General features: G+C 61.9%; 100 protein-coding genes and 4 pseudogenes (1 of these 104 only partly in view). 67 read left to right on the top strand and 37 right to left on the bottom strand.

Features of this window, described 5'->3' with window-relative positions:
* Positions 1 to 117: 117 nt before the first annotated feature.
* On the bottom strand, positions 118 to 5,019 hold the full coding sequence (locus IAE37_RS04775) for an alpha-2-macroglobulin family protein (RefSeq protein ID WP_201169985.1): 4,902 nt from the start codon (positions 5,017 to 5,019) through the stop codon (positions 118 to 120).
* Between the two features lie 208 nt (positions 5,020 to 5,227).
* Between IAE37_RS04775 and IAE37_RS04770 the strand changes: the two genes are divergently transcribed.
* From IAE37_RS04770 to IAE37_RS04760, 3 genes are all read left to right on the top strand, one after another.
* Positions 5,228 to 6,565, top strand: a complete 1,338-nt coding sequence (locus IAE37_RS04770; protein WP_201169983.1) for an MATE family efflux transporter — start codon at positions 5,228 to 5,230, stop codon at positions 6,563 to 6,565.
* Positions 6,566 to 6,681: 116 nt separating this feature from the next.
* Entirely contained in the window at positions 6,682 to 7,068 is a 387-nt protein-coding gene (locus IAE37_RS04765; protein WP_201169979.1) for a polymorphic toxin type 44 domain-containing protein, read from the top strand.
* Positions 7,046 to 7,474 carry a hypothetical protein gene (locus IAE37_RS04760; RefSeq protein WP_236409782.1) on the top strand — a complete coding sequence of 143 codons (429 nt, stop codon included), beginning with the start codon at positions 7,046 to 7,048 and terminating at the stop codon, positions 7,472 to 7,474. The genes IAE37_RS04765 and IAE37_RS04760 overlap by 23 nt, the downstream gene beginning before the upstream one ends.
* A 217-nt stretch (positions 7,475 to 7,691) precedes the next feature.
* Here IAE37_RS04760 and speA read toward each other — a convergent pair whose 3' ends face one another.
* From speA to IAE37_RS04740, 4 genes are all read right to left on the bottom strand, one after another.
* A complete protein-coding gene (speA, locus tag IAE37_RS04755) occupies positions 7,692 to 9,605 on the bottom strand; it encodes an arginine decarboxylase (RefSeq protein WP_201169975.1) in 1,914 nt (637 codons plus the stop codon).
* A 153-nt stretch (positions 9,606 to 9,758) separates the two neighbouring features.
* Positions 9,759 to 10,130, bottom strand: a complete 372-nt coding sequence (locus IAE37_RS04750) for a translation initiation factor Sui1 (protein ID WP_201169973.1) — start codon at positions 10,128 to 10,130, stop codon at positions 9,759 to 9,761.
* A gap of 214 nt (positions 10,131 to 10,344) precedes the next feature.
* Positions 10,345 to 10,881 carry an NUDIX hydrolase gene (locus tag IAE37_RS04745; protein WP_201169971.1) on the bottom strand — a complete coding sequence of 179 codons (537 nt, stop codon included), beginning with the start codon at positions 10,879 to 10,881 and terminating at the stop codon, positions 10,345 to 10,347.
* Positions 10,882 to 10,883: 2 nt separating this feature from the next.
* Positions 10,884 to 11,951 (bottom strand): DUF2333 family protein, encoded by a 1,068-nt coding sequence (locus tag IAE37_RS04740; protein WP_201169969.1) that lies wholly within the window; start codon positions 11,949 to 11,951, stop codon positions 10,884 to 10,886.
* 140 nt (positions 11,952 to 12,091) lie between these two features.
* Here IAE37_RS04740 and IAE37_RS04735 point away from each other — a divergent pair, with 140 nt between their 5' ends.
* The 5 genes from IAE37_RS04735 (at position 12,092) to accC (ending at position 18,735) form a co-directional block, all read left to right on the top strand.
* Complete coding sequence (locus IAE37_RS04735) at positions 12,092 to 14,197, top strand: methyl-accepting chemotaxis protein (protein WP_442967766.1); 2,106 nt, start codon at positions 12,092 to 12,094, stop codon at positions 14,195 to 14,197.
* A gap of 201 nt (positions 14,198 to 14,398) precedes the next feature.
* The gene (locus IAE37_RS04730) at positions 14,399 to 16,168 is read left to right on the top strand and encodes a protein-disulfide reductase DsbD (RefSeq protein WP_201169955.1); all 1,770 of its coding nucleotides are present in this window, start codon (positions 14,399 to 14,401) and stop codon (positions 16,166 to 16,168) included.
* Positions 16,169 to 16,347: 179 nt separating this feature from the next.
* On the top strand, positions 16,348 to 16,800 hold the full coding sequence (aroQ, locus tag IAE37_RS04725; protein ID WP_008093086.1) for a type II 3-dehydroquinate dehydratase: 453 nt from the start codon (positions 16,348 to 16,350) through the stop codon (positions 16,798 to 16,800).
* 100 nt (positions 16,801 to 16,900) lie between these two features.
* Positions 16,901 to 17,362 (top strand): acetyl-CoA carboxylase biotin carboxyl carrier protein, encoded by a 462-nt coding sequence (accB, locus tag IAE37_RS04720; protein WP_201169952.1) that lies wholly within the window; start codon positions 16,901 to 16,903, stop codon positions 17,360 to 17,362.
* Between the two features lie 17 nt (positions 17,363 to 17,379).
* A complete protein-coding gene (gene accC / locus IAE37_RS04715; RefSeq protein ID WP_201169949.1) occupies positions 17,380 to 18,735 on the top strand; it encodes an acetyl-CoA carboxylase biotin carboxylase subunit in 1,356 nt (451 codons plus the stop codon).
* 78 nt (positions 18,736 to 18,813) lie between these two features.
* Here the strand turns inward: accC and IAE37_RS04710 are convergent, their stop codons facing one another.
* Complete coding sequence (locus IAE37_RS04710; protein ID WP_201169947.1) at positions 18,814 to 20,667, bottom strand: sigma-54-dependent Fis family transcriptional regulator; 1,854 nt, start codon at positions 20,665 to 20,667, stop codon at positions 18,814 to 18,816.
* 278 nt (positions 20,668 to 20,945) lie between these two features.
* Here IAE37_RS04710 and IAE37_RS04705 point away from each other — a divergent pair, with 278 nt between their 5' ends.
* From IAE37_RS04705 to IAE37_RS04650, 12 genes are all read left to right on the top strand, one after another.
* Positions 20,946 to 22,001 (top strand): ATP-NAD kinase family protein, encoded by a 1,056-nt coding sequence (locus tag IAE37_RS04705; RefSeq protein ID WP_201169945.1) that lies wholly within the window; start codon positions 20,946 to 20,948, stop codon positions 21,999 to 22,001.
* 23 nt (positions 22,002 to 22,024) lie between these two features.
* Entirely contained in the window at positions 22,025 to 23,002 is a 978-nt protein-coding gene (locus IAE37_RS04700; protein ID WP_201169943.1) for a thiamine pyrophosphate-dependent dehydrogenase E1 component subunit alpha, read from the top strand.
* A gap of 32 nt (positions 23,003 to 23,034) precedes the next feature.
* Entirely contained in the window at positions 23,035 to 24,057 is a 1,023-nt protein-coding gene (locus IAE37_RS04695) for an alpha-ketoacid dehydrogenase subunit beta (RefSeq protein WP_201169941.1), read from the top strand.
* On the top strand, positions 24,054 to 25,160 hold the full coding sequence (locus tag IAE37_RS04690; RefSeq protein ID WP_201169939.1) for an acetoin dehydrogenase dihydrolipoyllysine-residue acetyltransferase subunit: 1,107 nt from the start codon (positions 24,054 to 24,056) through the stop codon (positions 25,158 to 25,160). Before IAE37_RS04695 ends, IAE37_RS04690 begins: the two co-directional genes overlap by 4 nt.
* A gap of 219 nt (positions 25,161 to 25,379) precedes the next feature.
* Positions 25,380 to 26,273: a 50S ribosomal protein L11 methyltransferase gene (prmA, locus tag IAE37_RS04685; protein WP_201169937.1), complete on the top strand. Its 894-nt coding sequence runs from the start codon at positions 25,380 to 25,382 to the stop codon at positions 26,271 to 26,273.
* 27 nt (positions 26,274 to 26,300) lie between these two features.
* Positions 26,301 to 27,548, top strand: coding sequence for a DUF3426 domain-containing protein (locus IAE37_RS04680; RefSeq protein ID WP_201169935.1), 1,248 nt, complete (start codon positions 26,301 to 26,303; stop codon positions 27,546 to 27,548).
* A gap of 175 nt (positions 27,549 to 27,723) precedes the next feature.
* Entirely contained in the window at positions 27,724 to 28,737 is a 1,014-nt protein-coding gene (dusB, locus tag IAE37_RS04675; RefSeq protein ID WP_201169932.1) for a tRNA dihydrouridine synthase DusB, read from the top strand.
* Positions 28,734 to 29,054 (top strand): DNA-binding transcriptional regulator Fis, encoded by a 321-nt coding sequence (fis, locus tag IAE37_RS04670; RefSeq protein WP_008093076.1) that lies wholly within the window; start codon positions 28,734 to 28,736, stop codon positions 29,052 to 29,054. Before dusB ends, fis begins: the two co-directional genes overlap by 4 nt.
* A 79-nt stretch (positions 29,055 to 29,133) precedes the next feature.
* Positions 29,134 to 30,741 carry a bifunctional phosphoribosylaminoimidazolecarboxamide formyltransferase/IMP cyclohydrolase gene (gene purH / locus IAE37_RS04665; protein WP_201169930.1) on the top strand — a complete coding sequence of 536 codons (1,608 nt, stop codon included), beginning with the start codon at positions 29,134 to 29,136 and terminating at the stop codon, positions 30,739 to 30,741.
* A 135-nt stretch (positions 30,742 to 30,876) separates the two neighbouring features.
* Positions 30,877 to 32,172 (top strand): phosphoribosylamine--glycine ligase, encoded by a 1,296-nt coding sequence (purD, locus tag IAE37_RS04660; RefSeq protein ID WP_201169927.1) that lies wholly within the window; start codon positions 30,877 to 30,879, stop codon positions 32,170 to 32,172.
* Positions 32,173 to 32,307: 135 nt separating this feature from the next.
* Positions 32,308 to 35,079 carry a hybrid sensor histidine kinase/response regulator gene (locus IAE37_RS04655; protein WP_201169924.1) on the top strand — a complete coding sequence of 924 codons (2,772 nt, stop codon included), beginning with the start codon at positions 32,308 to 32,310 and terminating at the stop codon, positions 35,077 to 35,079.
* A gap of 104 nt (positions 35,080 to 35,183) precedes the next feature.
* Positions 35,184 to 35,777, top strand: a complete 594-nt coding sequence (locus IAE37_RS04650; protein WP_201169913.1) for a MarC family protein — start codon at positions 35,184 to 35,186, stop codon at positions 35,775 to 35,777.
* On the opposite strand, the gene IAE37_RS04645 is transcribed toward IAE37_RS04650, so the two are convergent.
* From IAE37_RS04645 to cobG, 6 genes are all read right to left on the bottom strand, one after another.
* Entirely contained in the window at positions 35,774 to 36,391 is a 618-nt protein-coding gene (locus IAE37_RS04645) for a hypothetical protein (RefSeq protein WP_201169911.1), read from the bottom strand. The genes IAE37_RS04650 and IAE37_RS04645 overlap by 4 nt on opposite strands.
* 10 nt (positions 36,392 to 36,401) lie before the next feature.
* Positions 36,402 to 37,091: a hypothetical protein gene (locus IAE37_RS04640; RefSeq protein ID WP_201169909.1), complete on the bottom strand. Its 690-nt coding sequence runs from the start codon at positions 37,089 to 37,091 to the stop codon at positions 36,402 to 36,404.
* Between the two features lie 101 nt (positions 37,092 to 37,192).
* Positions 37,193 to 38,896 (bottom strand): precorrin-3B C(17)-methyltransferase, encoded by a 1,704-nt coding sequence (gene cobJ / locus IAE37_RS04635; RefSeq protein WP_201169906.1) that lies wholly within the window; start codon positions 38,894 to 38,896, stop codon positions 37,193 to 37,195.
* Positions 38,884 to 39,615 (bottom strand): precorrin-2 C(20)-methyltransferase, encoded by a 732-nt coding sequence (locus IAE37_RS04630; RefSeq protein ID WP_201169903.1) that lies wholly within the window; start codon positions 39,613 to 39,615, stop codon positions 38,884 to 38,886. Before IAE37_RS04630 ends, cobJ begins: the two co-directional genes overlap by 13 nt.
* Positions 39,615 to 40,241 (bottom strand): precorrin-8X methylmutase, encoded by a 627-nt coding sequence (locus IAE37_RS04625; protein ID WP_201169900.1) that lies wholly within the window; start codon positions 40,239 to 40,241, stop codon positions 39,615 to 39,617. Before IAE37_RS04625 ends, IAE37_RS04630 begins: the two co-directional genes overlap by 1 nt.
* Positions 40,234 to 41,556, bottom strand: a complete 1,323-nt coding sequence (gene cobG, locus IAE37_RS04620; protein ID WP_201169897.1) for a precorrin-3B synthase — start codon at positions 41,554 to 41,556, stop codon at positions 40,234 to 40,236. The genes IAE37_RS04625 and cobG overlap by 8 nt, the downstream gene beginning before the upstream one ends.
* A 214-nt stretch (positions 41,557 to 41,770) precedes the next feature.
* Here cobG and cbiE point away from each other — a divergent pair, with 214 nt between their 5' ends.
* The 17 genes from cbiE to IAE37_RS04535 all read left to right on the top strand — a co-directional run bounded on the left by cbiE (position 41,771) and on the right by IAE37_RS04535 (position 59,239).
* A complete protein-coding gene (gene cbiE, locus IAE37_RS04615) occupies positions 41,771 to 42,982 on the top strand; it encodes a precorrin-6y C5,15-methyltransferase (decarboxylating) subunit CbiE (RefSeq protein ID WP_201169893.1) in 1,212 nt (403 codons plus the stop codon).
* Complete coding sequence (locus IAE37_RS04610) at positions 42,975 to 44,069, top strand: cobalt-precorrin-5B (C(1))-methyltransferase (protein WP_201169890.1); 1,095 nt, start codon at positions 42,975 to 42,977, stop codon at positions 44,067 to 44,069. The genes cbiE and IAE37_RS04610 overlap by 8 nt, the downstream gene beginning before the upstream one ends.
* Positions 44,066 to 44,785 carry a cobalt-precorrin-6A reductase gene (locus IAE37_RS04605; RefSeq protein WP_201169887.1) on the top strand — a complete coding sequence of 240 codons (720 nt, stop codon included), beginning with the start codon at positions 44,066 to 44,068 and terminating at the stop codon, positions 44,783 to 44,785. Before IAE37_RS04610 ends, IAE37_RS04605 begins: the two co-directional genes overlap by 4 nt.
* Before the next feature lie 125 nt (positions 44,786 to 44,910).
* Positions 44,911 to 45,348: an NfeD family protein gene (locus tag IAE37_RS04600; protein ID WP_201169885.1), complete on the top strand. Its 438-nt coding sequence runs from the start codon at positions 44,911 to 44,913 to the stop codon at positions 45,346 to 45,348.
* 39 nt (positions 45,349 to 45,387) lie between these two features.
* A complete protein-coding gene (locus IAE37_RS04595; RefSeq protein WP_201169883.1) occupies positions 45,388 to 46,242 on the top strand; it encodes an SPFH domain-containing protein in 855 nt (284 codons plus the stop codon).
* A gap of 161 nt (positions 46,243 to 46,403) precedes the next feature.
* Entirely contained in the window at positions 46,404 to 46,793 is a 390-nt protein-coding gene (locus IAE37_RS04590; RefSeq protein WP_201169881.1) for a DUF2946 domain-containing protein, read from the top strand.
* Positions 46,794 to 46,839: 46 nt separating this feature from the next.
* Positions 46,840 to 47,325, top strand: coding sequence for a copper chaperone PCu(A)C (locus IAE37_RS04585; protein WP_201169879.1), 486 nt, complete (start codon positions 46,840 to 46,842; stop codon positions 47,323 to 47,325).
* 26 nt (positions 47,326 to 47,351) lie between these two features.
* Positions 47,352 to 47,789, top strand: a complete 438-nt coding sequence (locus IAE37_RS04580) for a DUF2946 domain-containing protein (protein ID WP_201169877.1) — start codon at positions 47,352 to 47,354, stop codon at positions 47,787 to 47,789.
* Positions 47,790 to 47,855: 66 nt separating this feature from the next.
* Entirely contained in the window at positions 47,856 to 49,913 is a 2,058-nt protein-coding gene (locus tag IAE37_RS04575) for a TonB-dependent copper receptor (protein ID WP_201169875.1), read from the top strand.
* Between the two features lie 57 nt (positions 49,914 to 49,970).
* A complete protein-coding gene (locus tag IAE37_RS04570) occupies positions 49,971 to 51,338 on the top strand; it encodes a PepSY-associated TM helix domain-containing protein (RefSeq protein ID WP_201169872.1) in 1,368 nt (455 codons plus the stop codon).
* Between the two features lie 172 nt (positions 51,339 to 51,510).
* A complete protein-coding gene (cycA, locus tag IAE37_RS04565; RefSeq protein WP_201169870.1) occupies positions 51,511 to 52,917 on the top strand; it encodes a D-serine/D-alanine/glycine transporter in 1,407 nt (468 codons plus the stop codon).
* A 186-nt stretch (positions 52,918 to 53,103) separates the two neighbouring features.
* The gene (urtA, locus tag IAE37_RS04560) at positions 53,104 to 54,369 is read left to right on the top strand and encodes an urea ABC transporter substrate-binding protein (protein ID WP_201169868.1); all 1,266 of its coding nucleotides are present in this window, start codon (positions 53,104 to 53,106) and stop codon (positions 54,367 to 54,369) included.
* Positions 54,370 to 54,476: 107 nt separating this feature from the next.
* A complete protein-coding gene (gene urtB / locus IAE37_RS04555) occupies positions 54,477 to 55,964 on the top strand; it encodes an urea ABC transporter permease subunit UrtB (RefSeq protein ID WP_201169866.1) in 1,488 nt (495 codons plus the stop codon).
* The gene (urtC, locus tag IAE37_RS04550; RefSeq protein ID WP_201169864.1) at positions 55,964 to 57,043 is read left to right on the top strand and encodes an urea ABC transporter permease subunit UrtC; all 1,080 of its coding nucleotides are present in this window, start codon (positions 55,964 to 55,966) and stop codon (positions 57,041 to 57,043) included. The genes urtB and urtC overlap by 1 nt, the downstream gene beginning before the upstream one ends.
* A complete protein-coding gene (urtD, locus tag IAE37_RS04545; RefSeq protein WP_201169862.1) occupies positions 57,040 to 57,897 on the top strand; it encodes an urea ABC transporter ATP-binding protein UrtD in 858 nt (285 codons plus the stop codon). The genes urtC and urtD overlap by 4 nt, the downstream gene beginning before the upstream one ends.
* Positions 57,898 to 57,993: 96 nt before the next feature.
* Complete coding sequence (urtE, locus tag IAE37_RS04540) at positions 57,994 to 58,692, top strand: urea ABC transporter ATP-binding subunit UrtE (protein WP_201169860.1); 699 nt, start codon at positions 57,994 to 57,996, stop codon at positions 58,690 to 58,692.
* A gap of 31 nt (positions 58,693 to 58,723) precedes the next feature.
* Complete coding sequence (locus IAE37_RS04535; RefSeq protein ID WP_201169857.1) at positions 58,724 to 59,239, top strand: GNAT family N-acetyltransferase; 516 nt, start codon at positions 58,724 to 58,726, stop codon at positions 59,237 to 59,239.
* A gap of 105 nt (positions 59,240 to 59,344) precedes the next feature.
* Here the strand turns inward: IAE37_RS04535 and IAE37_RS04530 are convergent, their stop codons facing one another.
* Entirely contained in the window at positions 59,345 to 59,650 is a 306-nt protein-coding gene (locus IAE37_RS04530) for a chaperone modulator CbpM (RefSeq protein WP_201169854.1), read from the bottom strand.
* Positions 59,651 to 59,652: 2 nt separating this feature from the next.
* The gene (gene cbpA / locus IAE37_RS04525; protein ID WP_201169851.1) at positions 59,653 to 60,606 is read right to left on the bottom strand and encodes a curved DNA-binding protein; all 954 of its coding nucleotides are present in this window, start codon (positions 60,604 to 60,606) and stop codon (positions 59,653 to 59,655) included.
* A gap of 163 nt (positions 60,607 to 60,769) precedes the next feature.
* On the opposite strand from cbpA, the gene IAE37_RS04520 reads away from it, so the two are divergent.
* The gene (locus tag IAE37_RS04520; RefSeq protein WP_201169850.1) at positions 60,770 to 62,041 is read left to right on the top strand and encodes an Hsp70 family protein; all 1,272 of its coding nucleotides are present in this window, start codon (positions 60,770 to 60,772) and stop codon (positions 62,039 to 62,041) included.
* A 114-nt stretch (positions 62,042 to 62,155) separates the two neighbouring features.
* On the opposite strand, the gene IAE37_RS04515 is transcribed toward IAE37_RS04520, so the two are convergent.
* Both IAE37_RS04515 and IAE37_RS04510 read right to left on the bottom strand, forming a co-directional pair.
* Positions 62,156 to 63,163 (bottom strand): AI-2E family transporter, encoded by a 1,008-nt coding sequence (locus IAE37_RS04515; protein ID WP_201169847.1) that lies wholly within the window; start codon positions 63,161 to 63,163, stop codon positions 62,156 to 62,158.
* Positions 63,164 to 63,234: 71 nt separating this feature from the next.
* Entirely contained in the window at positions 63,235 to 63,507 is a 273-nt protein-coding gene (locus tag IAE37_RS04510) for a PsiF family protein (protein ID WP_201169845.1), read from the bottom strand.
* A gap of 139 nt (positions 63,508 to 63,646) precedes the next feature.
* Between IAE37_RS04510 and IAE37_RS04505 the strand changes: the two genes are divergently transcribed.
* A complete protein-coding gene (locus IAE37_RS04505; RefSeq protein WP_201169843.1) occupies positions 63,647 to 64,519 on the top strand; it encodes a DMT family transporter in 873 nt (290 codons plus the stop codon).
* On the opposite strand, the gene IAE37_RS04500 is transcribed toward IAE37_RS04505, so the two are convergent.
* Positions 64,516 to 65,406 carry an esterase/lipase family protein gene (locus tag IAE37_RS04500; RefSeq protein WP_201170013.1) on the bottom strand — a complete coding sequence of 297 codons (891 nt, stop codon included), beginning with the start codon at positions 65,404 to 65,406 and terminating at the stop codon, positions 64,516 to 64,518. The two genes, IAE37_RS04505 and IAE37_RS04500, sit on opposite strands and share 4 nt — an antisense overlap.
* 124 nt (positions 65,407 to 65,530) lie before the next feature.
* Between IAE37_RS04500 and osmE the strand changes: the two genes are divergently transcribed.
* Together osmE and IAE37_RS04490 are read left to right on the top strand one after the other, a co-directional pair.
* Positions 65,531 to 65,872: an osmotically-inducible lipoprotein OsmE gene (osmE, locus tag IAE37_RS04495; protein ID WP_201169841.1), complete on the top strand. Its 342-nt coding sequence runs from the start codon at positions 65,531 to 65,533 to the stop codon at positions 65,870 to 65,872.
* Positions 65,873 to 65,917: 45 nt separating this feature from the next.
* Positions 65,918 to 66,448, top strand: a complete 531-nt coding sequence (locus tag IAE37_RS04490) for a ferritin-like domain-containing protein (RefSeq protein WP_201170010.1) — start codon at positions 65,918 to 65,920, stop codon at positions 66,446 to 66,448.
* 151 nt (positions 66,449 to 66,599) lie between these two features.
* Here the strand turns inward: IAE37_RS04490 and IAE37_RS04485 are convergent, their stop codons facing one another.
* Positions 66,600 to 68,666, bottom strand: a complete 2,067-nt coding sequence (locus tag IAE37_RS04485; protein WP_201169839.1) for an AsmA family protein — start codon at positions 68,664 to 68,666, stop codon at positions 66,600 to 66,602.
* A 337-nt stretch (positions 68,667 to 69,003) separates the two neighbouring features.
* Between IAE37_RS04485 and IAE37_RS04480 the strand changes: the two are divergent.
* The 3 genes and pseudogenes from IAE37_RS04480 to IAE37_RS04470 form a co-directional block, all read left to right on the top strand.
* Positions 69,004 to 69,264, top strand: a pseudogene (locus tag IAE37_RS04480) (hypothetical protein); the annotation flags it as partial.
* Positions 69,265 to 69,399: 135 nt separating this feature from the next.
* Positions 69,400 to 70,032, top strand: coding sequence for a TetR family transcriptional regulator (locus tag IAE37_RS04475; protein WP_201169838.1), 633 nt, complete (start codon positions 69,400 to 69,402; stop codon positions 70,030 to 70,032).
* Between the two features lie 60 nt (positions 70,033 to 70,092).
* Positions 70,093 to 71,190 carry an AGE family epimerase/isomerase gene (locus tag IAE37_RS04470; RefSeq protein WP_201169836.1) on the top strand — a complete coding sequence of 366 codons (1,098 nt, stop codon included), beginning with the start codon at positions 70,093 to 70,095 and terminating at the stop codon, positions 71,188 to 71,190.
* Positions 71,191 to 71,235: 45 nt separating this feature from the next.
* Here IAE37_RS04470 and IAE37_RS04465 read toward each other — a convergent pair whose 3' ends face one another.
* From IAE37_RS04465 to IAE37_RS04440, 6 genes are all read right to left on the bottom strand, one after another.
* On the bottom strand, positions 71,236 to 72,000 hold the full coding sequence (locus IAE37_RS04465; protein WP_201169834.1) for an SDR family oxidoreductase: 765 nt from the start codon (positions 71,998 to 72,000) through the stop codon (positions 71,236 to 71,238).
* 594 nt (positions 72,001 to 72,594) lie between these two features.
* Positions 72,595 to 73,311, bottom strand: coding sequence for an ABC transporter ATP-binding protein (locus tag IAE37_RS04460; RefSeq protein WP_201169831.1), 717 nt, complete (start codon positions 73,309 to 73,311; stop codon positions 72,595 to 72,597).
* Complete coding sequence (locus IAE37_RS04455) at positions 73,308 to 74,183, bottom strand: ABC transporter ATP-binding protein (RefSeq protein ID WP_201169829.1); 876 nt, start codon at positions 74,181 to 74,183, stop codon at positions 73,308 to 73,310. Before IAE37_RS04455 ends, IAE37_RS04460 begins: the two co-directional genes overlap by 4 nt.
* Positions 74,180 to 75,481: a high-affinity branched-chain amino acid ABC transporter permease LivM gene (gene livM, locus IAE37_RS04450; RefSeq protein ID WP_201169818.1), complete on the bottom strand. Its 1,302-nt coding sequence runs from the start codon at positions 75,479 to 75,481 to the stop codon at positions 74,180 to 74,182. The genes IAE37_RS04455 and livM overlap by 4 nt, the downstream gene beginning before the upstream one ends.
* Before the next feature lie 2 nt (positions 75,482 to 75,483).
* Entirely contained in the window at positions 75,484 to 76,398 is a 915-nt protein-coding gene (locus IAE37_RS04445; protein ID WP_201169815.1) for an ABC transporter permease subunit, read from the bottom strand.
* 130 nt (positions 76,399 to 76,528) lie between these two features.
* Positions 76,529 to 77,665, bottom strand: a complete 1,137-nt coding sequence (locus tag IAE37_RS04440) for a branched-chain amino acid ABC transporter substrate-binding protein (RefSeq protein WP_201169812.1) — start codon at positions 77,663 to 77,665, stop codon at positions 76,529 to 76,531.
* Positions 77,666 to 78,131: 466 nt separating this feature from the next.
* On the opposite strand from IAE37_RS04440, the gene pncB reads away from it, so the two are divergent.
* The 10 genes and pseudogenes from pncB (at position 78,132) to IAE37_RS04390 (ending at position 91,421) form a co-directional block, all read left to right on the top strand.
* Positions 78,132 to 79,337, top strand: a complete 1,206-nt coding sequence (pncB, locus tag IAE37_RS04435) for a nicotinate phosphoribosyltransferase (protein ID WP_201169809.1) — start codon at positions 78,132 to 78,134, stop codon at positions 79,335 to 79,337.
* A 3-nt stretch (positions 79,338 to 79,340) separates the two neighbouring features.
* A pseudogene (gene nadE, locus IAE37_RS04430) lies at positions 79,341 to 79,865 on the top strand (NAD(+) synthase); the annotation flags it as partial.
* A gap of 120 nt (positions 79,866 to 79,985) precedes the next feature.
* The gene (locus IAE37_RS04425; protein ID WP_201169806.1) at positions 79,986 to 81,248 is read left to right on the top strand and encodes a tyrosine-type recombinase/integrase; all 1,263 of its coding nucleotides are present in this window, start codon (positions 79,986 to 79,988) and stop codon (positions 81,246 to 81,248) included.
* Positions 81,249 to 81,436: 188 nt separating this feature from the next.
* Entirely contained in the window at positions 81,437 to 81,676 is a 240-nt protein-coding gene (locus IAE37_RS04420) for a hypothetical protein (protein ID WP_201169792.1), read from the top strand.
* Positions 81,677 to 81,920: 244 nt separating this feature from the next.
* Positions 81,921 to 84,353 carry a tyrosine-type recombinase/integrase gene (locus IAE37_RS04415; RefSeq protein ID WP_201169789.1) on the top strand — a complete coding sequence of 811 codons (2,433 nt, stop codon included), beginning with the start codon at positions 81,921 to 81,923 and terminating at the stop codon, positions 84,351 to 84,353.
* Positions 84,353 to 86,479 (top strand): tyrosine-type recombinase/integrase, encoded by a 2,127-nt coding sequence (locus tag IAE37_RS04410; protein WP_201169777.1) that lies wholly within the window; start codon positions 84,353 to 84,355, stop codon positions 86,477 to 86,479. The genes IAE37_RS04415 and IAE37_RS04410 overlap by 1 nt, the downstream gene beginning before the upstream one ends.
* Positions 86,476 to 86,976, top strand: coding sequence for a hypothetical protein (locus IAE37_RS04405; RefSeq protein ID WP_201169774.1), 501 nt, complete (start codon positions 86,476 to 86,478; stop codon positions 86,974 to 86,976). The genes IAE37_RS04410 and IAE37_RS04405 overlap by 4 nt, the downstream gene beginning before the upstream one ends.
* Before the next feature lie 447 nt (positions 86,977 to 87,423).
* On the top strand, positions 87,424 to 88,011 hold the full coding sequence (locus tag IAE37_RS04400; RefSeq protein ID WP_328822692.1) for an SH3 domain-containing protein: 588 nt from the start codon (positions 87,424 to 87,426) through the stop codon (positions 88,009 to 88,011).
* Positions 88,012 to 88,650: 639 nt separating this feature from the next.
* Positions 88,651 to 90,282, top strand: a complete 1,632-nt coding sequence (locus IAE37_RS28985; protein WP_201169770.1) for a hypothetical protein — start codon at positions 88,651 to 88,653, stop codon at positions 90,280 to 90,282.
* A 548-nt stretch (positions 90,283 to 90,830) separates the two neighbouring features.
* Positions 90,831 to 91,421 (top strand): hypothetical protein, encoded by a 591-nt coding sequence (locus IAE37_RS04390; RefSeq protein WP_236409779.1) that lies wholly within the window; start codon positions 90,831 to 90,833, stop codon positions 91,419 to 91,421.
* Between the two features lie 540 nt (positions 91,422 to 91,961).
* Here the strand turns inward: IAE37_RS04390 and IAE37_RS04385 are convergent.
* On the bottom strand, positions 91,962 to 92,519 hold the full coding sequence (locus IAE37_RS04385) for a hypothetical protein (RefSeq protein ID WP_201169767.1): 558 nt from the start codon (positions 92,517 to 92,519) through the stop codon (positions 91,962 to 91,964).
* 225 nt (positions 92,520 to 92,744) lie between these two features.
* Between IAE37_RS04385 and IAE37_RS04380 the strand changes: the two genes are divergently transcribed.
* A complete protein-coding gene (locus IAE37_RS04380; RefSeq protein ID WP_201169765.1) occupies positions 92,745 to 93,215 on the top strand; it encodes a helix-turn-helix domain-containing protein in 471 nt (156 codons plus the stop codon).
* Positions 93,216 to 93,274: 59 nt separating this feature from the next.
* Here the strand turns inward: IAE37_RS04380 and IAE37_RS04375 are convergent, their stop codons facing one another.
* Genes IAE37_RS04375 through IAE37_RS04365 form a run of 3 tightly spaced genes read right to left on the bottom strand, consistent with a single transcriptional unit; the run spans position 93,275 to position 94,638 of the window.
* Complete coding sequence (locus tag IAE37_RS04375) at positions 93,275 to 93,742, bottom strand: hypothetical protein (protein WP_328822691.1); 468 nt, start codon at positions 93,740 to 93,742, stop codon at positions 93,275 to 93,277.
* A 29-nt stretch (positions 93,743 to 93,771) separates the two neighbouring features.
* Positions 93,772 to 94,212, bottom strand: coding sequence for a hypothetical protein (locus IAE37_RS04370; RefSeq protein ID WP_201169757.1), 441 nt, complete (start codon positions 94,210 to 94,212; stop codon positions 93,772 to 93,774).
* Positions 94,213 to 94,245: 33 nt separating this feature from the next.
* A complete protein-coding gene (locus tag IAE37_RS04365) occupies positions 94,246 to 94,638 on the bottom strand; it encodes a DUF6957 family protein (RefSeq protein WP_201169755.1) in 393 nt (130 codons plus the stop codon).
* A gap of 155 nt (positions 94,639 to 94,793) precedes the next feature.
* Here IAE37_RS04365 and IAE37_RS04360 point away from each other — a divergent pair, with 155 nt between their 5' ends.
* Complete coding sequence (locus IAE37_RS04360; protein WP_201169753.1) at positions 94,794 to 95,327, top strand: transcriptional regulator; 534 nt, start codon at positions 94,794 to 94,796, stop codon at positions 95,325 to 95,327.
* Between the two features lie 98 nt (positions 95,328 to 95,425).
* A complete protein-coding gene (locus IAE37_RS04355) occupies positions 95,426 to 95,791 on the top strand; it encodes a histone-like nucleoid-structuring protein, MvaT/MvaU family (RefSeq protein ID WP_201169750.1) in 366 nt (121 codons plus the stop codon).
* A gap of 388 nt (positions 95,792 to 96,179) precedes the next feature.
* Here the strand turns inward: IAE37_RS04355 and IAE37_RS04350 are convergent, their stop codons facing one another.
* Positions 96,180 to 96,581: a hypothetical protein gene (locus tag IAE37_RS04350; protein WP_201169748.1), complete on the bottom strand. Its 402-nt coding sequence runs from the start codon at positions 96,579 to 96,581 to the stop codon at positions 96,180 to 96,182.
* A pseudogene (locus IAE37_RS04345) lies at positions 96,582 to 97,238 on the bottom strand (amino acid ABC transporter ATP-binding protein); the annotation flags it as partial.
* A gap of 72 nt (positions 97,239 to 97,310) precedes the next feature.
* Between IAE37_RS04345 and IAE37_RS04340 the strand changes: the two are divergent.
* From IAE37_RS04340 to IAE37_RS04315, 6 genes and pseudogenes are all read left to right on the top strand, one after another.
* Positions 97,311 to 97,598, top strand: coding sequence for a PaaI family thioesterase (locus IAE37_RS04340; RefSeq protein ID WP_201169745.1), 288 nt, complete (start codon positions 97,311 to 97,313; stop codon positions 97,596 to 97,598).
* 252 nt (positions 97,599 to 97,850) lie between these two features.
* The gene (locus IAE37_RS04335; RefSeq protein WP_201169742.1) at positions 97,851 to 98,672 is read left to right on the top strand and encodes a sugar phosphate isomerase/epimerase family protein; all 822 of its coding nucleotides are present in this window, start codon (positions 97,851 to 97,853) and stop codon (positions 98,670 to 98,672) included.
* Between the two features lie 45 nt (positions 98,673 to 98,717).
* Positions 98,718 to 99,043, top strand: a pseudogene (locus IAE37_RS04330) (hypothetical protein).
* A gap of 117 nt (positions 99,044 to 99,160) precedes the next feature.
* A complete protein-coding gene (locus tag IAE37_RS04325) occupies positions 99,161 to 100,531 on the top strand; it encodes a sigma-54 interaction domain-containing protein (protein ID WP_201169738.1) in 1,371 nt (456 codons plus the stop codon).
* Between the two features lie 162 nt (positions 100,532 to 100,693).
* Positions 100,694 to 101,842: an iron-containing alcohol dehydrogenase gene (locus tag IAE37_RS04320; protein ID WP_201169724.1), complete on the top strand. Its 1,149-nt coding sequence runs from the start codon at positions 100,694 to 100,696 to the stop codon at positions 101,840 to 101,842.
* A 67-nt stretch (positions 101,843 to 101,909) separates the two neighbouring features.
* The gene (locus IAE37_RS04315) at positions 101,910 to 103,331 is read left to right on the top strand and encodes a hypothetical protein (protein ID WP_201170005.1); all 1,422 of its coding nucleotides are present in this window, start codon (positions 101,910 to 101,912) and stop codon (positions 103,329 to 103,331) included.
* Positions 103,332 to 103,729: 398 nt separating this feature from the next.
* Here IAE37_RS04315 and IAE37_RS04310 read toward each other — a convergent pair whose 3' ends face one another.
* Positions 103,730 to 104,005 carry a hypothetical protein gene (locus tag IAE37_RS04310; protein ID WP_236409776.1) on the bottom strand — a complete coding sequence of 92 codons (276 nt, stop codon included), beginning with the start codon at positions 104,003 to 104,005 and terminating at the stop codon, positions 103,730 to 103,732.
* Between the two features lie 176 nt (positions 104,006 to 104,181).
* Between IAE37_RS04310 and IAE37_RS04305 the strand changes: the two genes are divergently transcribed.
* Positions 104,182 to 104,607 carry a hypothetical protein gene (locus IAE37_RS04305; RefSeq protein WP_201169721.1) on the top strand — a complete coding sequence of 142 codons (426 nt, stop codon included), beginning with the start codon at positions 104,182 to 104,184 and terminating at the stop codon, positions 104,605 to 104,607.
* A 275-nt stretch (positions 104,608 to 104,882) separates the two neighbouring features.
* Here the strand turns inward: IAE37_RS04305 and IAE37_RS28710 are convergent, their stop codons facing one another.
* Positions 104,883 to 105,410, bottom strand: coding sequence for a hypothetical protein (locus tag IAE37_RS28710; protein ID WP_236409775.1), 528 nt, complete (start codon positions 105,408 to 105,410; stop codon positions 104,883 to 104,885).
* 345 nt (positions 105,411 to 105,755) lie between these two features.
* Entirely contained in the window at positions 105,756 to 106,379 is a 624-nt protein-coding gene (locus IAE37_RS04295; RefSeq protein WP_201169718.1) for a histidine phosphatase family protein, read from the bottom strand.
* Positions 106,380 to 106,466: 87 nt separating this feature from the next.
* Here IAE37_RS04295 and IAE37_RS04290 point away from each other — a divergent pair, with 87 nt between their 5' ends.
* Positions 106,467 to 106,676, top strand: a complete 210-nt coding sequence (locus tag IAE37_RS04290) for a hypothetical protein (RefSeq protein ID WP_328822690.1) — start codon at positions 106,467 to 106,469, stop codon at positions 106,674 to 106,676.
* Between the two features lie 40 nt (positions 106,677 to 106,716).
* Here the strand turns inward: IAE37_RS04290 and IAE37_RS04285 are convergent, their stop codons facing one another.
* A complete protein-coding gene (locus tag IAE37_RS04285) occupies positions 106,717 to 108,207 on the bottom strand; it encodes a Shedu immune nuclease family protein (protein WP_201169716.1) in 1,491 nt (496 codons plus the stop codon).
* An 88-nt stretch (positions 108,208 to 108,295) separates the two neighbouring features.
* Entirely contained in the window at positions 108,296 to 109,282 is a 987-nt protein-coding gene (locus IAE37_RS04280) for a hypothetical protein (protein ID WP_201169714.1), read from the bottom strand.
* A 487-nt stretch (positions 109,283 to 109,769) separates the two neighbouring features.
* Here IAE37_RS04280 and IAE37_RS04275 point away from each other — a divergent pair, with 487 nt between their 5' ends.
* Positions 109,770 to 110,243, top strand: coding sequence for a hypothetical protein (locus IAE37_RS04275; protein ID WP_328822689.1), 474 nt, complete (start codon positions 109,770 to 109,772; stop codon positions 110,241 to 110,243).
* Here IAE37_RS04275 and IAE37_RS04270 read toward each other — a convergent pair.
* Together IAE37_RS04270 and IAE37_RS04265 are read right to left on the bottom strand one after the other, a co-directional pair.
* Positions 110,240 to 111,007 carry an SIR2 family NAD-dependent protein deacylase gene (locus IAE37_RS04270; protein WP_201169705.1) on the bottom strand — a complete coding sequence of 256 codons (768 nt, stop codon included), beginning with the start codon at positions 111,005 to 111,007 and terminating at the stop codon, positions 110,240 to 110,242. The genes IAE37_RS04275 and IAE37_RS04270 overlap by 4 nt on opposite strands.
* Before the next feature lie 88 nt (positions 111,008 to 111,095).
* Complete coding sequence (locus tag IAE37_RS04265) at positions 111,096 to 111,356, bottom strand: hypothetical protein (protein WP_201169702.1); 261 nt, start codon at positions 111,354 to 111,356, stop codon at positions 111,096 to 111,098.
* Between the two features lie 99 nt (positions 111,357 to 111,455).
* Between IAE37_RS04265 and IAE37_RS04260 the strand changes: the two genes are divergently transcribed.
* A protein-coding gene (locus IAE37_RS04260) for a DUF262 domain-containing protein (protein ID WP_201169699.1) crosses the window boundary here: on the top strand, positions 111,456 to 112,550 show its 5' portion. The gene runs 579 nt beyond the window's last position; 1,095 of the gene's 1,674 nt are visible here — the first part of the coding sequence; its start codon is at positions 111,456 to 111,458; the stop codon falls past the right edge of the window.

The raw sequence follows: 112,550 nt of genomic DNA, 5'->3' as shown, positions 1-112,550 counted from the left end.
CCCCCCCCCCCCCCCCCCCCCCCCCCCCCCCCCCCCCCCCCCCCCCCCGGGCCCCCCCCCGGGGGGGGGGGGGGCCCCCCCCCCCCCCCGCTCCTACAAGGGCCGCTCGTCCCCACCCTATCGGGCCCTGACCGTCATCTCCCCCTGCCCATCACCGACCGCCTGCAGGTTCGGCCGGTACATCGACTCGACCTGCGGTGGCGGTACGCGATAGGTCCCTGGCGTTACCGCCCGAGCCAGGTATAGCAGGTGAGTGGTGCCGTAGCCGTCGAGCTTGAGCGCGGCCACGTAGCGATCATCACGATACTCCTGGTGCACCACGCTGGCGTTCTGCATCGACTCGCGCCACTGCTTCACCGCGCTGCTGGCGTTGTCCAGGCTGGCCGCGCTCTGCGCCAGGTTCTGGTTTTCCAGCTCCAGGCCCGCCGGCAGCAGGTCGACCACCAGCGCATCCGGCACCCGGTCCTGGGACTTGAGCGCCAGGTGCACCAGCACCAGGTCACCACTGCGCAGGTTGTGCAGGTCCAGGGCCTGGCCGTTCATGCCCAGGTATTCGCGGCGAATCTCCATGCCATTGCCCATGGCAGCCGGTGCCTGACGCGGATAGCCCGACAGCGTGAGCTGCTGGTAGAGGGTCTCGCTGCCCTGGTTCTGCACGCTCAGCGGCGACTGCAGCAGCGGCCCTTCGAGCTTCAGGCCGGCTTCGGCATTGTTCAGCTCGCGCACCTCGCCGGCGCTGTCCAGGCGTGCCTGCCACTGGCCTTCAGGCTTGCCGAGCAGACCACGACCGGCCAGGTACAGGGCGTTGCGTTCCTGGGTCGACAGCCAGCGGTTGGCCGCCAGTTCATCGGAGAGGGCGAACAGGCGCTGGTCGACCTGGCCGCTGGCCAGGTCGTTCTCCTGCAACAGCGCGAGGATCAGCGCCTGGTCACGCAGGCTGCTACCGTAGTCGGCCATCCAGCCCTTGCTACGGCTGATGCCCAACCCGGCCTGCAAGGCCTGTTGCGAGCGTGGCTTGTCGCCCATCTTGTCCAGCGCCACCGCCAGTTGCACCAACGGTAGGCCGGAGCGCGCATCGGCGCGGCGATCAAAGAGGCTGCGCAGGGCCCCCAGCGGCGCCTGCTGGCTGCGCGCGAGCACCAGCGCCGCATAGGCCTGCACGGCGAAGCGGGTGTGCTCGGCGTTCTCGCTGTAGTCGACCTCGATCAGGTTGCGCTCCTGCAGGTAACGCAGCAGACGCTCGTTGGCCTTCTTCAAGGCCTCGGCCGGCACGCCGTAGCCCTGGTCGCGGGCGCGCAGCAGGAAGTCGGTGACATAGGCGGTCAACCAGTACTCTTCCTCGCTGTCCGAACTCCACAGGCCGAAGCTACCGTTGTAGCGCTGCATGCCCAGCAGGTGCTCGATGCCCATCTCGATCTTGCGCTTGCGCACTTCGGCCGGCTCGCCCTTGATGCCCAGACGCTTGAGGCTTTCGGCATCGGCATAGAGCGATGGGTACAGCCCGCTGGTGGTCTGCTCCAGGCAGCCGTACGGGTAGGCCTCCAAGGCGCGGATCTGCTCGGCCAGGTTCAGTGGCGGGCGGCTCGACAGGGCCAGGCTGGCCTCGAGGCCAGCGGGCTCGAAGGCGGCCAGGTCGGCTTCGGGCAGCGACCACGGCTGGTCCTTGAGGGCCACGCGGTAATGCTTGAGCATCGCTGGGTAGGCCGGGCGCACGCCCAGAGTCCACTCGCGTTCGAAGGCAGTGGCCGGCTCGCCGGGCAACTGCAGGCCATTGACCCGCACCCGCACCTTGCCCTGGCCCAGGCCTCCCTCGGCCTGCACCGGGATCAGCAGCGTGCGGCGCTGGCCTTCGGCCAGGGCGACGCTCTGCTGGGCGCCCGTGGCCAGGCTCAGCTGGCCTTCGGTGGTGAGCTCGACGCTCAATTGCTGGGCGCGGCCAGACAGGTTGGCCAGGTCCAGCGCCAGGTTGGTCTGATCGCCCCCGGCCAGGAAGCGCGGCGCCGACAGTTCGGCGATCAACGGCGCGGCGACCACGGTCTTGCCCTCGGCCATGCCGAAGTGTTCGTCGGTCCAGGCCTGGGCCATCAGTCGCAGTTCGCCGTTGAAATCGGGAATCTCGACTGTCGCCTCGCCTTCACCCTGGTCGTTCAGGGTCACCGGCAGGCTTTGCTGGGCGACGATGGTCACCGTGGTGTTTGGGCGCTTGCCGCCCTTGGCCATTGCCGCGTCACCGCCGAACGCCAGGCTGGCCAGGCGGCCCTGGCCGGCTTCGATCAGCTGCCCGTAGATGTCCAGCTGGTCAGCGCCGTAGGCCTTGCGCCCGAACAGGCTGGCGAACGGGTCGGGGGTCTTGAAGTCGGTGATGTTGAGGATGCCGACGTCCACCGCGGACAGCAGCACGTGCACCTGCTTGGGAATGCTGCCGTCGGCGTTGGCGGCCTTGAAGCGGACCGTCAGCGGCTGCTTGGGGCGCATCTTCTCCGGTGCCTGCAGGCTGAGCGCGAGCTTGCGCTCGGCACGGGCCAGCGGCAGGTGCAGCACACCCACGGCACGCTTGGGCGTGGCATTGGCCTTGCGCTCGCCGGGGCGGATCACCAGGGCGCTGATGTACAGGTCGTGACGGGCCCACTGCTTGTCCAGCTGGACGTCGAAGGTCTTGCCTTCGGCCGGCACGTCGATCTCCTGCCACCAAAGCGGGCCCTCGCTGGACTCGACCATCAGGTAGCCGCTGCCGGCCGCTGGCGGGGTCACGGTGACCTTGGCCGTGGCACCATCGGCGTAGGCCGGCTTGTCGAGCGCCAGCTTGACCTGGTCGGGGCGCACCGCACCGCCTTCGGCGTTGTCCTGGGCGCGGTAGCCGGCCCAGAAGCGTGCACTGGACACCAACCCGGTCTGCGGGTCCTCGACCTCGACGCGGTACGGCCCCCACTCCACCGGGAAGCTGAGCTTGGCGGTGGAGCCGGCCTTGACGCTCAGTGTCTGCTCGCTCTGGGTGAGGAATTTCTCGTTGTAGTTGTAGCTCCAACCGTCGCTGTCCGAGTAGTTCCAGTAGTAGTCGCGGCGCTCGCGCACCAACCGTACCTTGAGTTCGTCGGCGGCAAGCTTGTGGCCGTCGCGGTCGGCGACCAGGAACTCGAATTCCACCGGGCCATCGCTGTCGGTCTCGTCGCCGTCGAACAGGCCACGCAGGCCCGGCAGGCGCTCCGCCGGCCAGATCGGCTGTTCGAGGCGGCGAGTGATCGGCCGGCCACCAGACTCCTGCAGGCTGGCCTGCACGGTCAGTTGCAGCGGCGAGCGGGCCTCGGCCCAGCGGCTTTCGATATCCAGCACGGCCTTGCCGGCCTGATCGAGGGTCACTTCGTCAAGTTCCAGGTCCTGGTTCAGGTCGGTCTCGGTGACCGCGCCGAACTGGTAGCCTGGCAGGGCCGGCACCGCTTCGCGCAGAGGGCGCACATAGGCCTGGCCGCTCAGGCGGTTGCCGGCGGCCGGGGCACCGTACAGGTAGCGGCCATTGACCTGGATCCGAGCATCCTGATCGGGCGACAGCGGCTTGGCACTGCCCTTGAGTTCCAGCGCCAGGCGCTCCGGGAGGAAGTCCTCGACCAGGAACTCGTAGACCTGCTTGCGCCCACCACCCAGGTCGAGCAGCAACTGCCAGCGCCCGGTCGGCGCCTCCGTGGCCAACTGCAACTGGTACTGGAACAGGCCGTTGGCATCGGCTTCCCAGACGAACTTGCGGCTCACCTGTTCATCGGGGCGGCGCACCTCCACATTGACCGGCTGGGCCTTGACCGGCTTGCCATCCTGATCGCGCAGCAGGCCGTTGAGCAGCACGGTCTCGCCGGGGCGATAGAGGTCGCGTGGGCCGAAGATGAAGAACTGCAGCGGATTGGCCTGCGGCCCGGTGATGTCGAACTCGGCCAGGTCGAGGGCCGCAGTGTTCAGGCGCAGCAACGTGGTGTGCACGCCCTGGGTGGCGATCAGGGTATCGGCCTTGGCAGTGATCGGCAGTTGCGCATGACCGGCGCCATCGGTACTGGCCTGGGCCAACAGCTTGCCCTTGTCGTCGTGCAGTTCGAGCTTGACGTCCTTGAGCGCCTTGCCGCCTTCCAGTGCCTGGGCGAACACATCCAGGCGGTCGCGGTAGCGGTGCGCGGAAACGCCGATGTCGCTCAAGGTGAACAGGGTGGCCGGCTGCGAGTAATCGTAGGTGCCCGAGGCGCGCATCACCGCCAGGTACACCCCGGGCTCCTGCAGCGGCTTGATACCGGCGATGGGCAGCAGCACGGTCTCGCGGGTGTTGCGCGCAGGGTTGAGGTCGAAGCGGCCGCTGTAGACCAGGTCGGCCATGTTCAGCGTTTCCTTCGACTGGTAGTAGTACAGGCTGCTGTTGCGCCCCCAGTTGGCGAGGAAGGTCGAGAGCATTTCCGGCTTGACCCGGAAGAACTCGACATCGACCTTGGCGACGTTCAGGGCAATGACCGGCAGGCCTTCGGCCAGGCGCGTGGGCAGCAGCGAGCCGCGGCTGGCGAAGCCTACGGTCGGCTGCATGTCACGGGTTTCCAGGCGGCTGACCGACTCGTCGGCCAACTGCTGGCCGTTGACCGCGCGCAGGCCCTTGTCGACGGTCAGTACCAGCTTGCGCTGCGGCTCGAGGTGGCGCAGGCGCAACTCCATCTGGTTGTCGGACAGCTCCCACGCGCCGTCGAGCTTGCCTTTTACGGTGTCCACCAGGTGCACGCGGGCGGCGAAGTCCTGGTCGGCGTCGAGCGGCGCCGAGAAGCTGATCGACAGCGCGCTGGCGCCGTCGACCTGGACTTCCGACACATCCAGCACGCTGAGTTCGCGTCCCTCGTAACGCTTGGCGAGCACCGCCGGGTCCTCGCGCTTGGGCGCCGGCGTCGTGGCCGGAGCGGTGGCTGCAGGTTTTTCAGCCGGCGCGGGTTTGTCGGGGGACGAAGAGTCACATGCACTGAGCAAGGCCAGCGCGCAGGCCAGCAACAATCCTTTGTTGAACATGGAGTAGAAACTCTTGGGCAGCGTGGAGGTGAGGGCAGCAACTATAACGTAACGGTCGGCGCGATACCTGCCACCGACCGTCGAATGAGACAGTGTTCGCACGCGTTGGTTGCCGGGCCGTTACAATGCGGCCTGCCGAACATGGGGGGCGCTTCGCGGGCACGCCCGCTCCCACAGTGTGAGCGGCCCCACAGCCTCAGGAAATCCAATGTCGCAACTGTCCACCGACTGGCAGCATCGCTCCACGCACCGCAAGGTCTGGGCACTCGCCGCGCCGATGATCCTCTCCAACATCTCGGTGCCGCTGGTGGCGCTGGTCGACAGCACCGTCATCGGCCACCTGCCCCACGCTCACCAGTTGGGCGCCGTGGCCGTGGGCGCGACGTTGTTCACCTTCATGGTTGGCCTGCTCGGCTTCCTGCGCATGGGCTCCACCGGCTTCGCCGCCCAGGCCGCCGGGCGCGCCGACGGCGCGGCGCTGCGCCAGGTGCTGGCGCAAGGGCTGCTGCTGGCAGCCGGCCTGGGCTTGCTGATCGGCCTGCTGGCCCTGCCCTTCAGCCAGCTTGCACTACAGGCGATGCAACCGAGCGCGGCACTGCAGCAATCCACCGAGACCTTCTTCCACACCCGCCTGCTCGGCCTGCCCGCAGCGCTGGCCAGCTACGCCCTGGTCGGCTGGTTCCTCGGCACCCAGAACGCGCGGGCGCCTTTGGCGATCCTGCTGACCACCAACCTGCTGAACATCGCCCTCAACCTATGGTTCGTGCTGGGGTTGGACTGGGGCGTGCTGGGTTCGGCGCGGGCGTCGGTGATCGCCGAGTGGAGCGCCGCGCTGCTGGGCCTGGCCCTGACCCGCCCGGCGCTGCGCGCCTACCCTGGGCGAATCGCCTGGGCAGCGCTGAAGCGCTGGCAGGCCTGGCGCCCGTTGCTGGCGGTGAACCGCGACATCTTCCTGCGCAGCCTGGCGCTGCAACTGGTGTTCCTGGCAATTACCGTGCAGGGCGCGCGGTTGGGTGAGGCCACGGTGGCGGCCAACGCCCTGCTTCTCAATGGCCTGTTGCTGACCGCCTATGCCCTCGATGGCCTGGCGCATGCCGTCGAGGCGCTGTGCGGCCATGCCATTGGCGCGAGCGACCGTACCACCTTGCGCCGCTCGCTGGTGGTCGCCGGTGGTTGGTCGCTGATCATCAGCCTGGTTTTCGCCGGAGCCTTCCTGCTCGGCGGGCACCTGTTCATCGACCTGCAAACCGATATCGACAGCGTGCGCACGGCGGCCTATCCGTATCTCCCATACTTGGCCGTGCTGCCTGTAATCGCGGTGTGGAGCTACTTGCTGGACGGGTTGTTCATCGGCGCCACGCGGGCGCGGGAGATGCGCAATGCGATGCTGGTGTCGGTGCTGATCGCGCTGCCCGTGGCGTGGCTGATGAGCGGGTTCGGCAACCATGGCTTGTGGCTGGCGTTCCTGGGCTTCATGGCGTTGCGGGCGGTGACGCTGGGGTGGGTGGGGTGGAAATTGAACCAGCAAGGGAAGTGGGTTGCGTAGCCGAAGAACACAATATGAAAAACAAACTCACTTGACCGTCTTGGATGGTTTAAGCAAGAAATGCTCTGCCCAAGGAAGGGAAATCATCTTACCCATGCCATGAGCAAGGAGCCGCGATGTACCCTCCACCTACCCCCTCGGGAGTTTCTGTACTAAGTAATATGCATGCTGCCAGTCGCGAACGTCTTTACTTTAAAAATGGCGGTACTGGTTTTTTAGTCTCGTGGTTCTACTCCAAGGTGCGCAACCACGGCGATTGGGATTACAAGCAGCAAGGAAGGGAATATGAGGCCTTGGGAAACTTCAACTACGGCGCAACTGGAACTGCTGCGGGTCTTTCGGAAGAATTCCTGCTGAGAGGAGCTGGGTGGGCGCAGAGTCGTGCAGGCACGAGTAACTCTACGTTTGGCTCGTGGTGGGGAGACCCTCCTTACGGTGATGATCCAGAAGATCAGGAATGGATCAAGGCAGGTATCAGATATGCGAAGTCGTTTGGCTACTAAATGGTTCATAGCCGTTTTGCTCCTGCTCAATCTCGGACAAGCCCTATGGATTCTCAGCTCGAGATCCCACCCTGTCTTGACCAAAGTTGTTTCGGTCACACCGATTGGAAAGCACAGCGCGGTCTATGAAGTACTCAGCGACGACGGTGGCGCTACAGTCCCGTTGACCTATTTGTATTTTGTGGCGGAACAGGCTCAACGGGATGAGGTATTACCGAATCTCAAGAAACTCACACCCTTTCTGGTGACACGGCAATCGGGCGCGATAGAACATGTGGAAGACTTGAAAATAGTGGCCCGAACCCAAGACAAGGTATACAGCTACTCAAGCACATCGATTCTCGAAGAGAATGGTGTCGTCGCGCCAATCACCATCGAACTCACGGCAAAAGCCCCTCCAAGATAAAGGGGCCGCATAGCGTAATGCCAGTCAGTCAAGCAATTTGGGGCCGCTTGCGGCCCTTTCGCGGCCCAAGGCCGCTTCTACAGGGTCCGCCTGAGCCCGTGAATGTTGGCTTGCGCGGTTTTTGTAGGAGCGGCCTTGCCGGGGCGCCGGACCGGCCGGATGGGCTGCGAAGCAGCCCTAAGTGAACAGCATTACCGCATAGCGGCCCCTTTTTGGGTCAGGAAGACAAGTACGAAGACCGCGTCAACCCCAGGCGCAGCGCATCGAGGAACTGGGTCCGCTCGCGTGCGCTGATCTTGGCGCTGGCTACCTTGTCGCGGTAATGCGTCATCAGTTCCTCCGGCGACAGGTGCACATAACGCAGCATGTCCTCGATGGTGTCGTGGGTCTCGATCCCGGCGTGGTACACGCTGCCGTCGGCGTTCTGGTAGATGTTCACCGAGTCGGTGTCACCGAACAGGTTGTGCATATCGCCGAGGATCTCCTGGTACGCCCCGACCAGGAACACGCCCAGCAGGTAGTCCTCGCCCTCGTTGACCGCGTGCACCGGCATGCTGGTCTCGATGCTCTGTTCGTCGACGTACTGGTTGATCTTGCCGTCGGAATCGCAGGTCAGGTCTTGCAGCACCGCGCGACGCATCGGCTCTTCGTCCAGGCGGTGCAGCGGAATGATCGGCAGCACCTGGCCAATGGCCCAGGTATCGGGCAGGCTCTGGAACACCGAGAAGTTGCAGATGTACTTGTCGGCAAGCTTGTCGTTGAGTTCGTCCAGCACCTGGCGGTGCGAGCGCTGGCGGGCCTTCAGCGAGTTGTGCAGGCGACGGCAGACGGCGAAGTAGCACTGCTCGGCCAGGGCTTTCTCGGCCAGGCTGATCTTGCCATCGGCATACTGCGCCGCCACGTCGCCCAGGTAGTGGGTGGCGCGCCAGTAGGTTTCGGTGACCATCTCGATATCGGTCGGGCCAAGCAGGTCGACCAGCCATTGCACGGTTTCCGGCAGGGCTTCCTTGTTCTCGATGGTCGGTACGTCGTCGTTGTGTTTCTCGACATCGGTCACCTGGATCACCAGCATCGCGTGGTGCGCGGTCAGCGACCGACCGCTCTCGGAGAAGATGTGCGGGTGCGGCAGGCCCTGCGCGTCGCAGAACTCCTTGAGCATGCCCACCACCACGCCGGCGTAGTCGTCCATGTCGTAGTTGATCGAGCTGGCATTGCGCGAGTGCGTGCCGTCGTAGTCCACGCCCAGGCCACCGCCGACGTCGATGTGATCGACCGGCAGGCCCAGCGCACGCAGCTCGCCGTAGTAGCGGATGGCTTCCTTGAAACCGTGCTGGTAGTCGGCCAGGTTGGCGATCTGCGAGCCCATGTGGAAGTGCAACAGGCGGATGCCCTGGTCCAGCCCGGCATCACGGAAGCGCTGCACCACCGAGATCAGTTGCGCTGCAGACAGCCCGAACTTGGATTTCTCGCCGCCGGTGTCGGCCCACTTGCTCGACGCCAGCGACGACAGGCGCACGCGCAGGCCGACCTGCGGCTTGACCTTGAGCTCGGCGGCCTCCTCGATCACCAGGGCGACCTCGGATTCCTTCTCGATGACGATGAACACGTTGTGGCCAAGCTTCTGGCCCATCAGCGCCAGGCGGATGAACTCGCGATCCTTGTAGCCATTGCAGACGATGGTGCCGCCCTTGGGCGCCAGCGCCAGCACCGCCAGCAGCTCCGGCTTGGAACCGGCCTCCAGGCCGATCGAGACGTTCTGCGTGGCGATGATGTTCTCCACCACCGCCTCCTGCTGGTTGACCTTGATCGGGTACAGCGCGGTGTACTGGCTCTGGTACTCCAGGCGCGCGATATTGGCGTCGAACGCCCCGGTCAGCTGGCGCACGCGGTCCTGCAGGATATCCGGGAAGCGCACCAGCAGCGGCAGCGACAGGCCGCTCTGGCGCAGTTGGTCGACCTGCTCGTAGAGGTCGATGGATGCGCTGCCAGGGCCATTGGGGCGCACTTCGACGCGCCCGGCCTCATTGATGGCGAAATAACCAGCGCCCCAGTGGCGGATCCCATAGACACTTCGGCTGTCGGCTACGGTCCACTGGCTGCCATCGTCTTTGCGTGTGCGTCGTACGGACATTCAAGTCCCCCATGAATAAGTCGAAGACACTGCCCCCGGCACGGTGGCGGGCGCAGTGTAGAAGCTGAAAGTGACGATTCATCCGTGTGCAGTCATAGACCCTGCCCACGGGAACGAGTTTAGAAAGTGCTGGGCGAAAACGCGCGAACGGCCTCAGCCGCCGGACTTCTTCGCCTTGAAACCCTGCTTGATAAGCTCGCCGATCAACAGCTCGACATGGTCGCCCTGGATCTCGATCACGCCATCCTTGAGGGCACCACCGGTGCCGCAGCGGCGCTTGAGCGTACTGGCCAGCTCCTTGAGCTGGTCGAGGGGCAACGGCACGCCGGTGACGGTGGTCACGGTCTTGCCGCCACGGCCCTTGCTCTCGCGGCGCACACGTGCGATGCCATCGCCTTCGGGGATGAGCGTCTGCTTGCAGGTACAGGCGTCCACGGGCTGGCCGCAATCGGGGCAGTGCCGACCGGCATCGGTGGAGTAAACGAGACCGCCAAGGGCGGCGAAGGAAGAAGCTTTCTTGGCCACTTTTGTTCCTCTGTGCTGAGGACAAAAACTGGTCGTGCCCGGGGTGGGGACCGACCGCGAAGCCCCACTCTGGCAGGGGCGGCGCTATTGCCGCAAGACCTGCGACAACCCGAAAAGGGCGCGCAGTGTAACGATAAATCAGGCTGTTGCTAAGTACTGGAATGCGCCATTTTGCGAATGTTTTGCGACCTGGGGCCGCTCTGCAGCCCCAGCTTTACATCAGGCTGGTTTTATAGCGCTGCAAAGCCGCCAACGAGTCGGGGCAGTAGGGCCTTGTCAGGCTTTCCCGTTCAGCCTGCTCGAGGCTGACGAACTTCGCCTCGCTCACCTCTTCCGGCTGCAGGCGCAATGGCGCATCCGACACCGCCGAATACACCGCGCACCACAGGCGATTGTCCGGCTGGTCGAAGTAGAAGCGCTCGTGAAAGCGCAGCACCACGCCGTCGATCCCCAGCTCCTCGGCCAGTTCGCGCCGCGCCGAGTCGCTGTAGGCCTCCCCTGCCGCCACCATGCCACCGGCGGCGACATCCCAGTAGCCGGGGTACAGCGCCTTGCTCAAGGTACGCCGGTGCACGCACAGCTCTCCGGCACCGTTGAACAGCAGGATGAACGTACAGCGGCCGATCAGCCCGCGCTCGCGCAGCTCGGCCCGGGGCAACGCGCCGAGCACCTGGTCGGCCTCGTCCACCCAGGCCACCAGCTCGCGGTCGGAAGCCGCCCGGTGGGCGGCCTCGGAGGGGGCGATGGTCATGTTCAACCCTGCGACAGCAGCTGGCGCAGATCGATGACTGCAGCGTTGGCCCGCGAGATGTAGTTGGCCATGACCAGCGAATGGTTGGCCCAGATGCCGAAGCCACTGCCATTGAGCACCATCGGGCTCCACAGCGGCTCCTGCGAAGCTTCCAGCTCGCGAATGATCTGGCGCACGCTGACGGTGGCGTTCTTCTTGGCCAGCACGTCGGCGAAGTCGACCTCGATGGCACGCAGCAGGTGCGACAGGGCCCAGGCCTGGCCACGGGCCTCGTAGAACACGTTGTCGATCTGCAGCCATGGGGTTTCCACGACCTGCTCGTCGACCTGCGGTGCCTCGCCGGCCACCACCGCCTCGGTCTTCAGCGTGGTATTGAGCTTGACCCGGCCGACGCTGGCCGACAGACGCTGGGACAGCGAGCCGAGACGAGTGGCCACGTCACCCAGCCAGTTGTTCAGGTTGTCGGCACGGGTATAGAAGATCGCACCCTTGTCGCCTGCGGCGAGGCGCGCCTGGTAGCGGCTCAGCGACTTGATGCCCTCTTCGAACTCCGACTCGCTGGACGGCAGGATCCAGCTCTTGTTGTCGAAGTTGAAACGCGGCTCGGCCTTGGCCAGGTCGGCGTCCTCGGTGGACTGCGACTGGGAACGGGCGAAATCCTTGCGCAGGGCCCGCGACAGGTCGCGCACCTGCACCAGCACGCCGTATTCCCAGCTCGGCATGTTGTCCATCCAGAGGCCTGGTGGGAAGCGATCGTTGGAGATGTAGCCGCCCGGCTTGGTCAGCAGGGTGTCGGCCACGGTCTTGAGGGTTTCGATGGTGGTGTAGCCCACCACCATCTGCTGGCCGTTGCGTTCAGCAGCGGTTTGCGCATTCTGCTGCACCGGGAACAATTCCGGCTCCTGGCTCCAGTACCAGCCCAGGCCGATGCATACCAGCAGGTACAGGCCGATCAGGGTGCCCAGGGCACGGCTCCAGAGACCACCCAGGTAGCTACGGGCGGCTGCGCCACGGCCATCGACGCGCTCGCGCGGCTCGGCCTTGGCCTCGCGGTTTTTCCAGTCCAGCATGGCGTTGTCCTTAATGTAGTCACGACGGTTCAGGGGCTTGGACCACAGGCCTGTGCCAGGGTGCCACGGCATGCCCGTAACGCAGCACTATAAAGCAGACACCGCCATAGGTATAAGCGACCAACTGCTACAGGGCGCGAATGGCGGCAATGGCGGCGCCCGGGAGCAATGAAGGCACAGTGCCACTTTTTTATGACGCCAAGCCGCCGCCGTCATCACCCGGTCACAAAATCGCAATAACTTCAGGCGCCTACCTCCACTCCCCCGGCAGGAAGTTCGCGGCTATGCGCCTGAAGTGGCTGACCAATCTCAATACCCTGTTGCTGGTGACGGTGTGCATCGCCCTGGGCGTGACCCTGTGGTGGTCGCAGCGGGCGCTGGAGCGCCCCTACCAGTTGATGGAACGCTACCTGGGCCTCTCGCAGCAGTTCCAGAACAGCTCGGCGCGCAACATCCAGGCCTACCTGGGCAGCGGCGACGCCTTGCGCCACGCCGCTGCAGTGGATGCCAACCAGCGGCTCAAGGCTTCGCTGGCCGACTGGCCCGAGGCGCTGGCCAAGCAACTGACGCCAAGCCTGGACAGCCTGCAGGCGTTCACCGCCAACGAGCTGCTGGCCGCAGGCAAGCTGGCCGGCGACCCACAGGCCTTACTGCTGCAGGCCGAGCGCGAGCTGGGGGCGAACTTCGAGCAGTTGGCCGGCTACGCCCGCGACAGCGGCAGCCCAGAGGCCAACCGCTACCTTCTGCCGCTGCTCGATGCCACGGTGCACCTGGGGCGCCTGTCGCTGGCCCGTGACAAGCTGGTCAGCAGCGGCCGGGCGGAGCTGGCTGAGGAGGTCGAACGCGAGTTGCAGTTGATCCGCGCCCAGGCCCAGGTCATCGACGGCCTGCCGCTGCTCGGGGTGACCCGCGCCGCCGAGTCCAATGCCGACGACTTCGCCGCCATGATGGGCCTGCAGACCGAGACCAACGCCCAGCAGGAAGACGTCGCGGTGGGCCTCAAGCGCGAGTTGCAGAGCCTGCTCACACGCTACCCCGCCGAACTGCAGCGCACCCGCGCACAGATCGAGCGCCGCACCGAACTGGCCGCCAGCGCCAACCAGCATCTCGATGCGGTGCGCCAGGCCATTGCCGCGCTGGAACCCGAGGTGCGCGGCCAGCATGCGCAAATCGCTGGCGAAGTGCGCATCATGCAGGGCCTGATGATCGGCCTGATCCTGCTCATCGCCCTGCTCGTCGACACCCTCCAGCGGCGCCTGGCGCGCACCTTGACCAGCCTGGCCCCGGCCTTGTCACGCTGGGCCGAAGGCGATTTCGCCGCGCCTATCGCCCTGGGCCGGACCAACCGCGAGCTGCACGATATCCAGGACTCGCTCAATCGCCTGCGCCAGTACCTGGTGGAACTGGTCGGCACCATCCGCCACAACGCCGAGCAGGTTGCCGGCAGCAGCCATGCCCTGGCCGGGATGAGCGCAGCCTTGCACGATGGCGCCGAACGCCAGGCCGGTGACACCGGCCAGATTCGCGATGCGCTGGGTGAGCTGGAGGCGACCATCCAGCAGGTGGCCGGCGACGCCAGCGCCGCCGCCGATGCCAGCCGCGACGCCGGGCGCGCCGTGGAACAGGGGCAGACGGTGATCGGCCAGAGCCTGTCCGGGTTGCGCGAGCTGCTGAACGAGGTGCAGGGCAACGCTCGCATGATCGAGCAACTGGCCGAGGAATCGGCCACCATCGGCGGCGTGCTGACGGTGATTCGCTCGATTGCCGAACAGACCAACCTGCTGGCGTTGAACGCCGCCATCGAGGCCGCGCGGGCCGGCGAAATGGGCCGTGGGTTCGCCGTGGTGGCCGACGAAGTGCGCTCGCTGGCCCAGCGCACCACCGGCGCCACGGGCGAGATCCAGGCACTGATCGATCGCTTGCAACAAGCCGCGCGCGACTCGGTGGCCGGCATGCGTGCCCAGCTGGAGCATGCCGAGGCCACCGCCGACCAGGCCCAGGCGGCCGACGGCGCACTGGATGAAATCGTCAATGCCATCTGCACGATCGCCGACACGGCCGTGCGCATCGCCGATGTCACCGCGCAGCAGTCTGGGGCGGTGAGCGAGATCCGTGGGCACAGCGAGCGGATTCATGTGTTGGGGGAGGACAATCTGCAGCGTATCGGCGAAGGGCGCGCGCAAGGTGAGCAGCTGCTGAACCTGGGCGGCGAGTTGAAGCGGGCGGTGGGGGTGTTTCGGGTCTGAGCGGTAGCCTGTGCCGGCCTCTTCGCGGGTAAACCCGCTCCTACAGGGGCTGTGCAATATCTGTAGGAGCGGGTTTACCCGCGAAGAGGCCGGCACAGCCCGACCGACCCAGGCGGCCATGTGTCGCCCCCCAACCTTCCAACCTTTCAACCGCCGCCAACTCCGTTATCATGCCGGCACGTTCCACCTAGCGAGTCCGTCATGCGCCGCCTGTTTTTCCTGCTGTTCCTGCTGCTGGCCAGCCCCGCCTTCGCCACGGGCCTGCTGGACAACCGCCCCAGTGCCACCCTCGGCGCCGCCTCGCTGGCCAACGATGCCGACTTCCTGCCAGTCCACGAAGCTTTCAAGCTGAACCTGGTGCAAGCCGATGCCCAGACCATCAAGCTGCGCCTGGTCGCCACCGAGGGCTATTACCTCTACCGTCACCGCTTCAACTTCCACACCGAGCCGGCCGACATCGCCCTCGGCACGCCGCTCATCCCCGAGGGCGAAGCCAAACACGACGAGTTCTTCGGCGACGTCGAGGTGTACCACGGCGTGGTCGATATCGAGATCCCGCGCAAGCCCGACGACGGTCGCGCCTTCACCCTGCTGGTGGGCTACCAGGGCTGCGCCGACAAGGGCCTGTGCTACCCGCCGCAAACCGAACGGCTGGCCATCCCCGGCACGGCCAATACCCCCAGCGCGAGCACAGCCTGGGACTGGAAGTCCGTGCTGCTGTTCTTCCTCGCCGGGGTCGGCCTGACCTTCACCCCCTGTGTATTGCCCATGTTGCCAATCCTCTCCGGGGTCGTGCTGCGTGGCCAAGTCGGTGGCCTGCGGGGGTTGAGCCTGTCGTTGGCCTATGTCCTGCCGATGGCCGCCTCGTTCGCCGTGCTCGGCGCGCTGATGGGCGTGTTCGGCGCCAGCCTCAACCTGCAGGCGCGCCTGCAGTCGGCCTGGGTGCTGGTGCCGTTCGCGCTGTTCTTCGCGGTGTTCGCCCTGGCCATGTTCGGCCTGTTCGAGCTGAAGTTGCCACAGGCCTTGAGCGACCGCCTGGACCGCGTCGCCAATCGTACCCAGGGCGGCTCGCTGCTGGGTGCGGCGGTGCTCGGCGTGCTGTCCAGCCTGCTGGTCTCACCCTGCGTCTCGGCCCCGCTGGCAGGAGCCCTGCTGTACATCAGCGCCAGCGGCGATGCCCTGGGCGGCGCGCTCAAACTGTTCGCCCTGGGCCTGGGCATGGGCGCGCCGCTGCTGCTGATAGCCACCGGGGGCGCTGCCTGGCTGCCCAAGAGCGGGCCATGGCTGAACACCGTGAAGAACGCCATCGGCGTACTGCTGCTGGGCCTGGCCATCGGCTTGCTCAGTCGCGTGCTGCCAGGGCCATTGACGCTGCTGCTGGTGGGCCTGCTGGCTGCGGGCGTGGCGTTGTTCCTCGGCGCGCTGGAGTTCGTGCCCAAGGCGCCGCGGCAACGCCTGGCGCAACTGCTCGGCCTGGCCTTGCTGGTGTACGCCCTGGCTTGCTGGTACGGGGCGCTGAGCGGCCAGGGTGATCCGCTACGCCCCCTCCCGCCGCCTGCTACGGTCAACAACGCCGCCAGCCAGGCCACCAAGACCGACCCCTGGCTGACCCTGACCACACCGGCAGCCCTGGATGCCGCGCTGGCCGAGGCCAAGGCCGCCGGCCAGCCGGTGCTGCTCGACTGGTATGCCGACTGGTGCATCAGTTGCAAGGTCATCGAGCATGAAGTGCTCAACGCCGCCGAAGTACAAACGCAGCTCGGCACGTTCAAACTGCTGCGTTTCGATATCACCGAAAGCAATGCCGAACAGCGCGCCCTGCTCGATCGCTACCAACTGTTCGGGCCGCCAGCGCTGTTATTCTTTGCCGCGAACGGCAGCGAAATGACCGTCGATCGGGTCATTGGCGAGATAAACGCCGGCGATTTCGCACAGGTTCTAACGCGCGTGCGTGGCAAACTCGGTCTATAACTTCCCGCGAGCCGGGAAAAATACTGTCCTGAGTGACCAGATTTAAACATTTGGTCACATACTTCGCGCGAACCTCGGTCATCGTGCCGGCTATTGCCGGGAACTGGACACTTGCCGTCGCTTTACGGCACACTCGCCGCGCTGTGTCGAATTGCCCTACAAATCCAAGGAATCCGCAGATGGCAACCCTACTGGTGCTTCACGGCCCCAATCTCAACCTGCTCGGGACCCGCGAACCGGGCCACTACGGCGCCGTGACCCTGGCCCAGATCAACCAGGACCTGGAGCAGCGCGCCCGCGCCGCCGGCCACCACCTGCAGTATTTGCAGAGCAATGCCGAATACGAACTGATCGACCGTATCCACGCAGCACGCAACGAGGGTGTCGACTTCATCCTGATCAATCCGGCTGCTTTTACCCATACGAGCGTCGCATTACGTGACGCATTGCTTGCGGTGAGCATCCCATTCATCGAAGTGCACCTGTCCAACGTGCACAAACGCGAACCGTTCCGTCATCACTCCTACTTTTCCGATGTTGCCGTAGGGGTGATCTGCGGCCTGGGCGCCAGCGGTTACCGACTGGCCCTGGAGTCCGCGCTGGAACAACTGGCTGCCAACGCACAGCCCTGATGATTAAAGACCTTGGCCCTGACGGGCCAAGGTTCGAGCGAAACGTTCTGAACACGTTTTCAATTACGCCCCCTGACCGAACCTTGGGAGTTGATGATTAATGGATATCCGTAAAGTCAAGAAACTGATCGAACTGCTGGAAGAGTCTGGCATCGACGAGCTGGAGATCAAGGAAGGCGAAGAGTCGGTCCGTATCAGCCGCCACAGCAAGACCCCGGCTGCCCAGCAGTTCTACGCGCCGGCGCCGATGGCTGCCGCACCTGCTGCCGCCCCGGTCGCCGCCGCAGCGCCAGCCGCCGAAGCCGCCGCTGCCGCCCCGGCCCTGAAAGGCACCGTGATCCGTTCGCCGATGGTCGGTACCTTCTACCGCAAGCCGTCGCCGACCTCGCCTAACTTCGCCGAAGTTGGCCAGAGCATCAAAAAAGGCGACACCCTGTGCATCGTCGAAGCGATGAAGATGATGAACCACATCGAAGCCGATGTCGGCGGTGTCATCGACGCCATCCTGGTGGAAGACGGTCAGCCGGTTGAGTTCGACCAGCCGCTGTTCACCATCGTTTGAATCGCGGAGAGCCAACGATGTCTGGGAAGCTCGAAAAAGTCCTGATCGCCAACCGCGGGGAAATTGCCCTGCGGATCCTGCGTGCCTGCAAAGAGCTGGGCATCAAGACCGTCGCGGTGTACTCGACCGCTGACCGTGAACTGATGCACCTGGGCCTGGCGGACGAGTCGGTCTGCATCGGCCCTGCGGCATCCAAGGAATCCTACCTGCACATCCCGGCGATCATCGCTGCCGCCGAAGTGACCGGCGCCACCGCGATCCACCCGGGTTACGGCTTCCTCGCGGAAAACGCCGATTTCGCCGAACAGGTCGAGAAATCCGGTTTCGCCTTCATCGGCCCGAAAGCCGACACCATTCGCCTGATGGGCGACAAGGTTTCGGCCAAGGACGCGATGATCAAGTCGGGCGTACCGACCGTACCTGGCTCCGATGGCCCGCTGCCGGAAGACGAGGAGGTCGCCCTGGCGATCGCCCGTGACGTCGGTTACCCGGTGATCATCAAGGCCGCCGGTGGCGGTGGTGGTCGCGGCATGCGCGTGGTGCACAAGGAAGAGGACCTGATCTCCTCGGCCAAGCTCACCCGCACCGAAGCCGGCGCCGCCTTCGGCAACCCGATGGTCTACCTGGAGAAGTTCCTGACCAACCCACGTCACGTGGAAGTCCAGGTACTGTCCGACGGCCAGGGTAACGCCATTCACCTGGGCGACCGCGACTGCTCGCTGCAGCGTCGTCACCAGAAGGTACTGGAAGAAGCACCCGCGCCAGGCATCGACGAGAAGGCCCGCCAGGAAGTCTTCAAGCGTTGCGTGGATGCGTGCATCGAGATCGGCTACCGCGGTGCCGGTACCTTCGAGTTCCTGTACGAGAACGGCCGCTTCTACTTCATCGAGATGAACACTCGCGTGCAGGTCGAGCACCCCGTATCGGAAATGGTCACCGGCGTCGACATCGTCAAGGAGATGCTCAGCATCGCCGCTGGCAACAAGCTGTCGATCCGCCAGGAAGACGTGGTCATCCGCGGTCACTCGCTGGAGTGCCGGATCAACGCCGAAGACCCGCGCAAGTTCATCCCGAGCCCAGGCAAGGTCACGCACTTCCACGCCCCGGGTGGCAACGGCGTGCGCGTCGATTCGCACCTGTACAGCGGTTACTCGGTTCCGCCGAACTACGACTCGCTGATCGGCAAGCTGATCACCTACGGCAAGGACCGCGACGAAGCCATGGCGCGCATGCGCAATGCCCTGGACGAGATCGTCGTCGACGGCATCAAGACCAACATCCCACTGCACCGCGACCTGGTGCGTGATGAAGGTTTCTGCAAAGGCGGCGTCAACATCCACTACCTCGAGCACAAACTGGCCAACCAGGAGTGATCGCGTTAGCGTGATGATGAAAAACCCCGGCCAGGTGCCGGGGTTTTTTATTGCCTGGCAGAGCCTGTAGCGGCCTTGCTAGCCCTTCATCCGCGGCATGTCGATCCGGTGCTCATGCACCCGCCTGTACAAGGTCGCTCGCGAAATACCCAGGGCCCGCGCCGCTTCCGCCGGCTTCCAGCGATGCCGGATCAAGGCATCCAGCAAGAGCTGCCGAGCGGGGCTCGATGCCCCCGCATCAGCCGAGGGGCAAGCATTGCCGCGCACTTCCCCAGGCAGGTCCTCCAGGCCTATCAGCCCGCCTTCCTGGACCGCGCAGGCATAGCGCAACACCTGGCGCAACTGGCGCAGGTTGCCCGGCCAGCGGTACACCAGCAACGCCTGCAAGGCACCGTCCGCCAGCACTACCTGCACCCCACACGCATCGGCCTCTTCGGCCAGCAACTGATGGATCAAGCCCAGTCGATCCTCGCGCTCGCGCAGCGGCGGCAACTCGAAACGGGCATTGGCCAGACGGAAGTACAAGTCTTCGCGGAACTGCCCTTCGCTCACCATCGCCGCCAGGTCGCGGTGGGTGGCGCAGATCACCTGGATATCCACGCGTTCGCGCCGCGCCGCCCCCAACGGTGCCACCTCCCCCTCTGCCAGCACCCGCAGCAATCGGGTCTGCAGGTTCAGCGGCATGTCGCCGATCTCATCGAGGAACAACGTGCCGCCATCGGCTTGCTGCAATAAACCTTGCATGCCTTTGCCCGATGCACCGGTGAACGCGCCAGCGACATAGCCGAACAGCTCGCTCTCGATCAAGCTCTCTGGAATGGCCGCGCAGTTCAGGGTCACGAATGCCCCATCGCGGCGCTGGCTGCGCTGATGCAACTGGCGAGCGAAGACCTCCTTGCCGACACCAGTCTCGCCCTGGACCAGCACCGCCAGGTTGCAGTCCTTGACCCGCGTGGCCAGGCGCAACTGCTGCTCGATGCGCGCATCCTGCGCTTGCTGCAGAGGCTGCGTGTGCCTTCTGCGCTGTGGCGCGCAGATCCGCCCGTAGAGCCCGCCCAACCCAGGCAGGCGCTGAGCCGAGGCCTCATTGGCCCGGCGCAGCTGGTCCATGTCGAACAGTTCGCCGATGTGCTCCGGCAAACGCCCATACCGAGCCAGCAGGCGCTCCCGGGCCAGGCTGTTGAGCGCTCGCAGGCGACCGTCGGCATCCCATGCCAGCAGGTAGTCGGGCTGGCTCTCCACGTAGCCCGGCGTGCCATGGGCGCGCATCACCCAATGGCCCTGGGCGCTGTGCATGAAGAAGGCGTTTTCGATTTCCCGTGCGGTCTGCTCGACCAGCTGGCGGATCAGGTGCTGGCTGCGTCGATCATCCGGCGATTGCAGGGCCGACACATCGACCACGCCGAGCAACTCGCCATGCGGGTCGAGCACCGGTGCCGCCGTGCAGGTGAGGCCGATGAAGGCCGCGCGGAAGTGATCGCGCTTGTGCACCGTGGCCGGCGCCTTGCTGGTCAGCACTGCCGCCACACCGCAGGTACCCTCCTCGCCTTCCGACCAGCAGGTGCCCAGGTACAGCCCGGCCTTGCGGCAGTCGTTGCGGATGGTCGACTCGACCCGATAGTCGATGGTGCGCCCCAAGGCATCGGTCAGCAGCACGCAGTAGTCGGCACCCCGCACCCGCTGGTGCAGGCGGGCCACGGCATCGCTGGCGATGCGCAGGAACAGCTCGGCGCGTTCGCGGCATTCGTTGAGCAGGGTCTGGGAAAGGATACGCGGCCCCTGCTGGGACCCAGGGTCGAGACGGTACAGCTCCATGGAACGGCGCCATGAATCGAGGATCAGCGGCGGCACCGGCGCCTGGGGCAGGCGGTCGGCGTTCTTCAGCACCCGGCTGACGCAATCGACATGGGCTCGGGAGTTCGCGGCAAGCATGAGGCCTCCGGTTCCTGTTGTTCTTGTCGTTGTCCGGCCATTAAGCGCCTGCCGCCGAGCCTCGACAAGCGCGGATTGATTACCGGTGCGCTTGAGACGCTGCGTCTCAGCGTCTCGCCAAGGTCAGCACGCCACTGAAACGCGGCGTCTCGTGCGCCTCTCCAGAGTGGTATGGCGCGAACCGGAGAAAGCGCTCTGCAACGGCACTTTGCGAAAGCCAGGCGAAAACTGGCACCCACCTTGCTCAAGCCCAGTCAAACAACAATACGAGGTGCGCCATGCCGCAACCCGCCACCACCGTCGGAATCATCGCCAACCCTGCCTCAGGCCGCGACCTGCGCCGCCTGACTGCCAATGCCGGCCTTTATTCCAGCACCGACAAGGCCTCGGTCATCCAGCGCCTGCTGGCCGCCTTCGGTGCCACGGGGGTGACCCAGGCCCTGCTGCCGGCAGACATGACCGGCATCGCCGCTGCGGTGCTCAAGGCCAGCCAGGGCCCGCTGGCCCGCGACCAGCACTGGCCACACCTGCACATCCTCGACCTGCCCCTGACCCAGACCGTCAACGATACCCGCCTGGCTACCCGGCTGCTGGTCGAGCACGGCGTGGCCCTGATCGCCGTGCTCGGCGGCGACGGCACGCACAAGGCAGTGGCCGCCGAAGCCGGCGACATACCGCTGCTGACCCTCTCCACAGGAACCAACAACGCCTTCCCGGAGCTGCGCGAAGCCACCAGTGCCGGTCTTGCTGGCGGGCTGGTGGCCTGCGGGCGCATCCCCGCCAGCATCGCCCTGCGCCGCAACAAGCGACTGTTGGTGCAAGTGCCGCAACAGTCCGTGCATGAATGGGCACTGGTCGAGGTCGCGGTCTCGCCGCAACGCTTCATCGGCGCCCGCGCACTCAGCCGCAGCGAGGACATCTGCGAAGTCTTCGCCTGCTTCGCCGAACCCCATGCCATCGGCCTGTCGGCGCTCTGCGGCCTGTGGCAGCCGGTGACGCGCCAGGCCCCGCACGGCGCCTGGGTGCGGCTCAACCCCGGAGCCGAACAGGCTCTGGTCGCACCGTTGGCGCCGGGCCTGCTGCAAGGCTGCGGTGTCACCGCCAGCGGCACCCTGCCAGCCGGCGTACCTCATCGACTGAGCCTGGCGGCCGGCACTCTGGCGCTGGACGGCGAGCGCGAAATCGAGTTCGCCGAGGGCGATACGCCCAGCGTCACCCTCGACCTGCAAGGCCCGTTGAGCATCGAGGTCGAGGCCGTGCTGGCGCATGCCGCCCGTCATCACCTGCTGGCCGTCCCGCGCGGCCATCGGCTGCACCCCGCAACCCCCTGTTGAGACAAACCCTGGAGAACAACAAGATGTCCACTCAGCTCAATTCAGACCAACTGCTGCATGCCTATGAGGTGATGCGCACCATCCGCGCCTTCGAGGAACGCCTGCACGTGGAGTTCGCCACGGGCGAGATCCCCGGCTTCGTCCACTTGTATGCCGGCGAAGAAGCCTCGGCCGCTGGGGTCATGGCGCACTTGCGCGACAGCGACTGCATCGCCTCGACCCACCGCGGCCACGGCCACTGCATCGCCAAGGGCGTCGACGTATACGGCATGATGGCCGAGATCTACGGCAAGAAGACCGGCGTATGCGGGGGCAAGGGCGGCTCGATGCACATCGCCGACCTGGAAAAAGGCATGCTCGGTGCCAACGGCATCGTCGGCGCTGGAGCTCCATTGGTGGCCGGCGCCGCGCTGGCCGCCAAGATCAAGGGCAGCGACGACGTGGCCGTGGCCTTCTTCGGTGATGGCGCCTCCAACGAAGGCGCGGTGTTCGAGGCGATGAACCTGGCCTCGATCATGAACCTGCCGTGCATCTTCGTAGCCGAGAACAACGGCTACGCCGAGGCCACCGCCTCGACCTGGTCGGTGGCCTGCGACCACATCGCCGATCGCGCCGCCGGTTTCGGCATGCCGGGCGTGACCATCGATGGCTTCGACTTCTTCGCCGTGCACGAAGCCGCTGGCGCCGCCATCGAGCGCGCCCGGTCCGGCCAGGGGCCTTCGCTGATCGAGGTCAAGCTCAGCCGCTACTACGGCCACTTCGAAGGCGACGCCCAGACCTACCGCGCCGTGGACGAGGTGAAGAACCTGCGCGAAAGCCGCGACTGCCTCATGCAGTTCCGCCACAAGACCACCCGCGCCGGCCTGCTCCAGGCCGTCCAGCTCGATGCCATCGACGCCCGCGTCGAGGACTTGATCGAAGACGCCGTGCGCCGTGCCAAGTCCGACCCCAAGCCGCAGCCCGCCGACCTGCTCACCGACGTCTATGTCAGCTATCCCTGAGCCCGAACAACAAGAACGACAGGAGAACCACCATGGCTAGAAAGATCAGCTACCAACAGGCAATCAACGAGGCCCTGGCCCAGGAAATGCGCCGCGACAGCACGGTGTTCATCATTGGCGAAGACGTCGCCGGCGGCGCTGGTGCGCCTGGCGAGGAGGACGCCTGGGGCGGCGTGCTGGGCGTGACCAAGGGCCTCTACCCACAGTTTCCGGGGCGCGTACTGGATGCCCCACTGTCCGAGATCGGCTACGTCGGCGCTGCCGTCGGAGCCGCCACCCAAGGTCTGCGCCCGGTATGCGAACTGATGTTCGTCGATTTCGCAGGCTGCTGCCTGGACCAGATCCTCAACCAGGCGGCGAAGTTTCGCTACATGTTCGGTGGCAAGGCCGTCACACCCCTGGTGATGCGCACCATGTATGGCGCCGGCCTGCGCGCGGCCGCCCAGCATTCGCAGATGCTCACCTCGCTGTGGACGCACATCCCCGGCCTCAAGGTGGTGTGCCCGTCCTCACCGTATGACGCCAAAGGTTTGTTGATCCAGGCGATTCGCGACAACGACCCGGTGATCTTCTGCGAGCATAAGTTGCTCTACAGCATGCAGGGCGAGGTGCCGGAAGAGGTGTACACGGTACCGTTCGGCGAGGCCAACTACCTGCGCGACGGCGACGATGTGACCCTGGTGACCTACGGGCGCATGGTCCACGTGGCCATTGAGGCAGCCAACAACCTGGCGCGCCAGGGCATCGACTGCGAAGTCCTGGACCTGCGCACCACCAGCCCGCTGGACGAGGACAGCATCCTCGAAAGCGTGGAGAAGACCGGCCGCCTGGTGGTCATCGACGAAGCCAACCCGCGCTGCTCGATGGCCACCGACATCAGTGCCCTGGTGGCGCAGAAAGCCTTCGCCGCACTCAAGGGCCCGATCGAGATGGTCACCGCGCCGCACACACCGGTGCCGTTCTCCGACGCCCTGGAAGACCTGTACATCCCGGATGCGGCGAAGATCGAAGCCGCCGTGCGCCGGGTGATCGAAGCTGCAAGGAGTGCCGCATGAGCCAGATCCATACCCTGACCATGCCCAAGTGGGGCCTGTCGATGACCGAAGGCCGGGTCGATACCTGGCTCAAGCAGGAAGGCGACGAGATCAGCAAGGGCGACGAAGTGCTGGACGTCGAGACCGACAAGATCAGCAGCAGTGTCGAGGCGCCATTCGGCGGGGTGCTGCGCCGCCAGGTGGCCAGGCCCGACGAAACCCTGCCGGTGGGCGCGTTGCTGGCGGTGCTGGTGGAAGGCGAGGTGGAAGATGCCGAGATCGATGCCGTGGTGCAGCGCTTCCAGGCAGAGTTCGTCGCAGAAGGGGGGGCGGACCAGGCTCAGGGCCCAGCACCACAGAAAGCCGAAGTGGGCGGGCGCCTGCTGCGCTGGTTCGAGCTCGGCGAAGGCGGCACGCCGCTGCTGCTGGTGCACGGCTTTGGCGGCGACCTCAACAACTGGTTGTTCAACCACCCGGCGCTGGCCGCCGAGCGCCGGGTCATCGCGCTCGACCTGCCGGGACATGGCGAATCGGCCAAGCCCTTGCAGCAGGGTGACCTGGACGAGCTCAGCGCAGCGGTGCTGGCCCTGCTCGATCACCTGGACATCGCCAAGGCGCACCTGGCCGGGCACTCCATGGGCGGCGCGGTGAGCCTGAACCTGGCGCGACAGGCGCCGCAGCGGGTGGCCAGCCTGAGCCTGGTGGCCAGTGCCGGGCTGGGCGAGGCGATCAACGGCCAGTACCTGCAGGGCTTCATCGCGGCAGCCAACCGCAACGCACTCAAGGGGCCGATGAGCCAGCTGTTCGCCGACCCGGGGCAGGTCACCCGGCAGATGCTCGAGGACATGCTCAGGTACAAGCGCCTTGAGGGCGTCGACGAGGCACTGCGGCAACTGGGTGCGGCGCTGGCCGACGGCGACCGCCAGCGGCATGACCTGCGCGGCGTCGTGGGGCAGCATCCGGCGCTGGTGGTCTGGGGCGCCGAGGACGCGATCATTCCGGCCGGGCATGCCCAGGGGCTGGAGGCCGAGGTGCTGCTGGTGCCAGGGGTCGGGCACATGGTGCAGATGGAGGCGGCGGAGCAGGTGAACCAGAAGCTGCTGGAGTTCCTGCGTCTGCATTGACCTGTGACGGCCTCTTCGCGGGCAAGCCCGCCCCCAGGACCTGCACCGCTATCAGAACCGGCGCTTATCCTGTAGGAGCAGCGGTTCGCCGCTGCGATTTACCCGCGAAGAAGGCCATGCGGTCCCTGCCATGCCTCTACAAACCCCCCGCACTCGCGTAAACTGCCAGCCTTCGCGCAGCCTCGGGCTGCCCCTGTCGATTTACCAAAGGTGCCCGCCATGCCCTGGCTGCAAGTACGCCTGGCCATCAGCCCGGAACAAGCCGAAACCTACGAAGACGCCCTGCTCGAAGTGGGCGCCGTCTCGGTCACGTTCATGGATGCCGAAGATCAGCCGATCTTCGAGCCCGACCTCAACACCACCCCGCTGTGGTCGCACACCCACTTGCTGGCGCTGTTCGAGGCCGACGCCGATCCAGACCAGGTGTTCGCCCACCTGCGCCTGTTGACCGCTGCCGAGCTGCCCGAGCACCAGGCCGAGGTGATCGAGGACCAGGACTGGGAGCGCAGCTGGATGGACAACTTCCAGCCCATGCGCTTCGGCCAGCGCCTGTGGATCGTGCCGAGCTGGCACGAGGCGCCGGAGAAAGACGCCGTCAACCTGCTGCTCGACCCAGGCCTGGCGTTTGGCACCGGCACCCATCCCACCACCGCACTGTGCCTGGAGTGGCTCGACGGCCAGCAGCTCGACGGCACCCAGGTGCTGGACTTCGGCTGCGGCTCGGGCATCCTGGCCATCGCCGCGCTGCTGTTGGGCGCCCGCGAGGCGGTCGGTACCGACATCGACGTGCAGGCCTTGGAAGCCTCGCGTGACAACGCCGGGCGCAACGGCATCGCCGATGACAAACTGGCCCTGTACCTGCCCGAGCAGATGCCGGCCATGCAGGCCGACGTGCTGGTCGCCAACATCCTGGCCGGCCCGCTGGTCTCGCTGGCGCCACAACTGTCCGGCCTGGTCCGCCCCGGTGGCCTGCTGGCCTTGTCGGGCATCCTCGCCGAACAGGGCGAGGAAGTGGCCGAAGCCTACGCCGCCGACTTCGAGCTCGACCCGATCGTCGTCCGCGACGGCTGGGTGCGCATCAGTGGTCGACGCCGCCAAGCGGGCCTAGAATAACCCTCTGCACAGCTCCCGGATCGCCGCATGACCGACAGTTTCGTCACCCAGTGCCCGCATTGCCAGACCAGCTTTCGCGTCACCCATCACCAACTGAGCGTGGCTCGTGGCGTCGTGCGCTGCGGCCACTGCCTGCAGGTGTTCAACGCGGCGAAGCAATTGCTCGAGCAGAACCGCGCGCTGCCCGCCAGCGCGCCGCCAGTTGCTGCGCCCATACCGGCAGAGCCCCCCTTGGCGCCGGCCAGCGAGCCCGTTGCCGAGCCTCGGCAGGACTGGACCCTGACTGCCCAGGCGCTCGACGAACTCGATCTGGATGAAGAGCTGGCACGCCTGGAGCGCCGCAGCGAAGCCGCCGACAAGCCGTTCGGCACCGCCACCGAAACCGCCGACGACGAGCGGGAGGAGCATGGCGCCGAGCCGATGCTGGTGGAGCAGGCGCCACTTGAGCTGGAGCTCGACCCGGCACCGGGTGATCGCACCGAGCCGACCCTGGGTACCGCGGTCGACCTGGACCTCGATGAGGACGAACCCACCCATGCCCGTGAACGCGACGTCGATCGGCTTGACGATGACGACGAAATCCACGAGACCGGCCTGAGCGCCCGAGACGAGGACGAGCCGGAGCTGAAGCTGTCCGCCCGCGATGACGATGACGTCGATGTCGTCGCCCCGTTGCCCATGGAGCGCCTGGAGCCTGCCCTGGCCGCCAAGGCCGAGCGCCCCTCGCGCAAGGAGCCGTTGGTCGATGTGGTCGACGACCCGCTGCAGCTGGGCTGGGAAAAACCCCAGCCCAACTGGGGCAAGCGCCTGCTGTGGGGCTTGCTGAGCTTGCTGGCCGCTGGCCTGCTGGCGTTCCAGTACGTCTGGTTCCACTTCGACGAGATGGCCCGCCAGGATCAGTACCGCCCGATTTTCCAGCAATTGTGCCCGGTGGTCGGCTGCCAGGTGCCGACCCGCGTCGACATCGCCCGGATCAAGAGCAGCAACCTGGTGGTACGCAGCCACCCCGACTTCAAGGGCGCGCTGATCGTCGACGCGATCATCTACAACCGCGCGCCCTTCGCCCAGCCGTTCCCGCTGCTGGAACTGCGCTTCGCCGACCTCAACGGCCAGCTGATCGCCAGTCGTCGCTTCAAGCCCAGCGAATACCTGTCCGGCGAGCTGGCGGGGCGGGGCGACATGCCGAGCCAGACGCCGATCCACATCGCCCTGGATATCCTCGACCCGGGGCCGAAGGCCGTGAACTACAGCCTGAGCTTCCGCTCGCCAGAGTAAAGGGCGGCTCCTGAGGGGCTGCTTGGCAGCCCCTGCTCTTCGGTCATACCAAATGTCATAAGCCGACAACTGTTCAGAATTTATCCAAATCCATCTTTATCCAGTCATCGAGAGCGGGTATCATGCCCACCCTTTTTCGAACTCCAATGATTCGGCCCCACAACAGGGAACACCTATGTCGGCGGTACGCATCGGCCCTTATACACTACGCAACAACCTGATCCTTGCGCCCATGGCCGGGGTCACGGACCAGCCTTTCCGTACACTTTGCCAGCGCCTGGGCGCGGGCATGGTGGTGTCGGAAATGGTCAGCAGCGACATGAGCCTGTGGAACAGCCGCAAGTCGAGCCTGCGCCGCATCCACGAAGGTGATCCCGAGCCACGCTCGGTACAGATCGCCGGTGGCGATGCGCAGATGATGGCAGCCGCGGCCCAGGCCAACGTCGCCGCAGGCGCGCAGATCATCGATATCAACATGGGCTGCCCGGCAAAAAAAGTCTGCAACAAAGCCGCAGGCTCTGCTTTATTGAAAGATGAAGCCTTGGTCAGCGAGATTCTCCACGCCGTTGTCGGTGCCGTGGACGTCCCGGTGACCCTGAAAATCCGCACCGGCTGGGACCGGGCGAACAAGAACGGCCTGAACGTCGCAAGAATTGCCGAACAGGCCGGCATCCAGGCGCTGGCGGTGCATGGCCGCACACGCGCCGACCTGTACACCGGCGAAGCCGAATACGACACCATCGCGGCAATCAAGCAGGCGGTGTCGATCCCGGTTTTCGCCAATGGCGACATCACTTCGCCAGAAAAGGCCCGGGCGGTGCTGGACGCCACCGGGGTCGACGGCCTGTTGATCGGCCGGGCCGCCCAGGGGCGGCCATGGATCTTCCGCGAGATCGAGCATTACCTGGAGACCGGCCTACGCTTGCCGGCCCCGCAGTTGGACGAAGTGGAACGCATTCTGCTGGAGCACCTGGCCGCGTTGCATGCCTTCTATGGCGATGTGATGGGCGTACGTATCGCCCGCAAGCACGTTGGCTGGTACCTGGCGACCCGACCCGGGGGCAAGGAGTTCCGCTCCCGGTTCAACGCTTTGGAAGATACACAAGCGCAGTGCGCCAACGTTCGCGCGTATTTCAGCGAGCGACGACAGAGCCTTGAGACAGAGGACGAACAAGGGGTGGCCGCATGACGATGATGACCGAGACATTAGTGAGTGGAACAACGCCCGTGAGCGACAACGCCAACCTCAAACAGCACCTCAACACGCCGAGCGAGGAGGGCCAGACCCTGCGCGACAGCGTCGAGAAGGCGCTGCACAACTACTTCGCACACCTGGAAGGCGCTACCGTCACTGACGTGTACAACCTGGTGCTCTCCGAAGTCGAGGCGCCCCTGCTCGAAAGCGTGATGAACTACGTGAAGGGCAACCAGACCAAGGCCAGCGAGATGCTCGGACTGAACCGTGGCACCCTGCGCAAGAAGCTCAAGCAATACGACTTGTTGTAAGCCAGAATCCCAATCAGAAAAGGCGGCCTCTGCGAAGAGACGCCTTTTTTGCTGACTCCACCGCGTTATGGAATCCGAAATGACCGACCAGACTACCCGCCTGCCGATCCGCCGCGCCCTGATCAGCGTCTCCGACAAGACCGGTATCCTCGAATTCGCTCGTGAGCTGCAGCAGCTCGGTGTCGAGATCCTGTCCACCGGCGGCACCTACAAGCTGCTCAAGGACAATGGCGTGAACGCGGTGGAAGTGGCCGACTACACCGGCTTCGCCGAAATGATGGACGGCCGGGTCAAGACCCTGCACCCGAAGATCCACGGCGGTATCCTCGGCCGTCGCGGTGTCGACGACGCCATCATGAGCGAGCACGGCATCAAGCCGATCGACCTGGTCGCCGTCAACCTGTACCCGTTCGAAGCCACCATCGCCAAGCCTGGCTGTGACCTGCCGACCGCCATCGAGAACATCGACATCGGCGGCCCGACCATGGTCCGTTCGGCGGCCAAGAACCACAAGGACGTGGCCATCGTGGTCAACGCCAGCGACTACGCCAGCGTCCTCGAAGGCCTCAAGGCCGGCGGCCTGACCTACGCCCAGCGCTTCGACCTGATGCTCAAGGCCTTCGAGCACACCGCCGCCTACGACGGCATGATCGCCAACTACATGGGTACCATCGACCAGGCCAAGGACACCTTGTCCACCGAAGCGCGCAGCGAGTTCCCGCGCACCTTCAACAGCCAGTTCGTCAAGGCCCAGGAAATGCGCTACGGCGAGAACCCGCACCAGAGCGCGGCCTTCTACGTCGAGGCCAAGAAAGGCGAAGCCAGCATTTCCACTGCCATCCAGTTGCAGGGCAAGGAACTGTCGTTCAACAACGTGGCCGACACCGACGCCGCGCTGGAGTGCGTGAAGAGCTTCGTCAAGCCAGCCTGCGTCATCGTCAAGCACGCCAATCCATGCGGCGTAGCGGTGGTTCCTGAAGACGAAGGCGGCATCCGCAAGGCCTACGACCTGGCCTATGCCACCGATACCGAGTCGGCATTCGGCGGCATCATCGCCTTCAACCGCGAGCTGGACGGCGAGACCGCCAAGGCCATCGTCGAGCGCCAGTTCGTCGAAGTGATCATTGCCCCGAAAATCTCCCAGGCCGCCCGTGAGGTCGTTGCCGCCAAGCAGAACGTACGCCTGCTCGAATGCGGCGAATGGCCAGCCGAGCGCGCCGCCGGTTGGGACTTCAAGCGCGTCAACGGTGGCCTGCTGGTACAGAGCCGCGATATCGGCATGATCGGTGCCGATGACCTGAAGATCGTCACCAAGCGTGCCCCGACCGAGCAGGAAATCCACGACCTGGTGTTCGCCTGGAAAGTGGCCAAGTTCGTCAAGTCCAACGCCATCGTCTACGCCAAGCAGCGCCAGACCATCGGTGTCGGCGCCGGCCAGATGAGCCGCGTCAACTCCGCGCGCATCGCCGCCATCAAGGCCGAGCACGCTGGCTTGCAGGTCCAGGGCGCGGTCATGGCCTCGGACGCGTTCTTCCCGTTCCGTGATGGCATCGACAATGCGGCTAAAGTGGGTATCAGCGCCGTGATCCAGCCGGGTGGTTCGATGCGTGATGCCGAAGTGATTGCCGCCGCTGATGAAGCCGGCATCGCCATGGTGTTCACCGGTATGCGCCACTTCCGCCACTAATTCAGATGGTCGGTCGATCCCGTTCCCTGTAGGAGCGGGTTCACCCGCGAATGCGATACTGGGCACACTGCCGCATTCGCGGGTAAACCCGCTCCTACAGGGGACGCCGAGCGCCACCAACACAGAGGTTTTGACATGAAAGTTTTGATCATCGGCAGCGGCGGCCGTGAGCACGCCCTGGCCTGGAAAGTCGCCCAGGACCCACGCGTCGAGAAGGTCTTCGTTGCCCCCGGCAACGCCGGCACCGCCACCGAAGCCAAGTGCGAGAACGTCGCCATCGACGTATGCGCCCTGGAGCAACTGGCGGACTTCGCCGAGCACAACGTCGACCTGACCATCGTCGGCCCCGAGGCGCCACTGGTCATCGGTGTCGTCGACCTGTTCCGCAGCCGCGGCCTTGACTGCTTCGGCCCGACCAAGGGTGCGGCCCAGCTGGAAGGTTCCAAGGCCTTCACCAAGGACTTCCTGGCACGTCACAAGATCCCGACCGCCGACTACCAGAACTTCACCGAGATCGAGCCGGCACTGGCCTACCTGCGCGAAAAAGGCGCACCGATCGTGATCAAGGCCGACGGCCTGGCCGCCGGCAAGGGCGTGATCGTCGCCATGACCCTCGAAGAAGCCGAAGCCGCCGTGCGTGACATGCTCGCCGGCAACGCCTTCGGCGACGCAGGCTCGCGCGTGGTGATCGAGGAGTTCCTCGACGGCGAAGAAGCCAGCTTCATCGTCATGGTCGACGGCCACAACGTACTGCCAATGGCCACCAGCCAGGACCACAAGCGCGTCGGCGACCAGGACACCGGCCCGAACACCGGCGGTATGGGCGCCTACTCGCCGGCCCCGGTGGTCACCGCCCAAGTGCACCAGCGCGTGATGGACCAGGTGATCTGGCCGACCGTGCGCGGCATGGCCGAGGAAGGCAACGTCTACACCGGCTTCCTGTATGCCGGCCTGATGATCGACAAGGCGGGCAACCCCAAGGTCATCGAGTTCAACTGCCGCTTCGGCGACCCAGAAACCCAGCCAGTCATGCTGCGCCTGGAATCGAGCCTGGTGCTGCTGATCGAAGCCGCCTTCGCCAAGGCCCTGGACAAGGTCGAAGCGCAGTGGGACCCGCGTCCGAGCCTGGGCGTGGTGCTGGCTGCCGGCGGCTACCCGGGCGACTACGCCAAGGGCGCGGCCATCCACGGCCTGGACGCTGCCGCCAAGCTCGAAGGCAAGGTGTTCCATGCCGGTACCGCACTCAAGGACGGCCAGGTGGTCAGCGCCGGTGGCCGCGTGCTGTGCGCCACCGCCCTGGGCGAAACGGTCGAGGCTGCCCAGCAGCAGGCCTACCGCCTGGCCGAGCAGGTTGAATGGGACGGCAGCTTCTACCGTACCGACATCGGCTACCGGGCCATCGCCCGAGAGCGCGGTGAGCACCAGCAGTAACCCCCTGCGCAGCGCCGCGTCGCCCTGGCGATGCGGCATTCGGCTCGTCGACAGGGTCCGGCCGGGGCCTTGCCTTCGCCTTGGGGCCCCGCGCATAGTAGGTATCCGGCACATCAGCCTAGAAGGGATCTCGTCTTGCGTCGGCTTCGGATTGCCATAGCTCTGATCGTCAGCTTGCTGACCCTGCTCTGCCTGCACCCGGCTTCGGCCGACCAAGGCGGCGGCTGGTCCGTTCTGCTCGACGAACAGGCCAACCTGCAACTCAGCGACGTGCGCTCGGAGCGCTACCGCAACCAGTTCAGTCCCCTGACACTCAATGAACTGGATGCCGCACTGCCCGAACAGGCACTGTGGTTGCACTATCGCCTGGAACCGGGCGACCAGGAGCAGCTGCTGCGGGTGTTCGCCCCCGATCTGTCCCGCCTCGACCTCTACGCCCTCGATGGCGACAAGCTGCTGCGCCAACTGCACCATGGCCGCCAGACCAGCAATGCCAGCCCCACCCTGCGGGGCAGCGACCATATCCTGCCGCTACCGCACAGCAGCCAACCCGTGGATGTCTATCTGCGCCTGGTCTCGGAGCACCAGCTGCGCCCGGCCATCAGCCTGGAGCCAGCGGCCCAGGCGGCCTCCGACCACAGCCGCGAGCTGTTGCTGGGCATGCTCCTGGGCGGCCTGGTGATGCTGATGCTGCATAACCTCATCCGCTTCATCTACACCCGCTCCGGCGCCTCGTTGTACCTCGCCTTGTACCACGGCCTGATGCTGCTCAGCGGACTGATCCTGCTCAACCTGAGTGGCCCGTGGTGGCACCTCTGGCATGCCGCGCAAACGCCAGCCGCCTATCTGACACTGGTGTTGGCAGGCCTGGCCGGCCTGTACTTCACCCAGCAGTTCTTCCAGACCTGCAACTCGCCGCAGATCAACCGCCTGCTGCAGGGCGAGATGCTGGTGGTCGCTGTCAGCGGGCTGATCCTGCTGTTCGTCGACACCCTGCCGCTGAACCTGATGACCTATGCCCTGCTCGCCCTGGGCAGCGTGACCATGCTGCTGGTCAGCAGCTACCACTGGTTCCGGGGCTATGCGCCGGCACGGCTGTTCAGCCTGGCGATGGTGATATTCAACCTCGGCGGCCTGGTACTGCTGCCGGCGCTGCTGGGGCTGACCCGCACCCCCACGCCCTGGCTGCTGTGCATTCTGCTCGGCCTGACGGTGGCCAGCGGGCTCTTGCTCAACCTTGCGGTCAGCGAGCGCCTGCGCCGCCTCAGCGAGGAGCGCTACAGCCTCAGCCGGGCGCTGGCCGCCAGCGATGCCGAAATCAACGCCAAGGCCGAGTTCCTGGCCAAGATCAGCCACGAGATCCGCACGCCGATGAACGGCGTGCTGGGCATGACCGAACTGCTGCTCGGCACCCCCCTGTCGGTCAAGCAGCGCGACTACGTGCAGACCATCCACAGCGCCGGTAACGAGCTGCTGACCCTGATCAACGAGATTCTCGACATCTCCAAGCTCGAGTCGCGGCAGATCGAACTCGATGACGTGCAGTTCGACCTCAACGCACTGATCGAGGACTGCCTGAATATCTTCCGCGCCAAGGCCGAGCAGCAGAACATCGAGCTGATCAGCTTCACCCAGCCCCAGGTGCCACGGGTCATCAGCGGCGACCCGACACGCCTGCGCCAGGCGTTGTCTAGCCTGCTGGACAACGCCCTGAAGAATACCGACCAGGGCGAGATCCTGCTGGTGGTGGCCCTCGACCAGCGCAGCGAAACCCCACGCCTGCGTATCGCCGTGCAGGACAGCGGCGCGCCGTTGCCGGTGGCCGAGCGCGAAGCGCTGCTGCAAGCCGAGCTGCACAGCCACCAGTTCCTCTCCAGCAACAAGCTCGGCGGCCACCTTGGCCTGGTCATCGCCAAGCAGCTGATCGGCCTGATGCAAGGCGAGTTCGGCATCAAGAGCAGCACCAGCATGGGCAACACCCTGTGGCTGACCTTGCCGCTCGACCCGTCACGCCTGGAACAGCCCGCCACCGACCTCGACGTGCCGCTGCGCGATGCCCGGGTACTGGTGGTGGACGACAACGACACCTGCCGCAAGGTACTGGTGCAGCAATGCAGCGCCTGGGGCATGAACGTCAGCGCCGTGCCTTCGGGCAAGGAAGCGCTGGCCCTGCTGCGGACCAAGGCGCACCTGCGCGACTACTTCGACGTGGTGCTGCTGGACCAGAACATGCCCGGCATGACCGGCATGCAACTGGCGGCGAAGATCAAGGAAGACCCGAGCCTGAACCACGACATCCTGGTGGTCATGCTCACCGGCATCAGCAACGCACCGAGCAAGATCATCGCCCGCAATGCCGGGGTCAAGCGGATCCTGGCCAAACCCGTGGCGGGCTATACCCTCAAGACCACCCTGGCCGAGGAACTGGCCCAGCGCGGCCGCGACCAGCTCCCGCCGCCAGCGCTGCCCGGCACCCACGTTACGGCGGACCTGCCCAGCGACTTCCGCGTGCTGGTCGCCGAGGACAACAGCATCTCGACCAAAGTCATCCGCGGCATGCTGGGCAAGCTCAACCTCGAGCCGGACACCGCCAGCAACGGCGAGGAGGCCCTGCAGGCCATGAAGGCGCGGCGCTACGACCTGGTGCTGATGGATTGCGAGATGCCAATCCTCGATGGTTTCTCGGCCACCGAGCAACTGCGCACCTGGGAAGCCGCCAACCAGCGCCAGCGTACGCCGGTAGTCGCCTTGACCGCGCACATCCTCACCGAACACAAGGAGCGCGCGCGCATCGCCGGCATGGACGGGCACATGGCCAAGCCGGTGGAGCTGTCGCAGTTGCGCGAGCTGGTGCAGTTCTGGGCGAACAAGCGCGAGGCCAAGGCTGACCCCGCGCATACCTCCTGAACCGCAGCGCCTGCTTCGCGGGCAAGTCGCAGCGGCGAACCGCCGCGAAGAGGCCCTTGAGGCTGATACACTTCCCTGAAACTTCCTGCCAGGGGCCACACCCAATGCTCCATGACCTGTCCAGCGTCTACCTGAAGATGCTCGTGCTCTACAGCCCGTTCTTCGTGCTGTCGTGCTTCATCAGCCTGACCCGAGGTCACTCCAGCAAGGAGCGCAAGCAACTGGCCTGGCGCGTGTCCATCGCCGTACTGGTGGCCAGCGTGCTGCTGTACCTGTTCGGCCGGGTCATCTTCGGCGTATTCGGCATCACTGCGGATGCCTTCCGTATCGGTGCCGGCAGCGTGCTGTTCATCTCGGCCTTGGGCATGGCCCAGGGCAAGCCGGCGGTACAGGCCGACAACGTGCAGCAGGACGTGACCATCGTGCCGCTGACTATCCCGCTCACCGTCGGCCCCGGCACCATCGGTGCCCTGCTGGTGATGGGCGTGGGCCAGCCACATTGGGACGAGAAACTGCTGGCCATCGTCAGTATCGTGCTGGCCAGCTTCACCGTGGGCCTGGTGCTGTACCTGTCCCACCGGATCGAACGCATCCTCGGCGAGCAGGGCCTGCAGATCGTCAGCCGGCTGATGGGCTTGTTCGTCTGCGCCCTGGCCGCGCAGATCATCTTCACCGGGATCAAGGGTTATCTGGTCTAGATCGGTAGCGCGATGATTTCCTCATGCAGGATTCGCCCTAACGCCTGCCTGACCTTGTCAGCGTGAGTGCGCTGGAACAGACGGGGGTTGAAGCGCACCAGTTCCGCCCGCACCCGACTCGCCTCATCGATGCGCACCGGGAAATCGAAACCGAACAGCGCCAGTTCGCCCACCTCGTGGTACAGCACGATGTCCAGGTTACCGTCCTCCCTGGGTGCACAGGGCAATAGCTGGAACAGGTTCATCTGCCGGCTGCGTTGTTGCATCTGCCACAAGGCCGAGCCATTCTCCGCCAATGCCTGCAATGAAGCTTGCAAGCTGCGCGCGTGCCGCTCCCCCGCCACTTGCTGGACGATGTGCAAGCTCCGCTCCACCGCCCCCCTGCGCTGCGGGTCTGGCCGGTAGCGCTGTTCGGCCGTCAGCGCATCCCAACCATAGAACTGCAACTGGCGCCGATAATGGCTGAACCAGTCCTGCACCAAGCCCTCGCGATGATCGCTCTCGGCCACCCGCTGCGCCATCAGTACCGCCAACTGGATCGCCTCGCGCGCCGCCGCATCGATACCTGGAAGCAATGAAAGCAGGCTGGCACCGACCACGTTCGTTTCCGGCATGTTCATAGGCTCAGATCTCATAATCGAGGACATTGCGACGGGCGCGTTCACCCACGCGTTCGGCGATGGTTTCTCGGAGCGTGTCGAACACCTCACGGTGGAACACCAACACCGCCGAACCGGTGTACATTTGCGCGGCCGTGCTTTTCCATTCGAAGGCCACGGTATCGAGCTCGTGATCGTCGAGCGGCTTGGCGTCCACCGCACTGATCACCAGCAACACTTCCCCGCTGGCGTTCTGCACGCAGGCCCCCAGACCAACGGTGCTGATCTGCCGCTCGCGCATGTTGCGCTTGAGGATGTCCTGGGCCTCGGTGACTTCGCCCAGCGCTTCGAGGGCCTTGGCCGCCAACTCAGCCAGCGCATCGGAGATGGGGTTGCTGAACACCGCCTGGCCGATCACCTTGATCGACTTGTAGGCGACCGCACCCAACTTCAAGGATTGCGAAGCGCTGCTTTCGCGCTCGTACGAACGGCTCAACGTCACCCAGCCGCAATCCTGCATCACCTGGAGAAACAGCTTGAACCATTGTTCGGTCTGGCCCTGATCGGGATATTGCTTGCTCGCCGCCAACGTGGCGAAGTGAAAAGCGTGCTTGATGTCGGCACGGACTCCGACCTCGATGCCGGCGCCAAAGGCCATCAACGATTGTTCGATTACTGCGGCACTGTTGCGGTTGCTGGAGATATTCTCAGTCATGCTGCGTCATCCTCGGGTAGGCCTCGATGCCGATCATCGAGGCTGCTTCACCCTAACCGAAACGCAGCGGCGAACCTGTCCGGAAAGCTTTCCCGCCAGGCTCAGGGTGCCGTTGGGTACCAGCGTGGCGTGTACACCCAGCGCCCGCCGTCAGCGCGGGCGAACGTGCACGTGGTGGATGAACCGACCAGCACCATGGTGCGCATGTCGACCATTTCCGGCTGCAGTTCGGCCAAGGAGACGACCCTCAGCGTCTGCCCTGGCCGACCGATGTCTCGGCCAAGGACTACAGGCGTCTGTCCATCACGATGACGGCGCACGATGTCGAGCGCCACACCCAGTTGCCAGGGGCGAGAACGCGAGATCGGGTTGTAGAACGCCAGCACCAGGTCGGCCTGGGCAGCCAGGTCGAGGCGCTGTTCGATGGTCGCCCATGGCTTGAGGTTGTCCGACAGCGACATCACACAGAAGTCGTGCCCCAGGGGCGCTCCAGCCTGCGCCGCAGTGGCCAGCGACGCGGAAACCCCTGGGAGGATTTCCAGGTCGACGCGCTGCCAGGCCGGGTCGCTGGAGCCATGCAAGGCTTCCAGAACCGCCGCAGCCATGGCGAACACCCCCGGATCGCCCGACGACACGACCACTACCGAGCGCCCTTGGGCAGCCAGTTCGAAGGCATGCCGCGCACGCTGCATCTCTTCGCGGTTGTCGGTGCAATGCTGAACCTGGTCGTCACGGAACGGCCCGGCCATGCGCACATAGGTCTCGTAGCCGAGGATGTCCTGCGCGCGCGCAAGCTCGGCCTTGACCGCCGGCACCATCAGCTCTGCCGCGCCGGGGCCGAGCCCGATCACCGCCAGGCGACCGCGGCGCTCACCGACTCGCTCGACCTCGACCGGTGCTGGCGCCACCGCGATCACGCAGCCTGCCTGCGTGCTCAGGCGTGCTAGCGGCAGGGCTGCAGCGGCCATCTCGGCCAGCCCGTTGCCAAGCGGCGCAAAGCGTAGCGCGACGCCCAGCGACCGCGCCGCGGCATGCAGCTCGGCGTCGGCCATGGCCTGCTCGGCGGCCAGCAGGCAGGCCAGCGAGGCCTGGGCGAGGCCTGCTTCGCGCAGGGCCTCGCGCACGCTGTCCGCCAGCCCCGGTGTGCCCGACTCGACCGCCACCAGCACCGCACGGGAATGGATCAGCAACTCGTCATGGCGGGCCGGGCGAGCCTCGCACCCCACATGGATGGTGCGCCGCGCCGCTGCGCTGGCCGGCAGGCTGGCTTGCTGCAACCAAGGCGCGTCGCCTTCGATACGTACCGCCTCACCGGCCAACAAGTCCGAGACGAAGCGCTTGCCCTGCTCCAGATCGGCCAGCGCGTAGCCTTGCGGTGGGTTCAGCAGGCACGTGCCGAAACGCAGCTCGCCGCTGGTGGTGATGGCCGCCGCAACGCCCAGCGTCTCGCCGATGGCCCGGGCCATGACGTTGACCCCGGCCAGGCCGCCAAGCAGCGGCACCACTGCGCTGCCGTCCTCGGCCACGGCCAGCACCGGCGGCTCGGCCCCCTTCTCGTCGAGCAGGCTGGCCAGGCTGCGGATGACGATCCCGGCTGCGCACAGGGCGATGATCGGCGTGGCCTGCCGGTACAGCGCCCGCAGCGTGTCGCCAAAGGCCTGGTAGAGCTGGTCGGCACCCTCGACCCGGCCGTCCAGGCCATGGATGGTCGCCTCTGGATAGCATTGCTGGATGCGCCGCGCGGTCTCCAGGCTGCCCTGGCCAAGGATGACGATGGCTGGAGCCTGCATGTTCATCCCTGCCATTTTTCACCCGGCACGATGATCAGCGAGAAGTACGGCGAGGACTGTGGGTCGACCGCGTCGAGGGCGACGATCTTCTGGTTGGCCATGGTCGCTCGCTCGACATACAACGCGCGTCCGTCCAGCCCCAGTTCGGCGAGCACCTGGCGCACCTTGGGGAAATTGCGGCCAAGCTTCATGATCACGGCGGCATCGGCGTCGGCCAGGCGGCGCTTGAGTTCCTCGGCCGGCAGCACGCCCGACAGCACCGACAGGCTCTGGTTGCGATACACCAGCGGCGCGCCCAGCACCGAGGCGCCACCGAGCATGGAGCACACGCCAGGAACCACCTGCGCCTCATGCTGCTGCGCCAGGCGGTCGTGCAGGTACATGTACGAGCCGTAGAAGAACGGATCGCCTTCGCAGATCACCGCGACGTCGCGCCCGGCATCCAGGTGCTCGGCCACCTGCACGGCGGCTTCATCGTAGAAATCGCTGATCACCTGTTCGTAGGACAGCGGCGCCGGCAGTACTTCGGTCGTCACCGGATAAACCAGCGGCAGCAAGATCTGTTCGGCCTGCAGGTGCGCCTCGATGATGCCGAAGGCATTGCCGCGCTTGCCCTTGGCCACGAAGTACGCCACCACTGGCGCCTCACGCAGCAAGCGCAGTGCCTTGACCGTGATCAGTTCCGGGTCGCCAGGGCCCACGCCCAGGCCCAGCAGTCGTCCACGTGGCGCCATCACTCCACCTCCGTGGCCAGGGCGTTGACCGCGGCAGCGGCCATCGCGCTGCCGCCCAGGCGGCCCTGCATGATCACGAACGGCACGCCGCGGCTGTCGGCGGCGAGCATCGCCTTGGATTCGGCGGCGCCGACGAAGCCCACCGGGAAGCCAAGGATCAGCGCAGGCTTCGGCGCTCCGGCATCGAGCATTTCCAGCAGGTAGAACAGCGCGGTCGGCGCGTTGCCGATCACCACCACGCTGCCTTCCAGGTGCGGGCGCCAGAGCTCCAGGGCCAGTGCCGAACGGGTGTTGCCCGCTTCCTTGGCCATGCCCGGCACGCTCGGGTCGCGCAGGGTGCAGATCACCGGGTTGTCCGCCGGCAGGCGCGCGCGGGTGATGCCTTCGGCGACCATGTGCGCGTCGCAGAGGATCGGCGCGCCCTTGGCCAGGGCCTCGCGCCCTGCGCGGCCAGCACCTTCGGAGAACTGCAAGCCATCGACCGCCTCGACCATGCCGCAGGCATGGATCACCCGCACGGCGAGTTTTTCGAGGTCTGCGGGGATCCGTTCGAGCCGGGCCTCCTCACGGATGATCCGGAAGGAATTGCGATAGATCTCCTGACCATCGCGGATGTAGTCAATCATCAAGGTGCTCCGTCGGCAGGTCGAGCATGGCGCCTGCGTCGTTCAAGGTGAGGTCGGTGCCGCGCAGGGCACCCAGGCCCGGCAGGTGCGCGTCACGCAAGTAAAGGTCGTAGCGCCCGGGCGATCGGGCCAGCAGGGTGGCCGGGGCGACATGGGCCACGGCGCAGGATCGCGCGCAGCCGGACAGGTGCACGCTGCCAGGCGCGCCAGGGCCCAGCAGGCGGGCCAGGGTCACGGCATCGCTCTTGGTCGCGGCCGCCGCCTTGGCGCAGCCATGGCTGCCGGTGCAGGCGACGATGCGCGACAGGGGATCGTCGGCGTGGCAAAGCAGGCCGAGCCCGGCGAGCGCGGTTTGCGCCTGTTCGCGGTGGGCGGGGTCGAGATTGGGCAGCACCAGGCTCTGCCACGGGCTCACCCGCAAACTGCCATCGCCCCACTGCCGGGCGATGCCGGCAGTGCCGCGGAGCATGCCAGGGGTCAACCGGCCAAGCGGCGGGGCAATGCCCAGGGCCATGCCCTGGCGCTGCGCCAGGGTGCCCAGCCAGGCGGCGCTGGCGCTGGCGCGTCGCCAGCCGAGCACGGCGGCGTCGCGGCGGATGTCCAGGCCCTCGATGAAGGCGGCCGGCGCAAGCTGCTGCAGGAGCTGGCGCATACGCGACTGCTCGGGGCTCGCCAGGTCGAGAAAGCGCCCCAGTACCGCCTGCACCAGGGCCAGGCCCTGGGCCATCGGCACCGCGCCGAGCGGCGGCTCGGTGGGGCAGCCGGCCAGGCCGAAGGCCAGCCAGTCCTGCTGTTCCAGGCGCATGACCGACAACCACAGATCGTGGGGGTGCTCGAGCATCGCCAGGCCTTCGCCGCCATCGAGCTGGATGGCGAACTTGGCCGACAGTTCATGGAAACGTGGCGTGCCCTGCAGCAGATCGAGGATCTGCCCGGCCAGAGGCCGCACATCCAGCAACGCCGCCGGGTCGAGCCCGGCCAATGGGCTGAGCATCAGGTTGCGCACATCGTCGCCGGCCGCCTCGCGCGGGCCGAGGCCCGCGGCCAGCAGGCTGTCGACCAGCCCGGCGTGTTCGGCGCCAATACCGCGAATCTGCAGGTTGCCGCGGTTGGTCGCTTCGATCACGCCACTGGCGAAGCGCTCGGCCGCGCTCGCCAGCGCATCGGCCTGGTCGGCCAGAAGCAGGCCACCCGGCAGCTTGATGCGGCAGATCCCGCCGTCGCGCGCGGCGACGATGCGCCACAACCCCGGGCAAGCCGAGGGACGGGGCGAAACGCTGGGAGTATGAACCTGCTTCAAGGGGGTGTCCGGCAATCGCTGAAAATGCGCTTGAGTGTAGAAGGCGCGGTATTATGCCTGCTTTGGCCTGCGGCATGAAAAGCCGGTGGTCGAGCATCGTCGCGATCGCGCGAAAAATTCCGGACCGTGGCGCCCTCTTCGCGGGTAAACCCGCTCCTACAGCCCCCCTGTAGGAGCGGGTTTACCCGCGAAGGACGCGACGCGGTTCACATGACGGATAAAGGAACACATGGCACCCTGGCTGACAGTAGTAGGCATCGGCGAAGACGGCTTCAGCGGCCTGGGCAAGCAAGCCCGGCGGGCCCTGCTGGGCGCCTCGCGGATCATCGGCAGCCCACGCCAGCTGGCCCTGCTGCCTCGCTGCGTGACTGCCGCACGCGAGCAATGGCCCACCCCCTTCACCCTCGCCCCGGTGCTGGCGCTACGCGGTGAACCCGTGTGCGTGCTGGCCAGCGGCGACCCGATGTTCTACGGCGTCGGCGCCAGCCTGGCGCGCCAGGTCGCAGCCGAGGAGATGCAGGTGCTGTCGATGCCCTCCTCCTGTGCCCTCGCCGCCGCCCGCCTGGGCTGGCCGCTGCAGGACCTGCAGGTGGTCTCGCTGGTGGCCCGGCCACTGGTGGCGCTCAATGCCCACCTGCACAGCGGCATGCGCCTGCTGGTGCTGAGCAACGATGGCGACAGCCCGGCCGCCATCGCCGCGCTGTTGCGCGAACGCGGCTTCGGCCCCAGCCGCCTGCACGTACTCGAACACCTCGGCGCAACTGCCGAGCGACACCTGTGCGGTAGCGCCGAAGACTGGCCACACACGCAGGTCGCCGCGCTCAACCTGGTCGCCATCGAGTGCCAGGCCAGCGCCACCGCGCCTCGCCTGGGCCGGGTCGCGGGTTTGGCCGATGACGCCTTCCGCCATGACGGCCAACTGACCAAGCGCGACGTGCGCGCGATCACCCTGGCCCGCCTGGCGCCCCAGCCTGGCGAACTGCTGTGGGACGTGGGCGCCGGCTGCGGCTCCATCGGCATCGAGTGGATGCGCGCCCACCCAGCCTGCCGCGCGCTGGCGATCGAGGCCGACGCAGGCCGCCAGGGCTTCATCGAGTACAACCGCGACGCGCTGGGCGTGCCCGGCCTGCAGCTGGTACGCGGCAAGGCGCCCGAAGCCCTGGCCGGGCTCGAACGGCCCGATGCGATCTTCATCGGCGGCGGTGTCACCCGCGACGGCGTGCTGGCGCTGTGCTGGGAGCGCCTGCGCCCCGGCGGGCGCCTGGTGGCCAACGCGGTGACCTTGCAGAGCGAACTGGCCCTGGCGCATTTCCGTGAGCGTCACGGCGGCGACCTGACCCGCATCCACGTCGCCCAGACCCAGCCGTTGGGTGCCTTCGACACTTGGCGCCAGGCCCTGCCGATCACCTTGCTCGACGTGGTGAAGCCTGCCGATGCGTGACGAAACCCAGGAACAGCCGGCGCCCCTGCGCAGTGGCCTGACCACCGGCAGCTGCGCCACCGCCACCAGCCTGGCTGCGGCACGCCTGCTGCTGACCGGCCAGGGCAGCGATGCAGTGAGCATCACCCTGCCCAAGGGCAAGGTGGTGCAGATGCGCCTGGAGTTCTGCCGCCGCGACGGCGAACGCGCCGAGGCAGGCACGCTCAAGGATGCCGGCGATGATCCGGACGTCACCCACGGCGCCCTGCTCTACAGCCAGGTACGCCTGCTGGACACGCCCGGTGTCCGCTTCGTCGCGGGCATTGGCGTCGGCACCGTCACCCGCCCCGGGCTGGTGCTCGGGGTCGGCGAACCGGCGATCAACCCAATACCTCGGCGGATGATGGGTGAGCACTTGCAGCAACTGGCAGACGCCTGCAGCTACCCGGGCGGCTTCGAGGTGACGGTCAACGTGCAGGACGGCGACCGCTTGGCGCTGAAGACCATGAACCCGCGCCTGGGCATTCTCGGCGGCTTGTCGATCCTCGGCACCAGCGGCATCGTCCGGCCGTTCTCCTGCTCGGCGTACATCGCGTCGATTCACCAGGGCATCGATGTGGCCCATACCAACGGCTACACGCACATTGCCGCCTGCACCGGCAACGCCAGCGAGGACTGCATGCGCCGGGTCTATGGCTTGCCGGAAATCGCCCTGATCGAGATGGGCGACTTCGTCGGCGCGGTGCTCAAGCACCTGCGCAAGGTACCGGTGGCGCGGCTGAGCCTGTGCGGTGGTTTCGGCAAGATCAGCAAGCTCGCCGCCGGGCACATGGACCTGCACAGCCGCCACTCCAGCATCGACCTGCCACAACTCGCCGGATGGGCCGCCGACATCGGCGCCGATGCCAACCTGCAGGCGGCGATCGTTACCGCCAACACCAGCCAGCAAGCCCTGGCGCTCGCCCATGCGGCAGGCATCGCCCTGGGCGATGCGGTATGTGCCCATGCGCTGGCATTCGCCCGCAGCGTGGTGCCAGCGCAGGTCCAGGTCGAGGTGTTCGCCATCGACCGCCAGGGCGGCATCGTCGGCAAGGCGGGCATAAAATGAGCCGGCGCATCCTGTTGCTCGGCGGCGTTACCGAGGCCCTGGCCATCGCCCGTCAACTGGGCCCCGAGCACGTCTACAGCCTGGCCGGCATCGGCCGCGTGCCACAGGACCTGGCCTGCCAGGTGCGTGTCGGCGGCTATGGCGGCGCCGAAGGCCTTGCCAGGTACCTGCGCGAGGCGGGCATCAGCCTACTGATCGACGCCACCCACCCCTATGCGGCGCAGATCAGCCGCAACGCCGCCGATGCCGCCAGTGCCGTCGACATTCCCTGCTGGGCCCTGCGCCGCCCAGCCTGGCAGGCGCAGGCGGGCGACGACTGGCGCGAGGTGCAAGGCTGGGCGGACCTGATCGCAGCGCTCGAGCCGTTCAAGAGGCCGCTGTTCACCCTGGGCCGCGAGCCGTTGCAACATCTTGAGGAAATTCCGCTGGGGCAGTTCTGGACCTTGCGGGCGCTGGAGGCCTGCGCGGGCAATGAGCGCTGCGAGGTGATCGGCGCACGTGGGCCCTTTCACATCGAAGACGAACGGGCGTTGTTCGAGCGCCGCGCTATCGATGTGCTGGTGAGCAAGAACAGCGGCAGCGTGGCGACCGAGCCGAAGCTCGAGGTGGCGCGTGAGCGAGGGGTGCCGGTGTTGATTCTCAAGCGTCCGGTGCTGCCGACAGTAGATCGTTGTTTTGAGCGAGCGGAGTCGTTGCTTGCGGCTATCAGGCCCTGACGCTTGGCGTGCCTTTTCCCACAACGATATTGCCTTTATCCACAACTCGCCCGTGACAGATCCGGATGGCCATGCAGACAGGGAGCGTTTTAGACTCATGCCTCCCCCCGGAAGGCGTCGCGCTTATGGAAATGCAATGGTGGATCTGGCTGGTCTTCGGCCTTGGCCTGATCCTGCTCGAACTGGTCCTGCCCACGTTCTTCATCCTCTGGTTCGGCATCGGTGCCGTGCTGGTCTCGTTCATCGCCCTCGCCGCGCCCAGCTTGCAACTGGACATGCAGGTGCTGCTGTGGGTGCTGTTCTCCTCGTTGACCACCGCCCTGTGGTTCAAGCTTTTCCGGCGCAAGAAGCCGGACGTGCGCTGGACCGCCGACAGCGTCATCGGTGAGGTCGGCCTGCTGACCGCCAGCGTTTCACAATTCCAGAAAGGCCGCGTGCGCTTCCAGAAGCCGATCCTCGGCAACGAGGAATGGACCTGCGTCGCCGACAGCGACATCCCCGCCGGCGAGCGCGTGCGCCTCGTCGCCATCGAAGGCAACACCGCCCGGGTCGTGCGCGCCTGAGCTTGGCGCGAGCACCTGCACTAAAAGGAACTCAGCAACATGACCAGCCTCATCATCGTCGGCGCCCTCGCCCTGTTCGTCCTGATCACCGTGTTCAAGGGGGTGCGCATCGTGCCCCAGGGCGAAGAGTGGATCGTCGAGCGCCTGGGCCGCTACCACAGCACCCTCAAGCCCGGCCTGAACATCCTCATCCCGTACATGGACGTGGTCGCCTACCGTCTGCCGACCAAGGACATCATCCTCGATGTGCAGGAGCAGGAAATCATCACCCGCGACAACGCGGTGATCGTCGCCAACGCCCTGTGCTTCGCCAAGGTCATCGACCCACAGAAGGCGTCCTATGGCGTGCAGAACTTCTCGTTCGCCGTCACCAGCCTGACCATGACCTCGCTGCGCGCCATCGTCGGTGCCATGGACCTCGACGAAGCGCTGTCGAGCCGCGAGCAGATCAAGGCACGCCTGCGCGAGGCGATGTCCGAGCAGACCGAGGACTGGGGCGTGACCGTGCGCTCGGTGGAGATCCAGGACATCAAGCCATCGCAGAACATGCAGGCGGCCATGGAGCGCCAGGCCGCCGCCGAGCGTGAGCGTAAAGCCGACGTGACCCGCGCCGAGGGCAACAAACAGGCGGCCATCCTCGAGGCCGAGGCGCGGCTGCAATCGGCCAAGCTCGATGCCGAGGCGCAGATCAACCTCGCCGAAGCCTCGGCGCGGGCGATCTCGCTGGTCAAGGAAGCCGTGGGCAGCGAGACGGTGCCGGCCATGTACCTGCTGGGCGAGCGTTACATCGGCGCCATGGAGAACCTGGCGGGCAGCGACAACGCCAAGGTGGTGGTGCTGCCGGCCGACCTGCAGGAAACCGTGCGCGGGTTGCTGGGCCGCAACAAGCTCTGAACTTGATTCACGTCCTTTCGCGGGCAAGTCGCAGCGGCGACTTGCCCGCGAGGCAGGCGACACCGCTTCACCTGCCCACCTGCGTCACTTCACCGCACCCGCACATTTTTACCTATACTCCGCCTTACAATACCGCCCACGATTCCTGACCGGATCTCTCCATGCCCCCACGTCGGCACATTGCCTGGATAGCCTGCCTTGCAGTGCTGTTCAACCTGCTGGCCATGCCGCTGTCTTCTGCCGCGCCCAAGGGCCCGGCGGAGCAGCTGCTGTGGGGGGCTTTCTGTTCCAGCATGGCCGGCAAGGCCAAAGTCGATGTCCAGGCCCTGGCCAAGATCGACCTCGGCACGCAAAACGACGACCACTCCAGCATGCAGCATTGCTGGTGCTGTTCCGCTGGCGCGCCGCTGCTGGCCCTGCCGGGCTACCCGCCACAGCTGCACAACCCGCCCACGCTGCTGGCCGGGCATGCGCCACCAGCCGCCAGCTACCAACCGACGCCGCGCCAGCTATGGCCTGCGCTCAATCCCCGTGCCTCTCCACTGGTCTGAGTTCATCACGCTGTCTGCCTGAACCTGAACAGATCGGAGACTCACCATGCTCAAGCAAGCTCTCGTACTGGCTGCCCTGCTGCTGCCCGGCGCCTACGCCAACGCACATGAATACACCGTGGGCGACCTGCACATCGCCCACCCGTGGTCGCTGCAACTACCGCCCAATGCGCCCAATGTCGCCGCCTATTTCATCGTGCACAACAATGGCAAGGCCGATGACCGTCTGTTGGGCGTCGACAGCCCGATCAGTGACGATGCGCAGTTGCACGAGCACACCATGAGCGCCAGCGGCGCCATGCAGATGCAGCAGGTGCAAAGCGTGGTGGTGCCTGCCGGCAAGGACCTGACCTTCGCCCCCAGCGCCTACCACGTGATGCTCATGCAGCCCAAGGACCGCAGCCTGCTCGGCGATGGCAAGCGCTTCCCGCTGACCCTGCACTTCGAAAAGGCCGGTGACATCACCGTCGAGGTGGCCGTGCAGAAGCAGGCGCCGGCGGACCAGCCGCAGGCTCACGAACACGCGCACTGACCGCTAGCTGACAGGTGCTCGCCAGCATGAGCCTGCCGCGCAACAGCCACAGCCCTACCTCCCGCCCTGAACGCAGGCGCGTCGGTGGCGGCTGGCTGAGCCTGTTCGCCATGTGGATGATCTTCATCGGCCCACTGATTTCCCAGTCGATGCCGATGGACCACCACGCCGGCATGAGCATGCCGATGGACATGTCGATGTCCATGCCTGCGGCCCACGCCCACGGCAGCGACTCCCATCACGGCCACGGCAACGATGGCCAGCTGCATGTGATGTGGGAAAAATGCGGCTACTGCAGCCTGTTGTTCAATTGCCCCGCGCTGCCGCAAACCCTCAGCCCGCTCAGCGTCGCCAGCGCCGCTCCCATTACCCTCACTGCCGCGCCCACACGCCAGGGCCACGCCCGGCAGGCTGTATTCCCTGGTGCGCGCAGCCGCGCGCCGCCCCTTTCGATCAGCGTCTGACACCCCCGGTATCGCACGGAGCCAAGAGGCTTCGCGCCCACTCATGACTGATCGACTGGAATCACTATGTCCGGCTGCACCCCTGTTTCAGCTCCCTTCCTGCGAGGGACATTCGCCGCACTGTGCGGCTCGCTGCTCGCGCCCATGGCCCTGGCCGCCGACCCTGGCCATGAGGGCCATGACGCCGAGCTGAGCCCGACGGTGATCACCGCCCTGGCGCCGAGCTCGCCGCTGACCGTGGTCACCAACCCCAAGGACCCTCGCCAGCCAGTACCGGCCAGCGATGGTGCCGACTACCTGAAAACCATCCCCGGCTTCTCGGCCATCCGCGCCGGCGGCACCAATGGCGACCCGGTACTGCGCGGCATGTTCGGCTCACGCTTGAACATCCTCACCAACGGCGGCGTGATGCTCGGCGCCTGCCCCAACCGCATGGACGCCCCGACCTCGTACATCTCGCCGGAAACCTACGACCGCCTCACCGTGATCAAGGGCCCGCAAAGCGTGATCTGGGGCCCCGGCGGCTCGGCTGGCACCATCCTCTTCGAGCGTGAACCGGAGAAGTTCGGCACCCTCGGCAGCCGCGTCAACGCAAGCCTCCTGGCCGGTTCCAACGGCCGCTTCGACAAGGTGCTCGACGCCGCAGCGGGCAACAGCCAGGGCTACGCGCGCTTCGTCGGCAACCAGTCGCGTTCGGACGACTACCACGATGGCAACGGTGACACCGTGCCGTCGCGCTGGGACAAATGGAACGGCGACATCACCCTGGGCTGGACGCCCGACGCCGACACCCTGCTCGAGCTCACCGCGGGCAAGGGCGATGGCGAGGCACGCTATGCCGGGCGTGGCATGGATGGCGCGCAGTTCAAGCGCGAAAGCCTGGGCTTGCGATTCGAGAAGTCCAACCTCGGCGAGGTGCTCGACAAGGTCGAGGCACAGGTCTACTACAACTACGCCGACCATGTGATGGACAACTACAGCCTGCGCACGCCATCGGGCACCGGCATGATGGCCGGCCCCATGGCCGCTGCCGTCGACCGCCGCACCTTGGGCGCGCGGATCAAGGCCACCTGGCGCTGGGCCGACGTGCAACTGATCAGCGGCCTCGACGCGCAGACCAACGAGCACCGCGCGCGCAGCGCAATGGGCGTCGACACCTACAAGAACCTGCCTTGGACCAAGGACGCCGATTTCCACAACTACGGTGCGTTCGGTGAACTGACCTGGTACGCCACGGGCGAGGACCGCGTGATCACCGGTCTGCGCCTGGACCGCGCCTCGGCGCGGGATTTTCGCGACGACAGCGCGACCGCAGGCAATACCCGCGCCGACACCCTGCCCAGCGGTTTCGTGCGCTACGAGCATGACCTGACGGCACTGCCTGCCACTGCTTACATCGGCCTCGGCCATGCCCAGCGCTTCCCCGACTACTGGGAGCTGTTCTCCCCGGACCAGGGGCCTAGCGGCTCGGTCAACGCCTTCGACAGCATCAAGCCGGAGAAGACCACCCAGCTCGATTTCGGCATCCAGTACCGCGACGCGCGCCTGGAAGCCTGGGCATCGGGTTATCTCGGGCAGATCCGCGACTACATCCTGTTCGACTATCGCAGCGCGATGATGGGCATGAGCACCTCCCAGGCGCAGAACATCGACGCACGCATCATGGGCGGTGAGCTGGGCGCGGCCTACAAGCTGACCGAACAGTGGAAGGCCGATGCCACCCTGGCCTACGCCTGGGGCAAGAACAGCAGCGACGGTAAGGCGCTGCCGCAGATGCCGCCACTGGAGAGCCGCCTGGGCCTGACCTACAGCCGCGATAGCTGGAGTGCCGGCGCGCTCTGGCGGCTGGTGGCGGCGCAGAACCGCATCGCCGAAAGCCAGGGCAACGTGGTCGGCAAGGACTACGACAAGAGCGCCGGCTTCGGCGTGTTCTCGCTCAACGGCACCTACAAGGTGAACCACAACCTCAAGCTCAGCGCAGGGGTCGACAACCTGTTCGACAAGACCTACGCCGAGCACCTGAACCTGGCCGGGAACGCCGGGTTCGGCTACCCGGCCATAGATCCACAGCCGGTGAACGAGCCAGGCCGGACCTTCTGGACCAAGGTCGATTTGAGCTTCTGACAACAACAACGGGCGCGTCCACGGGCGCGCCCTCAGCTGGTCAAACAGGAGGTTCCCATGAGCGGAACACGTGTTTCCTTCTACAACCTGGCCTGGCGCTGGCATTTCTATGCCGGGCTGTTCGTCGCCCCTTTCATGATCCTGCTGGCGCTCACCGGGATCATCTACCTGTTCAAGCCACAGCTCGATCCGTGGATGTATCGCGACCTGATGGTGGTCGAGGCCGGTCACCATCGACAGACCGCCGATGCCTTGCTGGCCGAAGTCGCCAAGGCTTACCCGAAGGGCCATGTCGGCCAATACCTGCCGCCGCTCGACGCCGAGCGCAGCGCGCAGTTCGTGGTGCATGACGGCGGCCGCGAGCTGAACGTGTTCGTCGACCCATACAGCGGCAAGGTCCTCGGCGAGCAGGATGGCAAGCAAAACCTGCAGGCGATTGCCCGGGCGCTGCATGGCGAGCTGATGGTCGGCACGGTCGGCGACCGGCTGGTGGAGCTGGCGGCAGGCTGGGGCATCGTGCTGGTGGTGTCCGGGCTGTACCTGTGGTGGCCGCGCGGACGGGGCGGCAAGGGCGTGCTTTGGCCGCGCCTCGGTGCCAAGGGCCGTGTGCTGTGGCGCGACCTGCATGCGGTGACAGGGTTCTGGGGCTCGGCGCTGCTGTTGCTGATGCTGGTCAGCGGCATGACCTGGACGGGAATGTGGGGCAAGCAGTATGCCGATGTGTGGAACACGTTCCCGGCGGCCATGTGGAACGACGTGCCCAAGTCGGACCAACAAGCGCGCGAGCTGAACAGCGCGCATCGCCAGACCGTGCCATGGGCGATGGAAAACACGCCGATGCCACAGTCTGGCGCGCATGCCGAACATGCCGGGCACCACATGATGTCCGACATGCCTGCCGCGCCGCAGGTCAGCTTGCAGCAGGTCGAGGACATCGCCACTGCACGCCAGGTCGAGCCGGGCTACAGCATCACCTTGCCGACCACCGCCGACGGCGTGTTCACCCTCTCGGTGTTCGCCGACGACCCGCGCAACGACGCCACCCTGCATGTCGACCAGTACACCGGCGAGGTGCTGGCGGACGTGCGCTGGGCGGACTACAACCCAGTGGCGCGAGCCACCGAACTGGGGGTGATGCTGCACGAAGGTCGGATGTTCGGGCCGTTGAACCAGATCATCATCCTGCTGGTGTGCCTGATGATCCTGCTGGGGTCGGTGAGCGGGCTGGTGATGTGGTGGAAGCGCAGGCCAGAGGGTGGGCTGGGCGTGCCACCGCTGCGCCATGACCTGCCACGCTGGAAGACCGCCGTGGGCGTGATGCTGGTGCTCGGGGTGATGTTCCCGCTGGTGGGGGTGTCGATGCTGGTGATGTGGGTGGTGGATAGCCTGGTGGTAAGGCGGCGTCGGGTGCTGGCCAGCGCCTGAGTTTCAGCCTGTGCCGGCCTCTTCGCGGCGGTTCGGCACGAAGAGGCCGGCACAGGCGAAACCCTGCTACCCAAAAGTCGAGTCGATCTGTCGCGCCCCTATCTGGCACGCCCGTGTTAGCCTACCCGGCTATTTCACACAAGAAGACTGACTCTCAAGGGAATGCAGCCTAATGACCCAATCGTCACCCACTGCGCCAGATGACCAGCATCTGCAACGCAACCTGACCAACCGCCACATCCAGTTGATCGCCATCGGCGGCGCGATCGGCACCGGCCTGTTCATGGGCTCGGGCAAGACCATCAGCCTGGCCGGCCCGTCGATCATCTTCGTCTACATGATCATCGGCTTCATGCTGTTCTTCGTCATGCGAGCGATGGGCGAGTTGCTGCTGTCGAACCTCAACTACAAGTCGTTCATCGATTTCTCCGCCGACCTGCTAGGCCCCTGGGCCGGCTACTTCACCGGCTGGACCTACTGGTTCTGCTGGGTGGTCACCGGCATCGCCGACGTGGTGGCGATCGCCGCCTACACGCAGTTCTGGTTCCCCGACCTGCCGCAATGGATACCGGCGCTGACCTGCGTCGCCGTGTTGCTGTCGCTGAACCTGGTGACGGTGAAGATGTTCGGCGAGCTGGAGTTCTGGTTCGCCCTGATCAAGATCGTCGCCATTCTCGGCCTGGTCGCCACCGGCCTGTACATGGTCGTCACCGGCTTCACCTCGCCCAGCGGCAGCACCGCGCAACTGGCCAACCTGTGGAACGACGGCGGCATGTTCCCCAACGGCCTGATGGGCTTCTTCGCCGGTTTCCAGATCGCCGTGTTCGCCTTCGTCGGCATCGAACTGGTCGGCACCACCGCCGCCGAAGCGAAGAACCCCGAGCGCACCCTGCCACGGGCGATCAACTCGATCCCGATCCGGATCATCGTGTTCTACGTGCTGGCACTGGTGGCGATCATGGCCGTGACGCCCTGGCGCGACGTGGTGCCGGGCAAGAGCCCGTTCGTCGAGCTGTTCGTGCTGGCCGGCCTGCCAGCGGCGGCGAGCATCATCAACTTCGTGGTGCTGACCTCGGCGGCGTCGTCGGCCAATAGCGGCGTGTTCTCCACCAGCCGCATGCTCTACGGCCTGGCCCAGGAAGGCGATGCCCCACGCGCCTTCGAGCGCCTGTCGCGCCGCGCCGTGCCGGCCAACGGCCTGTACTTCTCCTGCACCTGCCTGCTGCTGGGCGCGGTGCTGATCTACCTGGTGCCCGACGTGGTCACGGCCTTCACCCTGGTCACCACGGTGTCGGCGGTGCTGTTCATGTTCGTCTGGACGCTGATCCTGCTGTCCTACCTGAACTACCGCAAGCACCGTGCTGCGTTGCACCAGGCGTCGAGCTACAAGATGCCCGGCGGGCGCTTCATGTGCTATGTGTGCCTGGTGTTCTTCGCCTTCATCCTGGTGTTGCTGAGCCTGGAGGCCGACACCCGGGCGGCGCTGGTGGTCACGCCGATCTGGTTCGTGGTGCTGGCGATCACCTACCAGTTCGTGCGCAGCAAGCGCCATCCGCGCAGCGCTGTGCGTAACGGCTGATATAGCAGGGGGCCGCTACGCGGCCCCATTGCTGTGCATACACATCCTCCCGGCACCAACCTGGACCGCCGCAACGCCCTATAACCTCGCACACCCCGTCTAATCCGCCCATTTCGCCGCTCGGCACACCCCTTGCAACGCCCCTCCCGCTTGGCCAACACCATAAAAACTCAGCGGAGAGAGCACATGAAGCGTCGCAGTCTGATCAAGGCCTTTACCCTCAGCGCATCGATCGCAGCGATGGGCCTGAGCTGGAGCATCCAGGCCGCCGAGACCATCAAGGTCGGCATCCTGCATTCGCTGTCGGGGACCATGGCGATTTCCGAGACGTCGCTCAAGGACATGGCGCTGATGACCATCGAGCAGATCAACGCCAAGGGCGGGGTCAATGGCAAGCTGCTCGAGCCGGTGGTGGTGGACCCGGCATCGAACTGGCCGCTGTTCGCCGAGAAGAGCCGCCAGCTGCTGACCCAGGACAAGGTCGCCGTGGTGTTCGGCTGCTGGACCTCGGTGTCGCGCAAGTCGGTGCTGCCGGTGTTCGAGGAGCTCAATGGGCTGCTGTTCTACCCGGTGCAGTATGAAGGCGAGGAAATGTCGCCGAACGTCTTCTACACCGGCGCGGCGCCCAACCAGCAGGCCATCCCGGCGGTCGAGTACCTGATGAGCGAGGACGGCGGTGGCGCCAAGCGCTTCTTCCTGCTGGGCACCGATTATGTCTACCCGCGCACCACCAACAAGATCCTGCGCGCCTTCCTGCATAGCAAGGGCGTGGCCGACAAGGACATCGAGGAGGTGTACACACCGTTCGGCCACGCCGACTACCAGACCATCGTCGCCAACATCAAGAAGTTCTCCGCTGGCGGCAAGACTGCAGTGATCTCCACCGTCAACGGCGACTCCAACGTACCGTTCTACAAGGAGCTGGCCAACCAGGGCCTGAAGGCCACCGACGTCCCGGTGGTGGCCTTCTCGGTGGGTGAGGAGGAACTGCGCGGCATCGACACCAAGCCACTGGTCGGCCACCTGGCGGCGTGGAACTACTTCGAATCGGTGGACAACCCGGTCAACCAGCAGTTCGTCGCCGACTGGAAGGCCTACGCCAAGGCCAAGAACCTCCCGGGCGCCGACAAGGCGGTGACCAACGACCCGATGGAGGCCACCTACGTCGGCATCCACATGTGGGCGCAGGCAGTGGAAAAGGCCAAGTCCACCGATGTCGACAAGGTCCGCGAGGCCCTCGCCGGGCAGACCTTCAAGGCGCCGTCGGGTTTCACCCTGACCATGGACAAGACCAACCATCACCTGCACAAGCCGGTGATGATCGGCGAGATCCAGGACGACGGGCAGTTCAGCGTGGTGTGGGAAACCGAGCAGCCACTGCGGGCGCAGCCGTGGAGCCCGTTCATTCCGGGCAACGACAAGCGGCCGGATTATGCGGTGAAGGCCAACTGAGTGTAGGGGCCATTCGCGGGTAAACCCGCTCCTACAGGGCAGCGCTGGCCGTGTAGGAGCGGGTTTACCCGCGAAGAATCCACCGCCGATTTTCCAGGATTGCTCGCATGCTCAGATTCCTGCTCACCCTACTGCTCCTGCTACCCCTGGCCACCCAAGCCAGCGAAGGCGAATTCTTCCTCACCGCCAAGCCCGCCGAGCAGGCCCACCTGCTCCAGGACTGGGCGGCTCAGCCAGAGCCGGCCAGGCTCGCCCTGCTCGAAGAGTTGAAGCAAGGCCGCATCGCCCCAGACGACACCCGCAAGGTCCGCCTCAACAACCGCCTGCGTGGCCTGATCGACAACGCCCTGGCCAGCCACCAGTTGCTCAGCGACGACAGCGCAACCCGCCTGACGGCTGCCCTGCAACTGCAAAAGAGCGCGCAACCGGCGCAGATGGCCTACCTCGACCGGCGCTTCGCCAGCGAAACCGACCCTGCGGTGCACGCTGCTCTGAGCCTGGCCCTGGCCAACCTGCAACTGGGCGCCAGCGAACCTGCGGTGCGCCTGGCCGCCGTACGCCTGCTCGGTGAGACCGGCGACCCGCTGGCCCGCACACGCCTTGAAGCCCTGCTGCAGGACGGCGCCGAAACCGATGCCAACGTGCGCAACGCCGCCGAAACCAGCCTGGCCCAGGTCAAGCGCAAGCTGCTGTTCGGCGAGCTGCTCGGGCAGGCCTTCAGCGGCCTGTCGCTGGGCTCGATCCTGTTGCTGGCGGCCTTGGGCCTGGCCATCACCTTCGGCCTGCTCGGGGTGATCAACATGGCCCATGGCGAAATGCTCATGCTCGGTGCCTACAGCACCTACATGGTCCAGGTGCTGGTGCAGCGCTACGCCCCTGGCGCCATCGAGTTCTACCCGCTGATCGCCCTGCCGGTGGCGTTCGCCGTCAGCGCCGGGGTCGGCATGGCGCTGGAGCGCACCATCATTCGCCACCTCTATGGCCGGCCACTGGAGACCCTGCTGGCGACCTGGGGCATCAGCCTGATCCTGATCCAGGCCATCCGCCTGCTGTTCGGCGCGCAGAACGTCGAGGTGAGCAACCCGGCCTGGCTGTCCGGCGGGGTGCAACTGCTGCCCAACCTGGTGCTGCCCTACAACCGCCTGGTGATCATCGGCTTCGCCCTGGCCGTGGTGCTGCTCACCTGGCTGCTGCTCAACCGCACGCGGCTGGGCCTGAACGTGCGGGCGGTCACTCAGAACCGCAACATGGCTGCCTGCTGTGGCGTCTCCACTGGCCGCGTCGACATGCTCGCCTTTGGCCTCGGCTCGGGTATCGCCGGGCTTGGCGGCGTGGCCCTGAGCCAGGTCGGCAACGTCGGGCCAGACCTCGGCCAGAGCTACATCATCGACTCGTTCCTGGTCGTGGTGCTGGGCGGTGTCGGGCAACTGGCCGGCAGCCTGTGGGCCGCGTTCGGCCTCGGTATCGCCAACAAGCTGCTGGAGCCGCAGATCGGTGCGGTGCTCGGCAAGATCCTCATCCTTGCGTTGATCATTCTGTTCATCCAGAAACGCCCGCAAGGCCTGTTCGCCCTCAAGGGACGGGTAATCGACTGATGAACCAGCCACTGCTTGTCACCGCTGCGCAAAAGGCCGGGCTGCGCCTGTCGCTGGCCATCGGCGCCGTCGTCGTCCTGCTGTTGCTGGCTCTGCCGGCGCTGTCGCTGCTACCGGCCGGGCACGCCCTGCAGGTCTCGGCCTATACCCTGACCCTGGTCGGCAAGGTGCTCTGCTACGCCATCGTGGCGCTGGCCCTGGACCTGGTCTGGGGCTATGCCGGGCTGCTGTCGCTCGGCCATGGCCTGTTCTTCGCCCTGGGCGGCTATGCCATGGGCATGTACCTGATGCGCCAGGCCGCAGGCGACGGCCTGCCGAGCTTCATGACCTTCCTGTCGTGGACCGAGCTGCCCTGGTACTGGGCCGGTACCCAGCACTTCGCCTGGGCCCTGTGCCTGGCGGTGTTGGCACCGGGCCTGCTGGCGCTGGTGTTCGGCTGGTTCGCCTTCCGGTCGCGGATCAAGGGCGTGTACTTCTCGATCATGACCCAGGCCCTGACCTTCGCCGGCATGCTGCTGTTCTTCCGCAACGAGACCGGCTTCGGCGGCAACAACGGCTTCACCAGCTTCCGCAGCATCCTCGGCTTCGACATCGCCGCGCAGGGCACCCGGGCGGTGCTGTTCACACTCACCGTCGGCCTGCTGCTGGCCAGCCTGTACCTGTGCTGGCGCCTGACCACCAGCAAGTTCGGGCGCCTGCTCACCGCCGTGCGCGACGCCGAGAACCGGCTGATGTTCTGCGGCTACGACCCACGCGGCTTCAAGTTGCTGGTGTGGGTGCTGAGCGCCGTGCTGTGCGGCCTGGCCGGGGCGCTGTACGTGCCCCAGGTAGGCATCATCAACCCCAGCGAGATGTCGCCCACCAATTCCATCGAAGCGGCCGTGTGGGTAGCTCTGGGTGGCCGTGGCACGCTGATCGGGCCACTGCTCGGCGCCGGCCTGGTCAACGGCATGAAGAGCTGGTTCACCGTGGCCTTCCCGGAGTTCTGGCTGTTCTTCCTCGGCGCGCTGTTCATCCTCGTCACCCTGTACCTGCCCAAGGGCGTGGTCGGCCTGCTGAAGAAAAGGAGCCAGCCATGAAAGGCATCCCGCCGGTGCACCCGGAATTCATGCTCGAACCGGTCTTCGACCCACTGGGCAGCGGCCGCGAGGCGATCGGCCTGGGCCACGCTCGCAAGGCCGGCCTGGACACCCGTCACGGCACGGTGCTGAGCCTCGAGGACATCAGCGTCAGCTTCGACGGCTTCAAGGCGTTGAACGCCCTGAACCTGTACATCGGCGTGGGCGAGCTGCGCTGCATCATCGGCCCCAACGGCGCCGGCAAGACCACGATGATGGACGTGATCACCGGCAAGACCCGCCCCGACACCGGCAGCGCCTATTTCGGCGACACCCTCGACCTGACCCGCATGAGCGAATACCAGATCGCCCAGGCCGGCATCGGCCGCAAGTTCCAGAAACCCACCGTGTTCGAGGCGTTGACCGTGTTCGAGAACCTCGAACTGGCGCTCAAGGCCGACAAGTCGGTATGGGCCAGCCTGGCAGCGCGCCTGAGCGGCGAGCAACGTTCACGCATCGAGGAGGTACTCACCACCCTGCGCCTGCTGCCACTGGCCCAACGCCAGGCAGGCTTGCTCTCGCACGGGCAGAAGCAATTCCTGGAAATCGGCATGCTGCTGGTGCAGGAGCCACGCCTGCTGTTGCTCGACGAGCCGGTGGCGGGCATGACCGATGCCGAGACCGAGTTCACCGCCGAGCTGTTCAAGGGCCTGGCCGGCAGCCACTCGCTGATGGTGGTGGAGCATGACATGGGCTTCGTCGGCAGCATCGCCGACCATGTCACCGTGTTGCACCAGGGCAGTGTGCTGGCGGAGGGGTCGCTGGAGCAGGTGCAGGCCGATGAGCGGGTGGTCGAGGTGTATCTGGGCCGTTAGACAAGGAAACCTGTGCCGGCCCTTTCGCGGCTAAAGCCGCTCCTACAGTCGCGAAAGGGCCGGCACTGGTGCCACATTTCTTTCAGGAATACGCACATGCTCAAGATCGACACCCTGCACCAATACTACGGCGGCAGCCACATCCTGCGCGGCCTGTCCTTCGAGGCCAAGGTCGGCGAAGTCACCTGCCTGCTTGGGCGCAACGGCGTCGGCAAGACCACCCTGCTGCGCTGCCTGATGGGCCTGGTGCCGGCTCGCGAAGGCAGCATCGAGTGGGAAGGCAAGCCAATCACCACGCTCAAGCCGCAACAACGGGTCCACGCCGGCATCGCCTACGTACCCCAGGGCCGCGAGATCTTCCCGCGCCTGACCGTGGAAGAAAACCTGCTGATGGGCCTGTCGCGTTTCTCCGCCCGTGAGGCACGCGAAGTACCTGCATTCATCTACGAACTGTTCCCGGTACTGGAACAGATGAAACAACGCCGAGGCGGCGACCTCTCCGGCGGCCAACAGCAGCAGCTGGCCATCGGTCGCGCCCTGGCCAGCCGCCCCCGGCTGCTGATCCTCGACGAACCCACCGAAGGCATCCAACCTTCGGTGATCAAGGAAATCGGCGCGGTCATTCGCCGCCTGGCCGAACGCGGCGACATGGCCATCCTGCTGGTCGAGCAGTTCTACGACTTCGCCGAGGAGCTGGCCGACCAGTACCTGGTCATGGCCCGTGGCGAGATCGTCCAGCGTGGGCGCGGTGAAAACATGCAGGCCGAAGGTGTGCGCGGGCTGGTAACCATTTAATCTGCATCCATCGACCCTGTGAGACGCTGCAATGAGCCACGACATCCGCGATGCCTTGCCCACCGACGTGCCGGGCATCCTCGACATCTACAACGACGCGGTGCGCAACACCACCGCGATCTGGAACGAAACCCCGGTGGACCTGGCCAACCGCCAGGCCTGGTTCGCCGCCCGCGCCCAACAGGGCTATCCGATCCTGGTGGCGGTGGATGACAGCGGCGTGCTGGGCTATGCCTCGTTCGGCGACTGGCGGCCGTTCGAGGGCTTTCGCCTGACCGTGGAGCATTCGGTGTACGTGCGTGGCGACCAGCGCGGCAAGGGCCTGGGGCCACAGTTACTGGCGGCGCTGATCGAGCGTGCGCGTGGCTGCGGCAAGCACGTGATGGTCGCGGCTATCGAGAGCGGTAATGCGGCGTCGGTGCGCCTGCACGAGCGGCTGGGGTTCGTGGTGACCGGGCAGATGCCGCAGGTGGGGGTGAAGTTCGGGAAGTGGCTGGACCTGACGTTCATGCAGCTGGTGTTGAACCCGGGGGCGGAGCCGAGCTGAGGGATTTAGCGCCTGCGCGGGCCTCTTCGCGGGTAAACCCGCTCCTACAGAGGGCAACACCCTGTAGGAGCGGGTTTACCCGCGAAGAGGCCCGCGCAGGCCACCTCACATCTGGATGAACCGCCCCAGCCGCTGCCTCAGCATGCTGTTCTCGGTGCGCAACTGCTGCACCTCCTGCAGCAGTTCCAGGGCCAGCGCCACCCCTTCCCATTCGAGCTCCAGCTCCTGGTGCAGCTTGGCCGCACGCTTGGCCACGAGCGGCGCCTGATCGTCGAACAGCCAGTCTTCCGGCGTTCTTCCCAACGGCTCGACAATCCCATGCTCGACGATTTCGATCACGCAGTCGGCCGTGATGTCGGCCTCCTGGCAGAGGGTACGCATGTCCAGTTGAACGATCAGGGTGCTGCTCATGATCACTTACTCCATTGTGTCCTCGGGTCGAACGCCGCCTTCTCGGAAAGCTGGCTCCACAATTCACGGGCCGCGGCATCGGATGCCGGTGGCATCACCACCTTGAGCTGGGCGTAGAGGTTGCCGCGCTCGCCCTGCTTGTTCGCCAGGCCCATGCCAGGCACCCGCAGGCGCTGGCCGCTCTGGCTGTCGGGGCGGATGGTCAGGTTGATCTTGCCGGTCAGGGTCGGCACGGCCACCTTGGTGCCCAGCGCCGCTTCCCACGGCGCCAGCGGCACGGTGATGATCAGGTCGTGGCCTTCGACATCGAACAGCGGGTGCGGCGCCATGCGGATGGTCAGGAACAGGTCGCCATTGGCGCCGCCGCCCACGCCCGGCGCGCCCTGGCCTTTCAGGCGGATGCGTTCGCCGTCGGTCACTCCGGCGGGGATCTTCACGTTCAGGGTCTTGGTGGTGAACCCGGTACGCTGGCCCGCGGCGTTGGTCTGCGGCACCTGGAAGCTGATCTGCTTGGATTCCTTGCTCAGGGTTTCTTCGAGGAAAATCGCCAGTTCCAACTCCACGTCCTGCCCTCGCCTGCCGGCACTGCGCTGTTGCCGGGCGCCACCGAAGGGGTTGCCACCCCGTGCGCCGAAAATGGAGCTGAAGAAATCAGAGAAGTCGCCGCCCTCGAAACCGCCGCCCGCACCGCCACGGCTCTCCCAGCCCGGTGGCGCCTGGAACGGCCGGCCATGCTGGCCGCCGTACTTGCGGATCTCGTCGAACTCGGCGCGCTTCTCGGCGTCGCCCAGCACTTCGTAGGCCTCGTTGGCCTCCTTGAATTTCTCCTCGGCGTCGCGCTCCTTGCTGACGTCGGGGTGATACTTGCGCGCCAGCTTGCGGTACGCGGTCTTGATCGCCTTCTCGTCCGCCGTGGGCTCTACGCCAAGTATCTTGTAATAGTCTTTGAAGTCCATCTACGGATCACCCGTGTGAATTTGCGTGTTGCATCTGAAGATAAGGGCCAAGCATAGCCTTTCAAGGTTCGCTTGGCTTTGTCTTGGGGCAGACGACCGGTCTTGATTCTGTAGCCAACTGGCATACACTGCGCGGCCGTTTTGCCTCCGGAAGCCTGTTCCCATGTCTGACGTATCCCCGGCCCGCGCCCTCGGTATCGACTTCGGCACCTCCAACTCCACGGTCGGCTGGCACCGCCCGGGCGTGGAATCGCTGATCGCCCTGGAGGACGGCAAGATCACCCTGCCCTCGGTGGTCTTCTTCAACATCGAGGAGCGTCGCCCCGTCTATGGCCGCCTGGCCCTGCACGAGTACCTGGAAGGCTACGAAGGCCGCCTGATGCGCTCGCTCAAGAGCCTGCTGGGATCCAAGCTGATCAAGCACGACACCAGCGTGCTGGGCAGCGCCCTGCCGTTCAAGGACCTGCTGGGCATGTTCATCGGCGAGCTGAAAAAGCGCGCCGAGGCCGCCGCCGAGCGCAGCTTTGACCAGGTCGTGCTGGGCCGCCCGGTGTTCTTCGTCGACGAAGACCCGGCCGCCGACCAGGAGGCCGAGGATACCCTGGCCGAGGTGGCGCGCAAGATCGGCTTCAAGGACGTGTCGTTCCAGTACGAGCCGATTGCCGCAGCGTTCGACTACGAGTCGGGCATCAGCCGTGAAGAGCTGGTGCTCATCGTCGATATCGGCGGTGGTACCTCGGACTTTACCCTGATCCGCCTGTCGCCCGAACGCCACCAGGTGGCCGAGCGCCAGAGCGACATCCTCGCCACCGGCGGCGTGCACATCGGCGGTACCGATTTCGACAAGCAGTTGAGCCTGCAAGGCGTGATGCCGCTGTTCGGCTACGGCAGCCGGATGAAAAGCGGCGCCCTGATGCCCACCAGCTACCACCTGAACCTGGCCACCTGGCACACCATCAACGCCCTGTACGGGCAGAAGTCGCAGTTGGCCCTGGGCAGCATGCGCTACGACATCGAGGACACCCAGGGCATCGACCGCCTGTTCAAGCTGATCGAACAGCGCGCCGGCCACTGGCTGGCGATGGAAGTGGAAGCCAGCAAGATCGAGCTGACCGAACAGCCGAGCCGCACTATCGATCTGGGCCGGGTCGAGCCTGCGCTGGCTGCGCAGCTGACCCGGGTGCTGTTCGAGGAAGCCATCGAGGGGCTGCTGGAGCGCGTGCGCGGCAGTGTCGACGAACTGCTGGCCAAAGCGGGTGTGAGCCAGGAGCAGGTGGATACGGTGTTCTTCACCGGGGGTTCCAGCGGCATTCCGGCGCTGCGCAACAGCGTGGCGGCGATGCTGCCCAATGCGCGGCATGTGGAGGGCAACATCTTCGGCAGCATCGGCAGCGGGTTGGCGATCGAGGCACGCAAGCGGTACGGGGAGGCCTGACAACCCTCTAGCCTGCACTGGCCTCTTCGCGGGTTAACCCGCTCCTACAGGTCTCCACCAGGCCCTGTAGGAGCGGGTTTACCCGCGAAGAGGCCAGCGCAGGTCAACACATGATCAAACCAGCTCGGCGCGCTTCAGCTCGCTCTTCAGATACGCGTAATACACCGGCCCCGCCACCACCCCCGGCAGGCCGAACGCCGCCTCGAACACCAGCATCGCCAGCAGCAGCTCCCACGACTTGGCACTGATCTGCCCACCGACGATCCGCGCGTTGAGGAAGTACTCGACCTTGTGGATGACGATCAGGTAGCCCAACGCCGCCACCGCCACCCAGATCGACAGCGACAAGCCGACGATGGTGATCAGCGTGTTGGACATCAGGTTGCCGATCACCGGCAGCAAGCCCAGCAGGAAGGTCAGCACGATCAGGGTCTTGGTCAACGGCAGGTGCACGCCGAACAGCGGCAGCACCACTGCGAGGAAGATGCCGGTGAAGGTGGTGTTGAGCAGCGAGATCTTGATCTGCGCGAAGACGATGTTGCGAAACGCCTGTACCAGCAGGTTCAGGCGTTCGAACAAGGCCGCAGCCAACGGCTTGCGTCGGGAAATGTCGGGAATGCGCTGCAAGGCGACGATGGCGCCGAGGATCATGCCGATCAGCAGGGTCACGAACATGTGCGCCATGCCCTTGCCGACCAGTTGCAGCTCGCCCAGGTGGCTCTTCAGCCAGTCGCCGATGGCCACCTTGAACTCGGCGGCGCTGGCCGGCAGGTAGCCTTCGATGAATGGCGGCAGCTGGCCACGGGCACGCTCCACCAGGGCCATGAACTTGTCCAGCGAGGCGCCAGGGTTCTCGGCCTCGTGCAGCAGGAAGCTGAACGCGCCGGCGATCAGCAGCGTCAGGGTACTGACCACCAGGGTGCCGAGCAGGGCCACCGCCAGCCAGCGCGCACGCTGCCCGGCGATCAGCGGTTGCAGGCGCGGGGTGAGCATGTTCACCAGTTCGAACACCAGCAGCCCGGCCAGCAGACTGGGGAGCAACTTCAGGGGCAACGCCAGCAGCAGGCCGGCAAACACGATGATCCAGCTGGCCAGGGTGATCTGGCGGGGGGTGAAGGTCATACAGCCTCAACGGCAGACAACAGGAGAGGTCCGCAGTCTGCCAGCCTTCGTCCCGCAGGCATAGGCGCAGCTCACTTCTTCTTCAGGCAGTCGCTCATGAACGCCTTGCGTTCGTCACCCTTGAGCGCCTTGGTGGTGGCGTCGGCATTGCAGGTCTTCATCTTTTCCTGCTGGGTGGTTTTAAGGCATTTGCTCATGAACGCCTTGCGTTCATCGCCCTTGAGGGTCTGCTCGGTCGCCTCGGCGTTGCAGGTCTTCATCTTCTGTTGCTGGGCAGTGGCGGCGAATCCTTGCGCACTGAACAGCACGGCCAATGCCAGAAAGGGTACATGCAGCATCTTCATGGAGTGGTCTCCTTGGCTCCGCGCCCGATGCACGGGGATGCGCCTGAGTGTAGACAAATTTTTTTACATTCCACCCGGGCAGCAGCCGGCATACTGTGCGGCCAAGGCGCCTGCGCCGGTACAACGAGCCTCCTGCTGCATGAATTATGCGTTTCCCTTGATCGCCATCCTCATCTGGGCCGGCAACACCGTGGTCACCAAGCTGTCCGCCGGCGCCATCTTCCCGGCCGAGATCGGCTTCTATCGCTGGTTGCTGGCCGGGGCGCTGTTCACCCCGTTCCTGCTGCCCGCGACCTGGCGCAACCGGGCGGCGATCCGCCCGCACCTTGGCAAGATCGCCATCCTCAGCGTGCTGGGCATGGCCCTGTACCAGAGCCTGGCGTACTTCGCCGCTGGCATCACCAGCGCCACCAACATGGGCATCATCCTGTCGCTGATGCCACTGATGTCGCTGGCCCTGTCCATCGCCTGGCTGGGCCAGCGCCTGAGCTATGGCGCCCTGGTCGGCGCGCTGGTGTCGCTGGTCGGCGTGGTCACCGTGGTGTCCGCGGGGCACCCGGCCAACCTGCTGGCCCAGGGCCTCAACGGCGGCGACCTGCTGATGCTGCTGGCGACCGTGGCCTACGCCCTGTACAGCTTCCTGCTGAAGAAGTGGCAACTGCGCCTGCCGCCGATGCAGGTCCTGTACCTGCAGGTGCTGGTGGCCATCGTGGTACTGCTGCCGCTGTTCCTGCTTTCGGAAAAGACCGGCCTGAACGGCCACAACATCGGCCTGGTGCTGTATGCCTGCATGCTCGCCTCGATGATCGCCCCGCTGGTGTGGATGCAGGCCGTGCACCGCCTGGGGCCGAGCCGCACGACGCTGTTCTTCAACCTGCTGCCGGTGGTGACGGCGGTGATCGCCGCCGTGGTGCTGGACGAGCAACTGGCCAGCTACCACCTGGCCGGTGGCCTGCTGACCCTGGCCGGGGTGGTGCTGGCCGAACGCTGGACCACTCCCGTGCGCCGCTAGAGGCCGGCAGCCTTGAGCCGTGCGGCATGTTCGGTGAACAGCCGCAGCGGCTCGGCGCCCTTGCCTACCGCGCCGAGCGACTGGTTGACGATATCCAGGTGATCGAGCGGGTAATCGTCGCCGATGACCTGGCCCAGGTGGGAACTGAAGCGCCCGACCATGCCGTCGCACTGGCCCTTTTCCTTGACGAAACTGCGGGCGAACAGGCGGCAGAAATAGCTGCTGCCATCGAACCGATTGCGCCCTTGGTCGGTCAGGCCTGGCTGCACGGTGCCAGACCACGAGTAATAGCGCACCCCATTCACCTCGGCCGGCCCCTGGCCACCCCAGGTCTCGGGCAGGCCCTGTGGATAAGCCTGGTTGAACAGTGCCACCCCGGCGCTGGTCAGGGACTGGTGCGAGGCGTGCACGTCGAGCGGTAGCCGCTCATGGCGCCAACCGGTCTCCAGGCACATCTGCACGCGTGCCCAGCCAAGCAGAACCGCCTTGAGCGCATGGCCCCGTAGCGAGCCGCCCGGCGCCGTGCGCGACAGATGGTCGGCCAGTTCCGAACCGTGGTTGGGCCCCGCCACCGAAGTCACCGAGGCAACTCGCCAGGGGCGTTTGGCCGCCGCATAGCGGGCATTGAGGGCGCCCTGGCTATGGCCGATCAGGTTGACCCTGGCGGCCCCGGTGCGCTGGCAGATGTCTTCGATGATCGCCAGCAGCTGCTCGCCCCGTACCTCGTTCGAATGCAGTGGCGACACCTGTACCGGGAACACCTGCGCCCCGCCCTTGCGCAGCGCCGGAACGATACCGAACCAGTAGGGGTAGAGCAGCACGCGGACGAAGCCGAGCATGCCCGGCACCAGTACCAGCGGGTATCGCGTCGCCAGTTCCCCTCCCATGCCCCTGCCCTCGTCCATGGCCATTGGCCTCACCTTAGCTTGCGGCCAATGGCTATCGCAATCGAACTCCCGGCCCGCCGTGAGGTTCCAAACCTGAACAGACCCCTGAGCAAGGAGCGGGACCATGTACAAGCAGACCCTGGCAGTCCTTCTGGCTAGCGCCACCCTGGCCGCTTGCGGCAGCCGTCCGGAAAACCCGGTGGATTACGTCACCTACCGCGACGAGCCGCTGGTCAAGCAGGTCGAGAACGGTATGACCATGCAGAAGGTCATCAGCATCGGCGGCAGCCCGTCCAACGCCACCGACCTGCCCCACGGCGGCACCTGCAACGACTACATCCTCAACCGTGACGGCCACCAGCAGCCCTATTACGTGCGCTTCGACGCCACCGGGCATGTCGATGCCAAGGGCTTCAAGACCTGCAAACAACGCCAAGAAGACAGCGACGCCGCTCACGGCGCGTAAGTCTCGAGAGACCCCATGACCACCCTGATTCTTTCGGAGATGAACATGAACGCCACTGAACTGACCGATGTCCAGACCCTGCGCGAGCGTGCCCGCCAGCACGTGGAAAATGGCGCCGTGACCGAGGGCTACCACGCCGACCGCGAGCGCATCATCACCCTGCTCAACGAATCCCTGGCCACCGAGCTGGTCTGCGTGCTGCGCTACAAGCGTCACTACTTCATGGCCAGCGGCATCAAGGCGAGCGTAGCGGCAGCAGAATTCCTCGAGCACGCCAACCAGGAAAGCGAACACGCCGACAAGCTGGCCGAGCGCATCGTGCAGCTCGGCGGCGAACCGGACTTCAACCCCGACAACCTGAGCAAGAACTCCCATGCCCAGTACGTCGCCGGCAGCACGCTGAAGGAGATGGTGCTCGAAGACCTGGTGGCCGAGCGGATCGCCATCGACAGCTACCGCGAGATCATCCAGTACATCGGTGACAAGGATCCGACCACCCGGCGTATCTTCGAGGACATCCTGGCCCAGGAAGAAGAGCACGCCGACGACATGTCGGACCTGTTGCAAGGGTTGTGATCGTAGGGGGGCCGCTTTGCGGCCCATCGCGGCGCAAGGCCGCTCCTACAGGGACCGCGTATCCTCTGGGTTGACGCAGATCCTATGTAGGAGCGGCTTTATGCCGCGATGGGCTGCAAAGCAGCCCCATACCGTCAACCCCTGCAACCCCTTACTTCTTGCCCTTCACCGCAGCCGGCGCCTTGCCGGCTTTCATCTGCTCGAGCAATGGCGTGCACTGGTTCGGCTCATCGCCGCTGCTCGGCGCGATCAGCGCCAGCAGCCCCGCCGCCGGGCCCACCGCCACACCCAGCGCCACCATCCCCGCGCCGCGCAGGGCCAGCGGCACCGCCTGCACGCCCGCGCCCGGCTTGGCGAACGGCCCGCGCACGTACAGCGGCGAGCGCAGCGAGAACAGGCGCAGGCCCTTGGACTCGGGGGTGATCTTCAGATCCAACTGCTCGCTGGCGAAGTTGGCGGTGCCGTCGATGTAGATGATCGCGTTCTCGGTATCGAAGATGAACAACCGGGTGGTGGCAAGGCCATCCTTGATACCGACGTCCGCCGCCGCGCAATTGATCTTCACGTCTTCGTCGCCGAACAACTTGTCGACCACGTAGTTGCCCACGTTGAGCCCGGCGATTTCCATCAGGCTGCGGCTGATAGCGCCATCGTTGATCAACATGCGCAAGTCGCCATTGGCGGTGCCGAGCAGCGCCGCCACCGAATTGCCCCGGCCACGGATGTCGGCATCGCCGTTGAGCTGACCGAAACTGGTCTGCATCGGCGCGAAGCCCGGGAACAATTCCTTGAGTTTGAAACCGCGTGCGGTCAACTTGGCGTGGCCTTGCAACGGCACATTGCGGCCATCCAGGCGAATCACCGAGGCCAGGTTGCCACCGGCCACGCCGAAGCGCAGGGGCTGCAGGCGCAGCAGGCCGTCGTCGAGAATCACATGGGCGGACAGGTCGTTGAACGGCAGTTTTTCACTGTGCACGATGCGCTTGCCGGCGAAGGTCACGTCGGCGTCCATGGCGCGCCAGCGCTCGGTGCGGAACTCCTCGACCGGTAGTACCTTGCCGGCGGGCTGCTTGCTGGCACCGCCGCGAGCCTTCTGTTCGGCGTTGGAGTCGGCGCCGATCAGCGGCGCCAGGTCCTTGAACAGCAACTGGTTGGACACCAGGTTGCCAGACAACTTGGGCCGCGGCTGACTGGCGACGAAGGACAGGTCGCCATGAATGTCACTGTCGCCGATCTTGCCGTTGAAGCCCTGGTAGTCGAAGGTGGCGCCTTGTGCGGCATGCAGGTTGGCGCGCAGGTGACCGTCGGTGGAATAGGCCGGAGTGTCCGGCAGGGTCACACCGGTCAACGGATAGAGGTTGCCCAGGCTGGCGCCGGACAGGCGCAGGCGCAGGTCCAGGGCGCCCAGGTTGCGCGGGTCGGTCAGGGTGCCGGCCAACACCACATGGGTGTCGGCGATACGCACGTCTGCCTGCAGCGGGAACGGCTGCTTGGCATCCTGCAGCGCCAGCAGGCCGCCGATCTTGCCGGTGCCGGACACCGGCTGGTTCTTGTAGCGGCCTTCGGCCTTGAACCCGAACGCGTAGTCCTGGGCGCCGCCGGCCTTTTCCGCGCTGGCCTTGCCGACGATATCGCTGAACGGGATTGGCTTGCCGAGCGGGTCGACCTGCACCTTCATGCGGGTTTTCAGGGTCTGGTCGTCGAAACTGACGTTACCCTGGTCGAAGCCGATGGCGCCGATGTCCAGCTGCCAGTTGGAGGGTTGCTCGTTCTCGTCCTTGGGGCCGAAGTCGAAGGTCCAGTTGGCCCGGCCATCAGCCAGGCGAGTCAGGCTGGCGGTCGGCTTGGTCAGATCGATACGCGGGATGACGATCTGCTGGAACACCAGCGGCAGCGGCGCCAGGCGGAACTCGACGCGCTCCAGGCCAGCCATCTGCGGCTCCTTGAGCCAGTCGGGGTTGCCCAAGGTGATGTCCTCGGCGATGAAATGCGGCCATGGCACCCAGGCACGCCAGCCACCTTCCTCGGGCTCCGTGCGCCATTGGACGGCGAGGTTGCCGTTGATCGCGAAGGGCCGGTGCAAGGCCTCGGACACCTTGTCGTTCAACAGTGGCTTGACCCGGTTCCAGTCGAAGGTAGCGATCACCACCACCAGGATGGCCAGCAGGGTCAGCAGGCTGGTGAGGGTCCAGACGATGATTCTGGCGGGGCGCGTCATTGCGGGGTTCTCCTTTCGACACGGCAGGAACGGGTGCAGCAGGGGCCTTGATAAGTGGGACTGATGAAAGCCCCGAGGGTTTTATCGCGGTGCCATGATAGCCAATGTTTTTTGGCTTTTTGTTCTGCTTTGCCTTCGGACACGGTAGCACCCAAGGGCTTGCCGATCTGAAGCAAAAAGCCACCATCCGCTGTGTATCAGCTGTTCCAGAGCGCCTGCGCCGCGCTATCAATACCATCGATTGTTACCATTACCCGTATGAACTTCTCTCTGGCGGGGCCGCGCGTAGCATTGGCTCCGTACCCACTTCCCCGCCCCGCCAGAGGAGCACCGAAACATGAAACGCCACTTGCTGACCCTGACCCTGTCCATCCTCGCGGCCAACGCGTTCGCCATGCCGGCCGACGACCAGGCTCTCACCGCCGAAGCACGCTCGAACCCCGCCTCCGTGGCCCAGCCACTGAAGACCGTCGCCGAAGGTGGCTCCGATCGTCTCATCGAACGGGCTGGCCGCGTGGCCGAAGGCGGCTCCGACCGCCTCATCGAACGTAGCGGCCGCGTGGCCGAGGGAGGCTCCGATCGCCTAATCGAACTCAGCCACATGGGCTGATCGCCATGGCCGAGAAGAACAACCCAGCCAATCGTGCCTGCTCCCCTCCAAGCCCGGTCCATTGACCGGGCTTCGTTTTTTTAACTAGAGTGCCCAGCCTCAACCGCCACAGAAGCGTGCCCCATGCTGCCGCGTGCCGAACAGAAGCTACAGACTCGCCAGGCCCTGCTCGATGCCGCCTGCCAGCTCATGGAGAGCGGCCGGGGGTTCGGCAGCATCAGCCTGCGCGAAGTGGCCAAGGCTGCGGGTATCGTGCCCACCGGTTTCTACCGACACTTTTCCGACATGGACGCCCTGGGCCTGGCCCTGGTCGCCGAGGTCGACGCCACCTTCCGCCAGACCATCCGCCTGGTGCGGCAAAACGAATTCGAGCTGGGCGGCATCACCGATGCTTCGGTGCGGATCTTCCTTGACGTGGTCGCTGCCCACCATGCCCAGTTCCTGTTCCTGGCCCGTGAACAGTACGGCGGCTCGCAGGCGGTACGCCAGGCCATCGCCCGGCTGCGCCAAGGTATCAGCCACGACCTGGCCACCGACCTGGCGCGCATGCAGCGTTGGCAGCACTTGGACGACGCCGCGCTGGCGGTGATGGCCGACCTGGTGGTGAAGACCGTGTTCGCCACCCTGCCCGAACTCATCGACAACCCTGAAGAAGGTTATCCACAGGCGCTGACGGCGCAGGAGAAGATCACCCAGCAATTGCGCTTCATCTTCGTCGGGGCGCGGCATTGGCAAGGGTTGGGTAATCCTGGTTGAGGAACCTCAAACCCCACTTCTGCTACCATGGCGCACTGCCCGATTGTGACGAGCGCCTTCATGTCCGACCCCCGCCCCACCCTGCCCGAACTGGCCCGTTTCAACCAGCACTTCGCCGAGCGCATCGTGCCGCTGTGGCAAGGCCCAGGCTGGAACGCCGAGCTGGCCCTGCCCTTCGAAGCGCTCGACGGCCAACACCGGCCGCTGCCGGTGCAACGCTACCGGGCCATGGCCTGCGCCCGCCAGCTGTACCTGTTCAGCAGCCGTATCGACCAACCGGGGGCGGCAGAGCGCGCGGCAGCGCTGTTCCGTTCGCTGCAGAAGCACTTCCACGACGCCGAGCACGGAGGCTGGTTCTACAGCATCGATGCCCACGGCAAACCGCTGGATCGGCGCAAGGACCTCTACACCCACGCCTTCATCGTCTTCGCCTGCGCGCACTACTGGGGCAAGACTGGCGAGGGCCTGGTCGAGGCCACCCTCAACGCCGCACTGGAAGTGGTCGCCGAGCAGTTCGCCCGCGATGACGGCCTGTACGAAGCCAGCCTCGGCGAGGACTGGTCGGACCTCGCCAGCGGCCCATTGCAGAACCCGCAGATGCACCTGGCCGAGGCCTTCCTGCAGGTGCTCGCCGTACGCGAGGATGCCTCGGTCGAGCAGGCCCTGCTGGAATTGTGCGAGGCGTTGCAGGCGCATTTCATCGACCCGCAGCATGGCCTGATGCTGGAGAAACCCCGTGGCGCTGTGGATAACTGGTTCGAGCCCGGGCACCAGTTCGAGTGGTTCTACCTGCTGGACACCTCCGAGCTGCTGCGCGACACCGCCCTGCATGCCTCCATCGACCGTGCCTTCGGCTATGCCGAGCAATGTGGGGTGAAGGACGCGGCGGTACTGGCCATGCTCGATGTCGACGGCAAGGTACTAGACGCCACCCAGCGCATCTGGGCCCAGGCGGAATACCTGCGAGCGCTGGCGTTGCGTAAAGGTAGCGAGGCGAAACTGCAGGCGCAGCTGCAGGCGCTGCAAACGCGCTTCCTGCATGCGGGCGGGTGGCATGAATGCCGGGACGGCGAAGGCGCCGTCAGCCGCCCCGACATGCCATCGACGACGCCGTATCACTTGGCGACCTGCCTCGACGGTTTGCAGCAGCTTCGCTGACCCATCACGACCGAAGGGCTGCAAGGCAGCCCCGGGTCAGCCCCTTCAGGCCTTGGAACGGTCGATCGAGAACCCGGCCCAGTCCTGGCTCACCGGCATCAGTTCGAGGCTGTTGATGTTGATGTGGGCTGGCTGGTTGAGGATCCAGAAGATGGTCTCGGCGATGTCCTGCGGCTGGATCGGCTCGGCGCCGGCGTAGGTGGCGTCGTACTTGGCCTGGTCACCGCCGAAGCGCACCAGCGAGAACTCGCTTTCGCACAGCCCAGGCTCGATGTTGCTCACCCGCACGCCAGTGCCGCGCAGGTCGCAACGCAGGCTCAGCGAGAACTGGCCGACGAAGGCCTTGGTGCCGCCATACACGTTGCTCCCCGGATACGGGTAGTTGCCCGCCACGGAACCGACGTTGAGGATCGACGCGCCCCGCCCGTGGGCGATCAGGCGTGGCAACAACAGGCGGGTGGTGTAGATCAGGCCCTTGATGTTGGTGTCGACCATGGTTTCCCAGTCGTCGAGGCTGCAGTTCTGCGCGGCGTCCACGCCCAGCGCCAAACCGGCGTTGTTGACCAGCGCCTGCAGCTTGTCGAAGCTTGGCGGCAGGCTGGCGATGGCGGCCTCCACGGCGTTGCGGTCACGCACATCGAGCACCAGGCCGTGCACTTCGGTCTTGGCCGACAGTTCCGCGCAGAGAGCGTCCAGACGCTCCTTGCGCCGGCCGGTGAGCACCAGCTTCCAGCCTGCCTCGGCAAAGCGCCGTGCGGTGGCTTCGCCAAACCCGGAAGTCGCGCCTGTGATGAATACGGTGGACGTCATGCTGTGTTCCTCTTGTGAATAGGGAGCGGCAGGGGATTGCAGCATGCCTTTGACCGCCGCGCGCAGCAACCCATAAAGGCGCCTGTTCATTTTTTGTACATACGCGTCAAACCCTTGCAGCAGAGGGCCGCACGGCAGCTATGCGCATGTTATCCACAAGGCTTTCCCCACAGATTGGGGGCAACTTGACGGGTGGGCGGAACCCTTTCAGCCAGCGAGGGTCTCGCCGGACACGCTCCATAATGGCGCAAGGCTTTCAATGATGCTGGCTGCAGCCGTCTGTCCAAGGCTTTTACACAGAGTTATCCACAGGCTTGAACCAGTACTTAGGCAACCCTTCGAGAGCCAGAAACCTCAATGAAATCATCCACAAGGAACGCCTGATCAAAAAACGACCAGAACGCTGCAAGCCTTTCACCACAAGGCCTGCAGCCAGGTGCCACCATGTTTTCCACAGGCGCCTCCACATTATCCGTGGAAAACAATGTGCTTGTGGAAACAATGGCTTGCGAGGCGAAAACGAGGTGGTCGGTGAGCCTTGTGCGACAAGTTGTCCACATTGACGACGAGGCTCCCAAACCACTCCGTCAACCCCTAGTGCCCACCCAGATACGCGTTGCGCACCTCTTCGTTGGCGAGCAGTTCCTGGCCCGTGCCGGTCATGCGGATCTGCCCGTTGACCATCACATAGGCCCGGTCCGACAGTTTCAGCGCGTGGTTGGCGTTCTGCTCCACCAGGAAGATGGTCATGCCGGTCTTGGCCAGTTCGCGCAGAGTGGCGAAGATCTGCTTGACCACGATCGGCGCCAACCCCAGCGATGGCTCATCCAGCAACAGCAGCTTGGGCCGGCTCATCAACGCCCGGGCGATGGCCAGCATCTGTTGTTCACCGCCTGACATGGTCATGGCGCGCTGGTTGCGCCGCTCCTTGAGCCGTGGGAACAGCTCGTACATGCGCTGCATGTCTTCGTCGGCATGTTTGTCGCCGATGGGGATGGTGCCCATCATCAGGTTTTCCTCGACGGTCATGTCGGGAAACACCCGCCGCCCTTCCGGTGACTGGGCGATGCCGTTGGAAGCGATGTAGTGCGACGACTTGCGGGTGATGTCGGTGCCGCGGTACAGGATATGCCCCGACGCCGCCCGCGGCTGGCCGAAGATCGACATCAGCAGGGTCGACTTGCCGGCGCCGTTGGCACCGATCAGGCTCACCGTCTCGCCTTCGCCGATGTGCATCGAGACTTTCTTCAAGGCCTGGATCGGCCCGTAGAACACGTCCAGGTCGCGCAGCTCGAGAATGGGTGCACTCATACCAGCTCCTCTTCGTCGGCACCCAGGTAGGCGGCGATGACCGTCGGGTTGTTGCGGATGTCCTGGGGCGCGCCCTCGGCAATCAGTTTGCCGTGATCGAGCACCACGATGTGGTCGGAAATGCTCATGACCATGCCCATGTCGTGCTCGATCAGCACCACGGTGATGTCATGCTCGTCGCGCAACACGCGGATCATGCGGCTCAGGGCCTCGGTTTCCTGAGGGTTGAGGCCGGCGGCCGGCTCGTCCAGGCAGATGATCTTAGGCCGCGTGCACATGGCCCGGGCGATCTCCAGGCGCCGCTGCTGGCCGTAGGACAGCTCGCCGGCCAGGCGATTGGCGCAGTCGACCAGGTCGACCACCTCCAGCCAGTAGAAGGCGTGGTCGAGGGCATCGCTCTCGGCCTGGCGGTAGGCCTTGGTGTTGAGCACGCCGGCCAGCAGGTTGCGGTTGACCCACATGTGCTGGGCCACCAGCAGGTTCTCCACCACCGACATTTCCTTGAACAGGCGGATGTTCTGAAAGGTCCGCGCCAGGCCGGCGCGGTTGACCAGGTGGGTACCGCCGAACATCTTGTAGTACATGCGCCTGGCGAAGCGTGCCGGCGAGACGAAGTCGGCGGCCTGGAAGCGTTCGCCGAGCAACTCGATGACGTTGGTCTGGCTGCCACGCAGGTTCAACTCGATGCGCCCGCCACTGGCTTTGTAGAAGCCGGTCAGGCAGTTGAACACGGTGGTCTTGCCGGCGCCGTTGGGGCCGATCAGGGCGAAGATCTGGTTGCGTCGGACTTTCAGGCTGACATCGCTGAGCGCCTTGATGCCACCGAAGTGCATCATCAGGTTATCCACCGAAAGAATGATATCGTCGCTCATGGCGCCACTCCTTTACGCGGAACCACGCCGGTTCGGCTGATGCGGATCAGCCCCCGCGGCCGCCAGATCATCATCAGCACCATCAGCACGCCGAACAACAGCACCCGGTATTCGGAGAAGCTGCGCAGCAGCTCCGGCGCCACGGTCAGCACGAATGCGGCGATCACCACGCCCACCGTCGAACCCATGCCACCCAAGACCACGATGGCGAGGATCAGCGCCGACTCGAAGAAGGTGAACGACGACGGGTTGACGAAGCCCTGGTAGGTGGCGAAGAACACCCCGGCCAGGCCTGCGGTGGAAGCGCCCAGGGTGAACGCCGAGAGTTTGACCAGCACATGGTTAAGGCCCATCGAGCGGCAGGCGATCTCGTCCTCGCGCAGCGCTTCCCAGGCACGCCCGACCGGCATGCGGGTCAGCCGGTGCTTGATGTACAGCACCGCCAGCACCACCAGAAACAGCACGATGTAGATGAACAGGAATTTCAGGTTGGGGTTGTAGTCGATGCCGAAGAACTCATGGAACGGTACCCCGCCGTCCTTGGCCCTACGACCGAACTCCAGGCCCATGAAAGTGGGCGATGGCGCCGGCATGCCATTGGGGCCGCCGGTGAACGACAGCCAGTTGTTGAGCACCAGGCGAATGATTTCACCAAAGCCCAGGGTCACGATCGCCAGGTAGTCACCGTGCATGCGCAACACCGGAAAGCCGAGGATGCACCCGGCCAGCGCTGCGGCGATGGCCGCCAGCGGCAACACGCTCCAGAAGCCCAGCCCGAGGTACTGGTAGCCCAGCGCCAGGCCGTAGGCACCGATGGCGTAGAACGCCACGTAACCCAGGTCGAGCAGGCCCGCCAGGCCCACCACGATGTTCAGGCCCAGGCCCAGCAATACGTAGATCAGGCCGAGGATGACCACGGTCAGCAGGTACTTGTTGGCGAAGATCGGGAACACGATGGCGATGACGATCAGCGCCGGAATGATGTAGCGCAGCCGCGATTTGTAGCCTGGCGCCAGCACATGCACGCCGGAGCCGCCGCTGTCGAAGCCCTGGAGCATGCGCTGGCCGCTGGCGGTCTGCAGGAACAAACTGAGCAGAAGGCGCCCAAGCATCACCCCGCCGACCAGCCAGGCGACGCGCGTGGGTTGGGCATTGAAGCTGTAGCCGTCGAGCACCACGCCGACGACCGGGCCAAACACGATGAGGGCCAGCAAACCGGCGACCAAGGTCTCCAGCAGGCTGCGTTTGATATCGAAGCCTTTGGTTTCGGCAACGGAGGCAGTTTTGGCAACGGACATGTTCACACCTTAGCCACGAGCGGGCGACCCAGCAGGCCTTGCGGGCGGAAGATAAGGATCATCACCAGCAGCGAGAAACTGAACACATCCTTGTAGTCGGAGTTGATCAGGCCAGAGAACAGCGACTCGGAAATACCAAGGATGATGCCGCCGAGCATGGCCCCGGGCAGCGAGCCGATGCCACCGAGCACTGCGGCGGTGAAGGCCTTGATGCCGATGATGAAGCCCGCATAGAAGTCGAAGGTGCCGTAGTTCAGGGTGATCAGCACCCCGGCCAGTGCGGCCATCACCGCGCCGATGACGAACACGTAGGAAATCACCCGGTCGGTGTTGATGCCGAGGATCGAAGCCATCTTGCGGTCTTGCTGGGTGGCGCGGCACATGCGGCCGAGCTTGGTGTACTTGATCACGTAGGTGAGCAGCCCCATGCCGACGAATGCGGCCACCAGGATGAAGATCTTGGTGTAGGTCAGTTGCACGAAGCCGGTACCGACCTCGATGCGCATGGCGCCTTCGAGCAGGGTGGGCACGCCTTGCTGGCGGGCGCCCTGGCTGATCTGCGCGTAGTTCTGCAGGATCAGCGAGATGCCGATGGCACTGATCAGCGGTGCCAGGCGGGTGGAGTTGCGCAGGGGTTTGTAGGCGATGCGCTCGATGGTGAAGCCGTAGACGCCGGTGACGACCACGGTGAACAACAGCGTGCCGAGCATCAGCAGCGGGAAGGACTCGATACCGAAGTAGGCCAGCAATGCCAGGCTGATCGCCGCGAGGTACGCGGAGATCATGTACACCTCGCCGTGCGCGAAGTTGATCATGCCGATGATGCCATAGACCATTGTGTAGCCGATGGCGATCAGGCCATAGACCGACCCTAGGGTCAGGCCGTTGACCAGTTGCTGCAGGAAAATACCATCCATAACGCAATCTCACCTGGTTGAGATCGCACGAGCGCCGAGCACAGCGCAGCAGAACCGTGCGGATCTACGGATAAAGACAGGTACCGCGGGGCTTTGGCCCGGGCATGTGCGCCCGGGCCGTGGGCCGTTGTTATTTTTGTTTTTCCAGCTGGTGGTACTTGCCATCCTTGTCCCACTGGTAGACCACGTAGTCGGACACGGTCAGGTCGCCCTTGCTGTCGAATTTCTTCTCACCCATGACGGTGTGCACCGGGTTGGCCTTGAGCCATTTGGCCGCGTCCTCTCCCTTGTTCGACTTGGCGCCATTGAAGGCGGCGGCCAGGACCTGCATAGAGGCATAGGCGTATAGCGTATAGCCTTCAGGTTCGGTACCGGCCTTGCGGAACTCTTCTACCACCGCCTTGCTGTCGGGCAGCAGGCGCGGGTCGGCGCCGAAGGTCATGTACACGCCATCGACGTACTGCGCGCCACCTGCGGTGGCCACCAGTTCGTCGGTGACGATGCCGTCATCGGACATGAACTTGACATCCTTCAGGCCTTGTTCACGCAGCTGGCGCACCAACGGGCCGGCCTCCGGGTGCAGGCCACCGAAGTAGACCACGTCGGCACCGGCGGCGCGGATCTTGGTGACCACGGCGCTGAAGTCTTTTTCGCCACGGGTCAGGCCCTCGTACAGCACCGGCTTGACCCCGCGTTTTTCCAGTTGCGCCTTGGTCGCGTCGGCCAGACCCTGGCCATAGGTGTCCTTGTCGTGCAGTACCGCGACTTTCTTGCCCTTGAGCACGTCGACGATGTAGTCGCCGGCGACGACACCCTGCTGGTCGTCACGCCCGCACATGCGGAACATCGCGCTCAGGCCACGCTCGGTGACCTGCGGGTTGGTGGAGCCGGGGGTGATGGCGATGACGCCAGCCTCGTCGTACACCTCGGAGGCGGGAATGGTATTGGAGGAACAGAAGTGACCGACCACACCGATCACCTTGTCCTGGTCGACCAGGCGGTTGGCCACGGCCACGGCCTGCTTCGGTTCACAGGCATCGTCGCCCTTGACCAGGACGATCTTCTCGCCGTTCACGCCACCGGCGGCGTTGATCTTGTCGGCCGCTGCCTGTGCACCTTTCATGTACTGCTCGCCAAACGCTGCGTTCGCCCCGGTCATGGGCCCCGCGACACCGATCTTGACGTCGGCCTGAACATACGAAGAAACACCCAGTGCCGTAGCTACGGCCAGAGCCAGGAAACCTTTCTTGTAAAACGTCTGCGACATGAGGTGGTGCTCCTAGAGTTTTTTTGGTTGGCACTACAACTTCTCAGCCCTGTGCTCTGAGCAAGGGCCGTGCCATCGGTTTTGTAATCTGGAGAAACACAGTGTGTAGGTCGCATCGAAGCGACCGACGGCCTTTTCTTTATTGAGCGTGCAACCGTCTGCCATGCGGTGGGCGCCACCACACGTACAGACAAGGAGCAACCGTCGAGTGCCATCATTGCAACCCTGGCAAGTGTTAACGTGCAACCGCCCTGTAACAGCCGACGTCACCGAACTGCACACCCCTGGTGCGCGACTGCTACAAGCGGCACCTTTTCAAGGCTAGCTGGTGCACGGAAAAACACCCGATTTGGCTATTACGCGGCCTCCGTGGGAGCGGGCCCACCCGCGAAGAAGCCGGCACAGGCACATCAGAACCCGAAAATTTGGCACAATGTCCGCCATTCGCCGTTTCTGGAGCCCCCTGATGAGCGAGAGCGCATTCGCCGAGCGCATCGTGCACAACCTGCTCGACACCGACTTCTACAAGCTCACCATGATGCAGGGCGTGCTGCACAACTACCCGGACGCCGATGTGGAATGGGAATTCCGCTGCCGCAACGGCGAGGACCTGCGCCCCTACCTGGGCGAGATCCGCAACCAGCTGGAACTGCTCGGCGAACTGACGCTGGACGAGGGCCAGCTGGCCTTCCTCGAACGCATCAGCTTCCTCAAGCCCGACTTCCTGCGCTTTCTCGGCCTGTTTCGCTTCAACCTGCGCTACGTGCGCCTGGGCATCGAGAACGACCAGCTGTACCTGCGCCTACGTGGCCCGTGGCTGCACGTGATCCTGTTCGAAGTGCCCCTGCTGGCGATCATCAGCGAAGTGCGCAACCGCCACCTGCATCCGCGCATGCGCCTGGCCGAAGCCCGCGACCAGCTGTACCGCAAGTTCGACTGGCTGCGCGCACATGCCAGCGAGGAAGAACTGGCCGAGCTGCAGGTGGCCGACTTCGGCACCCGCCGACGCTTTTCCAGCCGAGTGCAGGAAGAGGTGGTACGGGTACTGCGCGATGACTTCCCGGCCCGCTTCGTCGGCACCAGTAACGTCGACCTGGCATGGAAACTGGATATCAAGCCGCTGGGCACCATGGCCCATGAATGGTTCATGGCCCACCAGCAGCTCGGCCCGCGCCTGATCGACAGCCAGATCGCCGCGCTCGATTGCTGGGTTCGCGAGTACCGCGGCCTGCTCGGCATCGCCCTGACCGACTGCATCACCATGGATGCCTTCCTCGGCGATTTCGACCTGTACTTCGCCAAGCTGTTCGACGGCCTGCGCCATGATTCGGGCGAGCCCGTGGCCTGGGGCGAGAAAGCCATCGCCCATTACCAGAAACTGGGCATCGACCCGATGACCAAGACCCTGGTGTTCTCCGATGGCCTCAACCTGACCCGCTCGCTGGAAATCTTCCGTGCCCTGCGCGGTCGCATCAACGTCAGCTTTGGCATCGGCACCAACCTGACCTGCGACATCCCGGGCGTAGCGCCGATGAACATCGTATTGAAGATGACCGATTGCAACGGCTCGCCGGTGGCGAAGATCTCCGACGAATCGGCCAAGACCCAGTGCCGCGACCCCAACTTCGTCGCCTACATGCGGCATGTTTTCAAAGTCCCCAGCAAGGAGTAACCCATGCAAGCGGTCCAGCAAGAGATTGCCCAGGCGCTGAAGGTGCAGCCGCCATTCGCCGATGCCGCTGCGCTAGAGGCCGAAGTCGCCCGGCGCGTGGCTTTCATCAAGAGTTGCCTGAACAACGCCCGGCTCAAGACCCTGGTCCTGGGCATCAGCGGTGGCGTCGATTCGCTGACCGCGGCCCTGCTGGCCCAGCGCGCCATCAACGAGCTGCGCGCTGAAACCGGTGACACGGCCTACACCTTCATCGCGGTGCGCCTGCCTTATCAGGTGCAACACGACGAACATGACGCCCAGGCCTGCCTGGAAGTGATCAAGGCCAATGAAGTGCACACCGTCGACATCGCCCCGGCGGTACGGGCCTTGGCGGCTGAAGTGGTGGAGCTGAAAAACGGCTCGCCGACGCTGGTCGACTTCGTGGTCGGCAACGTCAAGGCGCGTACCCGGATGGTCGCCCAGTACACCATCGCTGGCGCCCGCGCAGGCCTGGTGATCGGCACCGACCACGCCGCCGAGGCGGTGATTTCTACCCCCCTACACTAAAGTGCACAATCCGATAGCCCTCCCCTTTACCCCATCCAGAATCTGAGCCATGAGTCATACTCCACAACGATCTTCCTGAGTCGATGCGTGGGGCGTCAGAAAATGAAAGTGATGATGGTGCGAGGCAGAGAGCTCGACCTAAGCAATTCCATCCTCGCCAACGGCAAACACCGTGAGCAGTTCTTAGCTCAGCCTGAAGGCAGTGAACCACTCGTGCAGGTGACTGGGTGCGGGTTGATCGATGATGATGAACAGCTTCTCCCCTTGGTATCCTCCTACCTCTGCCGCAACTACAGAAACATCCTTAAAGCAGACAAAACAGTTCTGTCCTATGCAAGACGTATCTCCTACCTGCTTCAAGACCAGAAGACCCAACCTGAGTACGAAAACTCACCTAGAGACGATCTCCTGCTGAGTGTCGGCTTAGGTAACATTGAGGTGTACTTGGGTCGCCTGGATGGGGCTGGCCTCGCTCCCAAAACGGTGCAAGGGCGAGATGCGGCCTATCATCACTTCTTCACGTCCCACCTCTGCATCAGCCTCAGTGGAAAGCCTCCGCTCCGGGCTGACAACCCTTATGAGCACGGGCCGATTCGGACGGGCAAGGCGAACATCAAAGCTATCGTCCAGCCATGCAGCATGCCCGAGCTTGAACAGCTGATCTTACATGCGCAGTCAGAACGAGAAAGGTGCATGCTGCAGCTGATTTACGACTCAGGAGTTCGAGAGTCCGAGGTTCCCCGCATCACGCTTCAGCACATACGTGATGCGCTCGACTACCAGAAACTCCAATACGTATCCGCTGATTGCAACATCCCTGTGAATGCGGATTACAGCCCCTTGCACGTCCAAGGCAGCAAGGGCAGAAAAAACCAGATCGTTCCTAGGGTAACGCTTGTCAGCAGGACGACCCTAGAGCGCATCGAGAGATACCACAGCACACCTTTGTACCGTCGATATAGCCAGCGCTTCAGAGACCCTAACAAGACGCCCGCGTTCTTCAATTCGCATGGAAAGGCCTATACGACCAAAAGCGTCGAAAAGCTCTTCGAACGCGTTTCTGAGCGTGCTCGGAAATCACGCAAGATCAAGCGGAAAATTTCACCACATAAGTTCCGGCACGGCTCTGCATACCTCCTCCTCACAAGCCCCGACCTAGGTACAGATTATTTCCAGCGCCTTGGGATGCTCTCGATAGGGCACGGCCATGCGTATATGACTACGACAGAGGGTTACGCGCAGATCCCCCATGACATCTATCAAAAGCTCTGCAAGCCGGACTCGCTCCTCAAGACCAAGTGTGGAGAAATGCAGGTTCTTCGCGATAGGACTACCAGGCGGATCAAGACTGGGGACAAGAAATGACTGCCTCGTGGACACGCCTCAGAAGGGCCGAAATGATGCTGGCAACATGCCCACATCTTTCTGATTTTCGGGCGTTTTTCAGGACTCAGCTCGACCAGAACTACACTCTGGACTCTGCATCTCGATAGCCTTGGGCACCGGAACCATCCAGATTCAACCCACCATCGCAACCTAGAGAGATGCTCGAAATGAAGAACACGAAATCGTCACTTGGTGAACCGCTTGTGATTGAAATCAGCGAGACACAAGGAGAGCCACACGATGGGAGTGCACACCTGCATGAGCGTCTGAGCAAGCTCTCCAAGAGCTTTGGCCACGTAACTCAGTCATCATCCATCGACACCTACGCGACGCTTGACCGAGACCGCACCCGGCGAGCCACCACCGGCTTCGAGCAACAGGTGGTCGGCCCTCATACCCTGCATTGACTCGTGAAAATTGGCTCATGACATTTGACACATTTTGCCATGCCGGTCAGGGAAAAATCCTGATCGGTCAGATGCTTAGCGATAAGGGTATACCACCAGTATACTCTTAACTTGTTGATTAATAAGGCTTTTATCTATATTTCCGACTTGACCGGCGCATCGCCATGGTATTCATTTCTGGTTACTAACCAGGAAGACAGGCCATGTCTGTCCGTGCCCAACCGTGTCCGGGAATAAGCCTAAAATGAGCGCTACTCATCAGCCGCCCGAGGGTAAAACAGGCGCCCTGCCTACCAACGACGTAGAGTCCCCCAAGCCCACCAGGCGCCCTAAGCGATTGGAATCCGAGGTCACTGAAGCAATCGAGGCCTGGGCCACCCAAGTCAAGACTAGCCGTCAGTCTCTTTTGAAGGTGAAGCTCTCGCAGAGGGGAAAGTTGAGCCCGGCGTACACGTATCTCGAGAAGGAGCTCAACACCAGCGGCAACACCTTCAAAACTAGGCGAGACATCCTCGACTCCATAATCCAACAGATGATCGAGGAGCAAATCGTGATCCCAGGGCAGCCCTCAATCGCGAATGAGTGGCGCCGTAAGCTTCTCTGCTGGTATGAGAGCCTGACGGAAGAAGAAAAGCAAAGCGTCCCGGTATTCGGCAATACCATCTCTTCGAAAGCCAGCCTGTTTCAAGTCGATGGGATGAAAAACCTGAAGTGGGCGCGCTCAGAATTTGTCGTCGTTGAGCAGACCTTTCAAGACATTCTCACTGACCTCACGCGGCTTGGCGTCATCAATGCCGACTACAAAAACTGCAAGGAACGGGGGGTCGAAGCCGAGCTAAAAAAACAACAGGCCTCACCTAAGGATTCCCTTACTAAGGCGCTCGCTGAGCTCAGGCAGGTCGCAATCTCCAAGCATGAAGATTTGGTAGAGAACCCTGGTAGGTCTTTCAGCAAGCTTCTACACATTTTTGCCGCAGCGTCGATAAGGTCAAAATCCGCGAAGGGCCTGCACAACTACAGTGAAGGATTCCGGCAAATGACCCTGCATCTGACAGAGGTTGGCTTCAATGGAAATGAGGATCCTCGTGAGTACATTACTGCCCACTACCTAACGCGATTCAGGAAATACCTCACCGATCAAATGGAAGCCGGCTTGCTAAAATCGCTTTACTCACAAGGGGTATTGTCGGCAGTCCGCTCCATGCTCAAGCGAGCGGTGAAGATCCGAGGAATGGGCCTCACGTCATTTATCGATGTGGAAGGGTTCAGCACCGCTCGGGAAACAGATCAGTATCGTCCCTATCCGAAGTATGTTCGAACTGGGATCCAGCAAGCTTGTGATAAGGAGCGGCAAGAAACCAACGAGCTGGCCAAAGACTACACCCCCTTCCATGGTGGCAGTGATCCATTGGGTGAGGATGGATACCTTGTAAGAGGTATGGCCACCCTAGAGAATGCTCGTTGGATTTTCGAAAATAAACTCAACGGTAGGTTAATCAGCCGATGGTCGGCTGACGCTGAGGAAAAATACGAACAGGCCTTTGCACGATTATTGAACATCGGCGGATTAGGAGTTGCTGAAACGTATGCCAGTTGGGGGGTTATCTACCATCTGACCTCAAGAATGTTGGCCCCCTACATCACCCGGCTTGCGCAGGTAACGGGGCTGAACGCCGACTCCCTCAAAAGCCTGGATATTGATGATTTCGTCGAGCGCCACGAAATTACTCAGCGCCCCTATCTTCGCTATTGGAAAGTTCGGTCAGGTGGGGGTAAGGTTCTTCATCTCGACATGATGTATGCGGATTGGACATGGTACTCGCGAGCACAAAGCATTGAGATTAAGAAGATTTTCAATGAGGTCATTTATCTGACTCGCCACATTCGAGATCGAGCCGAAGAGCCTGTCAAAGACAGATTATTCATCTATGAGTCGCAGAAGCAAAGCGAGTTCCGGAAGGTGAAGTCTTTCGAGAACTCAAACGTGATCAATACCGTGATGAACCAGTTTGCCAGGGATCACGACCTCAAAACTGAAGACGGGAAAGCTCTCAATATCTCGGCTTCCCGGCTGCGCCCGAGCCTCGTGGCTGAACTCGTTGAGCTGGGTCTATCCATCAGGGAAATCCAGGTAATTCTAGGTCACAAATCGCTGAGTGCCACGCAGAAGTATCTCGATCAACTCGAATTCAACAAGACAGCTCGTGAGGTCAACACCAACGCGCTCATCCAAATTCATAAAGGTACGATCACTCGCGATAGCCAACCGGTCAGGCCGACTCCGGCAGCTGCAACCTCAGCACCAATTGTCATCCGGACTGGGTTGGTCAGCTGCAAGGATGCGCTAAATCCTCCAGATGAAATCAAAAAGCTGCCGAACTACAAAAAAGGCAGTAAGTGCTCGCTACTGAACAAGTGCCTCTCCTGTAGCAACTCTATCATCACCGTATCGAACCTTCCCGACCTGTTTGCCATGCAGTGGGACTACATATCGATTATGTCCACGAGCAACGTGGCCGAGACGCCCTACGGCGCTGTTATCCGCGAGAACCTTGAGGTATTGGGTAGCATTCTGACTCCATCTGACCATGGCTTCACGGCGGAGCAGCTTGATGAGGCCCGGCGGTTAGCAGAGCACATCATCACTAGCCCCTTGATTGAGACGGTGTCCCTGTGATGCTCGGGTTCGATAGCCTCATTTACAAAATCAAAGCGGTGCGCGAGCGCTTTCTGAGCTACTTAGGTAACGAGCTGATCACAGTCACCGCCCATTCCAACGACGGGGTAAACGCACTTGAGTTACTCGCTGCCCTGATGAACCTCCCTGTCAGCAAACTCAGTCTCTTAAAGCATATGATCTGGGACTTCAACGAAGAGTCTCAGGCTCTGCCAAGGGACATACAGGGCGCAAAATCCCGGATCGATTTCGAGATCTATGAGAGCCTAAACGAAACGGTTCTTTTCGAGCTGAAGATAGCCTTGCTGTGCATGCTCGAAATTCCAGGAGCACTTTTCTACAGAAAATCGCCTACGAGCTACAAACACTATTCGGTCTTGGACATCTTTAAATCCATAATCCCCTTTATCAACCAGATGTGCGCACGTAAGCGAGCAGAGCATGGAGATCACTTCTTCGAAAAATCGCACTTCAGCTTGGCCGACTTCACGGAACAGGACTATCGGCTGGAAGCTGAAAACTTTGACCGTGCCTTCAGGGAGACATTTATTCAAGGCTTTCGAGTGTTGAGGTCTCATTTTTTGGTCGAAAACCTCTTTGCCAAGCCTTTGGCATATGTCGACCTAGAAGCCTTAAACTGGAAGCGAAACAGCCTCACCAATAAACAATCCCGTTCTAGAAAAAAATGGTTCAGCAATCATATTTTCGAGAAATGCTCGCGCGAGGGCTCTTTCGCAGTTGTCGATTTCCTAAGAGCGCTGGACGAAGATATTTGGGATCAGGACACGCTGAGCCGGCTCGAACTGGTGGGCTATCACAAAGCCTCGGACGCTAGTATCACGCGAAGAAATTATGACATCTACGTTGCGTACCGGATGTCTTCAAGGGGCTACAAAGGCCTTGAGATCAAACCCTTTCTCTATCAGATGGCGCGTGAATATTGGTCGTTCCAGAAACCTTGGATGCTAAAGGACAAGGAAGCACTGTGCAAATTAACAGAAGCCCCCATGGACAATGAGCTGTATGAGTATCTCACTCATATCAACAACAGCGCCTGCTACATCGTTGCTCAGTACACCGGGATGAGGCCATCAGAGCTTTGCAATTGTTTGGTTGAAGGCTGTCTGACAGACGATGAATTTGGTCACGATCTCATCATCAGTGGCGTCATGAAACATCGGAAAGTCCTCAGGAAGCTCTTCGATGATAAGTGGGTTGCGATCCCAATCGTCAAGGATGCAGTTCAAGTGCTGAGGATTCTTGACCGGTTCAAGCAGAACCCCTACCTGTTCTCCAACATGAACACCGTGATGCCTGGCATGCAGCATGAAGCCAAGTCGTTGAGCGGGTCTGGGTTAACCCATCAGCTCTATGCCTTCTTGGCCAAAACCTTGACCTCCGAAGAGCTTGAAGAGCTGGAGGTATCGCCCTACACACTGAGACATTCACTCTCCAATCAGATGTTCAGGGCCGCAGTGGGATTACCCTTCATTTCCTACCAGCTGAAGCACTTTGGTCACCATGCCAGTACCATTGGCCAAGATATGCGTAACAGACGGGTCGGCACCGTCACCATTGACTACGGAGGCATCGGCGAGACTCTAAGCTCAGGTGGTGGCTCAGATGCTCCCGGTCGAATAGATGCCGAGAAGGAGTTCATAATGAATTCCTTAAACCCCGATGGGGGTTATGCCGGGGACAACGCATCCGCGCACCGTGCTCGGCTCAAGAAATACTTCAAAGGGTATCTCGAGGCTGGTTACTCGAACGACGATATCTTCGAACGGATGGCTGAGCTAAATTTTGCAGTCATCAACGTCGGTCAAGGATACTGCTACGGCAACGCGACAGATTTGGATGATCCCTCCATTCCCTGTATTGGCTCCCTGCGCTGTAATCCCAACCGTTGTCAAAACGCGGTGGTAACTGAAGCTAATGCGCCCAAGTGGCAAGAGATTTATATACAAAACACCGTAGCGCTAAGGCGGTACGAAGCAGATCCGTCTGCAGCCTTCGCAGAGCTGAGAGACCAGGGTGACGTCGACTTATCAATCGAGCAAATGAAGCTAGTGATTGCCGAAGCCAAAGAAGTGCTCATTCAGCTCGGCATTGAGGTATCTGTGTGAACACATCAGCCTATGACGCCAAGAATGAGGAGAGCTTCGAGGCTGTCACTCTGGCGCTCGACGCTGCGCTGAACAAGATGGAGAAAGATTCTTCGATTGCGGCTAACGTAACTCAGCTGGCGAAGCTGGCTGGTGTGCATCGAAACACAATTTACCACCGCGCTTGGCCGCTTGAACGCCTGCGAGAAATCAAGGCGAAGCGTGCTCAACAAAAGAACGACAATGCAGCCGCGATAGCACAGACGCGCACCCCTGAAGAATTGTTGGAGCTCAGCAGGCTTGAGATCGTCTACTGGTTCACCCAGCTCCAAGACGCTCGTGCTGCCAATATTGAGCTACAAGCCTCTCTAAGAAAAACTGCGCAGGCTCGTGATATGTACATGAGAGACCACCAGCAATGCTTGGAGGTAATAAATCAGCTGCGGATTGATATCTTGAAGCTTGAGCACACAATCGTTGTGCTGGAAGACGAAATGCGAAATTTACAAGGTGGTTAATATGCTCAAGCTATCTTCGTTAATTCGCTGGGATGCAGCCTGACATATCCTCAAACGGCTTCGGAATCTGGCCGCTGTTGATAATCGTAATGAAAATGAGAAAGACCGAGAGCGAGCTTTCGTTCAAATCGTGAGCTCATTGAACACTCTCAGAACGCCCCCCTAAGGGTGGTATGGCAATCGTTCCTAAAGAGGTTCGCGACCACATGACTGCTTTGCGTGAGGGGCAGAGCTATATGGCTCACATTACAGAGCTGCAGCAGACATGGTCGTCAAGTGGGCGCTGAGTGATGCAGAGCATTGCAACGTTGAAGTCGTAGAATGGTTCCTTGTCCTGTGGAGCTAAGTGGGCTGCTTAGGTTGCTGGATCGCGGCAAACTTAAGCTCTCGAAGCTGAACAAGCTGCAAAAAATCCAGTCTTGGCTACGCTTGCGTTAGTATGATGCAATGGTTGGTCAGGAAGACAGCCGTTCCAATGTGTGCCTAGCGAGAGCAATGGATATGCGAAAGAAACCGCAGTCATGGTTTGTCCCACTCCTTATTCTTTTTGCCGTCCTGTGGGCAGTAGGGAAAAAAGATTCGCCACCAGCCTCAACCCAGCCAGGCGCTCTGACCACGTCGAGCACGCTAGCAGCTAATTCCCCAGCCTCATCGCCACTACCGGAGACCCCCTCCGCAACTGACCAGTTCGTAAGCGCCGATAGTCTCAATGTGCGGGATCAACCAGGCGGTAAGGTCGTATCCAAATTGAAGCGCGGAGAAAAGGTTCAGGTCTTCGAGATGAAGAACGAATGGGCGCGCATCAGCACTGGTGGTCAACCTGGACGGTGGCTGTCGTCCAAAAACCTTTGTAGCGGGTCAGGCTGCTACGTTGTGCAGAGGCCCAAACCACTGACCCAGGCACCGCAGCCTGCCCGTCAACAGACACCTACATACGGCTCGTCCTGTCCTTGCTCGTCAGGCAACGTGTGCATCGGGCCCCGTGGCGGTCGGTACTGCATCACCTCCGGGGGAAACAAGCGTTACGGTATTTGAGCGTTTGACTGAAGGCACCTTGCGCGTATGGGAATGTTGTATGCGCTCTGACTAGGTGAGAACCACTACGTGTGTCCATCTCAAGATCAGGTTTAGCTGTAGGTGGCCAGGCCGAGGTATTTGGATGTTGCGGTCAGCGGTGCCGCCCTTGTTGTTCTGGATCACCTTCTCCTGGTTTGATTTGGGCGTTCTGCCTGTGGCAGACGGGTGGCGTGAACCAGGCCGCAGCAAGCTGCTTCCTGGCCCTGGCGGGCTTTCATCCGTCACGCCTGCGCGCTCCGCTTGCATAGCCCAAAGCCTGTTCGAAAGCGCAATAGCACGCGTGGGTATTTGTGCGGCCCAGAGACGCTCGAATCAATACTCATCCCATTCGTCTCAGTGATAGTTGGACTCTGGCAGACCATCATCGCGCTGCGGGACTTCAGTCATGCATTCAACACGACGAACCTTATGCCTTACCAACCTGCTCGTTGATAGGAGGACGTCCTCGCTGGTGTCGTGAGGCCTTTGCCCACGCACATGATTTGGGAGCTTATCGCTGGCAGGAGAGATCGGATTGCCCTGTCACTCTTCAATATTTGCCTGAGCAGTCCATCAGTGGTATCAAGTTGCCATCCCTGATGCCTCTGGAAACACGGAATGTCTGAGCTGGCCACCCTCGAACACGAACCCCTTACCTTGGATTTCCTAGCAAAAAACCGAAAGGCACAGGTTGACGTGAGCCACCTGTCAGCGCCCCTCGTCTCCGCTGGTATCGAGCAGACAAACATCAATCACTACCGGACGAAAAATACCGGCCACGGCTATGCCGCTGAAGATGCCAACGCGCTTAACGATGTTCTGCAAGGGCGTAAAGTCGAACTCACAGGAAAAACCCGCGAGCTCAATGGTGCTGACCGCATTGTCGACGGCGTCAAGATCCAGACCAAATACTGTCAAAGTGCCCAAGAGTCCATCAACTCAGCCTTTGATAAGGGGCGGTACCGCTATCCTGATCAGGTCATAGAGGTACCCAAGGATCAATACGAACAAGCCATTGAGTTGATGCGCAAACGCATTCAGGACGGGCAGGTGCCAGGAGTAACCGACCCTGCTCGTGCTCAGGAGTTAGTCAAGGAGGGCTCGATAACCTACAGGCAAGCGGTAAATATCGCTAAAGCTGGCAACGTCGACAGCATCCTTTTTGACATCAAGTCGCGTGCCGTCTCCACGACCTTCGCCTTCTCGCTGTCTTTTGCCATCACTTTCGTGACCCTAAAAGCACAAGGCGTTGACAGCAAAGTGGCGCTACGTTCATCACTGGTAGTGGGTTTGAAAGTGGGTGGTATTTCCCTGCTGTCAGGGGTGCTCACAGCGCAGTTGCTTCGTACAAGGTTGATCGGAGGGGTGGGGAAAGTGGTGGCCAAAAATGCCATCGATGCGATGTTCAAAACCCAACTTGGCAAACGCTTCATTATCCAATACGCCTCAGCCATGAATGGCCAAGCGATGAAAGGATTGGCAGCGCGTAATTACGCAGCCAAGGCCCTGAGGAGCAATGTCGTATCGGGTACTGTCGTCACTGTTCTTATGACCTCTCCGGATATCTATCGAGCTGCCTTCTCCAAAAATGTGTCTTGGGCTCAGGTGAGCAAAAACCTTGTAGTCAATGCCTCGGGTGTGGCGGGTGGATTAGCTGGAGCAGCAGGCGGTGCAGCACTAGGCTCAATAATCCCTGGGGTTGGCACGGCTGTCGGAGCGGCGGTCGGTGGTGCTCTGGGCGGGCTGGGGATTGGCCTTGGTGCGAGCGCGCTCTCCAAGGCTCTAATGGATTACATTGTTGTCGATGATGCCAAGCAAATGGTCGATATGCTGCCTGACTTGCTTGAGCCTCTCGTTAACGACTACCTGCTCACTGAGGATGAAGTCATCATCTTCAGCAAAAGCTTGTGTGAAAAGATCAAGCCCGCCTTTCTGCGTGATATGTACAAAGCGCAAGAAAAGGAAGCTTTTGTTTACGAAGCGTTCGAGCCACTTTGTGAGTCATTGGTGAAGCAGCGTCCTCATGCCCATTTGCCGTCGCTCGAAGACATCCTGAAGGCCGAAGAGGAGTTCGTTACGGAGCTCCAGCAGTTCGAGAAGCAAGAAGCCATCGGTACCCTGATCTTAACGCTGCGCGCGGCAGCGAATTTACCTGAGTTACCAGCCGTTGAGCCTGAGTACGGTAGCGTTGTTTCAGACGAGCACCGGTCGATGATAAAGGCGAGTAAGTGGTATCGATTCGGTTTCTAGATCCCGAAGAGTCCACACGCCGGCATGATGTCCAGAAACGCCTGAACTTGATCAGACTAGGGCCGGTGTGTGGTTTATAGCTTGGGCGAAGGTGAATCTTAGCTGCGCATGGGACATGGACATAATTGAAATCATTTGAGACGGCATATTTTCTTTCCAGGAGGGTTGTGAGGTTGCTATGAATGCGCAGGACTGCATTGAGGTTATTGCTTGGCGTCGGCTGTCCAACGGAGCTGCAGTACGGTACGTGTGCCTACAATCGGTGGGAACGGGCCAATTCGCTGTGGCAACTGCAGGACTGTTCACCGAGGGCGTCGAGAGCTTATCGTCCTGAGTGGAGGGGAATGGGAGCCGGCAGGTTGCGGCTGCCATACAGCGCCCTGAGTTTCGCTGGCTTGGGAGCGCGAATGAAGTGATGAACGCTTGGGACGCTGATTTCTGACTTGAATGGACTTACTGGCCCTTAGAGGATCAGCAAATTGGCCAGCTCATGCTCTCGCCAAGCCAGAGTAAAATGAGTCAGGCTTATTTATTCAGTGAGAGGCCAAATGGACGACACAGCAAGATTTGTTTTTTATGAGAAGATTTACTTCTACGAGCTGGAGCGTAAAGAAAAACTGATCTCAAGACTTAACCTTCCCCTTGCCATGCTAGGCGTATTACTTTCATTCCTATCTTACATGTTAGGCAAGGCGCCAGGCTCAGAAGATGGCTTCGCTGGTATCGCATTCTGGATCTTCTACCTGTCGGCTGTGTTTACTTTACTTTGCGGCGCATATTATTTTCGGTCATCGTGGCAATTGCGTGACTTTGACAGGGGTCTGCCTACCTTGACCGAGCTGGAGAAGTACAGGGCTGAAGCAGAGAAGCATTTTGCAGCGCACGGAGAAAATGACGACGATGCAGAAACCTATTTCAAGGCCATAATCCTGAACTACTACATCGAAGGGGCAACCGTAAATACGATGAACAACGACAAGCGTGGTGCGAAGCTCGTTTCGTTAGCAAATTACGTAACCTTGACTATAATATTTTCGGTATTGTCCTTCGTTCCGTTTTACACCTACCAGCAGGAGTTTACTAAACGTGAGCAATCAGAAGCCGCCACCGCCTCCACCGCCGCCAATGCGCTACGTTAAGGATCATGGCAAAGACCTTCCGAAGTCACCGCCACCGCCACCGCCGCCCAAGAAATGATCGATAGGACGCAGACATGACCTGTCTGCTGTCCTTTCCTAATGGGTATAGAGAATCGACACGCGCTTAGCAACCTCTTGGGCCTTTGTGATCGCTTCCACTGCTACCAGTGCCCCAGGAGGGTGGATTCTCGACAATGTCGATTCCCATGATGAGTTCGTACTGCATGTCCTGAAGCACGCGATCCAAGCTCGGTAGGGCTTGGGATTCCCTGAGGGCATTCACGACCTGGAGCAGATGCCGACCTTGAGCGACGGGCATTCGGATGTTGCAGTAAACGGTGTCGTCTTTGTCGTCCTGCATCATCTTCTCCTGGTTGGATTTGGACGTGCTGCCTGCGGCAGACGGCTAGCGTGAACCAGGCCGCAGGCAAGCTGCGTCCCGGCCCTGGCGGGCTTTCATCCGTCACGCCTGCGCGCTCCGCTTGCGTTCACGCAAGTGGTGGGAGGTAGACGCTTCGCACTATGACGACCCACGGCAGCTTACTTATGAAATTTGCTAAAACGACTCGAAAGCGTAGTCGCATCCATATGGGGCCAGGCCTCAGGATTGGCAGTCGATTTCACCATCAGCCAGGCTCTCCAGATGAAGAAACCTCCAACAAGCGCAGCTTCTGCAATAGCAAGGTTTGTCGTTAGTGTGTACAAACCATCGAACTCTTTCCCAAACAGCCATGCGACCACGAAAAGTGAGGCACACCAGCCCACCACGAACATAATCGCCGCTGCGATTGCGGCAGTAATCAAGATGACCAGCGGGACTGAAAACCGCATGCTTGTCGCAAAGAACTTGTTGCCACCCTGGTTAGCCAGCCCGTATAGGACGCCTGTGTTTTTTTCCTTGTCCTTCTCATTTTTAAAAATGCCATACAGCGTGACATTTTCTCCAACCTCTAACTCTTCGTAAAGCTTGTTTGTCATCTGCAGCTTGGGAATGACAGATCCGTTTATGCTTACATTCGCCTTGTAACCGCCATTCATTGGGTTTACAGATCTCACGTAATCAACTTTTCCAGTAACTTTGACGCAATCGAACTTCATTACAACGTTCCTTTTCACGATAGGTGCAGGTGGGCTGCGCGGCTCGCCATGCTGTCGACCTCGTCTCCCTCAACGGGAATAGGCCCGAAAGCAGAGCGCTACCCGCCAGCGAGGTGTCGCTCATCCTGCCTGCGATATCACCTCGCCACACCCTATGCAGAATATATTAGATGGAATGGGTTTGGACAATCTGGCTTTATCCTCGGATTTGTCGGAGGCATTTTCGTGGACTCCAGGGATTCACTGGCTGCCGTTCTGCGGGTGCTCAGGCGCGCTCGCGAGCGCAAGACGGAGCACTTCTCCGAAGGCATAAATCCGACTCACATTGCTAACCTGGAGAACGGCAAGGTCAGCGTGACGCTCCAGACGCTCGAAGCCGTAGCGAACGTGCTCAACGTCAAGCCTGTAACTCTCCTCGTCCTTGCGACTGCGCTCCGTAATGATGTGCCTAACGACTCAGTTCTTCGCGAGATCGAACTGGAGCTCAAGGAGCTAGTCTCCCTGGGCGTGATGGATGCCTTGGATAGTGAGTTCCAGGATGGAAAGCTCAGGTCTCGGCCTTCAGGTGCTCAGATCTCTCAGGAGCGACTTGAAGCCGTGCTCGCGTGTAAAGCTTCTGGGCTGACTCAGAAAGAAACAGCCCATAAGCTTGGGATACCTTCGTCTACGGTGCAGCGATACTGGCAAAAGGGGTGAGACACGTTGGTCTATCGCCCGGCCTCCAGCGCTCGTACCCGCGTCCCCTCGGGAGCGCTTCAGATCCAGTCTTCTTCACGTAGATGCATGTGACCCCCCATGACTGTGTCTACCTGTCCCAACCCTAGGCGACCCTCAGCGCTCTCGCTACTGGTGAGCGCCTGGGGCTGGTGACTAAGCTCTGTCCAGAATTTCAGATACTCACGCAAGCTCCTCCGTCCAAAGCCTTTGCGAAAAGTTGCTAAGACGTACCTTGAGTTGAGAGTCTCCAGCACCCAAAACCGCCCCTCCACCTGCGCCCTAACGATATTTGAGGTGCGAATGTGGTGACCATCTTCAAAGCGCCCATATGGGGTTTTCCTAGGATGGTCGAACACGATGCCGATGGCCGTGTGTGCTTGGATAAATGCACCACACAGGTATGCGGTGACGGGCGTATTGAAGCCTTGGGCCTCTGCTTTGGCAATGCGTTTGAGATCAAAGTCGGAGAGCCGCTTAGTGTGAAAACTCAGACGTACTTGGGACATTAGTGTGCTCCATTCCGGCCTTTGCTCGGTCAGCGGATCATGCTGGCTCGGTAGATCGGATAAAGGTTTTTCAGCGAATCAGGATCGAAGCCCGCGACATGTGAGCTGTGATAGACGGCGCCGTTTTCCACTTCAAGTAGGCACACAGAGCACTCGTTTTCGTCTTCACCCAGGGTCGCTTCAACCAGAGTTTCCATCCGCCAGCCGGTCGTGCCGTTCATATGAGATGGGGTTACGACTAGGACATCCGTTACCTTTAGGTCATCGTCTTGGCCAAGCAGGATCTCCTGCAGCCTTGGCTCACTGTCGACCATAAGTGTGGCCTCGTAAGTGCGACCCTCCTGGTAATGCTGCAGCGTGAGGTGATACCAGTGAGTTCGCAGTATCCGAGACACCTGGTTCCAGTTGCATTGACCTTCGCCAAACATGCCTGGGATACCCACCATGTCGGTTACGTTTGTTCTGAACATTTGAAGCTCTGGATCCACGGATGTTGGGTCTAATCAGGTGATGGCGAACACTTCTTGCAACGTCGCGAGCTGCTTATGCCCTGGGCCTTGAAGGACGTAGACCGTGTTCCTGGTTTCAAAGAACACCCCTTCCTCGAAAGCCACGCACATGCTTGAGCGCACAAAGTCGCCAGCGTCAAACCGACCTTCACTGTCCTCGACTACTGAGTGGGAGAACAGCAAGAGAGGGAGCTGGCCTCTTGCTTGGATCTTGGTCGTCTCCTCTGGTGTGATCTCGATCTCAAACACCGTCCATTGCTCCACGATGCAGTAGGGCCGGCCTGGATAGCGTTTCGACACGATGCTGCGGGCTTCCTCTTCGGTCGGAACGCCCTCAAGAGGTGTGCGTGGGGCATTCAAAAAACGGATCATATCCTCAGTAGCCATGAGGCTTTCTCCTCAACCATTTTCATGAATTGCCAGCGATGCAGTTCTAGCCTGCTGGCACTTGGCTAGCTGACCAGCACGCGCGCAGCGTTGGCTCTCAGCTGGGCGCATTAAACACCTGTGGTCGCCTAGAATCAATCATAACGACTAGATTCATGTGTTTTATGATTGGTTTTGTTGTGGCTTTATCCTCGGTTTTGAGCGGGGATACGGCAATGGAGGCGGCAGAGGCTCTGGCTGTCGTGGTTCGCGGCCTTCGTAGGATGCGGGGATTGTCTCAAGAGGACTTGGGTAGCATCGGGCGCTCTCACATAAGTCAGATTGAGCAAGGAAGTATCAACATACGGTTAGACGTTCTGGGTCGGCTCGCCTCTGTTCTTGATCTGGACACACCTGCGCTGCTGTTGATGGTGGCCGCTGTGCAGAATGGTGAATCTTTCCGTGATGGCATCAGGCGTGTGTCAAAGCAGCTGAGTAAGGTTGGCGAGAGAGAATTCAGCCTTGAGGTCAAAGCACTGCTCGCTGAGGCCGGTAAACCAACCGGGCGACCGGCTCGTCCTGATGCTGCTGCGAAGGCAGTGGAGGCTAGACGATTGAGGGAGGCCGGTATGCCGGTCACCCGAATCGCAGCCCATTTGGGCTTGTCTGAGGCGACTATCCGTCGCTATTTAAAGGCCGATCCGACCTAAAGACGGGCAATTTCGAGATCTGCTGATCCAGCCCTGCTATAGCGCAAAGGCATGAGCTGGCTGTACCCTTTGTGCACCCCAAACTCAGGAATGAACAAATGTCTCGTCTCGTAGAATTCCGCCGCCTTGAGCAGCAGCTGGCTCAGCAACTTGCCGAGCTGGAGGTTATGAAAAACGATGGCTCCATCCAGGCCGAAATGGAGTTTGAAGACAAACTGCGCGCCTTGCTTGGCGAGTACGGATACAACCTGCGGGACGTGATCAACATCCTCGATCCGCAGGCAGGTAATCATCGCCTGGCTCCTCAAGTTCAGGAGAAGTCCGCTCGCAAGCCTCGTGAAGTCAAAATTTACAAAAACCCTCACACTGGTGAATTGGTGCAGACCAAGGGCGGCAATCACGCTGTACTGAAGGCCTGGAAAGCTGAACACGGTGCCGAGACTGTCGAATCCTGGCGCGAGTGAATCGCGTTTCTTGACGAAGCGAATGCTCGATAGGTAGCCTCATTTTGTAAGTGTCCGGCACCAAAACCTCTGTGAGGAAAAGACCTCTTTAACGGCACCTTGAACCCCGTCGTGGAGAGCCGGAGACCCTGAGCATTGCCTTGAAAATCGCAATCACGGCGGTTTTTTCTGTCTATGGATTAGTCGCTTAATCAGCCCTAAGTAAGGCGTCTCAGCTTCGATCTTCAAGTCAGTGAGCTAGCTGACTGCTGGCTTCTCTTTGAGGCTCTTCCCATATCTGGTGAAGAGGTATTGCTGTGCATATTTACTGATGAAGCGGTAAGCCTCGCTGATAGTAAGAGGTGGAGTCTTGATCTCTTTAACTAGCTGTTTGAAACCATGTCTTGAGTCAAAACCACTCAGCGAGAAATTGTTGGCGGTCAGCTCCAAACGCTTCTTGATCTTGGCCAGTAAGCATCAGCCCAGACACACCTGAGGCCGTAATTACGATGCTTTCGGGCGAAATCTGCTTGTCGTGCAGGTTCGACAGATACGTCGCAATCGCTTCACGCAAATAGGGGCGCCCCAGGTTCTGGGCGTAAAAGGTTTCCCCTTCAGTGATCGACTCAATGGCCGCCTGTTGGATGAAGGGCGCGGTGGCTTGATCCGATTCGTCAAACCAAAACGGAAGAACGTCCGGGCGGCTCATGGCCCCGTTAGCGACCTTCCGGATTTTCGAGCCGGCCAGTCCACGGATCTGGAGGCGAGGCTCTTGGTTCGATGATGAGTTCGGGATGTTGCTCATGGTCATTTAGCCTTCTAATGCATGAAGCGATGCGGATAACCCGGTATCGGTATGTCCTTGTAGAACTGATCGGATAAACAATTGCGCTCGGTCGGTTTTGGGAGCGCAGCCGAAGAATTGCTCTGGAGGGGAGTCCTCGATAATCCGTCCCTGCTCCATGAAGATGACGCGATTGGAGACTCGTCGGGCAAATGACATTTCATGGGTCACGATCAACACCGTCACGCCTGTCTCAGCGACCTTTTGAATAACATCAAGTACCTCACCGACCATCTCAGGGTCGAGTGCGGAGGTCGGCTCATCAAAGAGCAGAACTTCAGGTTCCATCGCGAGTGCCCGCGCAATGGCGCCCCGCTGTTGCTGTCCACCCGAAAGCTGAGTAAGCCGCTTGTGAGCGTGCTGAGCCAGTCCCACTCGTTCCAACAACCCGAGCGCTTTCTTCTCAGCATCTTCCCAGGACAATCCACGAACACGCACTGGAGCAATGGCGACGTTTTTCAGGGCAGACATGTGTGGGAACAGTTTGAATTGCTGGAAGACCATCCCGACCTCGGCCCTCACCTTGGCTAGATTTTTTCCTTCCTTGACCTCGATGCCGTCGACCTCAATCGTCCCGGCCTGAAAGTTTTCCAGCAGGTTGATGCACCTCACCAGGGGCGATTCATAATCCTCATTCTCGAGGAATCCAAAGGTTTCTTTCACTGACTACATAGCGACAACAAACGAGGAGTGGCAATGACTGACTCAGATTCGGAATTATTCCTTGGAATTTATAATAGCTTCGCAAGACAGGAACTAATAAAAACACTAGGAGCGAAATTAACTAAAGTTTTGCCGAGCGAAGTCCATATTGAACAGCCATTCTCAAATCATATTTCTCAGCATCATGGTTTTGTACACGCAGGGGCTATCGCAAGCGTGATAGATAGTGCCTGTGGTTACGCGGCATTGTCGGCTTTGCCCGAAGGCCGTGACGTGGTCACGGCTGAGTACAAGATCAATCTGCTTCGTCCGGCTATATAGGCAAACGATTTGTTGCGGTTGGCCGAACTCAGAACGTAGGGAAATCTCTGACTGTCTGTACCGGTGAACTCACTGCCCAGTTGGAGGATGGATCTGAAAAAATGATCGCGATCACCCAGACCACCATTGCCAACATCCAAGCGTCTTGATTCATGCTTTACCTAATATCGTGGGTGGCTGGTTCACATTCAGTTGAACCATCCCACCATCCGCTATTCGAATGCTTCATCAGTGTTAACAGGAAGGTCTGGGATGGAGATAAGCGTAGTAACCTGGACATTGGGGCTCGTTGCAACTCAGGACGTGATCAACAAAGCGCGAGCACTGGGCTTGGACGGCATTCAATACGCTGGCGATCACAGAGACGTGGATCCGATTCAGCTACGAAACAGCGCCATCCAGTCAGGGTTAGAAGTCATCGCCGTCGACCCATTCAATGCTGGGCCTACTGACCCGAGCACTGCCACTGCAGCAGGAGCTGTCGCCTACTACAAACGCGTGATCGATTTTGCCCAGACTCTCGGGACGGTGCCGGTTACGCTTCAAGGCCTCTCGCTCTGGACGAAGAACTGTGCCAACAGGAACGATGCCAAGGATCAACTCCTAACCTGTTGCGAGGCGGTTAACCAATACGCTCATGAACGCGGCGTCCGAACGCTTTACGAGGTATGCAACCATTACGAAGTACCCCTGATACACACCGCTCAGGAGTGTCGGGAGCTTATCGAAGCTGTCGGTGCGGGAAATATGGGCATGATCTTGGACAGCTTTCACATGAACATCAATGAGCAGGATCCCTTGCAGGCTATACGGGCCAATCTGGACTTACTCGAGATTTATCACATCTCCGACTCAGATCGAGGCGGAATTGGAACCGGACACATCGATTTCCGGACGCATTACCGGACGCTCCTAGAGGGTGGCTTTGCTGGCCATGTGGCGATTGAGCCGGTGCTCGCTCACCTTACCCCGAGTAATTCTCCGAGATCCGCAGACGACCAGGCTCAACTGGACGAGCAGATTTACCATAGCGCCTCGTGCTGGAGGAGTTACTCGGGTGATCTTCCTGAGTGATACAGGCCCAAGGTTTTCCATTGCTGCTGCCTAAAGAGTGATCACATGAGCAACTACGCCGTGACTCCTGACGGGCGATACTTTGTGGTCAAAGGTCGGCTGTGGCGCTGCAGCGATCCGTCGCTTTCCGAGGATGAGCGAGGTCGATTGGTTAAGGGGTTGATGAACGCCCGGCGCGCAATTAAGAAATCCAAGTCCTCCGGAGACGCCACTGAGCTTCGTGTCGCAGGGGAGCTTGTCAAGAAGCCAAAGTAAAGCTCGGTGAACGAGGGGCGCCATGATGGAAGGACGGTAGCCCGGACTACAACCGAAAAATGGTTGTAAATACGCCATACGCAGACTGGTATGCCTCGCTCGACGATCAATGTTGAGGTTCGTCAGCGCTACCACAGGGCTGAGATCGCACAGCCAGGCTGGTGACTGCACAGGCTTGCTCCTGTAAGTGGCCAAACCACTTACACTATCCTTTTCTGTGGCAGATCCTGATCGTGGACTTCAACGACCAAACCTTTGACACGTTCTTGAATGCATTGCATGACGGTGTCTATATCACCGACGGCGCCGGTATCACCGTGAAGGTGAACACTGCATACGAGCGACTGACAGGGCTTGAAGGTAAGCAAATCATCGGGCGTAGCATGCATGACCTGGTACGCGATGGTGTCTTATCACAGTCAGCATCATTGCGCGTGCTCCAGCAAGGCGCTCCAGTATCAGTGATGCAAAGCCTAAGCAACGGCAAAAAGCTTTTGGTAAGCGCTACGCCGATTTTTGAAGATCGCCGCATCAGCTACGTCGTCAGCGCAGTTCGAGACATGACCGAGCTTCTGCGTATGAAGCACGAGCGTGATGAGCTAGCTGGGCTTAAAAAGCTTCGTCACAGCACCGCACTACTGCACGCTGGCGAATACATGAAGCTCGCAAAGTCTCCAAGGGTTTTCGACCAGGCACAGACTGGACAGCTCTTTGCCCAAGCTCGACGAGTGGCCAGTAGCGATGTGAAGGTGCTGCTTCTCGGAGAGACCGGGGTAGGCAAAAGCCTCGTCGCCCAGTACATCCACAATGCAAGCGCTCGGGCAAATGAGCCTTTCATACCTCTCAATTGCGGAGCAATGCCGGAAAACCTTATAGAAGCGGAATTGTTCGGATATGCGCCAGGAGCTTTCACAGGGGCCGCTGCAAAAGGGAAGAGAGGGCTATTGGAGCTCGCCAACCATGGCACCTTGTTCCTCGATGAGATTGGTGATCTCCCCCTATCCCTTCAGGTCAAGCTTCTCAAGGTCATCGAGGAAAATCGCTTCATCCCTGTTGGAGGCCTAGAGCTAAAGGAGGTCGACGTCCGCATCATCAGCGCGACCCACCATGATCTTCGACAGCGGGTTGCTGATGGCTTGTTCCGGGCGGATCTGTATTACAGACTCAATGTCGTTCCGATCAAAATCCCTGCCCTGAGGGAACGTGGCAATGAGATACCCACGCTCCTAGAGCACTACCTTGCTCATTTCAACGGCAGATATGAGCAAAACTTGAAATGGAGTCTCGAGGCGGTCGATCTGCTCTGTGAGTATGCTTGGCCAGGAAATATCCGCGAACTAATAAATCTGGTCGAGCGCTTGGTCGTTACCTGCGAGTCTGAAACGATTGAAGCGCTAGACCTACCGGAGGAGATGCTGAACCTGCATGGAGAGAGCGAAAACCTGAGCCGACTCCCCTTGCGCAGGATCATTGAGAATGCAGAACGCAGCGCCATCATGTCCGCGATGCGTATTCACAAAACCACCCGCCTTGCGGCAAAGGCCCTGGGCGTCAGCCAAGCCACCATTGTCCAAAAGATGAAACGTTGGGAAAGGTCTGATTAGGTTTCTAATCGGAGACCAGCTTTCTGATTTAATTCTTGCTCGCTAAACGCCTCCCGACATTCACCAGAACGCGGTGAAGGCCAGCAACGGCGCGCTTTTCAAAGCTTTGGCATAGCTTTTGTTATCCACAGCTCATCACAAGAAAACCAAGAGGATGAGCCCGTGAGTGTTTCTGCCTTCCAGATAGCTAACAAACTCCTTACTGGCGCCGGCGCGATTGACCAGCTCGATGCCGAATTAACACGTTTGAAGGTCAGCAATCCCCTCATCGTGACCGATGCGATCCTGGTGAAAACTGGCACCGTTGAGCTCGCCTTGGCTCAGTTGGCTGGCCGCAACTACGGCCTCTATGACCAAGTTCAACCAGAGCCGGAAATTGGTTTGGTTGAAGATTGCACTCGTGCTTACCGTGAAGGTGGTCATGACGGACTAATCGGTCTGGGCGGTGGAAGCGCGATTGATATCGCCAAAGGTGTTGCTGCCTTTGCTGGGCATGAGGGAGCTCTGGCCGATCTTTTCGGAGTAAATCAGGTAGCCCGCAAAGGCCCTCCACTGATCGCAATCCCAACCACTGCCGGCACCGGTTCCGAGGTCACCAACGTGGCTATTTTTTCGGACAAAAAAGCGCAGTTGAAGAAAGGGATTGTGAGCGACTACCTCTTGCCAGACGTTGCCTTGGTAAGTCCGGTAATGACCCTTACCTGCCCACGTAGCGTCACTGCTGCAAGCGGGGTAGACGCGCTTGTACACGCCATCGAATCGTACATTTCTGTAAACCGCTCACCTATCACCGATGCCATCGCGCTGGGCGCAATCCGACTTATCGCACGTGCCTTGCCAAAGGCCTATGCGAACCCTGAAGACCTGGTTGCTCGTGAAGAAATGGCCACGGCGAGCCTCATGGGTGGCATGGCGTTTGGCAACGCTGGTGTCGGTGCGGTACATGCCCTGGCTTACCCACTTGGCGGACGCTTCAACATCGCTCACGGTGTCAGCAACGCACTCTTGCTTCCTTACGTCATGCGGTGGAACAAGCTCGCATGTGCTGAGCGCCTCAAAGATGTTGCCCAGGCAATGGGTATCAGCGTCGACGGGCTGAGCGACCTTCAAGCAGCTGATGCTGCAGTTACCGCGATGGCCGAGCTGTGTGCAGCAGTCGGTATTCCAACCGGGCTTCGAGCATTCAGTGTCCCCCATGACGCATTGGCATCAATGGCTGAAGAGGCCAGCAAGATCGACCGCCTGATGCGCAACAACCCTCGCAAACTTTCGCCGGCAGACATTGAGGAAATCTACCGAGCAGCCTGGTAGCAGCCTGATGAATCTGGCACCCCCTGCTGGGTGCCATGCCTACAAGACCAATAATACAGGTGCACTGATGTCAAATTCAGCACATGAAACTCCATACATTCCCCTTGGCCCGTTCAAGGTTCGACTGCCATTTCTGCACTATCGCCTTGAGCTGCCAGACTTCCTACAAGGCCTCTTGATGTGCGCCGTGGATCTCGCGGCCATCCCCCTGATGACCGAGCTTCTCGGAATGCCATTCGAAGTGGCCCTCGCTGTCGTCATGCTCAATGGTCTGCTTTACCTCACTCACCATCTCCTTGGAGATCCAACCGTTCCAGGATGGATCACGCCAGCAGTCCCACTGCTGATGGCTTACTGCGCGACATTCCCTGAGGGGCCAGAGCGAGTTCATGCACTCATCGCCTTCCAGCTCTTGTTAGGAGTGTTCTCGATAACGCTCGGCGCAACGGGAATGGCCAAGAAGGTCTTCACCTACGTTCCCTCAGCCATCAAGTCGGGCATCATTGTCGGCGCGGGTTTCAGTGCCGTGATTTCTGTGTTCCAGATTGGCGGCAAATTCGATGTGCTGCCGATCACCATCAGCATCACCGTAGGCCTGGCGTTCTATCTGATTTTCTCCCAGCATTTCGCACAGCTGAAAAAACGGAATCGATTCTGGTGGAATTTCGCCAAGCTTGGAATTCTGCCCATCATCCTGCTTGCCGTCGTGATTGCGCCGTTGGTGAACGAAGCATCCTGGCCAACCATCAAGTGGGGTATCAGCACGCCTGACTTCCTGGGGCTCTGGAACAACTACACAGTCTTCGGACTAGGCATGCCACCTCTCTCGATGTTCATCTCAGCCATTCCAATGGTGCTTGCGGTGTACATCGTCGTGTTCGGCGACGTGCTTAGCGCTAAGGTTCTGTTGGATGAGGCTGAGCAGGTGCGTACCGATGAAAAGGTGGACTACAACCCTGATCGCGCTCACCTGATCTTCGGTGGACGGAATGCATTCATGAGTATCTTCGGCCCAGATGTAGCGATGTGCGGGCCTAAATGGGCGGCAATGCTTGTGGTCATCATCGAGCGGTTCAAAGGTGGCCCACGTGCCATGCAGTCCATCATCGGTGGCGTCGGATCTTTCCGCTGGGGAACGAACACAGGCTTGTTGTTGCTGCCAGTCGTGACGCTTGTTCAACCTATCCTGGGTGTGGCCTTGGCCCTCACCCTTCTGATCCAGGGCTATGTCAGCGTGCGTCTTGGGGTTCTGGAGGCGAAGAGTCAGCGTGACCTTGGCATTGCCGGCGTGATCGGTGCCGTGCTCGCCATCAAGGGTGCGAGCTGGGCATTCGCCGTGGGAGTCGCACTTTGCCTGCTGATCTACGGAAAGAATTTCTTCAAAGGCGAAAACGACGGTACCTTCACTCGAGATCAAGAATCCGTAGACGATATCCCCACACCAGCGATGCGTGAGACGACTGCTTCCGAACCAGTAATGTTGGACTAAGTTGCCGGTGGTGTGGTCATCCAAACGAGGCCACACCGCATATCCTATAACGGAAAATCTGAGAACTCTTGAACCTCGGCCAGGCTCATGCTGACTCCAGCCAATGCGAAATGGCGGGGCTCGTGCTAAGCACCCTAGGTGGTAAGCCGGAGTGGATCTCGGTTCCACCAAGTCATCAGGCCATGCCCTACGTCAGCCTCTTTTCCAGACCAATACGTACTCAGCCGCACCGCGATTGAAGGCAGTCCTGCACAGGACATCTCAGGCTTCCGATTACGTTACTGCTTAGCTAGAACTCCGAGCGGGTTTTGCTATGACTGTAGGGTCATGATTGACTTACGTCGCTACATAAACTTGATACAAACGGTTGATCGACGTGGGCATCTTCATCGCTAAGCTCATAGACCTGCATGCCGCAATAAGGCAAAAAAACGCTCGCCTTGATTTTCCTGATCAACCTGGCCTGGCGCTTGCCGCACTAGCTCAGCAAAACCTTCCCGGATCGCATCCGCGTTATCGTCCAAGGCCATCAGGGAGCCTTTCACATTGCCGACTACGTCGAGGGCGCCTCGATCCTCAATCCATTTTGAGAGCTCCTCTACGGCAGCCCTCAAGGCATCCCGGTTGTGGTGAAGGCGTTCAAGCACGGCTGGTGCTGTTCGAAGCTCTTTCATGGGTCATCCTTGAATCACAGGGCTAGACAGAGCACGATAGTCCAGGCGGCTTCCAGCTGCTCCGGGCAAAGGCACAGCCACTCGATGTGATCTGGTAGGACACCCGCGACTGTTTGCGCCATGGGTCACAGTGGTGTGCTTTGGCCATGCATCACTCCAGCTCAAGGACGAGTATTTTGAACACCCGCAATCCCGTAATCAGCTTGCTGGTTTTTCCCATCTCGCCAATCGCTGTCATCTGGCTAACCCATTTTTTATGTCGGGAAATTTGGTACGCCGCTTACTATGTTCCTGGAGAGGATGGTGGAGAGGCGGAGCCAGCGCTGGCCCTCATGGTTATTCCATTGTTGCTGATCTTCAGCTCACTGCTTTTAGGCGGTCTCACGATGCTGAACAGCTGGGGAGTGCTCCGATGGCTGACAGCATTAGGGCGCGTGCCAATTACTGGCCTTGCGCTGCTCCTTTCTCTGGTATCAACAGTGTTTTTGATGGGGGAGCCGCAAGCTGTATTCAGACACTGGGAGGTTGGGCTGGCATGGTTGGCCTGGCTTGGGAGTGCTGGTCTCTTTTTGATCCAGCAGTGGGATCGGTTGCGCAACTGAAGCAGACGTCAGCAAATTTGACGGATGGAATTTGCTTCAGTGCTATTTCACGCTCTGGGCGACATGCTCAGGGGCAGCGCGCAGGCGTGCTGGATTAACGCCCGAAGGGCCGAGACATCGACGGCAGACGATGGCTCGGTTCACGAGAGGCAGCTCCCGCCAGGGCACGCCCTATCACCCTCTAGAACGCCTTCAATCTTCGTTCCAAGCTCTGCGCACGGCTCACAATGGCTACTCCAGAAGAGCGTCGCAAAGTGCCAATCAACTGTACGCCTCTATTCGATCTCTTCAACCTTACCGCCACACTCTACAAACTTCTCGCGATAGCCTGAGCGACAGTAATTAGATACTTTGGTTGGACTCGGGGGCGGAGGGCATGCATTCGGCATGTTATGAGCGTTGAAATGCTCGCACTGCTGAGCAGCGCGTGTCTGGGTCTCGTGTAGCGAGTCGAAGTTGTCCTGCTGTTCTTTGACCTTGTTTTCGCAAGCATTTACCCGAGCATCGAGCTTGTGCAGGCAATCCAAACCTTCTGGCGTTTGGGGATCGATGTAGCGGTATTGGGTGCAGGCGGTAAGCAGTACCGCCACCGCCAAGGTAGGCAATCTGATCAACAATGTTCCAGCTCCGTCCAGGATGAGCGTGACGATTTCGACTATGAAGCGCGATATCGGTTCACGGGGTGGCTCAGCCTTGGGCTTTGAGCCACTTCTGCGACGCTCTCTGGCAGAATATCTAGCAGCTAAATTTTTCCGGAGGAAGGCGTCCATGTATTCAGCGTCGGAGCTGATATCATTGGCCATCAGCGCACACCAGGATCTGCCATCCTGGGCCAGATTCGTGGCGCTGACTGAGTTTGCTTGGCAAGATCGAGCCTTGGTCTCAGATGCTGCTGAGTGGCAGGCGCTCTGGTTTGAGATGGAAATCGTTAATGCCTTGGCATTAGCTGAGTGGGAAGAGCAGGGATCACCCGTTAATTGGCGGCACCAATGGTGCGTTGGGTACCAAGCGGATGCTCAGTCCTTACTTTCTCAACTTCTTCATCTGATCGTTAGGCAGGGATGATTTGATGCATCTTGGAGAAGATCTACAGCCTCGGCCAAGGCAAGCGCTTGCCTCAACTGATCGCTAACAACCCATACTCCAGTCTAGTCATATCTTCTAAGTGTCCATGCTGCATCGCCAGCACATCGCGAGAGCGAGAAGCCACAGCCGTTTGAGATGTGATTCTCAATGTCGAAGTCTCGCCAGTCGCTCATCGGCGGGCCACCCTGAACCTCTGGCGTGCACTCTAGCAGCCAAGCCACCGCGTTCATGAATTGCCCATGGCTGAAGACGACAATGTTTGTAGCTTCATGGTCGGCGAGTCGATCTAGGAAGACCTGTGCTCGAGTTACAAAGTCATGGAATGATTCTGCGCCTTCACCGTCTATGAAAGCCGGATCCGACCTTCGCCAATAAGCTTCCACCCAACCCCGACGTTGTGCGAGGGTCGTGCCTACACAACGAGCAGGTGCCAGGTAGGTGAATTCTTGAATTGGCCACGTCTCGAGAGCGGCAGCAGGATATAAGGAAGTTGTGGCTGAAGCAGTCGCTTGGGCGCGTAGGAATGGCGACGCTACAACGAGTTCAGGAGCACGTGTGAACGAACCAGCGACCTGGTGGGCTTGCTCCAAGCCTTTTGCCGTCAAAGGGATGCTTGCGTGATCCCTAGTAGGCTCGCCAGCGTTGGCGGCGCTCTCGCCGTGGCGGATCAACCTGACGTGCTTCATGGACTACTCTTCCTTGGCTCTCGTTGCTTGGAATGCACAATGCTGGCATGGCACCGTATGAGATGGCCATGGCGAAAAGGAGAGATCGTGAAAAGAGATCTGAGCGAGGTGCTCATGCCCGATCATCCCCTCTATACAGAGGCTGTCGAGGCGTTGAAGGTCTACCATCAAGCTCAGGCTGATGGCGTCGTGGGGGTGGATCTAGAGCGCCTCCGGTTGATGGCCGAACATCGATTTCAAGCCGTCACTGATTACCAGCTTCGAGCCTTGGGTGGGCCAGCAGAGGAAAGTCATTAGTTGTGCGCATTGCTCAAGTGACACAATGATTGCTATGGGCTCAGAAAGGCAGATCCTCCTCTCTGATTGGCTCCGGCTCCACCGGTGGCTTGGGCGTGAGGGCTTGGTGGATGCTTTCGAGTCGGGCTTGGAGCTCATCAAAAGTCACCACCAATACATCCTTCAGGCTGCTTCGATACTGCTCAAAGGCACGCTGCTTAGCCAGATCGTTGGGAGTTCGGCCAATGATGACGATTGCCGCAATGGCGTGTGCGTGAACACGCTCATCAAGCTCTTGAGACAGACCGAATACCTCTCGTTGCAGCACGCTGCGTTGACTAATAATCTGACCGACTGCACCGCTTAGCTCATAGGAAGGTACGAATGTCTGCCGGTATGACTGACCGAGCAGTTCAGTCTGAGGATGCTTGATCTCGATGAGGGCAAGATTTCCGGTTGCCCTGGCCGCCATCAGGAAATCCGAGAACTGACCTCCCCGGCCACTGAAGCCCTTGCCACCGATGTATGGCTGGTCTGCAATCTTCTTCACCGGGTACCCAAATGCCATGTCGAGCACGAATGGGTGTTCGCTCAAGAAACGCTGCCACCGAGGTTCGCTTACTTTGTTGTCCATCATTTTTCGATAGACCTCAATGAGCTCTCCGAGCGTAACCAGCTCGATTTCTGCTTTGAGGTTGTACAGTGAGTTGGGTGCGGACTTAGCGAGCGCGGGAACGTTTTGCTCTGTGAGTTTGGCTGCCTGCTGCTGATCTTTAGGCGAAAGCCGTGGTGACATCGAGCCTAAAGACACGAGGTTAGCAAGCAGGTCGGGGGGAAGCTTTCTAGCACGAGGTGGATAGAGCTCAGGTGCAGCCTGATGAAGCAGGCTGGTGTAACAGGCCAGCTTCTTGTCAGACGCAGTCTCTCGCTGGTGGCGCTGGGTTAATCGATCTAGGCTTTTCCGCAGTTGCTCTAGACGATCCACGCCCAGGTAAAACTCGTTCCCCTTGAGTTTGGCATCGTTGTGACCAGTACCCCCGTGGATCACAACGGTATCGACTCCGTTTAGGCTGCTCAGCGCCTGAGCGATGCACCTGTATTCATACTTGAAACCAAGGCCGTAACGCCAATCCGTATAGAGCCCGTCTGGAAGCCCTTCGAGCAAGCCATCGACCTCGTCTGGAGCAGTTGGGTGTGAGTACGGTGTAAATACAGGTCTTGTGATGATGATCGACCTGATTCCGTCATACCGGGGCTGGCCATACTCAGGATGATCGAACCTCGGGTTAATGGGGTAAATGGTCAGGTAAGAGGGCGCAACCTCCAGCAGAAGGTGCCAACCTGGCTCCTCCTCTGACAAGGCGACGTCGCTGTAATAGACCCTGGAAATGCCATAGATCTCTTCACCGATAGATTCGTATTCGTCATCGGATTCAATGGCCGAGAGTTCTTCCTCGCTCAAAGCTCCAGTGTCTTCGAGATCAAACCGAAGGAAAGGGCCGTCATCGACGCGCTGTTGCATGGCGTACTGAGAAGGACGCAGTGAAGGCATTTGTCATCCCTGATGGTAGGTGCGGTGAGTTGCCGGGCGCTCGGTGCCCACGCTGGTAGGTCAGCCACGGGCGTGGGTTGGCGTAAGGCTAGAAGGGAATTGGGTCGTCGAACGGGTCGTGAGAGGTTTTCGGGACTTGAGGCACTGTCAGCGGCGACACCACGAAGAGGTTCACGATGTCCTCCCTGTCCATAAAGAGAATCTGACTTCGCTTGGACTGGTCAAGCTTGCCTCCGATCCAGTTCCGAGCAGCCTTGGTGATTTCGCCACCAGCAACGATGAACGCATGGTCAACCAGCACGCGCCTGTTCAGTTCGGAATCGAAGATCTCATGGCCAAGCATCATCAACACTTGGTTGTGAATTTCCGCAACGTTGGCCTGCCCCCCTTTCGTGACACCAGATGAGTCGAGCTTCCCCTTTTTCACCTGAATGCCAAAGTAGATGACATGAAGGGTTGGTAGCACAAACTTCATCCAAATGTCTTTCCCATACTCCAGAGCTTTGTCTTTGTGGCCGGCTGAGGTGATCCGGGTAAAGCCCAGTTGACGAAACAAGGGGAGAAGTACGTGCTCGATCAGGTCATCCTCAGAGCAACCGTCTAGGTACGCAACCAGACAAGCCTTCTTTTCCGTTTCCGCCGCTGTGAATGGCCGGTGAGGGCTAGCCGATTCGTTAGCCACCGTACCGCTTCCGACATGGCGAAGGTAGCATTGGTCATCCTCGCCATAGAATGCTTCGAACCCCTCTCGCTTGATTGCTCCATTTAGGGCAGCGAGTGCTTTCAGTCGAGGCGGCTCTTCGTTGAAAGCGTCTTCGCTGTCCATGAGCAGCCGAATGACGCGCAGCATGGCATCAGGTGGCGTCAACGAGTTTGCGCTTGGGAAATCCATAATCTTCTGGAGGTTGTCGGCGACCCAGAACCTGCGTGTGGTACCGTCGTGAGTGAAATCCGTATCAGCGTCTTTGAAAAACCGGGTTAAGTCGGTGCCGCCGAGGTAACGGAAGTAGCTTTCGGGCTTGTCTCCGCAGATCATCACCGCTATTTGTTCCAGCGTGCGAGACTTCCATTTCATGTTTGTCTACCTACCTTGGCCATCGATCTCTATGCGGTTGCTTTGCGAGCATAACCGTTTGGCCACTATGCAAGGAACTTTGACTTTCCCTGATGCCTAGCAAGCGCTTATCACTCTCTCAGGAAGCCCTGCTCTGGAACATCGCACTCAAGCATTTCGGCCCAGCTCGGCTGCTTCAGATTGTCGTGGATCTGTGGGGCGCCTTGGAGTACCCGGAACGAACCACAGTTGATCACCTGTCCACGGCCACGTTGAATCATAAGGTGCTGAATATACTGAGTATTGCCCAGACCAGGGTCGGCGCTTTCGTGCCTCTGCGTGATGCCGCGCCAGGTACGGTGACGCTTTACTCCCGTCATGCGAGTGATCTGGCTGATGGGCTCCTATCTCGGCTGCCGGTAACTCAGCTCACAAGGAACCTCAGGGGAGATCGCCTTGATGACGACATGGGTATGTGAGCTCCGATTGAGCAGGAGAGTATTTTGACGTGACAATCAGCAATCAGGTGCGCCGGCTGGAAATCGTGAAACGCAGAGCCTTGTGGGCGCTCGCTGATTTGCGGCCCGGAGATGCTCGTGCGGAAACCCTTCTCCTGGAGCTCGACGAGGTTGACCAGGCCCTGGCTGAGTTGCTGTCCGGAGATGAGCTGACGGGCCAGGAAATGATCCATGCCATCGAAATTCAATCTCACAGCGGCCAGCGTCTGGTAATTGAAGACAGTATTCCTGAGCCATGGCGACAGAGGTTTGCGGCTACGAGCGTCGGCTCTACGCGCTTGGCTGCTGGGCCATATTTCCGCGATTTCGAAAAATTCGTCATGTCCTGGAACGACGAGATGGCACACCTGGAAGAACACCGTGCGAGTCGTCCTGATAGGCGCTCAAACGAAGAGGATAATCCTGGGTGCCCTCGAGGAGGGAGAGGGAAAAAGCGAATCTCATACGGCTCGCCCTCAAGCTAGAGCGCTGGGATGTCACCAAAAGCCTCTTGAAGCAAGCTCTTCATTCTGGCCGATGCAGGGCCTTGTAGAAAGTGCTCCTGGCTGCTGACATCAAAACGCACTGTATTAATATGAACGACGGTGGCTCCGTGGCCAAGGGCGCGTAACGGGAGCTCTGCAGCTGGATAGACGATCCCAGACGTCCCTATCGAGAGGAAGACATCGCACTCTTCTGCCGCCTCCAGCCCGGCTCGCCATGCATCCTCAGGCAACATCTCACCGAACCACACGATACCAGGACGGACATACCCGTCGCAGGCGCGGCACCGAGGAGGCTCGATTCGACTTCCCTCTTCAGGCAAGTCTTCAAGGCTTTCTTGTAACTGGTATGAGTGTCCGCAGTCGATGCAGCGAGGAGAGTTGAGTCTTCCGTGCAGGTGGATCACACCCTGGCTGCCGGCTCGCTCATGGAGGTCATCCACATTTTGGGTCACCACGGTCAGCCTGGGCACATGTTTGGCAAGCTCAGCGATAGCGAGATGAGCACCATTGGGCTGCGCCTGTCCAACCTTCTGCCGGCGCCACTCGTACCATCCCCAGCAAAGACTCGGATCCGCACGGAATGCTTCAGGAGTCGCTAACTGCGCAGGATTGAAGCGCTCCCATAATCCTGTCAGCGCGTCTCGAAAGGTCGGGATGCCGCTCTCAGCTGATGCGCCGGCACCCGTGAAGACAACAACATGCATGGCCTCCCGCAATTGCTTAGCCAGACTACTGATGGTCACGGGCACTCCTTGATGCTGATTTCGGTTGAGCTGCCAACGCTATAGGCATTAGACCGGCAGCTAAAGGCCTCGGCGAGACCGGGAAACTCTAAGCCAACCCTCTTTCAGCCATACGATCCAGTAGGGCTTGAGGATGAATGCGGTAAGTGCCTACCCCAATCCGTTGCGTGAAGTGGTCATAGGTTGGGCTGCTAACGCCAGTAGTCATCTCGGAGTTGGATAGGATGACACCTGTGTAGGATTCACCAATGTCGTTGAAAAACTGGATTACCGCTTGCCTCGTAACCACAAGGCCTTGGCCAAGGCGGCCGTCGATTACAGCATCCAATACATCGGTACGTAGACTCATGTCGTGTTCCTTCTGTCAGGTAGAGCTGGCAGGGTGAGCTCTAGCTATTTTTGCTGGCCAATGGCTATTCTCTCATCATTTCTACAGCAAGGAACGCGCATGAAGCTCAATCCACTACACCTCAAGATTGCTAGTTTGCTTGAGGGCAGGCTTTTTCGAATCCCAGAATACCAACGCGCCTACTCCTGGAAATCTCGCCAGCGTAAAGACCTGTTCGGCGACATCGAGGAGGCATTTCGATCTGGCCGGGAACATTTCATGGCTACCTTGGTCGCCTTGGCTAAGGAGAAAGAAACCCGCCTTATCGGCGTCGACGAGTTCAAGACTGTCGAGCTGGTGGATGGCCAACAACGTGTTACGACCCTCATCATCCTCATGAAGGCGATTGAGAAGGCGTTAGACAACGATGATGCTACGCAAGCCAAAGTGCGCCGGGAGCTTGGTGAGCTCCTTGTAAAGGGAGACGACCATTCACTGATTCTGCTCCAGACAAACCATGACGCAAGTCAGGTTTTCACGAAATACATCCGCAAAGGAGTGGTGGAGGAAGGCTCAGCAAAAACTGCTGCAGATCAGAACTTGGTTGAAGCTGCCCATGACTGCGAGCTCTTTGTGAGCAAATGGTTGACTCGTGGGCATACGATCTTTGAGCTGTTGGTGACCATCAGGAACAAGCTAACGATCATTTACCATGAGATCTCTGAGGAGGCTACGGTTTACCGAGTTTTCGAGGTTCTTAACAGCCGTGGGTTGGATGTGAAATGGATCGATAAGCTTAAAAGCCAGCTGATGGCACTCATTTTCGAGCACGTTGAGGGTGGTACTCGCGATGAGGCGGTATCTGAGATGCAGGACGTCTGGCGAGGCATTTACCGCTCTCTGGAAGACAGTACACGAATCGGAGATGAAGCTCTCCGCTTCGCAGGCGCATGGGCCTCTGACACGCGCCCAAATCGGATTCCCAGTGAAGCAGACTCGACCGCACTGCTCACCTTGAAGGCGGGCACACAGTTAAGAACTATTGCAGAGGTTGGTCATGAGCTCGAGGCAATAGTGCAAGCGAACCTACGCTTGTTCCGAGACTCGCGCCTCCGTGCTGTGACGCGCATTGTGCATGCTCGGTTTGTTGCAGCAGCAATCCTCTTGAGGAAATTCGATAAGAAAACAGAGCAAAAGCTGCTGGGTAAATGGGAG

This window comes from Pseudomonas sp. S31, assembly GCF_016648105.1.
In the GTDB taxonomy this organism is placed as follows: Bacteria; Pseudomonadota; Gammaproteobacteria; order Pseudomonadales; family Pseudomonadaceae; genus Aquipseudomonas.
The sequence above is the reverse complement of the archived record's forward strand: the minus strand, read 5'-3'. Positions and strand labels throughout refer to the sequence as shown.

Excerpts from the sequence above, each read along its gene's own strand:
- IAE37_RS04775 (WP_201169985.1), bottom strand. The coding sequence starts at position 5,019 with ATGTTCAACAAAGGATTGTTGCTGGCCTGCGCGCTGGCCTTGCTCAGT.
- IAE37_RS04770 (WP_201169983.1), top strand. The coding sequence starts at position 5,228 with ATGTCGCAACTGTCCACCGACTGGCAGCATCGCTCCACGCACCGCAAG.
- IAE37_RS04765 (WP_201169979.1), top strand. The coding sequence starts at position 6,682 with ATGTACCCTCCACCTACCCCCTCGGGAGTTTCTGTACTAAGTAATATG.
- IAE37_RS04760 (WP_236409782.1), top strand. The coding sequence starts at position 7,046 with ATGCGAAGTCGTTTGGCTACTAAATGGTTCATAGCCGTTTTGCTCCTG.
- speA (WP_201169975.1), bottom strand. The coding sequence starts at position 9,605 with ATGTCCGTACGACGCACACGCAAAGACGATGGCAGCCAGTGGACCGTA.
- IAE37_RS04745 (WP_201169971.1), bottom strand. The coding sequence starts at position 10,881 with ATGACCATCGCCCCCTCCGAGGCCGCCCACCGGGCGGCTTCCGACCGC.
- IAE37_RS04740 (WP_201169969.1), bottom strand. The coding sequence starts at position 11,951 with ATGCTGGACTGGAAAAACCGCGAGGCCAAGGCCGAGCCGCGCGAGCGC.
- IAE37_RS04735 (WP_442967766.1), top strand. The coding sequence starts at position 12,092 with ATGGCGGCAATGGCGGCGCCCGGGAGCAATGAAGGCACAGTGCCACTT.
- IAE37_RS04730 (WP_201169955.1), top strand. The coding sequence starts at position 14,399 with ATGCGCCGCCTGTTTTTCCTGCTGTTCCTGCTGCTGGCCAGCCCCGCC.
- aroQ (WP_008093086.1), top strand. The coding sequence starts at position 16,348 with ATGGCAACCCTACTGGTGCTTCACGGCCCCAATCTCAACCTGCTCGGG.
- accB (WP_201169952.1), top strand. The coding sequence starts at position 16,901 with ATGGATATCCGTAAAGTCAAGAAACTGATCGAACTGCTGGAAGAGTCT.
- accC (WP_201169949.1), top strand. The coding sequence starts at position 17,380 with ATGTCTGGGAAGCTCGAAAAAGTCCTGATCGCCAACCGCGGGGAAATT.
- IAE37_RS04710 (WP_201169947.1), bottom strand. The coding sequence starts at position 20,667 with ATGCTTGCCGCGAACTCCCGAGCCCATGTCGATTGCGTCAGCCGGGTG.
- IAE37_RS04705 (WP_201169945.1), top strand. The coding sequence starts at position 20,946 with ATGCCGCAACCCGCCACCACCGTCGGAATCATCGCCAACCCTGCCTCA.
- IAE37_RS04700 (WP_201169943.1), top strand. The coding sequence starts at position 22,025 with ATGTCCACTCAGCTCAATTCAGACCAACTGCTGCATGCCTATGAGGTG.
- IAE37_RS04695 (WP_201169941.1), top strand. The coding sequence starts at position 23,035 with ATGGCTAGAAAGATCAGCTACCAACAGGCAATCAACGAGGCCCTGGCC.
- IAE37_RS04690 (WP_201169939.1), top strand. The coding sequence starts at position 24,054 with ATGAGCCAGATCCATACCCTGACCATGCCCAAGTGGGGCCTGTCGATG.
- prmA (WP_201169937.1), top strand. The coding sequence starts at position 25,380 with ATGCCCTGGCTGCAAGTACGCCTGGCCATCAGCCCGGAACAAGCCGAA.
- IAE37_RS04680 (WP_201169935.1), top strand. The coding sequence starts at position 26,301 with ATGACCGACAGTTTCGTCACCCAGTGCCCGCATTGCCAGACCAGCTTT.
- dusB (WP_201169932.1), top strand. The coding sequence starts at position 27,724 with ATGTCGGCGGTACGCATCGGCCCTTATACACTACGCAACAACCTGATC.
- fis (WP_008093076.1), top strand. The coding sequence starts at position 28,734 with ATGACGATGATGACCGAGACATTAGTGAGTGGAACAACGCCCGTGAGC.
- purH (WP_201169930.1), top strand. The coding sequence starts at position 29,134 with ATGACCGACCAGACTACCCGCCTGCCGATCCGCCGCGCCCTGATCAGC.
- purD (WP_201169927.1), top strand. The coding sequence starts at position 30,877 with ATGAAAGTTTTGATCATCGGCAGCGGCGGCCGTGAGCACGCCCTGGCC.
- IAE37_RS04650 (WP_201169913.1), top strand. The coding sequence starts at position 35,184 with ATGCTCCATGACCTGTCCAGCGTCTACCTGAAGATGCTCGTGCTCTAC.
- IAE37_RS04645 (WP_201169911.1), bottom strand. The coding sequence starts at position 36,391 with ATGCCGGAAACGAACGTGGTCGGTGCCAGCCTGCTTTCATTGCTTCCA.
- IAE37_RS04640 (WP_201169909.1), bottom strand. The coding sequence starts at position 37,091 with ATGACTGAGAATATCTCCAGCAACCGCAACAGTGCCGCAGTAATCGAA.
- cobJ (WP_201169906.1), bottom strand. The coding sequence starts at position 38,896 with ATGGCAGGGATGAACATGCAGGCTCCAGCCATCGTCATCCTTGGCCAG.
- IAE37_RS04630 (WP_201169903.1), bottom strand. The coding sequence starts at position 39,615 with ATGGCGCCACGTGGACGACTGCTGGGCCTGGGCGTGGGCCCTGGCGAC.
- IAE37_RS04625 (WP_201169900.1), bottom strand. The coding sequence starts at position 40,241 with ATGATTGACTACATCCGCGATGGTCAGGAGATCTATCGCAATTCCTTC.
- cbiE (WP_201169893.1), top strand. The coding sequence starts at position 41,771 with ATGGCACCCTGGCTGACAGTAGTAGGCATCGGCGAAGACGGCTTCAGC.
- IAE37_RS04610 (WP_201169890.1), top strand. The coding sequence starts at position 42,975 with ATGCGTGACGAAACCCAGGAACAGCCGGCGCCCCTGCGCAGTGGCCTG.
- IAE37_RS04605 (WP_201169887.1), top strand. The coding sequence starts at position 44,066 with ATGAGCCGGCGCATCCTGTTGCTCGGCGGCGTTACCGAGGCCCTGGCC.
- IAE37_RS04600 (WP_201169885.1), top strand. The coding sequence starts at position 44,911 with ATGGAAATGCAATGGTGGATCTGGCTGGTCTTCGGCCTTGGCCTGATC.
- IAE37_RS04595 (WP_201169883.1), top strand. The coding sequence starts at position 45,388 with ATGACCAGCCTCATCATCGTCGGCGCCCTCGCCCTGTTCGTCCTGATC.
- IAE37_RS04590 (WP_201169881.1), top strand. The coding sequence starts at position 46,404 with ATGCCCCCACGTCGGCACATTGCCTGGATAGCCTGCCTTGCAGTGCTG.
- IAE37_RS04585 (WP_201169879.1), top strand. The coding sequence starts at position 46,840 with ATGCTCAAGCAAGCTCTCGTACTGGCTGCCCTGCTGCTGCCCGGCGCC.
- IAE37_RS04580 (WP_201169877.1), top strand. The coding sequence starts at position 47,352 with ATGAGCCTGCCGCGCAACAGCCACAGCCCTACCTCCCGCCCTGAACGC.
- IAE37_RS04575 (WP_201169875.1), top strand. The coding sequence starts at position 47,856 with ATGTCCGGCTGCACCCCTGTTTCAGCTCCCTTCCTGCGAGGGACATTC.
- IAE37_RS04570 (WP_201169872.1), top strand. The coding sequence starts at position 49,971 with ATGAGCGGAACACGTGTTTCCTTCTACAACCTGGCCTGGCGCTGGCAT.
- cycA (WP_201169870.1), top strand. The coding sequence starts at position 51,511 with ATGACCCAATCGTCACCCACTGCGCCAGATGACCAGCATCTGCAACGC.
- urtA (WP_201169868.1), top strand. The coding sequence starts at position 53,104 with ATGAAGCGTCGCAGTCTGATCAAGGCCTTTACCCTCAGCGCATCGATC.
- urtB (WP_201169866.1), top strand. The coding sequence starts at position 54,477 with ATGCTCAGATTCCTGCTCACCCTACTGCTCCTGCTACCCCTGGCCACC.
- urtC (WP_201169864.1), top strand. The coding sequence starts at position 55,964 with ATGAACCAGCCACTGCTTGTCACCGCTGCGCAAAAGGCCGGGCTGCGC.
- urtD (WP_201169862.1), top strand. The coding sequence starts at position 57,040 with ATGAAAGGCATCCCGCCGGTGCACCCGGAATTCATGCTCGAACCGGTC.
- urtE (WP_201169860.1), top strand. The coding sequence starts at position 57,994 with ATGCTCAAGATCGACACCCTGCACCAATACTACGGCGGCAGCCACATC.
- IAE37_RS04535 (WP_201169857.1), top strand. The coding sequence starts at position 58,724 with ATGAGCCACGACATCCGCGATGCCTTGCCCACCGACGTGCCGGGCATC.
- IAE37_RS04530 (WP_201169854.1), bottom strand. The coding sequence starts at position 59,650 with ATGAGCAGCACCCTGATCGTTCAACTGGACATGCGTACCCTCTGCCAG.
- cbpA (WP_201169851.1), bottom strand. The coding sequence starts at position 60,606 with ATGGACTTCAAAGACTATTACAAGATACTTGGCGTAGAGCCCACGGCG.
- IAE37_RS04520 (WP_201169850.1), top strand. The coding sequence starts at position 60,770 with ATGTCTGACGTATCCCCGGCCCGCGCCCTCGGTATCGACTTCGGCACC.
- IAE37_RS04515 (WP_201169847.1), bottom strand. The coding sequence starts at position 63,163 with ATGACCTTCACCCCCCGCCAGATCACCCTGGCCAGCTGGATCATCGTG.
- IAE37_RS04510 (WP_201169845.1), bottom strand. The coding sequence starts at position 63,507 with ATGAAGATGCTGCATGTACCCTTTCTGGCATTGGCCGTGCTGTTCAGT.
- IAE37_RS04505 (WP_201169843.1), top strand. The coding sequence starts at position 63,647 with ATGAATTATGCGTTTCCCTTGATCGCCATCCTCATCTGGGCCGGCAAC.
- IAE37_RS04500 (WP_201170013.1), bottom strand. The coding sequence starts at position 65,406 with ATGGGAGGGGAACTGGCGACGCGATACCCGCTGGTACTGGTGCCGGGC.
- osmE (WP_201169841.1), top strand. The coding sequence starts at position 65,531 with ATGTACAAGCAGACCCTGGCAGTCCTTCTGGCTAGCGCCACCCTGGCC.
- IAE37_RS04490 (WP_201170010.1), top strand. The coding sequence starts at position 65,918 with ATGAACGCCACTGAACTGACCGATGTCCAGACCCTGCGCGAGCGTGCC.
- IAE37_RS04485 (WP_201169839.1), bottom strand. The coding sequence starts at position 68,666 with ATGACGCGCCCCGCCAGAATCATCGTCTGGACCCTCACCAGCCTGCTG.
- IAE37_RS04475 (WP_201169838.1), top strand. The coding sequence starts at position 69,400 with ATGCTGCCGCGTGCCGAACAGAAGCTACAGACTCGCCAGGCCCTGCTC.
- IAE37_RS04470 (WP_201169836.1), top strand. The coding sequence starts at position 70,093 with ATGTCCGACCCCCGCCCCACCCTGCCCGAACTGGCCCGTTTCAACCAG.
- IAE37_RS04465 (WP_201169834.1), bottom strand. The coding sequence starts at position 72,000 with ATGACGTCCACCGTATTCATCACAGGCGCGACTTCCGGGTTTGGCGAA.
- IAE37_RS04460 (WP_201169831.1), bottom strand. The coding sequence starts at position 73,311 with ATGAGTGCACCCATTCTCGAGCTGCGCGACCTGGACGTGTTCTACGGG.
- IAE37_RS04455 (WP_201169829.1), bottom strand. The coding sequence starts at position 74,183 with ATGAGCGACGATATCATTCTTTCGGTGGATAACCTGATGATGCACTTC.
- livM (WP_201169818.1), bottom strand. The coding sequence starts at position 75,481 with ATGTCCGTTGCCAAAACTGCCTCCGTTGCCGAAACCAAAGGCTTCGAT.
- IAE37_RS04445 (WP_201169815.1), bottom strand. The coding sequence starts at position 76,398 with ATGGATGGTATTTTCCTGCAGCAACTGGTCAACGGCCTGACCCTAGGG.
- IAE37_RS04440 (WP_201169812.1), bottom strand. The coding sequence starts at position 77,665 with ATGTCGCAGACGTTTTACAAGAAAGGTTTCCTGGCTCTGGCCGTAGCT.
- pncB (WP_201169809.1), top strand. The coding sequence starts at position 78,132 with ATGAGCGAGAGCGCATTCGCCGAGCGCATCGTGCACAACCTGCTCGAC.
- IAE37_RS04425 (WP_201169806.1), top strand. The coding sequence starts at position 79,986 with ATGAAAGTGATGATGGTGCGAGGCAGAGAGCTCGACCTAAGCAATTCC.
- IAE37_RS04420 (WP_201169792.1), top strand. The coding sequence starts at position 81,437 with ATGAAGAACACGAAATCGTCACTTGGTGAACCGCTTGTGATTGAAATC.
- IAE37_RS04415 (WP_201169789.1), top strand. The coding sequence starts at position 81,921 with ATGAGCGCTACTCATCAGCCGCCCGAGGGTAAAACAGGCGCCCTGCCT.
- IAE37_RS04410 (WP_201169777.1), top strand. The coding sequence starts at position 84,353 with ATGCTCGGGTTCGATAGCCTCATTTACAAAATCAAAGCGGTGCGCGAG.
- IAE37_RS04400 (WP_328822692.1), top strand. The coding sequence starts at position 87,424 with ATGGTTGGTCAGGAAGACAGCCGTTCCAATGTGTGCCTAGCGAGAGCA.
- IAE37_RS28985 (WP_201169770.1), top strand. The coding sequence starts at position 88,651 with ATGTCTGAGCTGGCCACCCTCGAACACGAACCCCTTACCTTGGATTTC.
- IAE37_RS04390 (WP_236409779.1), top strand. The coding sequence starts at position 90,831 with ATGGACGACACAGCAAGATTTGTTTTTTATGAGAAGATTTACTTCTAC.
- IAE37_RS04385 (WP_201169767.1), bottom strand. The coding sequence starts at position 92,519 with ATGAAGTTCGATTGCGTCAAAGTTACTGGAAAAGTTGATTACGTGAGA.
- IAE37_RS04375 (WP_328822691.1), bottom strand. The coding sequence starts at position 93,742 with ATGTCCCAAGTACGTCTGAGTTTTCACACTAAGCGGCTCTCCGACTTT.
- IAE37_RS04370 (WP_201169757.1), bottom strand. The coding sequence starts at position 94,212 with ATGTTCAGAACAAACGTAACCGACATGGTGGGTATCCCAGGCATGTTT.
- IAE37_RS04365 (WP_201169755.1), bottom strand. The coding sequence starts at position 94,638 with ATGGCTACTGAGGATATGATCCGTTTTTTGAATGCCCCACGCACACCT.
- IAE37_RS04360 (WP_201169753.1), top strand. The coding sequence starts at position 94,794 with ATGTGTTTTATGATTGGTTTTGTTGTGGCTTTATCCTCGGTTTTGAGC.
- IAE37_RS04355 (WP_201169750.1), top strand. The coding sequence starts at position 95,426 with ATGTCTCGTCTCGTAGAATTCCGCCGCCTTGAGCAGCAGCTGGCTCAG.
- IAE37_RS04350 (WP_201169748.1), bottom strand. The coding sequence starts at position 96,581 with ATGACCATGAGCAACATCCCGAACTCATCATCGAACCAAGAGCCTCGC.
- IAE37_RS04340 (WP_201169745.1), top strand. The coding sequence starts at position 97,311 with ATGACTGACTCAGATTCGGAATTATTCCTTGGAATTTATAATAGCTTC.
- IAE37_RS04335 (WP_201169742.1), top strand. The coding sequence starts at position 97,851 with ATGGAGATAAGCGTAGTAACCTGGACATTGGGGCTCGTTGCAACTCAG.
- IAE37_RS04315 (WP_201170005.1), top strand. The coding sequence starts at position 101,910 with ATGTCAAATTCAGCACATGAAACTCCATACATTCCCCTTGGCCCGTTC.
- IAE37_RS04310 (WP_236409776.1), bottom strand. The coding sequence starts at position 104,005 with ATGAAAGAGCTTCGAACAGCACCAGCCGTGCTTGAACGCCTTCACCAC.
- IAE37_RS28710 (WP_236409775.1), bottom strand. The coding sequence starts at position 105,410 with ATGGCCAATGATATCAGCTCCGACGCTGAATACATGGACGCCTTCCTC.
- IAE37_RS04295 (WP_201169718.1), bottom strand. The coding sequence starts at position 106,379 with ATGAAGCACGTCAGGTTGATCCGCCACGGCGAGAGCGCCGCCAACGCT.
- IAE37_RS04285 (WP_201169716.1), bottom strand. The coding sequence starts at position 108,207 with ATGCCTTCACTGCGTCCTTCTCAGTACGCCATGCAACAGCGCGTCGAT.
- IAE37_RS04280 (WP_201169714.1), bottom strand. The coding sequence starts at position 109,282 with ATGAAATGGAAGTCTCGCACGCTGGAACAAATAGCGGTGATGATCTGC.
- IAE37_RS04265 (WP_201169702.1), bottom strand. The coding sequence starts at position 111,356 with ATGAGTCTACGTACCGATGTATTGGATGCTGTAATCGACGGCCGCCTT.